The sequence below is a fragment of the Caballeronia sp. LjRoot31 genome (assembly GCF_964253885.1).
In the GTDB taxonomy this organism is placed as follows: domain Bacteria; phylum Pseudomonadota; class Gammaproteobacteria; order Burkholderiales; family Burkholderiaceae; genus Caballeronia.
Genome location: NZ_CAXURX020000001.1, coordinates 1,948,238 through 2,063,580, shown reverse-complemented (window position 1 = coordinate 2,063,580; position 115,343 = coordinate 1,948,238). Strand labels below are relative to the sequence as shown.

91 protein-coding genes and 2 tRNA genes (2 of these 93 running past the window's edge) are annotated in these 115,343 nt (G+C 60.1%); 43 read left to right on the top strand and 50 right to left on the bottom strand.

Translation table 11 applies throughout. The features are described 5' to 3' along the window. Positions 1 to 568: the 3' portion of a glycosyltransferase family 2 protein gene (locus ACSQ8V_RS09115; protein WP_436205504.1), read on the top strand. 203 nt of this gene lie to the left of the window's left edge; only the last 568 of its 771 coding nucleotides appear in the window; the start codon falls outside the window, past its left edge; it ends in the stop codon at positions 566 to 568. 28 nt (positions 569 to 596) lie between these two features. On the opposite strand, the gene ACSQ8V_RS09110 is transcribed toward ACSQ8V_RS09115, so the two are convergent. Continuing rightward, the gene (locus ACSQ8V_RS09110) at positions 597 to 1,610 is read right to left on the bottom strand and encodes a lysylphosphatidylglycerol synthase transmembrane domain-containing protein (RefSeq protein ID WP_436205503.1); all 1,014 of its coding nucleotides are present in this window, start codon (positions 1,608 to 1,610) and stop codon (positions 597 to 599) included. 716 nt (positions 1,611 to 2,326) lie between these two features. Between ACSQ8V_RS09110 and ACSQ8V_RS09105 the strand changes: the two genes are divergently transcribed. Continuing rightward, positions 2,327 to 2,560, top strand: coding sequence for a hypothetical protein (locus tag ACSQ8V_RS09105; protein ID WP_255631299.1), 234 nt, complete (start codon positions 2,327 to 2,329; stop codon positions 2,558 to 2,560). A 248-nt stretch (positions 2,561 to 2,808) separates the two neighbouring features. Here ACSQ8V_RS09105 and ACSQ8V_RS09100 read toward each other — a convergent pair whose 3' ends face one another. The 5 genes from ACSQ8V_RS09100 to ACSQ8V_RS09080 form a co-directional block, all read right to left on the bottom strand. Continuing rightward, positions 2,809 to 3,351, bottom strand: coding sequence for a lysozyme inhibitor LprI family protein (locus ACSQ8V_RS09100; RefSeq protein WP_436181685.1), 543 nt, complete (start codon positions 3,349 to 3,351; stop codon positions 2,809 to 2,811). A 1,484-nt stretch (positions 3,352 to 4,835) separates the two neighbouring features. Then, positions 4,836 to 5,783 carry a dimethyl sulfoxide reductase anchor subunit family protein gene (locus tag ACSQ8V_RS09095; protein ID WP_436205502.1) on the bottom strand — a complete coding sequence of 316 codons (948 nt, stop codon included), beginning with the start codon at positions 5,781 to 5,783 and terminating at the stop codon, positions 4,836 to 4,838. Between the two features lie 11 nt (positions 5,784 to 5,794). Continuing rightward, positions 5,795 to 6,556 (bottom strand): 4Fe-4S dicluster domain-containing protein, encoded by a 762-nt coding sequence (locus ACSQ8V_RS09090; protein WP_436205501.1) that lies wholly within the window; start codon positions 6,554 to 6,556, stop codon positions 5,795 to 5,797. A gap of 39 nt (positions 6,557 to 6,595) precedes the next feature. Then, entirely contained in the window at positions 6,596 to 9,526 is a 2,931-nt protein-coding gene (locus ACSQ8V_RS09085; RefSeq protein WP_436205500.1) for a molybdopterin-dependent oxidoreductase, read from the bottom strand. A gap of 188 nt (positions 9,527 to 9,714) precedes the next feature. Then, positions 9,715 to 10,017 carry an ArsR/SmtB family transcription factor gene (locus ACSQ8V_RS09080; protein WP_436181681.1) on the bottom strand — a complete coding sequence of 101 codons (303 nt, stop codon included), beginning with the start codon at positions 10,015 to 10,017 and terminating at the stop codon, positions 9,715 to 9,717. Between the two features lie 85 nt (positions 10,018 to 10,102). Here ACSQ8V_RS09080 and ACSQ8V_RS09075 point away from each other — a divergent pair, with 85 nt between their 5' ends. After that, the gene (locus ACSQ8V_RS09075) at positions 10,103 to 11,200 is read left to right on the top strand and encodes an NADH:flavin oxidoreductase/NADH oxidase (protein WP_436205499.1); all 1,098 of its coding nucleotides are present in this window, start codon (positions 10,103 to 10,105) and stop codon (positions 11,198 to 11,200) included. 43 nt (positions 11,201 to 11,243) lie between these two features. Here the strand turns inward: ACSQ8V_RS09075 and ACSQ8V_RS09070 are convergent, their stop codons facing one another. The 3 genes from ACSQ8V_RS09070 to xsc all read right to left on the bottom strand — a co-directional run bounded on the left by ACSQ8V_RS09070 (position 11,244) and on the right by xsc (position 16,166). After that, positions 11,244 to 12,860: a methyl-accepting chemotaxis protein gene (locus tag ACSQ8V_RS09070; RefSeq protein ID WP_436205498.1), complete on the bottom strand. Its 1,617-nt coding sequence runs from the start codon at positions 12,858 to 12,860 to the stop codon at positions 11,244 to 11,246. Positions 12,861 to 13,171: 311 nt separating this feature from the next. Beyond that, a complete protein-coding gene (gene pta / locus ACSQ8V_RS09065) occupies positions 13,172 to 14,221 on the bottom strand; it encodes a phosphate acetyltransferase (RefSeq protein ID WP_436205497.1) in 1,050 nt (349 codons plus the stop codon). Between the two features lie 112 nt (positions 14,222 to 14,333). Further along, the gene (gene xsc, locus ACSQ8V_RS09060) at positions 14,334 to 16,166 is read right to left on the bottom strand and encodes a sulfoacetaldehyde acetyltransferase (RefSeq protein ID WP_213763928.1); all 1,833 of its coding nucleotides are present in this window, start codon (positions 16,164 to 16,166) and stop codon (positions 14,334 to 14,336) included. Positions 16,167 to 16,380: 214 nt separating this feature from the next. Here xsc and ACSQ8V_RS09055 point away from each other — a divergent pair, with 214 nt between their 5' ends. Both ACSQ8V_RS09055 and ACSQ8V_RS09050 read left to right on the top strand, forming a co-directional pair. Further along, positions 16,381 to 17,388, top strand: coding sequence for an AAA family ATPase (locus tag ACSQ8V_RS09055; protein ID WP_436205496.1), 1,008 nt, complete (start codon positions 16,381 to 16,383; stop codon positions 17,386 to 17,388). Further along, entirely contained in the window at positions 17,388 to 19,127 is a 1,740-nt protein-coding gene (locus ACSQ8V_RS09050; RefSeq protein WP_436205495.1) for a cobaltochelatase CobT-related protein, read from the top strand. The genes ACSQ8V_RS09055 and ACSQ8V_RS09050 overlap by 1 nt, the downstream gene beginning before the upstream one ends. A 58-nt stretch (positions 19,128 to 19,185) precedes the next feature. Here the strand turns inward: ACSQ8V_RS09050 and ACSQ8V_RS09045 are convergent, their stop codons facing one another. Continuing rightward, positions 19,186 to 20,346, bottom strand: coding sequence for a 2-aminoethylphosphonate--pyruvate transaminase (locus ACSQ8V_RS09045; protein ID WP_436205494.1), 1,161 nt, complete (start codon positions 20,344 to 20,346; stop codon positions 19,186 to 19,188). Positions 20,347 to 20,732: 386 nt separating this feature from the next. On the opposite strand from ACSQ8V_RS09045, the gene ACSQ8V_RS09040 reads away from it, so the two are divergent. Further along, positions 20,733 to 21,644: an NAD(P)-dependent oxidoreductase gene (locus ACSQ8V_RS09040; protein ID WP_436205493.1), complete on the top strand. Its 912-nt coding sequence runs from the start codon at positions 20,733 to 20,735 to the stop codon at positions 21,642 to 21,644. 16 nt (positions 21,645 to 21,660) lie between these two features. Here ACSQ8V_RS09040 and ACSQ8V_RS09035 read toward each other — a convergent pair whose 3' ends face one another. The 3 genes from ACSQ8V_RS09035 to sauS form a co-directional block, all read right to left on the bottom strand. Continuing rightward, positions 21,661 to 23,052: an MFS transporter gene (locus ACSQ8V_RS09035; protein WP_255631300.1), complete on the bottom strand. Its 1,392-nt coding sequence runs from the start codon at positions 23,050 to 23,052 to the stop codon at positions 21,661 to 21,663. A gap of 142 nt (positions 23,053 to 23,194) precedes the next feature. Beyond that, the gene (locus ACSQ8V_RS09030; protein ID WP_436205492.1) at positions 23,195 to 24,823 is read right to left on the bottom strand and encodes an AMP-binding protein; all 1,629 of its coding nucleotides are present in this window, start codon (positions 24,821 to 24,823) and stop codon (positions 23,195 to 23,197) included. Then, the gene (sauS, locus tag ACSQ8V_RS09025) at positions 24,820 to 26,244 is read right to left on the bottom strand and encodes an acylating sulfoacetaldehyde dehydrogenase (RefSeq protein WP_436205491.1); all 1,425 of its coding nucleotides are present in this window, start codon (positions 26,242 to 26,244) and stop codon (positions 24,820 to 24,822) included. The genes ACSQ8V_RS09030 and sauS overlap by 4 nt, the downstream gene beginning before the upstream one ends. Positions 26,245 to 26,446: 202 nt before the next feature. Here sauS and ACSQ8V_RS09020 point away from each other — a divergent pair, with 202 nt between their 5' ends. Further along, positions 26,447 to 27,211 (top strand): IclR family transcriptional regulator, encoded by a 765-nt coding sequence (locus ACSQ8V_RS09020; RefSeq protein ID WP_213763934.1) that lies wholly within the window; start codon positions 26,447 to 26,449, stop codon positions 27,209 to 27,211. Positions 27,212 to 28,511: 1,300 nt separating this feature from the next. Here ACSQ8V_RS09020 and ACSQ8V_RS09015 read toward each other — a convergent pair. Both ACSQ8V_RS09015 and ACSQ8V_RS09010 read right to left on the bottom strand, forming a co-directional pair. Next, positions 28,512 to 29,816 (bottom strand): MFS transporter, encoded by a 1,305-nt coding sequence (locus ACSQ8V_RS09015; protein ID WP_213763935.1) that lies wholly within the window; start codon positions 29,814 to 29,816, stop codon positions 28,512 to 28,514. Between the two features lie 180 nt (positions 29,817 to 29,996). Further along, positions 29,997 to 31,655 carry a GMC family oxidoreductase gene (locus ACSQ8V_RS09010; RefSeq protein WP_436205490.1) on the bottom strand — a complete coding sequence of 553 codons (1,659 nt, stop codon included), beginning with the start codon at positions 31,653 to 31,655 and terminating at the stop codon, positions 29,997 to 29,999. A 288-nt stretch (positions 31,656 to 31,943) separates the two neighbouring features. Between ACSQ8V_RS09010 and ACSQ8V_RS09005 the strand changes: the two genes are divergently transcribed. Next, on the top strand, positions 31,944 to 32,777 hold the full coding sequence (locus tag ACSQ8V_RS09005) for an IclR family transcriptional regulator (protein WP_436205489.1): 834 nt from the start codon (positions 31,944 to 31,946) through the stop codon (positions 32,775 to 32,777). A 172-nt stretch (positions 32,778 to 32,949) separates the two neighbouring features. Next, on the top strand, positions 32,950 to 33,705 hold the full coding sequence (locus ACSQ8V_RS09000) for an IclR family transcriptional regulator (protein WP_213763938.1): 756 nt from the start codon (positions 32,950 to 32,952) through the stop codon (positions 33,703 to 33,705). Between the two features lie 96 nt (positions 33,706 to 33,801). Here ACSQ8V_RS09000 and ACSQ8V_RS08995 read toward each other — a convergent pair whose 3' ends face one another. Together ACSQ8V_RS08995 and ACSQ8V_RS08990 are read right to left on the bottom strand one after the other, a co-directional pair. After that, positions 33,802 to 34,218 (bottom strand): nuclear transport factor 2 family protein, encoded by a 417-nt coding sequence (locus ACSQ8V_RS08995; protein WP_436205488.1) that lies wholly within the window; start codon positions 34,216 to 34,218, stop codon positions 33,802 to 33,804. A 145-nt stretch (positions 34,219 to 34,363) separates the two neighbouring features. After that, positions 34,364 to 35,881 (bottom strand): PLP-dependent aminotransferase family protein, encoded by a 1,518-nt coding sequence (locus ACSQ8V_RS08990; protein ID WP_436206625.1) that lies wholly within the window; start codon positions 35,879 to 35,881, stop codon positions 34,364 to 34,366. Between the two features lie 310 nt (positions 35,882 to 36,191). On the opposite strand from ACSQ8V_RS08990, the gene tauA reads away from it, so the two are divergent. The 7 genes from tauA to ACSQ8V_RS08955 all read left to right on the top strand — a co-directional run bounded on the left by tauA (position 36,192) and on the right by ACSQ8V_RS08955 (position 43,425). Next, positions 36,192 to 37,214 (top strand): taurine ABC transporter substrate-binding protein, encoded by a 1,023-nt coding sequence (gene tauA / locus ACSQ8V_RS08985; protein WP_436206624.1) that lies wholly within the window; start codon positions 36,192 to 36,194, stop codon positions 37,212 to 37,214. A 31-nt stretch (positions 37,215 to 37,245) separates the two neighbouring features. Beyond that, the gene (locus ACSQ8V_RS08980; RefSeq protein ID WP_213763941.1) at positions 37,246 to 38,061 is read left to right on the top strand and encodes a taurine ABC transporter ATP-binding protein; all 816 of its coding nucleotides are present in this window, start codon (positions 37,246 to 37,248) and stop codon (positions 38,059 to 38,061) included. Between the two features lie 40 nt (positions 38,062 to 38,101). Continuing rightward, positions 38,102 to 38,971 (top strand): ABC transporter permease subunit, encoded by an 870-nt coding sequence (locus ACSQ8V_RS08975; RefSeq protein ID WP_436205487.1) that lies wholly within the window; start codon positions 38,102 to 38,104, stop codon positions 38,969 to 38,971. Between the two features lie 202 nt (positions 38,972 to 39,173). Next, positions 39,174 to 39,383, top strand: coding sequence for a DUF3311 domain-containing protein (locus tag ACSQ8V_RS08970; RefSeq protein WP_436181663.1), 210 nt, complete (start codon positions 39,174 to 39,176; stop codon positions 39,381 to 39,383). Positions 39,384 to 39,396: 13 nt separating this feature from the next. After that, complete coding sequence (locus ACSQ8V_RS08965) at positions 39,397 to 40,782, top strand: sodium:solute symporter family protein (RefSeq protein WP_436205486.1); 1,386 nt, start codon at positions 39,397 to 39,399, stop codon at positions 40,780 to 40,782. Positions 40,783 to 40,807: 25 nt separating this feature from the next. Continuing rightward, positions 40,808 to 42,463, top strand: a complete 1,656-nt coding sequence (locus ACSQ8V_RS08960) for an amidohydrolase (RefSeq protein ID WP_436205485.1) — start codon at positions 40,808 to 40,810, stop codon at positions 42,461 to 42,463. After that, positions 42,460 to 43,425, top strand: coding sequence for a CobW family GTP-binding protein (locus ACSQ8V_RS08955; RefSeq protein ID WP_436205484.1), 966 nt, complete (start codon positions 42,460 to 42,462; stop codon positions 43,423 to 43,425). Before ACSQ8V_RS08960 ends, ACSQ8V_RS08955 begins: the two co-directional genes overlap by 4 nt. Before the next feature lie 96 nt (positions 43,426 to 43,521). On the opposite strand, the gene ACSQ8V_RS08950 is transcribed toward ACSQ8V_RS08955, so the two are convergent. Then, positions 43,522 to 44,937, bottom strand: a complete 1,416-nt coding sequence (locus ACSQ8V_RS08950) for an NAD(P)/FAD-dependent oxidoreductase (protein ID WP_436205483.1) — start codon at positions 44,935 to 44,937, stop codon at positions 43,522 to 43,524. A gap of 1,257 nt (positions 44,938 to 46,194) precedes the next feature. Then, on the bottom strand, positions 46,195 to 46,800 hold the full coding sequence (locus ACSQ8V_RS08945; RefSeq protein WP_213763948.1) for a TetR/AcrR family transcriptional regulator: 606 nt from the start codon (positions 46,798 to 46,800) through the stop codon (positions 46,195 to 46,197). A 168-nt stretch (positions 46,801 to 46,968) separates the two neighbouring features. Here ACSQ8V_RS08945 and ACSQ8V_RS08940 point away from each other — a divergent pair, with 168 nt between their 5' ends. Further along, the gene (locus ACSQ8V_RS08940; RefSeq protein ID WP_436205482.1) at positions 46,969 to 47,745 is read left to right on the top strand and encodes an alpha/beta hydrolase; all 777 of its coding nucleotides are present in this window, start codon (positions 46,969 to 46,971) and stop codon (positions 47,743 to 47,745) included. 246 nt (positions 47,746 to 47,991) lie between these two features. On the opposite strand, the gene ACSQ8V_RS08935 is transcribed toward ACSQ8V_RS08940, so the two are convergent. Next, a complete protein-coding gene (locus tag ACSQ8V_RS08935; protein WP_436205481.1) occupies positions 47,992 to 50,223 on the bottom strand; it encodes a SulP family inorganic anion transporter in 2,232 nt (743 codons plus the stop codon). Between the two features lie 270 nt (positions 50,224 to 50,493). On the opposite strand from ACSQ8V_RS08935, the gene ACSQ8V_RS08930 reads away from it, so the two are divergent. From ACSQ8V_RS08930 to ACSQ8V_RS08910, 5 genes are all read left to right on the top strand, one after another. Then, entirely contained in the window at positions 50,494 to 50,826 is a 333-nt protein-coding gene (locus tag ACSQ8V_RS08930) for a BufA1 family periplasmic bufferin-type metallophore (protein ID WP_436181655.1), read from the top strand. A gap of 65 nt (positions 50,827 to 50,891) precedes the next feature. Beyond that, entirely contained in the window at positions 50,892 to 51,830 is a 939-nt protein-coding gene (gene bufB, locus ACSQ8V_RS08925) for an MNIO family bufferin maturase (protein ID WP_436205480.1), read from the top strand. Then, positions 51,827 to 52,804 (top strand): hypothetical protein, encoded by a 978-nt coding sequence (locus ACSQ8V_RS08920; protein ID WP_436205479.1) that lies wholly within the window; start codon positions 51,827 to 51,829, stop codon positions 52,802 to 52,804. Before bufB ends, ACSQ8V_RS08920 begins: the two co-directional genes overlap by 4 nt. Continuing rightward, positions 52,776 to 53,681 (top strand): HvfC/BufC family peptide modification chaperone, encoded by a 906-nt coding sequence (locus ACSQ8V_RS08915; RefSeq protein ID WP_436205478.1) that lies wholly within the window; start codon positions 52,776 to 52,778, stop codon positions 53,679 to 53,681. Before ACSQ8V_RS08920 ends, ACSQ8V_RS08915 begins: the two co-directional genes overlap by 29 nt. Beyond that, the gene (locus ACSQ8V_RS08910) at positions 53,678 to 54,178 is read left to right on the top strand and encodes a DoxX family protein (RefSeq protein ID WP_436205477.1); all 501 of its coding nucleotides are present in this window, start codon (positions 53,678 to 53,680) and stop codon (positions 54,176 to 54,178) included. The genes ACSQ8V_RS08915 and ACSQ8V_RS08910 overlap by 4 nt, the downstream gene beginning before the upstream one ends. Before the next feature lie 312 nt (positions 54,179 to 54,490). Here ACSQ8V_RS08910 and ACSQ8V_RS08905 read toward each other — a convergent pair whose 3' ends face one another. From ACSQ8V_RS08905 to ACSQ8V_RS08880, 6 genes are all read right to left on the bottom strand, one after another. Continuing rightward, entirely contained in the window at positions 54,491 to 55,456 is a 966-nt protein-coding gene (locus ACSQ8V_RS08905; RefSeq protein ID WP_436205476.1) for a helix-turn-helix domain-containing protein, read from the bottom strand. A 227-nt stretch (positions 55,457 to 55,683) separates the two neighbouring features. Further along, positions 55,684 to 55,830 carry a hypothetical protein gene (locus ACSQ8V_RS08900; RefSeq protein WP_436181649.1) on the bottom strand — a complete coding sequence of 49 codons (147 nt, stop codon included), beginning with the start codon at positions 55,828 to 55,830 and terminating at the stop codon, positions 55,684 to 55,686. A 265-nt stretch (positions 55,831 to 56,095) separates the two neighbouring features. Beyond that, positions 56,096 to 57,583 (bottom strand): MdtP family multidrug efflux transporter outer membrane subunit, encoded by a 1,488-nt coding sequence (locus ACSQ8V_RS08895; protein WP_436205475.1) that lies wholly within the window; start codon positions 57,581 to 57,583, stop codon positions 56,096 to 56,098. Next, positions 57,576 to 59,717: an FUSC family protein gene (locus ACSQ8V_RS08890; RefSeq protein ID WP_436205474.1), complete on the bottom strand. Its 2,142-nt coding sequence runs from the start codon at positions 59,715 to 59,717 to the stop codon at positions 57,576 to 57,578. Before ACSQ8V_RS08890 ends, ACSQ8V_RS08895 begins: the two co-directional genes overlap by 8 nt. Before the next feature lie 9 nt (positions 59,718 to 59,726). Further along, positions 59,727 to 60,809: a multidrug transporter subunit MdtN gene (mdtN, locus tag ACSQ8V_RS08885; RefSeq protein ID WP_436205473.1), complete on the bottom strand. Its 1,083-nt coding sequence runs from the start codon at positions 60,807 to 60,809 to the stop codon at positions 59,727 to 59,729. 14 nt (positions 60,810 to 60,823) lie between these two features. Further along, complete coding sequence (locus ACSQ8V_RS08880; protein WP_436205472.1) at positions 60,824 to 61,090, bottom strand: YtcA family lipoprotein; 267 nt, start codon at positions 61,088 to 61,090, stop codon at positions 60,824 to 60,826. A 95-nt stretch (positions 61,091 to 61,185) separates the two neighbouring features. Here ACSQ8V_RS08880 and ACSQ8V_RS08875 point away from each other — a divergent pair, with 95 nt between their 5' ends. Then, positions 61,186 to 61,455 (top strand): hypothetical protein, encoded by a 270-nt coding sequence (locus ACSQ8V_RS08875; RefSeq protein WP_436205471.1) that lies wholly within the window; start codon positions 61,186 to 61,188, stop codon positions 61,453 to 61,455. 115 nt (positions 61,456 to 61,570) lie between these two features. After that, the gene (locus ACSQ8V_RS08870) at positions 61,571 to 63,124 is read left to right on the top strand and encodes a mechanosensitive ion channel family protein (protein WP_436205470.1); all 1,554 of its coding nucleotides are present in this window, start codon (positions 61,571 to 61,573) and stop codon (positions 63,122 to 63,124) included. A gap of 190 nt (positions 63,125 to 63,314) precedes the next feature. Here the strand turns inward: ACSQ8V_RS08870 and ACSQ8V_RS08865 are convergent, their stop codons facing one another. Then, a complete protein-coding gene (locus ACSQ8V_RS08865; RefSeq protein WP_436205469.1) occupies positions 63,315 to 63,797 on the bottom strand; it encodes an N-acetyltransferase family protein in 483 nt (160 codons plus the stop codon). A gap of 445 nt (positions 63,798 to 64,242) precedes the next feature. Here ACSQ8V_RS08865 and ACSQ8V_RS08860 point away from each other — a divergent pair, with 445 nt between their 5' ends. Both ACSQ8V_RS08860 and ACSQ8V_RS08855 read left to right on the top strand, forming a co-directional pair. Next, a complete protein-coding gene (locus tag ACSQ8V_RS08860) occupies positions 64,243 to 65,343 on the top strand; it encodes a sensor histidine kinase (protein ID WP_436205468.1) in 1,101 nt (366 codons plus the stop codon). After that, positions 65,340 to 66,161 carry a LytR/AlgR family response regulator transcription factor gene (locus ACSQ8V_RS08855; protein WP_436205467.1) on the top strand — a complete coding sequence of 274 codons (822 nt, stop codon included), beginning with the start codon at positions 65,340 to 65,342 and terminating at the stop codon, positions 66,159 to 66,161. The genes ACSQ8V_RS08860 and ACSQ8V_RS08855 overlap by 4 nt, the downstream gene beginning before the upstream one ends. Before the next feature lie 254 nt (positions 66,162 to 66,415). Here the strand turns inward: ACSQ8V_RS08855 and ACSQ8V_RS08850 are convergent, their stop codons facing one another. The 7 genes from ACSQ8V_RS08850 to tig form a co-directional block, all read right to left on the bottom strand. Then, on the bottom strand, positions 66,416 to 66,703 hold the full coding sequence (locus ACSQ8V_RS08850; protein WP_436205466.1) for a hypothetical protein: 288 nt from the start codon (positions 66,701 to 66,703) through the stop codon (positions 66,416 to 66,418). A 916-nt stretch (positions 66,704 to 67,619) separates the two neighbouring features. Continuing rightward, positions 67,620 to 67,695 (bottom strand) — tRNA-Val (locus ACSQ8V_RS08845). Positions 67,696 to 67,815: 120 nt separating this feature from the next. Continuing rightward, positions 67,816 to 68,088, bottom strand: a complete 273-nt coding sequence (locus ACSQ8V_RS08840; RefSeq protein ID WP_213763967.1) for an HU family DNA-binding protein — start codon at positions 68,086 to 68,088, stop codon at positions 67,816 to 67,818. A gap of 297 nt (positions 68,089 to 68,385) precedes the next feature. After that, on the bottom strand, positions 68,386 to 70,809 hold the full coding sequence (gene lon / locus ACSQ8V_RS08835; RefSeq protein ID WP_213763968.1) for an endopeptidase La: 2,424 nt from the start codon (positions 70,807 to 70,809) through the stop codon (positions 68,386 to 68,388). Between the two features lie 204 nt (positions 70,810 to 71,013). Then, the gene (clpX, locus tag ACSQ8V_RS08830) at positions 71,014 to 72,285 is read right to left on the bottom strand and encodes an ATP-dependent Clp protease ATP-binding subunit ClpX (protein ID WP_031359732.1); all 1,272 of its coding nucleotides are present in this window, start codon (positions 72,283 to 72,285) and stop codon (positions 71,014 to 71,016) included. Positions 72,286 to 72,542: 257 nt separating this feature from the next. Beyond that, positions 72,543 to 73,196 carry an ATP-dependent Clp endopeptidase proteolytic subunit ClpP gene (gene clpP, locus ACSQ8V_RS08825; protein ID WP_089159576.1) on the bottom strand — a complete coding sequence of 218 codons (654 nt, stop codon included), beginning with the start codon at positions 73,194 to 73,196 and terminating at the stop codon, positions 72,543 to 72,545. Between the two features lie 171 nt (positions 73,197 to 73,367). Beyond that, positions 73,368 to 74,723: a trigger factor gene (gene tig, locus ACSQ8V_RS08820; RefSeq protein ID WP_213763969.1), complete on the bottom strand. Its 1,356-nt coding sequence runs from the start codon at positions 74,721 to 74,723 to the stop codon at positions 73,368 to 73,370. Positions 74,724 to 75,250: 527 nt separating this feature from the next. On the opposite strand from tig, the gene ACSQ8V_RS08815 reads away from it, so the two are divergent. Beyond that, complete coding sequence (locus ACSQ8V_RS08815) at positions 75,251 to 76,420, top strand: glycerate kinase (RefSeq protein WP_436205465.1); 1,170 nt, start codon at positions 75,251 to 75,253, stop codon at positions 76,418 to 76,420. Between the two features lie 64 nt (positions 76,421 to 76,484). Here the strand turns inward: ACSQ8V_RS08815 and ACSQ8V_RS08810 are convergent, their stop codons facing one another. The 3 genes from ACSQ8V_RS08810 to ACSQ8V_RS08800 form a co-directional block, all read right to left on the bottom strand. After that, positions 76,485 to 77,891 carry a PepSY-associated TM helix domain-containing protein gene (locus ACSQ8V_RS08810; RefSeq protein ID WP_436205464.1) on the bottom strand — a complete coding sequence of 469 codons (1,407 nt, stop codon included), beginning with the start codon at positions 77,889 to 77,891 and terminating at the stop codon, positions 76,485 to 76,487. Between the two features lie 53 nt (positions 77,892 to 77,944). Then, entirely contained in the window at positions 77,945 to 80,359 is a 2,415-nt protein-coding gene (locus ACSQ8V_RS08805) for a TonB-dependent receptor (protein WP_436205463.1), read from the bottom strand. 103 nt (positions 80,360 to 80,462) lie between these two features. After that, positions 80,463 to 80,885 (bottom strand): DUF2946 domain-containing protein, encoded by a 423-nt coding sequence (locus ACSQ8V_RS08800; protein WP_436205462.1) that lies wholly within the window; start codon positions 80,883 to 80,885, stop codon positions 80,463 to 80,465. A gap of 380 nt (positions 80,886 to 81,265) precedes the next feature. Between ACSQ8V_RS08800 and ACSQ8V_RS08795 the strand changes: the two genes are divergently transcribed. Beyond that, positions 81,266 to 81,352 (top strand) — tRNA-Leu (locus ACSQ8V_RS08795). 93 nt (positions 81,353 to 81,445) lie between these two features. Here the strand turns inward: ACSQ8V_RS08795 and clpP (ACSQ8V_RS08790) are convergent. Continuing rightward, entirely contained in the window at positions 81,446 to 82,048 is a 603-nt protein-coding gene (clpP, locus tag ACSQ8V_RS08790; RefSeq protein ID WP_436205461.1) for an ATP-dependent Clp endopeptidase proteolytic subunit ClpP, read from the bottom strand. A gap of 178 nt (positions 82,049 to 82,226) precedes the next feature. On the opposite strand from clpP (ACSQ8V_RS08790), the gene ACSQ8V_RS08785 reads away from it, so the two are divergent. From ACSQ8V_RS08785 to ACSQ8V_RS08770, 4 genes are all read left to right on the top strand, one after another. Beyond that, on the top strand, positions 82,227 to 83,015 hold the full coding sequence (locus tag ACSQ8V_RS08785; RefSeq protein ID WP_436205460.1) for a sigma-70 family RNA polymerase sigma factor: 789 nt from the start codon (positions 82,227 to 82,229) through the stop codon (positions 83,013 to 83,015). A gap of 252 nt (positions 83,016 to 83,267) precedes the next feature. After that, entirely contained in the window at positions 83,268 to 84,164 is an 897-nt protein-coding gene (locus ACSQ8V_RS08780) for a transglutaminase family protein (RefSeq protein WP_213763976.1), read from the top strand. A gap of 28 nt (positions 84,165 to 84,192) precedes the next feature. Beyond that, positions 84,193 to 84,996, top strand: coding sequence for a transglutaminase-like domain-containing protein (locus ACSQ8V_RS08775; protein WP_213763977.1), 804 nt, complete (start codon positions 84,193 to 84,195; stop codon positions 84,994 to 84,996). Positions 84,997 to 85,283: 287 nt separating this feature from the next. After that, a complete protein-coding gene (locus ACSQ8V_RS08770; protein WP_436205459.1) occupies positions 85,284 to 86,120 on the top strand; it encodes a squalene/phytoene synthase family protein in 837 nt (278 codons plus the stop codon). A 1,080-nt stretch (positions 86,121 to 87,200) separates the two neighbouring features. Here ACSQ8V_RS08770 and ACSQ8V_RS08765 read toward each other — a convergent pair. The 3 genes from ACSQ8V_RS08765 to ACSQ8V_RS08755 form a co-directional block, all read right to left on the bottom strand. After that, positions 87,201 to 88,418, bottom strand: coding sequence for a DUF1501 domain-containing protein (locus ACSQ8V_RS08765; protein WP_436205458.1), 1,218 nt, complete (start codon positions 88,416 to 88,418; stop codon positions 87,201 to 87,203). An 8-nt stretch (positions 88,419 to 88,426) separates the two neighbouring features. Then, complete coding sequence (locus tag ACSQ8V_RS08760; protein ID WP_436206623.1) at positions 88,427 to 90,013, bottom strand: DUF1800 domain-containing protein; 1,587 nt, start codon at positions 90,011 to 90,013, stop codon at positions 88,427 to 88,429. 229 nt (positions 90,014 to 90,242) lie between these two features. Further along, the gene (locus ACSQ8V_RS08755; protein WP_436206686.1) at positions 90,243 to 90,791 is read right to left on the bottom strand and encodes a hypothetical protein; all 549 of its coding nucleotides are present in this window, start codon (positions 90,789 to 90,791) and stop codon (positions 90,243 to 90,245) included. A gap of 177 nt (positions 90,792 to 90,968) precedes the next feature. Between ACSQ8V_RS08755 and ompR the strand changes: the two genes are divergently transcribed. The 4 genes from ompR to ACSQ8V_RS08735 all read left to right on the top strand — a co-directional run bounded on the left by ompR (position 90,969) and on the right by ACSQ8V_RS08735 (position 94,512). Further along, positions 90,969 to 91,694, top strand: a complete 726-nt coding sequence (ompR, locus tag ACSQ8V_RS08750; RefSeq protein ID WP_031359745.1) for an osmolarity response regulator transcription factor OmpR — start codon at positions 90,969 to 90,971, stop codon at positions 91,692 to 91,694. Between the two features lie 69 nt (positions 91,695 to 91,763). After that, positions 91,764 to 93,122 (top strand): ATP-binding protein, encoded by a 1,359-nt coding sequence (locus tag ACSQ8V_RS08745; RefSeq protein WP_213763980.1) that lies wholly within the window; start codon positions 91,764 to 91,766, stop codon positions 93,120 to 93,122. Between the two features lie 210 nt (positions 93,123 to 93,332). Continuing rightward, a complete protein-coding gene (locus tag ACSQ8V_RS08740) occupies positions 93,333 to 93,881 on the top strand; it encodes a peroxiredoxin (protein ID WP_213763981.1) in 549 nt (182 codons plus the stop codon). A gap of 106 nt (positions 93,882 to 93,987) precedes the next feature. Next, complete coding sequence (locus ACSQ8V_RS08735; protein ID WP_213763982.1) at positions 93,988 to 94,512, top strand: carboxymuconolactone decarboxylase family protein; 525 nt, start codon at positions 93,988 to 93,990, stop codon at positions 94,510 to 94,512. Between the two features lie 1,035 nt (positions 94,513 to 95,547). On the opposite strand, the gene ispF is transcribed toward ACSQ8V_RS08735, so the two are convergent. Then, positions 95,548 to 96,039 (bottom strand): 2-C-methyl-D-erythritol 2,4-cyclodiphosphate synthase, encoded by a 492-nt coding sequence (ispF, locus tag ACSQ8V_RS08730; RefSeq protein ID WP_436205457.1) that lies wholly within the window; start codon positions 96,037 to 96,039, stop codon positions 95,548 to 95,550. A gap of 57 nt (positions 96,040 to 96,096) precedes the next feature. Then, positions 96,097 to 96,810, bottom strand: a complete 714-nt coding sequence (gene ispD / locus ACSQ8V_RS08725) for a 2-C-methyl-D-erythritol 4-phosphate cytidylyltransferase (protein ID WP_436181631.1) — start codon at positions 96,808 to 96,810, stop codon at positions 96,097 to 96,099. A 110-nt stretch (positions 96,811 to 96,920) separates the two neighbouring features. Between ispD and mfd the strand changes: the two genes are divergently transcribed. The 4 genes from mfd to ACSQ8V_RS08705 all read left to right on the top strand — a co-directional run bounded on the left by mfd (position 96,921) and on the right by ACSQ8V_RS08705 (position 103,151). Further along, on the top strand, positions 96,921 to 100,412 hold the full coding sequence (mfd, locus tag ACSQ8V_RS08720; protein WP_436205456.1) for a transcription-repair coupling factor: 3,492 nt from the start codon (positions 96,921 to 96,923) through the stop codon (positions 100,410 to 100,412). 99 nt (positions 100,413 to 100,511) lie between these two features. Continuing rightward, complete coding sequence (gene argE / locus ACSQ8V_RS08715) at positions 100,512 to 101,744, top strand: acetylornithine deacetylase (RefSeq protein ID WP_436205455.1); 1,233 nt, start codon at positions 100,512 to 100,514, stop codon at positions 101,742 to 101,744. Positions 101,745 to 101,759: 15 nt separating this feature from the next. Beyond that, a complete protein-coding gene (locus ACSQ8V_RS08710; protein ID WP_436205454.1) occupies positions 101,760 to 102,050 on the top strand; it encodes a nucleotidyltransferase family protein in 291 nt (96 codons plus the stop codon). 87 nt (positions 102,051 to 102,137) lie between these two features. After that, positions 102,138 to 103,151, top strand: a complete 1,014-nt coding sequence (locus ACSQ8V_RS08705) for a threonine/serine dehydratase (protein WP_436205453.1) — start codon at positions 102,138 to 102,140, stop codon at positions 103,149 to 103,151. A 28-nt stretch (positions 103,152 to 103,179) separates the two neighbouring features. Here the strand turns inward: ACSQ8V_RS08705 and ACSQ8V_RS08700 are convergent, their stop codons facing one another. From ACSQ8V_RS08700 to ACSQ8V_RS08685, 4 genes are all read right to left on the bottom strand, one after another. After that, positions 103,180 to 103,998, bottom strand: coding sequence for an ABC transporter permease subunit (locus ACSQ8V_RS08700; protein ID WP_436183133.1), 819 nt, complete (start codon positions 103,996 to 103,998; stop codon positions 103,180 to 103,182). Continuing rightward, positions 103,998 to 104,921, bottom strand: a complete 924-nt coding sequence (locus tag ACSQ8V_RS08695; RefSeq protein ID WP_436205452.1) for an ABC transporter permease subunit — start codon at positions 104,919 to 104,921, stop codon at positions 103,998 to 104,000. The genes ACSQ8V_RS08700 and ACSQ8V_RS08695 overlap by 1 nt, the downstream gene beginning before the upstream one ends. Beyond that, positions 104,918 to 106,117 carry an ABC transporter ATP-binding protein gene (locus ACSQ8V_RS08690; protein WP_436205451.1) on the bottom strand — a complete coding sequence of 400 codons (1,200 nt, stop codon included), beginning with the start codon at positions 106,115 to 106,117 and terminating at the stop codon, positions 104,918 to 104,920. The genes ACSQ8V_RS08695 and ACSQ8V_RS08690 overlap by 4 nt, the downstream gene beginning before the upstream one ends. A gap of 179 nt (positions 106,118 to 106,296) precedes the next feature. Continuing rightward, positions 106,297 to 107,466 (bottom strand): polyamine ABC transporter substrate-binding protein, encoded by a 1,170-nt coding sequence (locus tag ACSQ8V_RS08685; RefSeq protein WP_436205450.1) that lies wholly within the window; start codon positions 107,464 to 107,466, stop codon positions 106,297 to 106,299. A gap of 502 nt (positions 107,467 to 107,968) precedes the next feature. On the opposite strand from ACSQ8V_RS08685, the gene ACSQ8V_RS08680 reads away from it, so the two are divergent. From ACSQ8V_RS08680 to ACSQ8V_RS08670, 3 genes are all read left to right on the top strand, one after another. Then, positions 107,969 to 109,309, top strand: a complete 1,341-nt coding sequence (locus ACSQ8V_RS08680) for an Nramp family divalent metal transporter (protein ID WP_436205449.1) — start codon at positions 107,969 to 107,971, stop codon at positions 109,307 to 109,309. A 543-nt stretch (positions 109,310 to 109,852) separates the two neighbouring features. Further along, on the top strand, positions 109,853 to 111,085 hold the full coding sequence (locus ACSQ8V_RS08675) for a phospholipase A (RefSeq protein ID WP_436206622.1): 1,233 nt from the start codon (positions 109,853 to 109,855) through the stop codon (positions 111,083 to 111,085). A gap of 64 nt (positions 111,086 to 111,149) precedes the next feature. Further along, on the top strand, positions 111,150 to 111,353 hold the full coding sequence (locus ACSQ8V_RS08670) for a DUF1289 domain-containing protein (protein WP_436205448.1): 204 nt from the start codon (positions 111,150 to 111,152) through the stop codon (positions 111,351 to 111,353). A 243-nt stretch (positions 111,354 to 111,596) separates the two neighbouring features. Here ACSQ8V_RS08670 and ACSQ8V_RS08665 read toward each other — a convergent pair whose 3' ends face one another. The 3 genes from ACSQ8V_RS08665 to thrC form a co-directional block, all read right to left on the bottom strand. Continuing rightward, on the bottom strand, positions 111,597 to 112,754 hold the full coding sequence (locus ACSQ8V_RS08665) for an NAD(P)H-dependent flavin oxidoreductase (protein WP_436205447.1): 1,158 nt from the start codon (positions 112,752 to 112,754) through the stop codon (positions 111,597 to 111,599). 205 nt (positions 112,755 to 112,959) lie between these two features. Beyond that, positions 112,960 to 114,552 carry an ABC-F family ATPase gene (locus ACSQ8V_RS08660; protein WP_213763994.1) on the bottom strand — a complete coding sequence of 531 codons (1,593 nt, stop codon included), beginning with the start codon at positions 114,550 to 114,552 and terminating at the stop codon, positions 112,960 to 112,962. 231 nt (positions 114,553 to 114,783) lie between these two features. Continuing rightward, a protein-coding gene (thrC, locus tag ACSQ8V_RS08655; protein ID WP_436205446.1) for a threonine synthase crosses the window boundary here: on the bottom strand, positions 114,784 to 115,343 show its 3' end. The gene runs 886 nt beyond the window's last position; 560 of the gene's 1,446 nt are visible here — the last part of the coding sequence; its start codon lies beyond the right edge, outside the window — the gene reads right to left on this strand; the stop codon is at positions 114,784 to 114,786.

Here is a 115,343-nt window from a genome sequence, read left to right as displayed (position 1 = left end):
CCCCGTGAACCGCGGTAAAAGCGCAGCGATGGCCGTAGGTATCGCCGCAGCCCAGAACGCGTTGCTCATGTTGCTCGATGCAGACCTCAAGGGACTCGCCAGCGAACATATCACCGCACTCGCCGCCCCGGTTCTGAATGGCACCGCGGACGTCAGCCTGAGCCTGCGCCAGAATAGCCTGCTGCTCTTTCGCGCCATCGGCCTGGATTTCGTTTCGGGTGAACGCGTGGTCAGGAAAGAACTGTTAAGCGAGGCGCTCAAGGAGATTCATCGCTTGCCGCGTTTTGGCATCGAGGTGTTCATGAACAGCTTGATCATCGAACGCCGGCTTTCGATTGCAGTCACCCACTGGCCGAAAGTAACGCAGGCGCGCAAGACTGAAAAACTCGGCTACTGGGCGGGCGTTCGCGCGGAATGGCGCATGATCGCCGACTTGTTGAAAGTCAGTTATCCGCTCGCGCTCCTGTCACAGACATGTCATCTCTTTTCATTAAGAGTCGATCATGCCGGGCATGCACCATTCTTCGTGAGAATGAAAATCAGAAGCCCACGCGACAACGTGGCTTGAGGCTCCTTCGACGTATTCCTTCAAGGCGTCATTCACGAACGGAAGCAGGTGTGGCCGCACGGCGGCGCCACGCAAGCGCGAGAAATCCCACGGCGCCCAGCATCAACGGGCAATAGAGCGTCGCGAATCGCCAGAGAACCAGGGCCGTCGCGAGGGACGCTCGCGGAACCCAGGCGGCGAACGCGGCTGCAAGCACCAGATCGCCACCGCCCCCACCTGCAGGTACGCCGGTCCAGAGTGCCGCGTGCAACACCACCGCCTGCACCGCGAGGACAAATCCGAGCGGCAACCGGTACCCGAGTTCCAGCAAGATGAACCATAGCGCGCTATAGCGAAGCAGCCACTGCAGCGTGGTCAGCAGCAACAGCGCGACGAACCGGTCACGAGGCCCTGTGATGAGTAGCCGCCACTGCTGGTGCACGCTGTGGCGAAACTTGTCCCAGCGAGACCGCCGGGCCCGCAACCATGGGACAAGATGGCCCGCTGCATCAAGTGCACGCGCGACATGGCGGCGGCACATCCAAAGAACGCCCATCAGGATTGCGAGACCTGCCAGGGTTACGGCAACCGTGGATAAACTCGCCCTCGGGAGCAAATGAGCCAGCGGACCGATGGAGAACAAAAGCGCGATGGGAACCGCTACCCCGAAGAAGGTCAGGTCGAGTGCCTGGTCAGCGCCGACAACCGTGGTGGCGATCGCCCACGACGCCCCGGCGCGCTGCAGCAAGCCGATATTGACCCCGTACCCCGCCGCCCCCAGCGGAGACACCAGGAACGCGAAATCAGTCACGAGCGTGATCGCAAACGTACGCATGAACGGAACGCGTAAGCCAAGCGTCGTTTGCATGAGCTGCAGCTTGCCGGCTTTCGCTAGCGCGCTCACGGCGGCGCTGGCAGCGAGCACCAGGAATAGTTCTACCGGGATGGATCGAAGACCAGCAAACAACGCATGGGAGCCTAGTATAAAAGGCACACCCATTGAGAGACCGACCCCAAGCAAAGCAAACAGGATCGCGACGTTACGTGTGTGAGCGCCGGTCACAAGGGCCGCCTGAGCGATTGCGGCTGGGCATCGGAATTAAACATCAGGGAATCATGTCGTGCCGACGGCGCGATCGGATCATCCATCGCGATTTGAAAAATGGGGGACCAGAAAATAGGCATGCGGTTGGATGATCCTTAAAGCAGCGTCATTAGCTCTGCGCGTGCGGCTCAACGCAATCTCCGGCTCGATATAACCGGGACACCGATCGCGGTCGCACCCTCATTCTCCAGCACAATGATGTCAAACACGCTGCGATGCGTCTCGACAAACGCAGGCTTGCCTTTCAGCAACAAGCCGATGGGTTCTGCGCATTACCAATGAGAACATGTTCAGGATGGGATTGTCCGCGACCTCGTGAGACGGCGCTGAATCCTGCTGCGATTCATGCCTCGCGCGACGGTTAAGCTTACAGCGCACGAGCGTTCGCCGCCCGGCGCTTCGATTAGCCTGGAAGTCCTCGCGTCACAGAACGGTCGTCTGACCCGCGTAGCTTCACAACGTGTCCCGTTCGAATGTTTTTATCTTCCCGCTTCAACACTCCACTGTCACCTTCAGCGCATCCTCGCGTGTGAGGATCGGAACGAACGTGCCGATTATCCGAGTGCTGGCCTGCTGCTTTTAATTATGTGCCCAGCGCGGAAAATTAATATTTTTGATCGGCGAATGGTGGGGCTAAAGTTAGCGAAGCTCGACAATCAATGAAAGGAGATGCGATGGTCTTTTATCACCATGGTGCGGCTATTCAACCGTCGGTAACAAGACTAGGCAACACGTTTCTCGCACGCGCTTCCATCCTGGAGGAAGATGGCGAAGCGACCTCTCTTGGCAATCTTGGACAGTTCGCCAATCGTGACTGTGCCTTCGAGTTTGCTGTGCGTAGCGCCACAGCGTTCGTAGATGGCGAGCCCTTGCCACGGTCTCCGTTTGAGCAACCACGAACCAAATAAACCGAGAGGCAGCCGCTCAGGTTTCGCTTGGCGCCAGAGACATTCAGTAAAACGTTATTGCGCATCCGAACGAGGTATGCAGAAAGTACAGAAATGGCTGGTGCAGAACCGAAGGATCATTGGTTCGGCCCCAGCCAGATCGACCGTCAGAAGGCAGGCTCTGCGCGTTCAAGATCGCCGCCGTCACCTCGTTAGGTCCTGTTCAACGTCTGCTGCACAAGAAGTATTGAACGAGCAGCGTGCGCATGCTATTGCATCGACAAGGAACCTGCGTCGCCTTTCATCCTCAACACGGCGGCTTGAGCCGGTGCTGCGAGGTTTTGCTCGGCAAGGCTGGCCTTAAGCACGGTGACCTGGTTTTCAGTTCCCTGATCGAAGTCGGCATCGAGTTCGCTGATGCGACGGTTGTACCAGTTGATCACGCAGGCCTTGTCCTTGCAGTTGTGCTGACGCCACTGCCACTGCTTGACGCGGTCGTCCTCAAAGGCTGCTGTGTCGGGCGTAACGTCTTTTGCGCGCTTGTAGGAGATCGCCAGCTTATCGTCGAGAGACGATAGTTCGGGATCGTTGCAAACGAGCTTTTCCGAGCTTGAGACCTTCTTGCCGCAATGAAAGCTTGCGGCCTGAGCGGATCCGGAAAAACCGCCGCCCAACAGCAGTAACGCCAGCGTGGCGGTCCCGGCAGCACGCCTCACGCTGAACAGTTTCGATTTCAATTTTCCTGACTTGGTCATTCCTGCCCCCGTTGATCCATCGTTGAAGTTGCGTTGATCGAACACGATGCCTTCCATTCGCCCGGCTAAGCTTTTTGAGCAGTAGCCTTGAAACGAACGGTCACACGCTGACTCCCGGAAGCCTGTCTGATGACGCGTAAATGTTCGCGTTTTATCGCTCGCGTTTCCGATATCTGTCGCCAGGTGTGGTTCGCCGTCGCCCGTGCGAGAGCGGTTCTTGGGCGCATGCCTGTGGGCTGAGTTCGTTAAGGGGATGATCCTAGTTTTTAAGCGAATGAACCGATCGAAAAGGAGGCGACCTTCTCAAGGCCTTACGCAATATTTCACGCGTGTGTGTGGGATTTTTTTCGTCTTTTATTTGGATCCGCCACAAGCGGCACTGCACTAGTCCGAGACTAAGATCGCCTTTCCTCGACCCGATAGCGGTTTGGGCTAATATGCCGGGGGGGCGGTTTTGGGGTTGGTGATCGGGGTCTATGCCGGGGTGGTCGGTTCTGGGGTTAGCGGTCGGGATCTATGCCGGGTTGCTGCTTTCGGCGTTAGTGGTCTGCGAGAGTTGGATTTTCTCTTTATCACTGTTAGCCACTGTGCGTGGCGGCACGTCATTTCTTTGTCCAAAGCGACAAAGAAACGAAGCAAAGAAAACGCTTTCAAACACGCTACCCTAAGTGTCCACAGCGTGCAGTTTTCATTCATAGGTGCCCCAAAAGCACGGTGCTCGCCAGAGCGAAGGATGTGTGAAACCCTCCTTCTCGCGAATCCTGACACGAACACGCTTCGCCCCGTACGCTCTCGGGCAAGCACAATTGCTAAGGAACCCGCACGGCCTTACAGGTATTTACGGCTGCGGTTTTTTGACAGGTTACCTACCTGGTCTGTGCGACCGTATTCATAGGCCACAGCTTCTTGCGTGTTTGTGTTTACTGCTTCAGTTTTTGTGAATTGACTACGCGTTCTGTACAGCTATTTTCGTCGGTTACGGCCACCCGCATCTTCGCGACCTCGTTTCCAGCAGGGTTGGCGACGTGGTTCGAGGCGCGCACATATTTGGAGGGAGGTTATCCGCGGATAGCGCGGGGTGCTCCTTGGGCAGGTTCAATCACTGGTGGCGAAGCGTGTGGGTATCGGTGTTCGGAGAAGGAGGGTTTCACACATCCTTCGCTCTGGCGAGCACCGTGCTTTTGGGGCACCCATGAATCAAAACTGCACGCTGTGGACACTTAGGGTAGAGCGGTTAAAGCGCTTTCTTTGCTTCGTTTCTTTGTCGCTTTGGACAAAGAAATGACGTGCCGCCACGCACAGTGGCTAATAGTGATAAAGAGAAAATCCGACTCACGCAGACCACTAAGGCCGAAAGCAGCAACCCAGCACTGACCCCGACCGCTAACCCCAGAACCGACCACCCCGGCATAGACTCCGACCACTACCCCCAGAACCAACCACCCCCCAACACCTGCAAAAACCTCCGCGAGCGCCAACGCGGAACCGACCGATCAACTCGATCGTGCGCCCTACGACCGCCCCTCCACCCAAGCCAAGCGTCATCCCACTCGCGCGTAATAAAGGTTCTGCGGATGCTTCGCCTCGGCGAAGAAGAACCATCGTTCCGCCACCAGACCGGCGTACTGCACGAGACACGCCGCAGCCAGCAGGACAACAGAAATGCCGATCGAATGCACGCCCGCGCCCAACGCCATCAGCACGACGGGCGCCACGAACGCCGCCACAAGAAATCCCCACTTGACCCCGCGTAGCCCTGCCGATTTGCCGTGAAAGAACTCGCGCAGATTGAATGCGCCAGCCGTGAAACCACGCGATACCTGCACGACCTTCGCGTTCTTGATACCGGTCGCGCTCTGCACGGTGGACTTCGGCCGCAGTCGCGCATTACGCACGAGCGACGCCGACCGGCTCGCACAACCAGCAAGCGTCAGCGCGCACGCGCAGGCGGCAAGCCCCGTGGTCAGTGCAGGCGCGAACCACGCGCTCAAAGCGGTAACCAGCGTGAACCCGGACGCACAACCAAGCAGGACGAAGTTGGCCAGCGTGAGCGGCGTGGCCCACTCCTGGAGAAAGCGCAGGCATGCATAGATCATGGCCGAGCAGACAAAGAGCGCGGCACTCGCGAGCACGCCAAGCGCCCCCAACGCAAGCGACCACGGCGAGCCGAACCAGTGCGCGACACCGTAGAAAAACGCGCACGCGAGAAACGCCGGCAGACAGAGGCATTCACGCGATAACCACGAGGTCCGCCACATCGCGACCGCCCGCCACGCACGTTCAGGATGCCCGAGATGGAAGAACGAGGCGATGAGACCAAGCCCACCAAGCGCCACAGACAAGGCGGCGCCGGTGACATAGAACGCCATTGGCGGCGCAGTGAGAAGGCCAAGGTGCGCGGCCACCTCCACGCCTACAAGCGCGATCAACAGGCCCTGCGCCGCACCGCTTAGCGTGGTGAGAAAGACGACTGAGAAAGCGGGGTTCATTGCGGAGTCCTTTAGATGCGCGTCGCAACCGACGCGAGATGCAATTGCCCACGCTCAAGTTGTGCGTCCACGGTTTTCGGCATCGACTCAGCCGAACCCGTCTTGCATGAACAAGTGCCCTCCCCGCAACCCGAAGCCGAAGCCGAAGCCGAAGCCGACGTCATCTTGCGCGGCAAATAATGGTTCGCGGGCTTCGTGTCCCATTCAGGCATCAACTGATAACCACCGCGCTCCCTGATCGCTTTCGACACCACGGATTCGGGATCGTGAATGTCCCCGAACAATCTTGCGGAGGTCGGACACGCGAGCACGCATGCCGGTTGCCGATCCCGATCGGAGAGGTTTTCATCGTGGATACGATCCACGCACAAGGTGCACTTCGTCATCTCCTTGCGCTCTTCGTCCAGTTCGCGTGCGCCGTACGGACAGGCCCACGCGCAGTACTTGCAGCCAATACATTTATCGAAGTCCACCAGCACGAGCCCGTCTTCCTTGCGCTTATAGCTCGCACCGGTTGGACACACAGGCACGCACGGCGGGTCCTCGCAGTGCAGGCACGACTTCGGGAAATGGATAGTCTCAGCGTTCGGATAACTGCCCGCCTCGAAGCTCTGGACACGATTGAAGAACGTGCCGGACGGATCGGCGTCGTAGGGATTCAGGTCGGCAAGGCTGCCCGACTCGCCCGATGTATTCCACTCCTTGCAACTCGTCACGCAAGCGTGGCATCCCACGCAAACGTTCAGGTCGATCACCAGCGCCATCTGAGTCATTGCATGTCCTCTTGCTTATTGGAGTCACTCTGGGAGTCACTACTTGCGCCCTACCGCGCCGCGCAGCCGTGCCGCGAATTCGCCTTGCCCCGCGAAGTAGGTCTGCACGATCCGCGATATCACGCCGTTCGAACCCGGCAACGCACGCATGGCGTCGAACTGCGGCAGCGTGTGCTGCGCGTCGGCCTCGGCCGGATAGATCCGAACACGCACGTCGTACCACGCAGCCTGCCCTGTTATCGGGTCCGAGTTCGAGAGTCGCCCGGCGGCTTCATTCCCCTTGTCGACGCCGGGCAGCTCGTCGGTGATCAAGTGATTGAGCAGGAAACCACGCTGCGACTCGCTTGCGTTCGCGCCGAGGTTCCATGCACCCGACGCCTTGCCGATCGCATTCCAGGTCCATACCGTCCCCGGCTCAACCGTTTCGCTGAAGCGAGCCATGCAGCGCACGCGGCCCCACTGCGACTCAACGTAAATCCAGCCGCCGTCCGCAATGCCGTTCTCGGCCGCCATCAACGGATTCATGTAGAGATAATTCTCGCCATGGATCTGACGCAGCCACGCATTCTGCGAGTCCCATGAGTGATACATCGCCATCGGCCGCTGCGTCACTGCGGCGAGCGGGAAACGCGCAAGATCGGTCGAGTTGCTTTCAAGCGGCGCGTACCAGAACGGTAGCGGATCGAAGTATTTTTCGACACGCTCGCGCAAGTGATCGGGAGGCTGCCGACCTTTCGTTCTCCCTTGCGCCGCGAGACGAAACTTCTGCATGACATCGGAGTAAAGCTGGATGACGATGGGTTCGCGAAACTTGCGAAAGCCGTTCGCAACAGCCCAGTCCAGATACGGCCCGTTGCAGTTACGCATGTACTGCAAGTGTTCCGGCATCACGTGATGGAACACGCAGTTGTTCTTCGCGTACTGTTCCCATTGCTTCGGATTCGGCTCGCCGACCAGCGCCTTATCCCCATCTTTGCCCCGCCATCCGATCAGGAAACCTACCCCCGAATCGGGCGTCGTCGTGTAATTGACCACGAAGTCAGGATAATCACGAAAGCGCCGCGTGCCCTCAGCCGTGGTGAATGCCGGAAACTTCAGCCGCGACGCCAGTTCGATCAGCACTTCCTGGAACGGCTTGCATTGCCCCGAAGGCGGCACGACCGGCACGCGTACGGAATCGGCCGGACCGTCGAATTCGGAGATCGGGCGATCGAGCATCGACATCGCGTCGTGGCGCTCAAGGTAAGTCGTATCCGGCAGGATGAGGTCGGCGAACGCCGTCATCTCCGACTGGAACGCGTCGCACACCACGAGAAACGGAATCTTGTAGTCACCGTTCGCGTGTTTGTCGACGAGCATCTCGCGCACCTTCGTCGTATTCATCGACGAGTTCCAGGCCATGTTGGCCATGAAGATCATGAGCGTGTCGATGGGGTACGGGTCCCCTCGCCACGCGTTGGTGATCACGCTATGCATCACACCATGCACGGCAAGCGGGTACTCCCACGAGAACGCTTTATCAATGCGAACGGGGCCGCCGTTTTCATCGATGAAAAGATCTTCCGGCGCGGCCGGCCAGCCCAGCGGTCCCGATGCAAGCGGCGTGTTCGGCTTGACGGCGTCGGGGCTGTTCGGCGGTTTCGCCGATGGCGGCACGGCACGCGGGAACGGCGATTTATGTCGAAAGCCACCGGGCCGGTCGATCGTACCCAGCAGCGACATCAGCACCGCGAGCGCACGGATCGACTGGAAGCCGTTGGAATGTGCAGCGAGCCCGCGCATGGCGTGAAACGCGACGGGGTTGCCGGTGACGGTTTCGTGGGTCTCGCCCCACGCATCGGTCCATCGAATGGGCAACGTGATCCGGTGATCGCGGCTCGTCTGGATCATCTCCTGCGCGAGACGGCGAATGGTGCCAGCGGAAATGCCGGTGATATCGGCTGCCCACTCGGGCGTGCAATCCGCCACGCGCTCGCGCAGCAGCGTGAATGACGGCGCAACGGGCGTGCCGTCCGCAAGCGTATAGCGGCCATCGAGCGCGGGTCTCACGCCGGGTGAATGATGTGGCACGGCGCGCGCCGCTTCAGCATCCCACCACGCATGATTTTGCGGAAACAGCGGATTGCCGACGGGCGTATCCGGGTCACTCACGAACAGGCCGAAGTTCTCACTCTGTTCGTTAAGATCGACGAGGTCAGCCGCGTTCGTATAGCGGCGCACGAACTCGTGGTCCCAGGCATCAGCCGCAATCAGCTCGTGGAGAAACGCCATGAACAAGGCGCCGTCGGTGCCGGGCTTGATCGGTACCCATTCATCGGCAATGGCGGCGTAACCGGTGCGTATAGGATTGATCGCGATAAAGCGTCCGCCCCCGCGCTTGAACTTCGAGATGGCGATCTTCAGCGGATTCGAATGATGATCCTCCGCCGTGCCGATCATGAAAAACAACTTGGCGCTGTCGAGATCGGGACCGCCGAATTCCCAGAAGGAACCTCCGATCGTGTAGATCATGCCGGCCGCCATGTTCGCCGAGCAAAAGCCGCCGTGCGCCGCATAGTTAGGCGTACCGAACTGTTTGGCGAAGAGGCCCGTCAGCGCCTGCATCTGATCACGGCCGGTAAAGAGCGCGAACTTCTTTGGATCGGTGGCGCGGATACCGGCAAGGCGTTTTTCGAGCGTATCGAAGGCGACTTCCCACGACACCGGTTCGAACTGCGCACTGCCACGCTCGGCGTCCGCGCGGCGCATCAATGGCTGCGTGAGCCGGGCGGGCGAATACTGCTTCATGATGCCGGACGCGCCCTTCGCGCAGATCACGCCCTGGTTGAGCGGGTGTTCCGGATTGCCATCGATGTAACGCACTTCGCCTTCGCGCAAATGCACGCGAATGCCGCAGCGACAAGCGCACATGTAGCAAGTGGTCGTCTTGATCTCAAGCCGCTCGTCCTGCGTGCGGGCGTGATGTTCCATGCTGGGTCTCCCTCGCGGCTTCCGGTATGTCCAGGCGGTACCTATCCGATCCTGACCATCCTAATCGCCGTTGGTCACCAAGGGAAATCGCGATTTGCGACAGCAACTATCCGCTACGCTGATGGTTTCAATTTGCCTGCAATTACACGATCAGTGCGCACGGATCGAAACCGTGATCAGCGAGATCGTCATGGAGTCTGCTTGAGGATAGCGTCCATGAGTCCCGGGAACCTGCTGTCGAGTTCGGCACGTCGCAACGTGTTCTGATGAACCGTGCCGGCCACGCGCGTCTGGACGAGGCCCGCCTCGCGCAAAATGCGAAAGTGATGGGACATGCTTGATTTCGGGCGGCCGCCGTCGAGCTCCCCGCAGGTGGCTTCGGTGACACGCGACAAATGCAGCACGATGTCAAGACGCACCGGGTCGCTCAAGGCGTTGAAGATCCGCTGGAGGGAGAAGCCCTCTGGGCCAGGATGGTTATATATGCGCATACGGCAGATGGTACCGGTTTCTGTGATAATCATAGTTCGAGTTATATCGAACTATCGAACTGAATTATTCCACGGAGCCTGCCCGATGCCCACATTATTCGAATCCTTCAAACTCAAAGACATCTCGTTGCGCAACCGCATCGCGATCCCGCCCATGTGCCAATACTCCGCTATCGATGGCCTGATCAACGACTGGCACCGCGTGCATCTGGCTGCTCTGGCGCGCGGTGGCGCTGGCCTGGTTATCATCGAGGCGACGGCTGTGTCGCCTGAAGGCCGCATTACCCCGGGCTGCACCGGCATCTGGAATGACGAGCAGGCGCAGGCGTTCGCGCCCGTCGTTGCGTCGATCAAGGCCGCCGGCGCCGTACCGGGCATCCAGATTGCCCATGCAGGTCGCAAGGCCAGCGCCAACCGTCCTTGGGAAGGCGACGACCATATTAGCGAAGACGATCCGCGCGGCTGGGAGACCATCGCGCCGTCGGCTATCGCCTTCGGAGCTAACCTGCCCAAGGTGCCCAAAGCGATGACACTCGATGACATCGCCCGCGTGCGACAGGATTTCGTTGATGCCGCAAAACGAGCGCTCGATGCGGGTTTTGAATGGCTGGAGCTGCACTTCGCCCACGGCTATCTCGGTCAGAGCTTTTTCTCGACGCACTCCAATCAACGCGACGATATCTACGGCGGAAGCCTCGAGAACCGCAGCCGCTTCATGCTGGAAACACTGGCCGCAGTGCGCAAAGTATGGCCCGAGCACCTGCCGCTGACGGCTCGCTTTGGCGTCATTGAATATGACGGCCGCGATGAGGAAACCCTCGCGGAATCCATCGAGCTGGCGAAGAATTTCAAGCGTGAAGGGCTGGACATGCTCAGCGTCAGCGTGGGGTTCTCCACGCCGACAGCCAACATCCCGTGGGCTCCCGCCTTCCTCGTCCCGATTGCGCACCGGGTACGGCGCGAAGCGCAGTTGCCCGTCTCGTCGGCGTGGGGAATCGATACACCGGAACTCGCCGATAACGCAGTCCGCGAAGGCCAGCTCGATCTCGTGATGGTCGGCCGCGCCCATCTCGCCAATCCTCACTGGCCGTACTACGCTGCGAAAAAGCTCGGCATTGCACGTCCTTCGTGGACGTTGCCTGCTCCTTACGCGCATTGGCTCGAACGCTACGCAGTGAGCTAAGACGCGCCGGGAGGCTACGCTTCCCGCTTAGTCACAACAGCTCTTATACAAGCTCCGGCTCGCGTCGCGAAACCGCACTCCTCACCTTGAGCGGCGCGCCGGGCCGGCGCGGCCGCTCCGAAGCGGACGCATCGCCGCGCAACGTAAACACCGCCACCGCGTCACGCAACGAATTGGCCTGCTCGGCAAGCGCATGCGCTGCCGCGGAGGCTTCCTCGACGAGCGCGGCATTCTGCTGCGTGACCTCGTCCATCTGCGTGACGGCCGTATTGACCTGTTCGATCCCCGTGCTCTGCTCCTGTGACGCCGATGAAATCTCGCCGACGATATCCGTCACACGCTGCACCGATCCCACGATCTCCTCGATGATCCGCCCCGCGTCGCCAACGAGTGCGGAGCCCGCATTGACGCGGTCGGTCGACTGGACGATCAACGCCTTGATTTCCTTCGCTGCCGTTGCGCTGCGCTGCGCGAGCGTGCGCACCTCGGCGGCGACCACGGCGAAACCGCGCCCTTCCTCGCCCGCGCGCGCCGCTTCCACGGCCGCGTTGAGCGCAAGGATGTTGGTCTGAAACGCGATGGCGTCGATCACGGCGATGATCTCCTCGACCTTGCTCGAACTATCGGCGATTCCGTGCATGGTTTCCACGACCTGACCCATCATCACGCCCCCGCGCGAAGCGGTGTGCGAGGCTGCGTCCGCAAGCGTGGATGCCTGTCGCGCGTTCTCCGCGTTCTGGCGGACCGTGCCGGTGAGTTCTTCCATGCTGGCCGCCGTTTCTTCAAGCGATGCCGCCTGCTCCTCCGTGCGCGACGAGAGGTTCAGGTTGCCCGATGCGATCTCGGCGCTGGCCGTCGCCACGCCCTCGGCGTTCTCGCGAACCTTCGCGACCACTTGCGACAAACTCGACTGCATGTCCTTCAGCGCCGCGAGCAATTGCGCGATCTCGTCCTGGCCGCTGGAGTCAAAGTCCATCGACAGATTGCCGGTCGCAACAGCCTGTGCGCAACGCAGCGCGTGGCCAAGCGGTCGCGAGACCGTCCGGCTGAACATGACGCCGCCGATCATCGCGAGTGCGAGCACCGCCAGCATCAGCGCGACGCTGATCTCGGTCGCATGGCGCGCATCGACAGCGGCCTTCGCTGAAACTTGCGCACTGTCAGCCGCGATTTTCTGGGCGGCCTGTTCAAGCAGCGCCGACGGTTCGCGGTCCACGCCGGCCACGGCGTTATCACCGGCGGAGGGTTCGAAGCCAGCGGACTTGAACGCCGCGAAGCCCTTGCGATAACCCTCGCCCATCGAAGCGTGCGCGATCGCAAAGCGCTCGATCAGCGTGCGGCTTTCACCTTCCGGCAGCTTCGTCCTGAGATCCGCCGCGAGCGCGCCGACAGTCTTTTCACGGGTCTGGAAAGCGGACCAGTATTTGTCGAGCTGTGCCGGGTCCTTGCCGCGCAACAATGTGTCCTTCCATTCCTGGACTTGCAGCTTGAACGCGACAAGCGTGGCGGACACCATCCGTTCGTTCGCCACGTTGTCCTGCACCGTGGTTCCGTAGGCGTTGATCGACTGGTTGAGGGCGAAGATGCCATACAGCGCGCCCGCGAACATCAGCAGCAGCGCGACGGTGAAGGCAAGAGGGATTTTGAGGCTGAGCTTCATCGATGGTTCCCGGATTCGGCAAGCCGCGACGGGAGCGCGCGGTTGGACTACTGCTTATCGGTCCGTTCGCACAAAACTGAAGGGGCACAGCCGCTGCGCAATGACCGTGCAACGCCCCCGGTCACCGAATCCGATAGAACACGATTTTTCACCATCGCTTTGGCGCGCGTTCTACTAATAATCAGACAATAACGTGCTTCAAATTTTCCAATGCCGTAATCCAGCACTTGCCATCAATAAGCGACTTCGCGACACGTCTCGAGCGTTGTCGTCTGCGTCATTTGAGAGGCATCGAAAATTGCTATGCATCATCACGACGGGTGACTGTCGATGCCGGAGTCTGCGAGGGTTGGTGTGGTGTCCAATGGCGCTTGCGCCTGTACCACGGTTACGGCGATGACGTAATAAATGTCATCTGCACTGCAGCCGCGTGACAGATCATTGGCAGGCTTTCGAAGACCCTGCAATAGCGGGCCGATCGCCTTTGCCCCGCCTACCCTTTCTGCCAGCTTGTAGCTGATATTGCCGGCCTCCAGACTCGGAAAGACCAGCACGTTGGCCCGGCCGTGCACGTTCGAGTGATCTATCTTGCGTTCGGCGATATCGGCGACGAGCGCCGCGTCGAGCTGCACATCGCCATCGATAGCAAGCTTTGGGCGCTGCTGCCTGACCAGGCGCGTTGCCTCCACCACCTTGTCGACTGCCGCATGCCGGGCGCTTCCGCTCGTCGAAAATGACAGCATGGCCACGCGCGGTTCATCCATCAAAAGGTTCTGCGCGCTATCTGCTGCCGCCATGGCGATCTGCGCCAGCTCATCCGCATTGGGGTCCACTACCAACCCGCAATCGGAGAAGATAATCCCACCCTTGAGCGTGTGGAAAGGTTCGCACAACATCATCAGAAAGAAGCTGGAAACCAGCTTGAACGATGGGTTAATGCCGATGATCTGGATAGCGGTTCGGACCACGTCGGCAGTGGTGTGTACTGCACCGGACACCGAACCATCGGCATAACCGAGCCGGACCATCAGGTTGGCAAAGCAGAGAGGTTTAAGCACTTCCCGTTTTGCCTCGTCCGGCGTCATGCCCTTGCCGGATCGCAATTCGAAGAGGCATCGGTACAAGGATGGACCGAGCGGTGAAGTGGATGGGTCCACCAGTTCTATTCCGGCCAGATCGATACCCTCACTGGCCGCCACTTGAAGAATGTGCGGGACATCCCCCACCAGAATCACGCGGGCAATGCGTTCCACGGTCACGCGTTGCGCCGCCTGAAGAATCCGCGGGTCCTCCGCCTCGCTCAGTACGATGCGCATAGGATGAATCCGGGCGCGCTCGATGATGCGGTTAATCGGCTTCATGGATTACTCGGTCACGGTTGCCAAAGACGGCAGGCTGATGCTGGAAACGGCAGCCATCCGTCTCCAGCATGTCAGGTTCCACGAGAGCCTTAGCCCCCGGAAGCTGGAAGCCTCACACGTAGTCTTTGTACTTATCGAGCAATCGCACGGGCTTGGCGAGCGCATCACGACGGAACGGGTCTCCGAGTTCCCGCGTACACATGATCTCGATGATGGTGGTCTTGCCGTGATTCATCTGCAAGTCGATCGCACGCTTGAGCGCAGGGCCGACATCCTCAAGCCGATTCACCACGATCCCTTCAGCGCCCATCGCCTTGGCAATCTCCGCAAAACTCTGGTTATCCAGCTCTCCCGCCACGAAGCGCCGGTTATAGAAGTCGACCTGATTCTTCTTCTCCGCGCCCCACTGCCGGTTATGAAACACCACCGCCGTCACCGGAATGTTGTGACGCACGCAGGTCATGGTTTCCATCAGGCTCATGCCCCAGGCGCCGTCGCCCGCATACGACACCGCAGGCCGGTGAGGTGCTGCCACCTTCGCCCCGATGATGGTCGGGAACGCGTACCCGCAATTGCCCCAGCTCATCGCGGCAAAGAAGCTGCGCGGCTTGTTAAAGCGCAGGTAACTGTTGGCCACCGAGTTGATGTTGCCTATATCCGTGGACACCATCACGTCCTCAGGCATCGCCTTTTCCAGTTCGCGCAGCACCTGACGCGGATGCAGATACTGCCCACCGCCCAAGGGCCGCTCGTGCTTCTGCTCCTCGATCATGTCCAGGCTGTAGGCATCGCGCTCATGGGTCCACTCGTCGAGTTCCTTCTCCCATGCCGCCTTCTCGGCCGCGATCTGGCGGGCGCGCTCTTCACGCGTGGCATCGCTTGCCAGCGTGCGCCCATCGAGCCGCTGGCTCAGTGCAATGGCGGCCGCTTTCGCATCACCACAGATGCCCACCGAGATCGTCTTCACGAGCCCAAGCATCTTGTGATCGGCATCGATCTGGATGATCTTCGCGTCCTTGGGCCAGTAGTCCATGCCGTGCTGCGGCAACGTGCCGAAGGGTCCAAGACGCGAGCCGAGCGCGATCACCACATCGGCTTGCGCCAGCAGCTTCATGGCAGCCTTGGAGCCCTGATAACCCAGCGGTCCGCACCACAGCGGATGCTTCGCCGGAAACGAATCGTTATGCAGGTAGCTGTTGACCACCGGCGCCCCGAGCCGCTCGGCCAGCGCCTGGCACTGCTCGATGGCATCGCCCATCACCACGCCACCGCCCGAGATGATCACGGGGAACTTCGCCTGCGCGATCAATTCTGCGGCTTCGTTAAGGCTCTGTTCGCCGCCCGGGCCGCGATCCAAGTTCTGCGGTTTCGGGATCTCGGCCTTGATCTGGCCGTAGAAGTAATCGCGCGGGATATTGAGCTGGGTCGGCCCCATCTCTGCCTTGGCGCGATCAAAACACCGTCCGGTGAATTCGGCCATGCGCGCTGGGTGTGTAACGTGGCCCTGATACTTGGTGAACTCCTGGAACATCGGCAACTGGCGCGCTTCCTGAAAGCCGCCCAGCCCGATACCCATGGTGCCGGCCTCAGGCGTCACGATCACCACCGGGCTATGCGCCCAGTAAGCCGCTGCGATAGCGGTGACGCAGTTGCTGATACCCGGTCCGTTCTGGCCGATCACTACCCCATGGCGCCCGGAGACACGTGAATAGCCATCGGCCATGTGGCCCGCACCCTGTTCGTGAACCACGGGAATCAGACGAATACCGGCTGGCGCGAAGATGTCCATCGCGTCCATGAAGGCCGAGCCCATGATGCCGAACATCTCGGTGACGCCGTTGGCGGCGAGCGTTTCAACGAACGCTTCAGACGGGGTCATGGCCTGGGGGCCGGTGCGCGCGACAGTAGTGGAAGCGCTGCTGGCTACGGGGTCTTGCTCGCTCATGGTGGTGTCTCCGGGTTTATCCATAAAACGGAACGTATTGTTCCGAAATGTGCAGTCAATGAGGAAAGATAAAATAAGATGAACCCGTCGTCAATCCACATTTACAATAAACGGTATGATTTGTATCTAAAAAAGAAGAAAGCTATGATGAGCGCAAGTAAGCCGACTGCGTGGATGAACGCGTCGCAGCGGTGACACAAGAGAGGAGACGGAAGTGACTGATGGTGCGACCAGCGGAATAAGCGCAGTGAACAAGCCGGACAAGATGGTCGCGGTACGGGATGTGTTCGGCGTCGATTCCGACCTGATGGTGCCCGCCTTCAGCGAACCCGACGACCACGTTCCGGAAATCGATGCGGTTTATCGCTTCAACCCGGAAGTGACGACCGCGATCCTCGCGGGCTTCGCCCGTAACCGCCGGGTCATGGTGCAGGGGCTGCATGGCACGGGCAAATCGACGCATATCGAACAGGTAGCGGCCCGGCTCAACTGGCCGTGCGTGCGCATCAATCTGGACGGTCATATCAGCCGCCTCGATCTGGTGGGAAAAGATGCGATCGTCGTGCGCGACGACATGCAGGTGACGGAGTTCCAGGAAGGCATCGTGCCGTGGGCGCTGCAGCGGCCGGTCGCGTTGATCTTCGACGAATACGACGCCGGCCGCCCCGACGTGATGTTCGTGATCCAGCGCATCCTGGAACGTGATGGCAGGTTCACCCTGCTTGACCAGAACCGCGTGATCCGTCCGCACCCGTACTTCCGTCTGTTCGCCACCAGCAATACGGTGGGTCTGGGCAACATTAACGGCCTGTATCACGGCACCCAGATGTTGAACCACGCGCAGATGGACCGATGGAACGTGGTCGCCACGCTCAATTACCTGCCGCGCGCGGAAGAAACGGGGATCGTGCTCGCGCGCGTGCCGGAGCTTGCCGACGACGCCGGCCGTGCACTGATTGAATCGATGGTGAGCGTGGCTGAACTTACGCGCAAAGGCTTCACGACCGGCGATGTATCGACGCTTATGTCGCCGCGTACGGTGATTGACTGGGCGGAAAATTGCCAGATATTCCACGATCCGGCGCGTGCCTTTCGTCTGACGTTCCTCAACAAGTGCGACGAGGCTGAGCGGCCGATCGTCGCCGAGTATTTTCAGCGTTGCTTTGGCAAGGAACTGGATGACATGTCCGAGCGAAAGAGCCTCGCAACGGAGTCTCGCTGATGGATACGGACAGGCACCGCGAGCAGCGCGAGAATCTGTGCGCATCGGCAGTACGTGCCCTCACAGGCGATGCCGCGCTCGATTACCGCAACGGCCGCTTGTGCCGCGACCTGCGCCCGCTGCCGCTCAATGCGCCGCATTTGCGCCGCGACAGGGTGGCGAACAGGCTGGACTGCCTGCGCGGCGCGGCCGATGGTGCCGCCCTGCGTCTGATGCGCTCCAATGCAACCCTGCATAACCGGTTATGCCCCGCCGATCCTGTCGCGCGCCTCGTGTTCGAACTGCTTGAGCAACTGCGCTGCGAAAGCCTGACGCCGCCCGGCATGCCCGGTCTTGTGAATAACCTTCGTCAGCAGTTCGAAGCGTGGTCCCGAGGTTTTTATCGCTCTGGACAGGCGGAAAGCCATATCGGCAACCTGCTTTATACCGTCGCACAAATTTCCTGGTCGCGCCTCTCGGGTTGGCCGGTGCTCGAAGAAACCGAGGGCCTGATCGAACATACGCGCGCGGGGATTGCGCCGGCGCTGGGCGTTTCGTTGGCCGGGCTGCGGCGGCATCGCGCGGAGCAAAGTGCGTTCGCGGTCCACGCGCTTGAGATGGCTCATCTTGTGAGCGAAATGATCCGGGACGCACGCGAGCAGCACACGCTGGATGAATCAGCAGATAAGACGGACGACGAAGCCACCCGCACGGCGTTATCGCTATGGTTCGATTTTGATGACAACGAGAACGCGGATGAAGACGAGTCGGTGGCAGCCGTCGTCACTGGCGTAGGCCGCGTGCCGGGGGCGTCCAGCGACAGCTACCGCATTTTCACCCAGCGCTATGACCAGGAGATTCATCCGGGCTCGCTTGTGCGCAAGGCGCTGCTGGCGGAGTATCGCGAGCGCCTCGAAGAGCGGATTGCGACGCAAGGCATCAACATTCCCCGGCTGGCCCACGCGCTGCGGATTGCGCTCGCCATCCCGCAACGCGACGGCTGGTCGTTCGGAGAGGAGCATGGCCGCATCGATGGCCGGCGCCTCGCGCAACTCGTTAGCTCTCCTGCTGAGCGACGCCTATTTCGGCTGGAACGGGAAACGCCGCTGGCCGATTGTGCAATCAGTTTCCTGATCGACTGCTCGGGCTCGATGCGCGCTCATATTGAAGCAGTGGCCGTCATGGTGGACACGCTCGTGCGCGCCCTTGATCAGGCGGGTGTGACTACCGAGGTACTGGGTTTCACCACGGGCGCCTGGAACGGCGGCCGCTCCCGGCTCGACTGGATGGCTCGTGGGCAGCAGCCTCATCCCGGCCGGCTCTGTGAACTCTCGCACATGGTGTTCAAGGATGCGTCCACCAACTGGCGACGAGCCCGCGCGAATATAGCCGCGCTCTTCAAGGCCGATCTGTTTCGCGAAGGCGTGGATGGCGAGGCGATCGACTGGGCGTGCACGCGACTGCTTGCACGCAACGAGCGAAGGCGGATCGTGATCGTGATTTCAGACGGCAGCCCGATGGAAGGCGCCACGGTCCTCGCGAACAACGCGCGTTATCTCGACAATCATCTGCGCGAAGTCATCGCGCGCCACGAGGCCGCGCGAGATGTGGAGGTGCTGGGATTAGGCATTGGGCTGGATCTCAGTCCGTACTACCGGCATTGCCTCGCGATGGACTTGTCCGTGCAGCCCACCATGGCGATGTTCGGCGAACTGGTGCGATGGATCGGCGGACGCAGGCATGCGGTGGGTATCAGGTAACGGATGATAGAAGCGCAGATGCGCCCAGGCCGGGCATATCGCCCGGCGAAGCGCACCTCTACGCAACAGCCGTGGCGGTCAGGCTATTCACACCCATTTCATCCAGCACGTCGCGCACGGCGGCGATCAAACCGTGCATCTCCTTTTCGTAGAGCCGGCCGATGCAGCCGATACGAAACGATTCCGCGATCGTCAGCTTGCCCGGATAGATCACATAACCGCGTGATTTCAGGCCATCGTAGAAACGCTCGAAGACAAAGCGCGGATGCGCGGGCATCCGGAAGGTCACGATGATCGGTGCCTGCAAATCCGCTTTCAGCAAGAGCTCAAAACCGAGCGCCTTCATGCCGTCGACCAGAACACGGCAGTTGTTCCGATACCGCCCGCCTCGCCCGCCAACGCCCCCCTCCGCATCAAATTCCTGAAGCGCCTGATGAAACGCCACGATCACATGCGTAGGTGGCGTGAACCGGTACTGCCCGGTCTTTTCGAAATTCGCCCACTGGTCGTACAGGTCTAGAACCAGCGTGGTGGCGTTGCCTTTGGTCGCGGCCAGCGCATCGCGCCGACATACGACGAAGCCAAGCCCGGGCACGCCCTCGATGCACTTGTTCGACGAAGCCGCCACCGCGTCCGCGTGGATCGCGGGCGCGTCGATCGGCAGTGCGCCGAAGGCGCTCATTGAGTCGATGAGATAGCCCTTTTTGTACTTGGCCGCGAGTGCGCCGATCTCGGCAATCGGGTTGAGGATGCCCGAGGTCGTCTCGCAATGGACCACGAAGATATGCGTGATCGAAGGCGTGCGCTTCAGTATGGTCTCGATCTTTTTCAGGTCCGGCGGCGCATCTTCGGCCGTTTCATGGGTGACGGTCTTGCGCCGTGCGATGTCGAGAATGCGTTTCGCGCGCTGGCCATAAGCGCCGTTGATGAGCATGAGGACCTTTCCAGCCGGCGGCACGAAACTGGTCAGCATGGCTTCGACGGCAAAGGTGCCGGAACCTTGCATAGGCACCGTGACATAGTCGCCTTCGCCGTGAACGATCTCGGCGAGTCGCGCGAGCACGGCTTTGTTGATCGCAACAAAACTTGCATCGCGCGAGCCCCAGTCGTGCGCCATCGATGCCTTGACGGTACGCGAAGTAGTCAACGGCCCGGGCGTCAGGAGAAAGGGATCGCCCGTTTCGGAAGCGGCTGGTTTGAGGACCGCGGATTGATTCATAGGAAGGATGTCCAGTATCGATGTGTGGCGTTTAAAGGCTGCACGAAGAATAGATAAGCGTGTGGAGCGTGTAATGTCGCTGGCTGCGAGGCGTTCACCTCTGCCAAGCGTCCTCGACGCATGACGACATTTTAACCGCCCGTTGTCCATTTCAAGGCCTCATCCCCGCCGTGACCTGGAAGCACATCATTAATACATACAAATCATACCGTTTATTGTAAATGGTTGATGACACGGGGAAATGCGCCAGCCTGTCGGCGTCGCCCCGGACACGGGCTCATATAGATCGACAAATCAACTCGCGTTCGGCCCGGCGGGTGCGCAGCGGGCGCCCCGCATCGCTGGGATAATCGAGTTTTCTCTCTCGACCCTGAAAGGATCCACACGTGACCGAACCTGCAAACTCCTCTTCCAGCGGCCCCGTGCGCCGTGTCGCGTTTCTTGGCCTGGGCGTCATGGGTTATCCGATGGCCGGCCACCTTGCCAAAGCCGGCCTCGATGTCACGGTGTACAACCGAACCCACGCCAAGGCCGAGCAATGGGTGACCGAACACGGCGGACAGGCGGCACGGACACCACGCGAAGCCGCATCGAAAGCAGACCTGGTGCTGGCGTGCGTAGGCAACGACGATGACCTGCGCAGCATCACGCTGGGCGACGACGGCGCTTTCGCCGGCATGGCTCAAGGAACCACATTCGTCGATCACACGACCGCATCCGCCAATGTCGCGCGTGAGCTGGCGGAGATCGCGGACGCACGCGGACTGGCCTTCATTGACGCCCCCGTGTCCGGCGGCCAGGCAGGCGCGCAAACAGGCAAGCTGACCATCATGTGCGGTGGAGCCGAGGATGTCTTTGAACGCGTCCGCACCACCCTCGATCACTACGCGACGGCCGTTACGTTGATCGGCCCGGCCGGTGCAGGGCAACTCGCGAAGATGGTCAACCAGATCTGCATCGCCGGAGTGGTTCAGGGATTGTCGGAGGCGGTTAATTTCGGCCAGTTGTCTGGCCTCGACATGCCGCTCGTACTCGATGTAATCGGCAAGGGCGCGGCAGCAAGCTGGCAGATGGACAATCGCGGCAAGACCATGATCGACGGCAAGTTCGACTACGGCTTTGCCGTCGACTGGATGCGCAAGGACCTGGGCTTCTGTCTCGACGAAGCGAAGCGCAACGGCGCTTCCCTGCCCATGACCGCACTCGTCGACCAGTTCTACGGCGACATACAGGCACTCGGCGGCAATCGCTTCGATACATCCAGCCTGATCTGGCGCCTGCGCAAACTCAAGAGCTAGTTTCAGGCTCTGCACTTCACTTGCGCCAGCGCAACGGCCGGCGCAGGTGATGCCGCTCCAGCCGCAAGCCGGGCGCTGCTTGCAGGAACGCGGGGATGCCGCCAAGCGAACCGGCCTCGGTACGGTCGCGTTCCTCGTCGGCATCGACCGTCTTCAACGGGTTGATGAACAATGCCGCCACCATGCCCACTGCAAGCAGGCATGCCGAGATAGTGAACGGGACGTTGTAGCTGCCCGTCGTTTCGATCAGGTAACCGAACACGACCGGCGACACCATGCCCGCCACACCGAAGCCGGTGTTCATCATGCCGCCGGCGGTGCCCGCGTATTTGCCCGCGATATCGAGTGGCAATGTCCAGAGCACAGGATTGGTGATCTCCAGGAAGAAGAACGACGCCGACAGGAACAGCACGGCCGTCACCGGATTCGCTGTACTAACCATTGGCACCAGGAATGCGAGCGAACCGCCCAATCCCACCACCAGCACGGAACAGCGTGCGAAGCGCAGCCGGCCAGTCATCTTGAAGATCTTGTCGGACAGCGTCCCGCCGAGCGTATCGCCTATCACGCCCGCCAGCAGCGGCAATGCGGTGAAAAGCGCGAGTTGCTTGAGATCGAATCCACGCGACTCCTTGAGATACGACGGCAACCACGTCAAGTAGACCCACAGCAGCCAGCCGTAGCAAAAATCAACGAAGGTCACGAGCCACATGCGGTGCATCAGTTTTCGCCACGGCGTCGCGCAATGTTTGGCACGGTCGCAGTCGCCCACGTGATAGCCGATCTCCGCTGTTTCTTGCGGCGTGATGCGACGGTGCTGTTCGGGAGAGTTCGTGAACACGCACAGATAAAGCACGGTCCACGCAAGACTGGCGACGCCGAGCAGAATGAACGCATCGCGCCATCCGCCTGTTGCCACCACCGCGAGCACGAGCGGCGGCGTCACGGCCCCACCGAGCCGCGCGAAGCTATGAGTGATCCCTTGCGCAAAGCCGCGTTCGGCGACCGGCATCCAGTACGTAAATGCACGGGTCGCCGTCGGAAATGCACCGCCCTCGCCCACGCCGAGCATGAAGCGCAAGCCGACGAGCATCGCCACGCTGCCGGCAAAGCCGGTTGCAAGCGTCGCAACACCCCAGATAAGCGAAAGCACGGTGAGCACACGCTTGGGTCCGTACTTGTCGGCAAGCCAGCCACCCACAATCTGCATGACGGCATACGGATACGCGAACGCGGAAAACACAAGGCCGAGCTGCCCCGACGTCAATCCCATCTCATGCCGGATGATGGGGCCGGCCACGGCGATGTTCACGCGATCGATGTATGAGATGAAATACATCAGGCACATGACCGCGAGAATGATGTGACGCGTCTTGACACGCCGCGGTTGCGTCGCTTGCTGTTCCATGCTGTCTCCTGTCTCTTCCGTGTGACGTCTTTGACGTTCGTGGTCGGTGCTTCGATGCCTATTTCGTTTCGTTTATTTCGTATTGCGGTTTTTGGGTCGGAGGTTTCCTTGCGTGAGTAGATATAGTTCGCGCCTTGGCTGATCAGCTTTGCAGCAACTTCAACCGCTGTACCTTGCCCGACGGCCCGCGCGGCAGTTCATCGATCAGGCGGAATTCCTTTGGCGTCTTGAAGCGGCCGAGTTCACGCAGGCAGTGATTCCTGAGATCGATGAGATCGAGGGCAAGTGGGCCGTCGAGCGTGCGCGGAACGATGAATGCGACAATCTCCTGTCCATACGCGGCATCCGGCAGGCCGACCGCAGCAGCATCGAGCACGCCCGGGTGCTTCAGCAACGCCTCATCGATCTCGCGCGGCGCAATGTTCTCGCCGCCTTTAATGATCAGTTCCTTCGAGCGGCCGTTGATATAGAAGTAACCTTCCGCATCGCGGTAACCAAGGTCACCCGTGCGTAGCCAGCCGTCCTCAGTGAACGCCGCTCGCGTCTCTTCCGGGCGCTTGTAGTAGCCGCTCATCACCTGTTCGCCGTGCAACACGATCTCGCCGCATTCGTCGTTGGCACAATCGCGGCCTTGTGCGTCGATCACGCGGGCGCTCGCACCGCACGGCAAGCCGATGCTGCCCATTCGCCTCTTTTCGACCTCATATGGATTACTAAATACTGGAGCCGCGGTCTCCGTCATGCCCATCGTTTCGATCACGCCGATTCCAAAGCGTGCCTCGAACGCCCGGTGATGTTCGACCGGCAGCGCCGCCGATGCGCTGCGGCAAAACTTGAGCGCGGACAGGTCGAAGGCGTGATCGTCCTGCTGGTTGAGCAGATAAGCGACGATCGTAGGTACCACGTTGATCCAGGTGCAGCCGTGACGCGTGACATCGCGCCAAAACGTTCGGGCCGAGAAACGCGGCGCGACGACGACGGAACCGCCGTGATGCAACGGGGCCAGAAGCGTCACCACCAAGCCGTTGATGTGAAAAAGCGGTAGCGACGCGAGCACACGATCGTCAGCCGCGAGCCGGTGCTCGGCTGTGATCGTGCGCGCGTTCGCCAGCAGGTTGCGATGCGTGAGGAGCACGCCTTTAGGCAGACCGGTCGTGCCCGAGGTGTACATCAGAAGAGCGACGTCTTCCGCGCGCGGCGAATTTTCGCTGACAGTAGCCAACTGCGATGTAACAGGCCGTGCTGAAGGCTGCGTTGCGGCATCGGCGAGCACCAGTTCCGGGGGCGCGAACACGGGTGCCTGAAGCGCGTCAGGCTCAGTGGTGACGACCAGGATCTCGCGATTGAAACCTTCTTCGCGCAACGCTGCAATGGCCGACGTGATCGCCACCCGCGATTCCTCCGAGACAAATATGGCCCGTGTATCCGAATGCTCGACGATATAACGCACCTGCGACGGCTGGCACAGCAGGTTCAAGGGATTGGCTATGAGCCAGCTGTACATCGCCGCAAGGAGCAGCGTGGCCGTCTGGATGCCGTTGCCCATGAACACCGAGACAACATCGCCCGGCTTCAGACCCGCGTCGTGAAAGCGGGCATCAAGCGTTTGGCAAGCGTCGCGCAATTCGCCGAACGTCAGAACGCCGGTGCGGCCAGGGATCGGACTGACATCCGCATTAGCGTCGTCGGCTGGTGCGAGCAGGAAGGGTTTGTCGGGGAACTGCGCGGCGCGTTCGTCGATCAACGCGCGCAAGGTGGCAGGCGTGTTCATCGACCGTACCTCTTGAAGAAATCACCCAGTAAGTCGTCCATCTCCGGAACGCGTTCTTCGATGGGATAAGCGACCCGCGTGATGTTCAGGTAGTGACGAAAGCCGAGGTTCTCGGAGAAGTTGTTGCGGCCCCAGGTGCCGCAACCCATCGACAGCGAAAAAGGCAGACCATTGTCGAAATTACCCCCGGTTGCGAGGCAATGCGCCTGATTGAAGATGACGCGGGCGACCGGCAAGTTCATGCCGAGTTGCACGGCTTCCGCGGGATCGACCGAATGCAACCCGACCGAGTGACCCGCGCCCATGTACGCGTAGATGTGCTGCACGATCGACGTGGCGCCGGCGAAATCCCTCGCGCGGTAAACCGTTAGCACGGGTGAAAGCTTTTCACCCGAGAACGGATGCTCCTCGCCGAACCCATCTTCCTCGACCATCAGGAAAGCGGGCGCCTTGGCCGCGATGTCATCGAGACCGGCTAACCGGGCGATCTCAACTGCGGACTTCGCCGTGCAGTGCGCAGAGAGTTTGCCCCCCGTCCACATTGCCGCTTGCAGGCGTTCCTTTTGAGCCGCGTCGAGTAACGCTCCGCCGTTTTCAGCGAGTGCATTAAGTGCAGCCCGATACACCGCGTCCACAATCACGACACTGTTTTCGGATGAACAACTGGTGGCGTTATCGAAGGTCTTGGAGAGCCGAATTTTCCGCGCCGCGTCATTCAGATCCGCCGATGCAGCGATAATCGACGCCACGTTTCCCGCACCTACGCCGAACGCGGGCGTGCCGCTCGTGTACGCCATGCGGACATTGGCCTGTGATCCTGTCGCGACCACGAGATCGCACAGCGGTAGTAATGCTGCTGTCGCCGCCTTGGTGATTGGCGGCAGCAGTACCTGAACGAGATCGGTGGACAAGCCCGCCTTGGCGAATTGCGCGTGGATGAATTCGACCAGCAACGCGCACGATGAATATCCCTTCGGCGATGGCGCAACGATTACCGCGTTGCCGCATTTCAAGGCGTTGATGATCTTGTTGGCGGGCGTGGCGGCGGGGTTGGTCGACGGCGTGATCGCTGCGACCACACCCACCGCTCGCGCTATCTCGACGATTCCGGTAGCTGAATTCCGGCTGATCACTCCGCAGGTTTTGGCATCGTGCAAATCGCGCAGCAGACCGAGCGTCTTCCGATAATTCTTGCGAAACTTGTCGTCGGCGTTGCCGAGGCCCGTGTCTCGTACGGCAATCTCTGCCAGCCGCCGGTTGCGACCGGGTTCCATGATTGCCCACGCCACAGCGGCAGCGGCTGTATCCAGAACGTCCTGCCCCGCGTGTTCGAAACTTTTCTGCGCCGCGCGTGCCCGCGCGACCTGTTCCGCTACGACGGCGGTCGTCTCCACTTCCACTGCGCTGATGTGTCCATTCATTACGCGTCGCTCCGGCTAAAATAATCACGGTGATTTGCAATCTACTCAGCCACGCGTACAGCGAAGTCCCGTTTTTCGATCTAACCCTCGCTACCCCTCCCATAGCAGCGAAAAATACAGTTTTCGGGACGTTTCGCAGTCCCGAAAAGCGATAAAGTTGATGCAAATTCCCCCTAGAAATTTACGACGTTCAGGAGACGGAATGTCGACATCAAACCAATCCAACGCAGCCGCCGTGCGCGCATTTCGGGTACTCGAAACGCTGGCTCAGGCGGGGCGCCCTCTTTCGATGACCGATCTCGTCGACGCGCTCGCGCTTCCCAAGCAGACCGTGCATCGCATCCTGGTGCAGTTGACGGATGCGTACCTCATCACGCGCGGCGCTGGCGACCGGTTGTATGAATGTTCGCCACGGGTGCGCTCGCTCGCGGTCAACGTGCTGATGCATGCCGGTCCTGCAGCGGCACGTCATGCGCTGCTCGAGCAACTGGTGGAAAAAATCGGGGAGACGTGCAACCTGACAATGTTGTCGGGTAACGACGTGGTCTATGTCGATCGCGTGGAGACGGAGTGGCCGTTGCGCATGCATTTGCAGCCGGGTTCGCACGTGCCCCTGCATTGCTCGGCAAGCGGCAAATTGCTGCTGAGCTTCATGCCACGCGAACGGCGCGAGCGGATGATCGAGACACTGCCGTTGCGCGCGTATTCGGAACGGACCATTGTCGACCGTGACGCTTTGCGCCACGAACTGAGCACGACGCGCCGGCGCCTGCTCGCGATCAACAACCAGGAGCACTTGCAGGGGCTGATCGCTATCGCGGTGCCGGTGATGCTCGATCGCAATCGGGCATGCGCGGCCATCGCGGTGCAGGCGCCAATCGGTCGCGTCGCGCTCGACGATCTGCTCGCGTTTGTGCCTGACCTGCGTCTTGCTGCTGCGGAAACGGCTAAGACGTTTCACGATTGATTGCAAATTCTTGCGTCGAAGGCGACGTGCGGGTTACCGAGGATGGGGTTCGTTCGCACTCGGGGTGGGCGGTTCTGGGGGTAGTGGGCGGGGTTAGTGCCGGGGTGGGCGGTTCTGGGGGTAGTGGGCGGGGTCAATGCGGGGGTGGTCGGTTCTGGGGTTAGCGGTCGGGGTCAATGCCGGGTTGCTGCTTTCGGCCGTGGTGGTCTGCGAGAGTTGGATTTTCTCTTTATCACTATTAGCCACTGTGCGTGGCAGCACGTCATTTCTTTGTCCAAAGCGACAAAGAAACGAAGCAAAGAAAGCGCTTTTAAACCACGCTACCCTAAGTGTCCACAGCGTGCAGTTTCTATTCATAGGTGCCCCAAAAGCACGGTGCTCGCCAGAGCCACGGATGTGTGAAACCCTCCTTCTCGCGAATCCTGACATGAACACGCTTCGCCCCCAACGCTCTCGGGCAAGCACCATTGCCAAGGAACCCGCGCGGCCTCACGCGTCTTCACTGCGTCATGGCTTGGCCGGTTGGCGGCGTAGTTTGCGCCGTCGTCTTCGCGGGTTGCGGTCGGACGCATATTTAAAGCTTCCTTCTTTTTTGATTGCTTGCGTGGCCTGCACCTTATTTTCGCCTACTATGGCCTTGCGCATTTCGATGCGCCTCGTTTCTATGCGGGTTATTAATATGATTCGAAGTGCGTACTAATCTGGTGGTTGGTTGTCCGCGGATAGCGCGAGGTGATTGGCGAAGCTGGCCACGGGGGCCCTCCAGCGCAAGCCACTCACCCAACCTACCAAGAAACGAAGCCTTAAATGCGGGTGGGGCCGAGCGGGTTGCCGGGCGAATTGTGCTTGCCCGAGAGCGTACGGGGCGAAGCGTGTTCGTGTCAGGATTCGCGAGAAGGAGGGGTTCACACATCCGTCGCTCTGGCGAGCACCGTGCTTTTGGGGCACCTATGAATAGAAACTGCACGCTGTGGACACTTAGGGTAGCGTGGTTTAAAAGCGCTTTCTTTGCTTCGTTTCTTTGTCGCTTTGGACAAAGAAATGACGTGCCGCCACGCACAGTGGCTAACAGTGATAAAGAGAAAATCCGACTCTCGCAGACCACTAACGCTGAAAGCAGCAACCCGGCATAGACCCCGACCGCTAACGCCGAAAGCATCAACCCCGCCCACTAACCCCAAAAACCGCCCACCCCGCCATAAACCCCGACCACTAACACCGAAAGCACCGCCCCCTGCCCATCGAGCACCACCAGACCTATCCCCCCAGTGCGAACGAACCCAAATCCAACATCAACCTCTCATTGCGCCCGGGTGATCGCATCGAAAGTATCCCTCCGCGGTTCCATCTTGTGCGCGCACCACGCCGACAGCAATGCCGACAGCACCACATACACGCACACGGCCCACGGCTTGCCGTCGTTCAGCCGCAGAAGCGCGGTTGCAATGATCGGCGTAAGGCCGCTAGCGAAGATTCCCGAAAACTGATACACGAACGAGATGCCTGTGTAGCGGACTTCAGCATCGAACAACTCGGCGAACAACGCAGCTTCCGGACCGTAGACCATTGCATAGAAAATACCGAACGGGATCACGATCGCGAGCCACACGATCATGGTATTGCCGGCCTGATTTTCCATCAGCCAGAACGCCGGCAGCACCGAGAGCCCGCAAATTATCGAGCCCCACCGGTACACGCGCGTACGGCCCATCAGGTCCGACATCTTGCCGAACAACGGAATGAAAAAGCACATAACAATAGCGGCCATCATGACGCCCGTGAGCGCTTCGGTCCGGCTCATCGCGAGATGCTGCGTGAGATAACCAATCATGAACACGGCAAAGATGTTGAAGAAAACGCCGTCAATCCAGCGTGCTCCCATACCAAGCAGCACGGAACGGCGATACCGCGTGATCATGTCGATGAACGGAACCTTCACATCGCGCCGGGTGCGCTTGAGCGCCAGGAACTCGGGTGTCTCCATGACTTTGACGCGGATATAAAGCCCAATCACGACCAGCCCCAGCGACATGGCGAACGCGAGGCGCCAGCCCCACGAGAGAAACGCGCTCTCGGGCAACAACTTCGAGATCGCTGCAACCACGCCCGACGCGAGACACAAACCGATCGACAAACCAATCTGCGGCAAGCTCGCGTAAAGTCCGCGTCGATTAGGCGGCGCGTATTCATAAGCCATCAGCACAGCCCCGCCCCACTCTCCACCAAGCCCGATGCCCTGCAGCACGCGCAACGCGAGCAGCAGGATCGGCGCCCAGATGCCTATCTGCGCGTACGTCGGCACGAAGGCCACGCCCGCGGTCGAGATCCCCATGATGATGAGCGTGCAGATGAGCGCGGATTTGCGTCCGACCTTGTCGCCGAAATGGCCGAAGATAATGCCACCGAGCGGCCGGGTAACGAAGCCGACAGCGAACGTACCGTAGGCAAGCATGGTGGAGACAAGCGGATCGTGCGCCGGAAAATACAGCTTGTTGAACACGATGCCTGCCACCACGCCGTACAGGAAAAAGTCGTACCACTCGACGGTGGCCCCGATGACGCTCGCGAACGCAACGCGGCGGATAACCTTGTTATCGACTGCCATTCTGTCTTCTCCGATGGATGGTCGAGCGGCGCCCTCAGCATGTCGCCCGACGCAATGCCCCAAAACCTGTCTCCTCCGGGGCACGAATTACCCGGTATGCATGCTGTGTTATCAACTTCGTGTTCAGCGATGCGGCCCGGGCTCTTTTGTGCTTCTTGATGCAACTTCGGATTACACCGTTCAATGCGGCGCCAGAACCTCTTCGCGAGGCGCTGCCGTGGATCGATCATCGGCCCGCGCATCGGCAAGAATCATGTCCGATGCCTTTTCGGCGACCATCACGATCGGCACGTTGGTGTTGCCCGAGACGAGCGTCGGCATGATCGAGCAGTCGACGACCCGCAACCCTCGCGTGCCGTAGACGCGCAGCCGCTCGTCGACCACGGCAAGCGGGTCGCTCGCCACGCCCATCTTGGCCGTCCCCGACGGATGAAAAATCGTCTGACCGTATTCGCGGCAAAACTGCAGCAGTTCGTCGTCGGTCTGCGCATCGGCGCCGGGACGCACTTCGCGTTTCATCAGCGATGCCATCGGCTCCGCGGCGGCAATCCGGCGCGCGAAACGCACGCCCGCAACCGTCGTTCGCCGGTCGAGATCCGTCGAGAGATAGTTGGGCTGCATCGACGGTGCGTCGCGCATGTCATTCGTGCGGATACGCAAGAGCCCGCGAGACTCCGGCCGCAACTGGCAAATTGAATACGTGCAGCCGGGAAACGAGTGGACGTCGCCGCCGGCGGAATCAGCGGAGAGCGTTGAAAAATGGAACTGGATGTCGGGCGTCTTTGCCTCATCGGGCAGCGCACGGCAAAACAAACCGCCCTGGTTGATGCCGACGGCAAGCGGCCCTTCGCGAAACAGCGCCCATTGCAGGCCCATCTTCGCGCGGCCTTGCCAGGAATTCAGCAGGTTATTGGTCGAGATCGGCCGCGAGACTTCATAGATCAGGCGCACTTGCAGATGATCCTGAAGATTCTCGCCGACACCCGGCCGGTTCGCGACCACCGGTATGCCGAAGTCGCCGAGCAGCTTCGCCGGACCCACGCCCGAGACCTGCAGCAATTGCGGTGATTGAAGCGCACCGGCCGCAAGCAACACCTCGCGATTCGCGCGCACCTCTTGCATCTGTCCATGCTGCACGTAGCGAATACCGGCGGCACGCGTGCCTTCGAAGATGATCTTCGACGCAAGTGCATCGGTTTCCACGTGCAGGTTCGGACGCCGGCGTGCGGGCTTGAGATAGGCCACCGCGGTCGAACAACGCCAGCCCTTTCGCGTCGTCAGTTGATAGTAGCCCACCCCTTCCTGGTCGCCGCTATTGAAATCTTCGACGGTACGCACGCCGATCTTGTTCGATGCAGCAATGAACGCGTCCACGAGTTCATGACGCTGCTTGATCGTGGAGGCCCAGAGCGGTCCGTCCACGCCGCGAGTCCGCGATGCCCCGAGCTCGTTGTGTTCGAGCCGCCGGAAGTACGGCAGGCACTCTTGCCAGCTCCAGCCCCGGTTTCCCAGCGCACTCCAGTGGTCGTAATCATCCTTCTGGCCGCGCACGTAGATCAGCCCGTTGATCGAACTGCTGCCCCCGAGCGTGCGTCCACGCGGCCAGTACAACTGACGATCATTCATGTTCGGATCCGGGTCAGTCTTGAAGCCCCAGTTGTAGACCGGATGGAACATGGTCTTGCCGTAGCCGATGGGAATATGAATCCACAGATACCGGTCAGGCGGACCGGCTTCAAGCAGGCACACCGAGTAGCGGCCGTTTTCCGAGAGGCGGTTGGCGAGGACACAGCCGGCCGATCCGGCGCCGACGATGACATAGTCAAAACTCCGTGCCATTACTGAAGCCTCCTTTGTTTTCGTTCTTTAGATTTTTCGGTACGTTTCGTTGAAATTTATTGATTGTTCGTTCCGCCTTCAAGTAAATCCGGCTACGATCGATGAAACCGGTTCAAAAAGAACCTTTTTGTTCCACTTTCAGGGCTGCGTTCAGATGTTTATCCGGGTTCTCCCGAACCCGATTACTCGCGTTGAACATCGATCAGCCTTAATCAGAGGGTGCCAATGAAAGACACCGCGAGCCCCGCGTCAAATGCTGCTTCACGTGGCGCGTTAATGACGGCTTCAATGACGTCTTCAAACGTCGCCTCCCATGCTGCCCTGCAACAGGAACAGACCCCCGAGGACACCCGCGTTCTGCGCGCACTCATCGTCGTCGAGCACCTTGCCGCGGCCGGACAACCGTTTTCACTGTCGCAACTGTCTGCACGCCTGCATATCCCGAAGGCGACCTTGACGCGCATGATCGAATCGCTGGAAGCACTCGGCTATGTCACACACATACCGGATTCGCGCGGCGCGGACCGTGGCATAACGCTCGGTCCGCGCGCCACCCAACTCGCGCTGACCATGCTCGCGAACAGCACGTTTACCCGCTCCTGCCGCGCGTTGCTGCGCGGACTTGTCGATGCGCTTGGAGAGAGCTGCAACCTGACGGTGCTCGACGGCGACGCCGTGCTCTACGTCGAGCGCGTGGAGACAAATGAACCCCTGCGCCTGCACATGCAGCCCGGCATGCGCGTGCCGCTGCATTGCACGGCGAGCGGCAAGCTGTTCCTGTCGCAGATGGCGCCTGCCGAACGCGGCCGCATCCTGGCCCGGATGCAACTCAAGCCGCACACGTATCGCACGTTCACCGACCCGACCCTGCTCGGCGCGGAACTTGACCGGCTGGCTTCACGGGGTCTTGGTATCGACAACGAGGAATTCGTACGAGGGATGGTGGCGGTCGCCGTGCCCGTGCGCAAACCCGGCGGCAGCGGCGTGCTGGCTTCGCTGGCCGTGCATGCGCCAACCGCACGGGCAAGCCTCGACGACCTGCTCAAGAACGTGCCGAAGCTCAAGGAGACTGCGGCGCGCCTCGCCCCCCTGCTTCATGCGGACGCCACGCCGCAACGGTAGCGGCGTGACGATGGAGCGCAGGCTTTCCCGACTGTTGCTGCGCCAAGGGCCGAATGGGGCAATATCGAAAACCGGAATGGTGCTGGTCTGGAATTTCGCCCCGAAATCAAGTTGGGCCACCTGTAGGGCGTTTCTGTACAATCGTGATCATCTATTTTTCGGAACGGTTGCGATGACCACTGCTGATACACCGACATTGCGTGCCTTCGCGCTGCTTGAACATCTCGTCAATGCGGAAGGTCCCGTGTCGCTGGCTGACATTGCGCAGGATGTCGATTTGCCGAAGCCATCGCTGCACCGCATGCTGGCGTCCCTCGAAGCAGGCGGCCTCGTGATCCGGGAACCGGGCCACAAGAACGCGTATGTGATCGGCCCGCGCCTTGCTCAGCTCGGCCTCGGCGTTGTCATGCACTCAGGCGCACGGCGTCTGCGGCACGCCATTCTCGGGCGGCTGGTGGCGGACCTTGGGGAAACCTGCAACCTGACAATGTTGCACGAAACCGAAGTTCTTTATCTGGACCGCATGGAAGCGCCGTGGCCCCTGCGGCTCGATCTCAAACCCGGGTCGAAGGTGCCGGCGTATTGCACCGCCAGCGGCAAGTTGCTGCTGGCCATGATGTTGAACCGTGAGCAGCGTTCGGCGCTCGTGCGCGCGCTCAAGATCGAACGCTTCACGCCCAATACCATCACTGACCCCGAAATGCTCGAAGCCGAACTCGACCGCACCGCGCATAAGCGCATTGGCATCGACAACGAGGAATTTCTCGCGGGCATAGCGTGCGTCGCGGTGCCGGTGGTGAACAAGGACGGCATGAGCATTGCCGCCATCGCCGTGCATGCGCCGGTTTCTCGCGCGCCGCTATCTCGATCGCTCGAATTCGTGCCGCGCCTGCAGGAAGCGGCGCGGGAACTGGCGAGCACGTTCTAGGCGGCCCGTCGATACAACGGCACACCCGAGGCCGCCGCGCGAGCGATAGGCCCGCCTGAGCCGCGTAGGGCATGCCATTGCCGCCCATCGACGCGCTCAGGCAGTCTGCTTCGGACGCTCCTTGCGAAACGCGCGTTTTACCGCAATCAGGCCGTCGCGGAACTCGAAGAGATCGCAGCCTTCGGCCTCAATCCGCCAGCCCTCCGCATGCGTGCCGGTAAAGACCCATTCCGATACCCCCCGGCCACCCGCCACATAGTGTCGTCCGTGTCCCCAGTGAGCATCGGGAAAAGTCTTGAAGACGGTTTCAAAGGCCGCTCGTACGGCCGCGCGGCCTTTGAAACGAGTGCCGTGGATATCGTTTCCACCGGCGGCATCGAATACGCAGTCTTCAGTCATGAAACCCATCAACGCATTGGCGTCGTGACGATTGAAAGCGTCGGAAAAGGCCGCAAGCGTGGCGGCCGTCACTTCGGATTTCACTTCGGATGTCGCGGTGAGCGAGTCGGTCATACGTGTCTCCTGTCAGATAACCGGCGTTGCCACACGCCGTTCTGCAATGGCGGCGGCAAGTTTCATCGACACGTTAAATAACTCTCACGCCCCGCGGTAGTTCCAGTCGAGCCCATTCGCTTGGGCCAGGGTCCGCCCCAAGCGCTCATGCCTGCGGACGCTGCGCGCGCACGAGTTCCGCCAGCGCGCGCACACCGGGTTCGATCTTTTCGAGCTTGATCGCCGAAAAGCCCATGCGAAAGCACTGGCGCTGCTCCAGCCCCTCCATGAAAAACACGCTGCCCAGTTCGATCAGGATGCCGTGCGCCTCGGCTTCAGCCGCGAGACGCGTCGCGTCAAGCCACGGCGGCCCTTCAACCCAGCACGAGGAGCCGCCGGTAATCCGCGCGTGCCGGACTTCCGGCAGATGGATATCGAGCGCGGCCTTGAGCACTTCTGCACGCTCCTTGTAGGCGAAGGCGAGCCGGCGCAGCAACGCATCGTGATGACCGAGCGCGAGAAAGGTCGCGAACGCGCGCTGAATGTACGCCGCGGGATGCCGCACCATCAACCGCCGCAATGCGCGCAACTCGCGAATCAGGTCACGCGGACCCACCACATAACCCAGTCGCAAGCCCGGGGCGAAGCTCTTCGACAAGCTGCCCACATACAGCACGCGGTCTGCGGTATCGAGGCTCTTCAGCGCCGGATGCGGTGCGCCGGAAAAATTATTCTCGCTCTCGTAGTCGTCCTCGATCACGACGAAGTCATGCTTCTGCGCCAGTTCGAGCAACGCGTGCCGGCGGTCGAGCGGCAGAGTCGCCGTGGTTGGGCACTGATGGCTCGGCGTCACGTACACGTAGTCGCATCGCGCAAGCAGATGGGCATCGGCAACCGGACGCACGCCGCCTTCATCGACCGGCAGCGGCAACAGCGGCGCGTTGCGATTCAGGAAAATATTGCGTGCATCCGGATAGCCGGGGTTCTCGAAACCGATCGTCGTGCGCTCGTTCGCCAACAGGTCGGCGATCAGATAGAGCGCCTGCTGCGCGCCCATCGTGACGACAATTTCATCGGGCATCGCGAAGACGCCACGACGTGGCAGCACGCGCGTACGGATCTGCTGGATCAGCGTGTCGTCGTCGCGTTCGATCAGGTCCGGCGCCCAGTTGCGGATCTCCATGACGGACAGCGCCTTTATGCAGCACTCACGCCAGTCGCTCGTCGGAAAGAGCGTCTGGTCGAACTGGCCGTAGATAAAAGGAAACTCATAGTTCTGCCAACTCGCCTGCTTGACGATATTGCGCTGCAGGGACGGCAAGCGCGCAATGCGCTGGGTCCAGTCGGGGCGCCCGACCGCCTCGTTCGCCGCGACGGTTTGCGTCGGGACAAAGCCGTGCCGTCCTTCCAGCATGGCCGGATTGACGAAGTGCCCGCTGCGCTCCCGGGAAAGCAGGTATCCCTCCTCCACCAACTGCTGGTAAGCGAGCACAACCGTATTACGGGCCACGCTCAACTGATCGGCCAGTTCGCGACTCGACGGCAAGGCGGTATCGACGGACATCTGCCCGTCGAGAATGGCGGCCACCAGCATCTGCCGAATCTGCCCTTGCAGGCTGATATTGGATTCAGCCGAACGCTGGAACCGCTGCGACCACATTGCCGACGACATCCGGCTAGCCATATTTCCTCCCAGATTGATTAATGCAATTGCACCCGGCGAGTTTGCACGATGACCGCCGCCATTGGCCCCTCCGGGCGAACCTCGCTGCATCGACCGGCTCCGGTGAATGTGGACTCAACGATCGGCGGCGTCTGGTACTAACTCGCCCTATTTTTAGTTGACGATACTCGATTCGACCGTGTTCCCGCGATCGGGACAAGCCCCGGTCGCATCCGACAAGACTTGCGTGCCATGCACGCTGCCCGCCAGGAGATCCGCCATGCAACACGATAAACGATCAAAACTTTCGCGGCGATGGTTCGACCGCCCGATGCATCGCGTCATTGCCGCTGCCACCGTGCTGGCGACGTTCGTCACCATCGTGGTGCAACCCGCGCACGCCGACGACAAGGATAAGGAAGTCACCATCGCGTACCAGCAGATCGTCGATCCCTGGGTCGTGGCGATCGCCAACGGGTCCATCGAAAAGGAGACGGGCTACAAGATCAACTGGCGGCAGTTCGAGTCCGGCGCCAAGGTGGCAACGGCGATGGCTTCCGGCGATGTAAAGGTAGGCGTCATCGGGTCGAGCCCGCTTGCTGCCGCCGTGAGCCAGGGCGTCGATCTGCAGCTTTTCTGGATCCTCGACAATATCAACCAGGCCGAAGCAATGGTCGTACGCAATGGCTCCGGCGTGACGAAACCAGCCGACCTGAAGGGCAAGACGATCGGCGTCCCGTTCGTTTCAACCACTCACTATCACACGATGTTCGCGCTGCAGCACTGGGGCATCAACCCGTCGGATGTGAATATCCTCAACATGCAGCCGAACCAGATCGTCGCGGCGTGGGAACGGGGCGATATCGACGCGGCGTATGTGTGGAATCCGGCACTCGCCGAGCTGAAGAAAAGCGGCAAGGTGCTGATCACGTCGGGGGACCTGTCGAAGCTCGGCAAACCGACGTTCGACGGTATCGCGGTCGATCGCAAATGGGGCGAGGAGCATAAGGACTTCATGGCAAAACTGGTGAAGGCTATCGCTGATGCCGACGATCAATATCGCCGCAATACCGCGCAGTGGAATGCGGGTTCACCGCAGGCAGCGGCCATTGCGAAGATGATCGGCGGCACGCCCGGCGAAGTGCCCGAATCGCTCTCACTGTATGCATTCCCCTCACTTGCCGACCAGGTGTCCGCGCAGTGGCTCGGTGGCGGCAATTCGGGTCGCGCGACGCTCGCGCTGAAGGACACGTCGACGTTCCTCAAGGACCAGAAGCGCATTGATGCGGTTGCTTCCGATTACTCGAGCTTTGTCACGCCCGAGTATGCGCAAGCCGCAATGAAGCTCAAGTGAACAACGCGATGGTCGTCGACCAGGGGGATCTATGGAAAGCATGAAGATCACGAACGTCAGCGTGACGTTCCCGGGACGCCGTGCGGGCGAAAGCGTGCACGCGCTCGACAACATCAACCTGAAGATCGATTCAGGTGATCTGGTCGTCGCGCTGGGTGCGTCGGGTTGTGGCAAGACCACCTTGCTGTCGCTGATGGCAGGGTTCATCGCGCCGACAACCGGAGAGCTGCTGCTCGGGGGTGAACCTATCGCCGGGCCGGGAGCCGATCGCGGCGTGGTGTTCCAGAAGCACGCATTGCTGCCGTGGCTTAACGTGATCGATAACGCGGAATTCGGGCTGAAGCTGCAGGGGGTTGCGAAGGCCAAACGTCGCGAGATTGCCGTGCGAAACCTTGCACTCGTCGGGCTGCAGGACTTCCACAAACATATGATCTATCAGTTATCCGGAGGAATGCAGCAGCGTGTAGGTATTGCGCGCGCCTTGACCTGTGATCCCGCCATGCTGTTGATGGACGAACCCATGGCCGCACTCGATGCACTCACCCGCGAAACCATCCAGGAGCTATTGCTCGACGTCTGGAAGAAGACCAACAAAATGTTCTTCTTCATCACTCATAGCGTGGAGGAAGCACTCTTTCTCGCCAGCCGCCTGATCGTGATGTCGCCCCGGCCGGGGCGTATCACGCATACCTATGAGCTCGACTTCAACCGGCGGTTTCTCGACACCCGCGACGCACGGGCTGTCAAATCGAGCCCCGACTTCATCGACATGCGCGAGCGCATACTCAGCATTATCTACGGCGACGAAAAATCTCACGGCGCAGCGGCGGAGGTGGCTCATGTCTAGTTCGAAATCAATTGACGCGCTTCCTCACCGCGACGTTTCCATGAGATCCGACACCTCAGCCGAACCGCCGCAACGGCCACGCCGGCGTACGCGTGTTCTCGCCAAAAAGCCCGTCAAGCCTGGCGACTCGTTTGGCGTGCCCGGACAAGGCAGCAGCCTTGCCGCGAGCATGTTCAGCGTCCTCGTCCTGTTCGGCGTGTGGTTCGCCGTGACGAACCTGCACTTGATCAAGCCGCTCTTCCTGCCTTCGCCGCAGGCCGTTTATGCAAAATTCATTCTGGTGGCAACCGACGGCTTCGCCAACTCGACGCTTGCGCAACATACCGGGATCAGCCTCTTGCGTGTGTTCGGCGCCTTTGCGCTGGCGTGCCTCACCGCCATACCCGTGGGTGTGATGATGGGCGTGTCACGGATTGCGCGTGGCCTGTTTGATCCTCCGATTGAGTTTTATCGTCCGTTGCCGCCGCTTGCCTACTTGCCGCTCATCATCATCTGGTTCGGCATTGGCGAGTTCTCGAAGGTGTTCCTGATCTACCTCGCAATCTTCGCGCCCCTTGCCATCGCCGCGCGTGCCGGCGTGCGTTCGGTATCGATCGAGCAGATTCACGCCGCTTACTCGATGGGTGCATCGCGCACGCAAGTGGTCCTCTACGTGATCCTCAAATCCGCGATGCCCGAGATATTCACGGGCATGCGCATTGGCATCGGCGTGGGCTGGACCACGCTGGTCGCAGCCGAGATGGTGGCCTCCACAAGCGGACTTGGCTTCATGGTGCTCAATGCCGCCGAGTTTCTCGCAAGCGATGTCGTCATCATGGGCATTATCGTGATCGGATTTTTCGCGCTGTGCTTCGACATGCTGATGCGTTATGTGGAGCGCGTGCTCGTGCCCTGGAAGGGCAAGGTTTAGTGCTTGAACATGCCGCTGCGCGCGAGCAGCGGCATGTGGACTTAGCGATTTACCAGCACTGGCCCTACTCATCCTTGATTTTGGCTTGCAATACTGGAGGCGCTCGCGGCAAAAGCGACTCAACTGTGGATTACCCGCAGCTCATTCAAGGGTCCGAATCCAGTAGAAGTCCGCCCGAAGATCGCAACACACGGAGACGACCATGCTCAAGCTTTTCATCGGGATCGGTATTCCCTATATAGGCGTCATCGGCCTGCTGCCGTGGGTGGCGTCGGTCGACCGGACCGTGCTGGGCGTCCCGTTCATCTACGCCTGGATCTTTGGATGGTTCGTCCTGACGTCGGGCTGCCTGATGCTCTGCTGGCGCCTGTTCGACTGCCATTTCGACGATGCACATCCCGACAATAACTGAAGGAGGATGACGGATGGCTACCGCCGTATTTCTAGGCTTCATCGCCTTTTCGCTCTACCTGGCGATCCGTTCGAAATCGGGCCGCGGCCCGCAAAGCGTGCACGACTTTTTTGTTGCATCGCGGCAGTTCGGCGCATACCTCGTGTTCTTTCTCGCAGCGGGTGAAATCTACAGCATCGGCACGATGGTCGGCTTTCCCGGCGGTATTTATGCGAAGGGACCGACCTACGGTGTCTGGTTCCTGGGCTACATCCTGCTGGCGTATCCGGTAGGCTATTTTCTCGGACCGAAAATCTGGCAAGCTGGCAAACGCTATAACGCGATCACCCTGCCCGACCTGTTCAAGGGCCATTTCCAGAGCCGTACGCTCGAACTCGTCGTGGCCGCGTCCGCCATTCTGTTCTTGCTGCCGTGGGGCCAATTGCAGTTCACCGGGCTGGTGGCCGCGCTCAAGGGGCTTGGCTGGAATTTCCAGCCGTTCTATCTGATCCTGATATCGGCCATGCTCGCGTTCACTTACATCGCGATTGCGGGCGTGCGGGCGTCGGCTTATATTGCAGTACTTAAAGATATTCTCATGGTTGCCGCCATTGTTATCACCGGGGTCGCGGTCTCGGCGGAAGTGGGCGTCACCGAAGTCTTCCACGCGGCAAGCCTGCACGTCAGCAACCGGATGGACGCGCATCAGTTGACGTTCTCAATGAGCACCATGTTGTTCCAGTCGCTCGGCTTCTATGTAATGCCCTTCGCGGTGCAGAATTTCTTCACGGCGAAGAGCGCGAACACGATCCGGCGCACGCAGGTCGCCATGCCGCTCTACATGCTGATGTATCCGTTCCTCGTGGTCGCCTCCTACTATGCGATCAGCCAGAACCTGCATCTTGCTTCGCCCAACGAGGCGTTCTTCGCAGCCGCGATCCGTTTGCTGCCGGGTTGGTTGCTGGGTCTCGTTGCCGCCGGCGCATCGCTTTCGGGACTGCTCGTGCTGGCGGGCATCTGCCTTTCCATCGGACCAATCGTCACGCGCAACCTGCTGCCGAACATGCCCGAGAACAAGCAGAAGGCAAGTGCAAAGGTGGTGATCGTCATCTACCTGATAGTGTCGATCGTGATGACCCTGCTGACGCCGAACCTCATGCTCACGCTTATCAACACCACGTACTACGGCATCACCCAGTTCTTCCCCGGCGTCATCGCGATCCTGTTCGGACTTCGCGTGCGGCCAGCCGCAATCGCCGCCGGCATGCTCACCGGGCAAATCCTGGCTATCGTCCTGTATGTCTTGCAGGTTGATCTGGACGGCTTGAATCTGGGCCTTGGTTGCCTTGCCGTGAATGTTGCCGTCCTCGCAGTGGTACATCTGGCGATGAAGCGGCCTCACGTGCATGCTCTGTCTTGACTGCTGAATCACCTAGCGAGCGTTTATGAACAACGCATCAAAAAGTCCCATCCAGGTTCTTGTCGCAAAGAGAATCCTTACAATGAACCCGGCGCAACCACACGCCACTCATGTCGCCATTCGTGATGGCAGGATCCTGTCGGTTGGGAATAGCGATGACGTGAAACAGTGGGGCGATGCGGAGATCGTCAATACATTCAAAGACAAAGTGCTGATGCCAGGTTTGGTGGAGGGTCATTGCCACCTGATGGAAGGCGCGATGTGGGACGCGGTTTATGTCGGCTATCACGATCGTCGCGGCCCCGATGGCGTTCGTCGGCCCGGATTGCAAACGCTCGACGCCGTGATCGATCGGCTCAAGGCGGCCCACGATCTGATTACAGACCAGCAGGCTCCTTTGCTCGCCTGGGGTTTTGATCCAATCTTCTTCGGCACGACGCGCTTGTCAGTCAAGGAACTCGATACCGTCTGCACCGGGCGGCCCATCGTCGTACTCCATGCCAGCGTGCATCTGATGAACGTCAATTCCGCGATGCTGGCGCTCGCGGGCATTGACAGCGAGACGGACATCGACGGAATCGGCAAGGATGCCGATGACAAGCCGACCGGCGAACTGCAGGAGTTCGCGGCCATGTTCCCCGTGTACCGGTTGATCGGCGGCGGCCTTTCCATTGCGGCCAGCGAGAAGAAAGAAGCCATCTGGAATTTCGGCCGGGTCGCTCAACTAGCTGGCGTCACGACCGCGACCGACCTCGTGAACGACTTTTCTGAACGAGGTAATCAGAACCTGAGAGACATAACAAACGACCCGGCCTACCCGCTCAGAATCGTTCCCGCATTTGCGCCGCAGCGCTGCCCTGAAGGCGGCCCGCAGCGCGTCCTGTCGGCTATCGGCGACAACACGGACAAGCTGCGCTTTGGACCGGTCAAATTCATTGTCGACGGGTCTATTCAAGGCTTCACCGCGCGCCTCAAATGGCCGGGATATCTGAACGGCAAGCCCAATGGATTGTGGTTGATTCCGCCAAGCCAGTTTGTCGATGTATTCGCGCCGTTCCATGAAGCCGGGCTGCAATTGCATATTCATACCAACGGCGACGAGGCAACCGAACTGGTCCTCGATGCGCTCGAAAAGATTCTCGACCGCCACCCTCGTCGCGATCATCGACATACGCTGCAGCACTGCCAGATGGCCGACGCAAGCCAGCTCGCACGCGCGGCAAAACTGGGCCTGTGCATCAATTTCTTCTCGAACCATCTCTACTACTGGGGCGATGCGCACTACGAGCAAACCATGGGCGCCGATCGCGCGAACCGCATGGACGCCGCGGAATCAGCGCGGCGCCTGGGTATACCGTTCGCCTTTCATTCCGATGCTCCCATCACACCGTTGAATCCATTGTTCACGGCATGGTGTGCTTCGCAACGCGAGACCTCTTCCGGGCGAGTGCTGGGCGCAAGTGAGCGTGTCCCGGTGGCGGACGCGTTGCGGGCAATTACGCTAGGTGCCGCCTACACGCTCAAGATGGATCATCTTGTCGGCAGTATCGAGGTGGGCAAGTTCGCCGACTTCGCCGTACTGGAGGATGATCCGAGTGAGGTCGCGCCCGAGCGGTTGAAGAACCTGCAAGTGTGGGGAACCGTGCTCGGTGGCCGCATCTTCCAGGGGCCGGCAGGATGACAGCGAGCAGCGTCCGGAGGCCGATTCCGCTGATTGTCGTCGGCGGCTATCTGGGTGCGGGCAAGACGACGCTGCTCAATCATGTGCTCGCGAATGCGGGACAGCGCCGCATTACCGTGCTCGTCAACGACTTTGGTGCGATCAATATCGACGCGGCGCTGATTAAGGCGCGCACCGACGACGTCATCAACCTGGAGAACGGCTGCGTCTGCTGTTCGATTGGCGACCGACTCGTCGACGCGTTGCTTGCGATCAGCAACCGGCCCGATCCGCCCGACTTTCTGATTATCGAGGCAAGCGGGGTGTCGGACCCGGTGCGCATCGCGCAAATCGGGCTGCTCGATCGCGCGTACCGGCTATATGGAATTGTCGTTGCGGTGGATTTGGCATCCATCACGCAGACGTTGCTCGATCCGTATGTAGGTGATATTGCACGGCAACAGATCGCCGGGGCGACGGCAATACTTCTAACCAAAACAGACTTGATCGATGAGCAGAATAAATCGGCTATCGTGGCTGATCTGGCGACAGTGGCCCATACCGCGATCATGCTGGAAACGACAAACGGCGCGGCTCCCCTGGAACTCTTCTTCGATCACAACGTCACGGACCAGCTTCGCGCCGGCTGGCCGCGCTCGATGACTAGTCCAAACCCGAAGCTGCCGGTGGACTTCTGCAGCTTTCTGTTTCGTACCGGCGCTCGCTTCGATCGCAAGAAGCTCAAGGACGCGCTGCGAAGCGTCTCCGGCCGATTGTTGCGAGCGAAAGGCCTGATCCTGCTGGACGGTGAAGCGGCGACACAAGAACTTCATGTGGCGGGTGGCCGTATTCTTATCACGCAATTTCCCGGCGAAGTTGTCACGGAGTCCGTCATTGTTCTTATCGGCCTATTCGACAATAAAACGAAACAGGCTACGCTCGACGCGCTTGTTGCAGCAACATCGACGGCACGCCACCGCTAGAGACCGCCACCAAACGACATCGGCGGATCAGTCGGATCGCGAGCTATATTTGCCATGCTTCCAAGCCACGCGCGCGTAAGTGATTACGCGCCTTTTTCAGGGCTTCTCGTCGCGCCTGAAATACAACTGATAAAGCATCCGTTGACCTATCCGCCGGAACGGCGCGAACGGGTGACCGGGTAGCGGCGACGTGAAAATCGGCAGCGTCTGTTTGCCTCCCTTCCCCGCTATCTGTTCAGCCAGTCGCCGCCCCGCCTGCTGCGAATACGACACGCCATTGCCACCATAACCTAGAGCGTAATAGACCGATTGCTTCGGATCAGGCTGACAGATGCGCGGCATCATGTCGTGAGCGACATCGACCCAGCCCCACCACGAGTAGTCAATCGCAACGCCGCGCAACGCGGGGAACTTGCGAACCATGCCTTCCACGAGCAGGTCGTAGTGTCGGGAATTCGGTGCATCGGCGCCTGTGATTGCGCTGCGGCTACCGATCTGCAACCGGTTATCCGGCAGGAAGCGGTAATAGAAACGCAGGGTGCGCGTGTCAGTGAGCACCTGTGTCGTGCGGAAGTTGCATGCTGCAATTTCCTGCTGCGTGAGCGGACGCGTCACCATCGAATTGGACAGGATCGGCATGATACGGCTCGTCAGCGACGGGTGAAGGTCGGGCGCCGTATAAGCACCCGTCGCAATGCCCACAGAACGGGCCCGTACGATGCCACCGGGCGTACGGAGATGATGGACCCCGTTGATGGTTTCCCACCCGATCACCGGACTCGATGGATGCACCCGCGCTCCCGCCTCGCGAGCAAGCCGCAAGTAGCCGAACGCGAGCTTCAATGCATGAATGCCGATGCCCTCGGGTTCATGAAGCGCGCCGGCCGCTTCGGCATCGTTCACATACTCACGACGGAACGTTTCCTGATCAAGCAACTCGGACGGGTAGCCGAACACGTTCTTCCATACCTTCGCCTCGGCAGCGAGCTTTTCCATCATGCGCGGGCGATGCGCGATCAGGAAGTGACCGCCCGGCTGCGGATCGCAATCGATTTCGGCCACCAGCGACTTGAAATTCTGGAAACCTTCCAGGATCTCGTCGTGCATTTTCAGCGCGACGTCTTTGCCCCATCGTTCGATCCATTGTGAGCGTGACAGACGCCCGGAAGCGTTCTGGCCTTGGCCACCGTTGCGGCTACTGCAACCCCAGCTCGTCCTGTTGGCTTCGAGGACCACTGCCTTGATGCCATGTTCGCGCGCGAGACATAGCGCCGTGGCGAGGCCTGTGTAGCCCCCGCCGATGATCGCCACGTCCACGTCGATGTCCTGGGTGACCGGGCCGTCGTCGGGCGGCGGCGCACCGGCAGTTGCGACCCAGTATGTCGGTGCGTATTGCTTGCCGTGACCGGGACCGGGAGAAACCAGCGGGTCGTATGTCTGATCGTATTGCGTAGCGCTGGTTCGTTCAACAGACACGCTCGGCGCAACCCGTTCGACTGCACTGTGCTCCATGCGACACTCCTCGTCGGGATCAAAAGTTCTGCTTGGGGACGTTCATTGAGGAACGCACGTTGGAAGGCCATCAGCTCATGGCGAAACTCGAAACGTTTGGATCCTTCTGCTTCGATGCGTCCGCCATAGGGACGTCTTCTTTTCCTACAAGCCGGATGATGTCGCCCTTATCGGCGATTCACTTGTGAAGATTGTAGAAAGACCACGCAGCCGACGGTAGGTCCAGTCAGTTGCTTTCGTTTGGTGCAAGCAGAGGGATGGTTCAGGGGGATGTGCCGCGGCTAGCGGTTGTCGATCCGGCTTGCGATTAGCGCAGAACGAATGGGCTAGTGATTTCTTGGGGCTCACCTCGACCGCGTGAATATGCTCCAGGAGTTCTATCAGGATACGGTCGGCAGGCCTTAAGCCGTTGCATACGGAAAGCGGACAGCACACATAAACGGATGACGTGATTATCAGCCAAGCGCGTGTCGATGGAAGCTAGCCGGCCGGCACGCAGGGAGCATTAGAATGCCGGGACGTCTAAGTGCGTGGGCGCAAAAAAACTCGTTAATATTGTCCCCGACTTGCCAAATCTGACGGCTCGAACAAGACTCACCGGAAAATTATTACGGCACTGAAAAAACGAGGTGGAGCGACGGCCTTCGAACTCGCCGGAAATCATGCCGGTCGACATGCCGCCTTCGAGCCCATACTTCGCTGAAAGCACACGACGACATAAGGACCAAAGCTCGCGAGACGACGGCCGACCGAATAGCAAAATCCCGAGCCGCTGGCTCGAACGCGCGTCGCAAACGACTCACCGAACCCTGCGCCGAATAGGTCAACGTTCCGGCCACACTCGCCGGACCCACGAAGACTGCTCTCATGGTCTCTCCTCTTTTTTGTGTGAAACCCGCCGCGACTGGCACGCAAACATGCAGCGTGTGTCGTCGCGGCACAGCGGCCGACCATTTCATCGATACGCAGGCCGGGACACTGGCGGCCTCACGTTCCTCGACTTCATCGCCGAAATGCCCGCCCATCTGGGCGAGCTGTCAACGCGGATCAGACGCGCGTTGCGGTTCTTGTTGCATCATGGGCTGCGGCACGAGCGGGGCCAACCTCATGCAAGGATTGAAGCGCTTTCGTTGCGCTCGCGTCATTTCAGGCGGTATCGGATGAAATGAAGGCCTCCCCCGCTGCTCGTTCAGACTACTTCGACGTCGATGACGATCAGCCCTATCCACACGCGAGGCGTGGCACTCCCACTTGTCTTCATTCGGTCCTGCTTGCCTTGCGCGGCTTGACAAGCGTTTCCACGGCATCAGCGGTAACGTCCCTGAAGAGCGCCGCGTTGCCATAGGCTCGCGCCGCCAGCATCGCGCCATAGACCAGCGACACGAGCTTGCTGGCCTCAATCTGCACCGATGCACTCAGTTTGAACTGCCTGGCTTTCACGCCAGACTCAAGTACGTGTTCGAGCCACGTAGCCAGGTTCTCGAAGTGCCCTCTGACTGCTTGCGCCACTTCGTCGGGCAAGGCCGGCATTTCCGCGCCCAGCATGCCGGCTACGCAGAACGGCGCGCTGTCGTCCGCAATGCAGCGTTCCCAGTAACCGATATACGCGCGCAACTGCGCGACGGCGTCGGCGCCACTCGCCTGCAGTGAAGCCATGTCGGCGTCGAATATTTCGCGCGATTGTTGCACCACGGCGATCGCCAGGTCCGCCTTGGTCGGAAAGTGGTGATGAATGCTTGCCTTGCGAATATCGATCGCGTCGGCAACGTCGGAATAGCTAAACCCGCTGTAGCCCCGACGCATGATGAGTTGACGCCCCGCCTCGACAATTCTTCCCGCTGTCACTTCACCCGTTGCTGTCATGCTTGTCCTACCATCTAGTCGGTCGAATTAGATAAGTCTACCCGCAAGCGATGAACATGTCTGTTGCAAAAATCGCACTTGTTGCTTAACCATCCAACTAGTAGGATGACTATACCGACTGACGAACAGCCGTCGATCCTTTCCTTACCTAACTTTTTGGAGCATGAAATGAAAACAGCCTCGCGTTTTACCCGCATCGCCGCCGCACTGGCCTTGTCCTTCGCCGCCCTGGGTTCGCACGCCGCGACGGCAGCCCCCGTCGCGCCGGTCAAGAATATCGTGCTGGTTCATGGTTTCTTCGCAGATGGCTCGGGCTGGCAGGCGGTGTCGAAAATCCTGACGCGCGACGGCTACAAGGTATCCGTCGTACAAGAACCGGAAACCTCGTTCGCGGATGACGTCAAGGCAACCACGCGCGTGGTGGATGCACAGGACGGGCCGAGCATCCTCGTCGGTCACAGCTATGGCGGTGCGGTGGTCACCGAGGCCGGTAACGACGCGAAGGTCGCGGGCCTCGTTTATGTGGCCGCATTCCAGCCCGATGCCGGCGAAAGCCCCCTGGACCTGACCAAAAAGACGCCTCCTGCAACCAAGGCGATCAAGGCGACGGCGGACGGCTATCTGTATCTCGATCAGAGCATGTTCCACGCCGACTTTGCCGCCGACGTGCCGGCAGCCGAAGCGCAGTTCATGGCGCTCTCGCAGGTGATGCCGGCGGCCCAGTCGTTTGGCGTGCCCATCTCCAGCCCGGCGTGGAAAACGAAGCCGAGCTGGGCAGTTGTCGCAACGGCGGACCGCGCAATCAATCCCGACCTCGAACGCTTCATGACGAAGCGCGCAGGGAGCAAGACGGTCGAGATCAACTCGAGCCACGTTGCCTATATGTCGCATCCCGTCGAGGTCGCGAAGCTGATCGAACAGGCAGCAGCCGGTTCCGCACGATGATTGGGCAGAAGCGGTCGGGACGTTTTCATACGTCGCCGATCCGCTTTCGCCGTTGCGGACCGACGCGGCCACGGCGGCCACTTACGAGGAGTCGTGTTGAAAGAGTCACCCTATGCGGATGGCCGGGCAGCCTGGAATACATCGATCGAGCAGGCTCGCTGCTGTCCGTGTACACCTTTTGCGAAAGACTGCTCATCGCCCTGCTGCCGGAACAATTTGCGAGGCGCAGCAGCGAAAGCGCGCCGCTCAATCGCCCTCGATATCTCTCAGCGTCTCCAGCAAGTCGCAAAGGCGATAGCCAATTTCAATGCTCAAATTCCGCATCATTTTCGCGTCAAGGCCCGGCATCGTCGTGCGCAAATGTGCGAGCGCGTCCGGCGATAACTCCAGCAAGACAGCGGGCGTATCGGCCACAAGCTTTAACAGGCGCTGCCGCTCCAGCATCAACGGTATTTCGCCGAGCGCCATGCCGGCCCGGTAACTGGCAGCACGCAACGCCTTGCCGTCCTTTTCCCAGAGAGCACTCAGCCGGCCTCGCGTCAGCAGTAACAAACCACCACGCGCGTCCTCGCGTCCGAGCACGACATCGCCGGCGGCAAATGTCCTGCGTGTCGTCAGGCTGATCAGCAGCGCCCGCTCGTCATCATTCATGTCCTGAGTCACCGGAAAAGCCGCCAGGTCCATCTCCTGATCGCTCTGCTGATCGCTTTCCTGCGCGGCCAACTGGTCGAGCAGTTCGTCTTCAGCCTGCGATAGCGCGACGTCCGTGCTTTCGAATACGCGCAACTCGGCTTCCGGCTTCGTCAGCCCCCATTCCGCCAGAAACTTCCGCCGGCGCCCACCGGCGAGAAGCGGTGCGAAAAACAGGCGCCTGCCGGACCTGACCAGCAGTTCATCGAGTCGCTTCAACATCAATACGCCGCTACTGTCGAAATGGCTGATGCGTTTCAGGTCGAGCAACACCCAGTCGCTGCCGGATAATTCATCGCCGACCACTCGCTCCACCCTCTCCGCCGAGCCGAAGAAAAGCGGACCGTTGAGTTCAACGACAGCGATCCGGCGACCATGCTGGCCAAGCGCTTCAAGCGAAGCACGCGAGCGTCGCGTTCTGGAGCGAAGCTGCGTGGCGTGGTGTATGCGGCGAATCATCTGGGCATTCGAGCGATAGATGAACGCGATCAACGCAGCAGCGAAACCCACACCCAGCGCAACCAGTACGCTGGTAAAGACGACCAGCACGGTCACGACCAACACCATCGCCAGGTTAAGAAAAATCTCCCAACGGGTCGAAGAATGGCCGCCATAACCCACGGCGAGCAGCAGTTGATGCGTCCACTTGTCCATCGCCTCCGCGCTGGTCACGATCACAACGCCGGCCATGACCGAGAGTGGAATCTGGCCGACCACCCGGTTCAACCCATAGGACAGCGCCAGCAGCACACATGCGTACGCGAAGTTGGCCACGCCGGTACGTCCTCCGCTTGCATGGACGATGCGGGTAATGTTGGGCGATCCGCCGCTCGGCGCACCGCCGAACAAGGCCGACGCGATGTTCGAGACGCCTTGCACGACCAGTTCGCGATTGCTGTTGTGGCGGGCCCCGAAGAGTTGTTCGGTGCTCGAGATGCTCAGCAGGGACTGGATTGACGACACGAGGGCAATCGTGATGCCGGTCGCCAGTATCACCGCGGCGTGATTGCGAAAGCCTGCGGACCTGATGAAGTTCAGGATGTCGGTAATGCGCAAGATCAGCGGTACGCCGGGCGGTAGCGTTCCGATCGTGGCGCCCAGATCATCGTTTGGAACAAGCCGCAAGCACAACATCTGAAGTGCGGTCCCGGCACAAAGACCGATCAATGCGGCTGGAACAGGCCCGCTTCTCTTTTTCGCGAGGATAACGAATGCACCGGACACGAGGGCGAGTCCCAAAGCCCACCAGTTGACCGGCACCGTGCCGTTGAACGCCCGCAGCAGTTCTTGCGGCCCATCGATATCCAGGGCGCGGGGGAGTTGATTCAGGATGATCTGGATCGCAAACCCATTGATGAAGCCCGCGAGCACCGGATACGGAACAAACTTGACGAGCAGGCCGAGGCGGGAGGCGCCCAGAATCGTCTGAACGATGCCGGAAACCAGCAACGCGGTGCACGCTACCAGGATGAGCGCGCCGCCCTCACTGGCATTTGCGGCCGCAAACGATGGGTCCGTCGCCACGCTTGCGATCAACCCCGACAAAATGGCGGCATGCGTGGTTTTCGGTGAATTCATGTGCAACGGCGTCTTGCCCAGCAGCGCCGTGACGATGGCCGCCACCACCGCCGCGACAAAGGCAGCCGATATGCCCGCCGTCACCCAGGCCGGGCCCATGCTTTCGTACAGCACGGCGCCACAACTGAGGATGATGGGAACGACGGTCAACGCGCCCGCAAGGGCGCCGGTAGCGTCGCGGGCTACTGATCGGAGACGCGCTGATTTCATATTCGCCGCCCCTCTTGGCCAATTAAAGCCGTTTCCCGCCTGTTCGAACCGCTGCTCTGCGCTCGTTGAGCGCAATCCAATACCAAATGGCGCAAGACCGTGCAATCTTCCGCTGACTCCGATTCCGTATGCTGACTGTGCTGCGTCTCACCATCGCTCGCATACCAGGGCGGGGCCCGGCATGACCGTTGTCCATACCGTACTCACGAGCATCAGCTTTGTCGCTATGTCTTTAGATCGCTGCTCTCTTTTAACGTCGGAGAAAAACGCATGGCCGATTACAAAACCACCACTCTCGTCGCCGGTGCATTTGCCGCCGCCCTTGCCGCATTGACGGCCACCTCTGCGAGTGCACAGGAGTTCACCGCGGCACAAAAGAAGATTCAGGCCGAGCATACGGCGCTCGTCAAGTCGGGCAAAGTCGAGCCATGTTTCGGCACGGCCCTGAAGGGGCAAAACGACTGTTATGCAGGTGCAGGCACCACCTGCGCCGGGACGAGCGCGACTGACTATCAGGGCAACGCATTCAAGCTGGTGCCCAAAGGAACCTGCACAACCATCTCCACGCCGAGTGGGCCCGGAAGCCTGTCTCCCAAGGCCTAAGATCGATCAGTGGCCGGGCGCCGTCGGGCCCGGCCCCGCAGCTCTAACCGCAACAACGGCCGGCTATGTCAGAGTCACACTCTCTTGATACCCAACGGCGGCTACCTCTGCGCGCCGGGGTTGGGCTTAAAGCCGAACATTACCGCACGATTCTCGAATCACGGCCGGACGTCGGTTTCTTCGAGGTTCATGCAGAAAATTATATGGGCGCAGGCGGCCCTCCGCACCGCTTTTTGTCGGTCATACGCGAGTCCTATCCTCTATCCGTACATGGTGTCGGCTTGTCGATTGGTGCAGACCGTCCTCTCGACCGGAATCACCTGCAACGCCTGAAAGAACTCGTCGCTCGCTATGCACCGGGGTTGTTTTCCGAGCACCTTGCCTGGTCCAGCCACGACTGCGGTTTTCTCAACGACTTGCTGCCGGTTCCGTACACCGCACAGAGCCTGGCACGCGTCGTGGATCACATCGACGAGGTGCAAGAAGCCCTCGGCCGGCAGATGTTGCTGGAAAATCCTTCTACCTATCTGGCCTTCGAGGAAAGCACGTACGCCGAGATCGACTTCATTACGGCCGTCGTACAACGGACGGGATGCGGTCTTTTACTCGACGTTAATAACGTCTACGTTGCGTCGATCAATCAACAGTGGGACCCTTTTGCATATATCGATGGCTACCCGCTCGCGGCCGTGCAAGAAATCCATCTGGCCGGCCACGCACAGGAGACAGACGAAAAAAATCGTCCGCTGCTTATTGATACCCACGACCGTCACGTCGCCGACATCGTGTGGGACCTCTTCGCACGAGTGATCCAAGGGACCGGTCCGGTTTCCACATTGATTGAATGGGACGCGAACATACCCGAGTGGTCAACGCTCAAGGCGGAAGCCGAGCGAGCTGACGCCGTCATTGAGGCAGCCACCCAAGCGGCAGGTGTCGACCACGCATACAGGCGGCCGTCCTTCATCACCCAACACCCCATCACAGAGGGACAGACAACATGATCAAGCGGCAAGTCCTTGTCTATTACGCGTGGAGCCGGCCAGGCGAGAACGGCGCGCCTCTCCATGTGATCGAAGATCGGTTTCCGGCGCTCTTCGAAAGTCGCAGGATGGGTTTTCCGAGATTCAATGAATTCTCAAACCCGCATCAGTTTGACCAGAGCATTGCTGGTTTCCTCGACCACATCATGAAGCGCAACTTCACCGCCTTCGTCGATCTGGCGGCAGCGCTGACTGGTCAGCGCGTCACGGAGATCGAGCGTGTCACGGACGACGGGACACTCACACCGCTCGATGCGCGCCTTCTGAGCGGCGTCGACACGCTGATTGTCATCAGTTTCGATTCGCTTAGAACAGCTCAGACAGCGGGAAGCGCGGAAATAGAAGCGGTCCGCACGTTCCTTGGACACAGCGACCATCTCGCCTTCATCTGTCCGCATCACGACATTGGCGATGTAACGGACCTGCCGGAAGGCGAGCATCTGCAACGTCAGATTGCAGAATTCCAGCATCACGGCGACAAGACGATTCCGCCGCGGCAACAGTTCGGCAGCCTGGCGCGCTCGCTGCTGGCGGGTCTCGGCGTAGCGGTGGAAAATCGCTTTGGACTCAGGCCAGCGCCCGAAGCAGACGGTTCCCCGGCGCCAATTGAGGCCGATACAAAACTTGATCGATTAGGTCTGCTTGAGAGGGTCAGCACGTTCAATCTGCATCCGCATCTGCCGCAACTGGAGCGTCTCGGCGAGGCTGTCGAAAAACTCGACGTGCTGGCCCGTCAGCGGATCGACCCTACCGCACCGCCGCATCCCTTTACGCGTGACCGCACGACGTTCGATGCCCTCCTGCAGTCTCGGCCAGAAACGTTCAACGGTAGCCTCCTCGTTAGCGATACCACACTCTGGAGTTCAACTGCCGGCGGTGTCGACAGTCTCCGCGAGCTCTGGACGAATGTCGTTCAACGCCCGCTTCGTTCGTGAGAGCGCAATGACACGCGAGAAAACACTTCAAGTGTCCGCCAGACCGCTGGGTGGCAGCGCCGGCTTGAATGCTGATTGCCTGTGCGAACGGCAGAGGAACTTCGCTGCGGCGCTATTGGATCCCAACATGCCTGTCCCTCGCGGTCTGATCGGCCCAGATCGGGAACCCAGCGAAAAACGCTTCAACGTGTATCGGAACAATGTCGTAGCGGGTCTCGTCGAGGCGCTGAAGGCGGCCTATCCCGCTGTGTGCCGCATCGTCGGCCACGACTTCTTCGCGGCGATGGCCCGCGTCTACGTCGCGCTCGAACCACCGAGGTCTCCTGTCATGCTTGACTACGGCGAAACGTTCCCGGATTTCATCGAAAGGTTTGATCCCGCGAAGAGCGTGCCGTATCTGCCTGATGTCGCCCGGCTCGAGCGCGCATGGGTGGAGGCGTATCACGCCGCAGAGGCGCCGCCGGCCGACCCCGCCCCGCTTGCCACGATCGATTCCCGAAGTCTTCCGCAGATTGGTTTTGCGCTGCATCCCTCCGTACGCGTAGTACGGTCGTCTTTTCCCGTCGTCCAGATATGGCTGATGAATATCGATGCGGGTGAGCCTGCTGCAATCGACATCTGCAGCGGCGGCGAGAGTGCTCTTGTCGTACGCCCCATTGCCGAGGTCGAGGTTCGCCGGTTGCCTGTTGGCGCAGCGACTTTCATCATGGGCCTCGCGGCCGGAGCATCGGTGGCCGATGCAGCGGCTCTCGCACTCGACGCAGATTGCGATTTCGACCTGGCCGGCGCGCTTCGAGATCTATTCGCGATGAATATGATCGTCGGATGGAACGTGCGAGAAGGTTCTGAGTTCAGCACGATTGCGAGGGTCGCATGAGTCAGGTTCACGCACGGACGAAAGGCCGTTTCGCACTGCTGATTCGCGCGGCTCTGGCGAAAATCCAGGCGCTCGGGTCAGTACTCGCTCCGCCAATGATGCGGATTGCTCTCGCGCTTCCGTTCTTCCGGTCTGGTCTTACTCGATGGGACGGTTTCCTGTCCATCTCGCCGGCAACGCTCTTCCTGTTCGAGAATCAATTCAAAGTTCACCTCTTCGGCGGAGCCTACGGTTTTCCAGCGCCTGACACGGTTGCACTTATAGTTGCCGTCGCGGAAATAACGCTGCCCGCTTTGCTCGTTCTGGGATTCGCGACCAGGTTCGCGGCACTCGCCCTGCTGGTCATGACAGGGGTAATTCAATTGGTGTTCCCCGACGGCTGGGCGAATTTCCATCTGTATTGGGCGTCGCTCGCCGTCGGGATCATGGCGCTCGGTCCAGGACCTCTGTCGCTGGATCGCTTGATAAAACGCTGGTTATATGCACGGGATATCTGACTTAACCGCAATGTCGTTGGATCTGTCAGTTTCCGTGGTGAGTTTCATTAAATTAATAAGTTATCCAAATTATTTATCGCGTTTACAATTTTCCAGAGGAAAACAATGGACACACCGAGGGCACGGAGGCGCAACTTTTTTCGATTTCGTCGATCTGCAAGCCGCACCTCGCGCCGATCCCTGTATGGCGGCGAAAATTCGATCTGTTCACGATAGTGGGCGATGAGCCGCGCACCGGCCTGCGAGAAAAGGTCGGCGTATTCCGTCTCCTTCCCGTTTCGCGAAGGGCACGCTCTACGGCAATAATCGCCGTTATTGTCGACCCTTGCCGTTCGACTGCGCCGTTCGCAGCCCTGAACGCCGTCGCCCCTGTTCGCGCGCGAAGACTGCGGGGGTGCACCCGACATGACGATGAAATCGTCGGGTGAAATGGCTTTGGTCGACAAAGCCCACCACCAACGCAATCTCCGCGAGCGGCAGGTCGGTGTCGGTAATCAGCGATTGAGCCCGGCGGATTCGACACTGCTCCACAAAGCTGATGGCCGTGCTACCGGTGCTGCGTTTGAACAAACGGCTGAAATGAAACCGGCTCACGTTCACTACCGACGCCAGATCTTCAAGGCTGATTGTCCGGCCCAGATTGTCTTCGATAAATTCAGTCAATCGGACAATTTCGAGCTTGCCAAGCGCACGCTCCGGCGAGCACTCCACCGCCTCGAATACGTTGTAGCTCCGCAGCATGTGGGCTGCCAGGGCTGTCGATATTGCATCGGCGATCAACACCTGGACCGGGTGCGCTTGCCTGTCCATTTCCATAAGCAGCGTCTGCGCGAGCCGCTCGATCACAGGATCGCGCACTTGAAACACATTGCGGATTTCCACCTGGCCTTTTCGTTGGCCCAACTGCTCCGCCGCGCACGCGACAAGCGATGTCGGAATGCGTAGCCTTGCGGACAATCCTGAATCCCCCTCCCACGTCGAGTCGTAACCGGCGGGCATGATGTAGGAGGTGCCGGCCGTGATGACGCTCGCATGAATGGCTCCGGCGCGGGTCTGGACCAGCTTGGCGCTTCCCGAGGGGCAATAACAGATCAGGTGATGGTCGAGACCCGCGTAGCTTTCGGCGCAACCGAAGTAGGGCCGATGAAGATCGGCCGTCAAGCCATTCCAACCGCGCTCGCGGGTGGTTGCAATCGGCCGCTGGGGCCGCGCGTTCAGTATCTCGTCAATGGAGATCAATTTCGCACGGCATGGCGATGACTGGACGCTCTGAGCCATGGCTTTATTTGCGGGCGATGGGTCGCAAATGCCGTCTCCCGGCCGCGGAAGTTTTTCCATGGCAACTGGCCCCTACTCCCAAGGACTGTCGCCCCGCTGCCCTGTCCGATGTGAAGCTGGTGATCATTAGCGCCCCCCTTAATCCGCTACTCCGTTAGCCACGTCTGTCAGCCACGCCGAACACGCCAAACTCCAGTTTCCTGCAACGACCCCACTATTTTATTCTGTCACAAGTTACGGATTTCTGAATTCGACCAAACATGCTCACGGTCGATCAGGCCAAGCGCGACCACCTTCAGGTTGGAGCCGGCCTTGACGAACTCGACGTCGTATTTCCGCTGCGCTATAGGCTTTCCCCGAAGATTGATATACACCAACGACCCCATCCCGTTGATCGATAGCGCGAGGAAACGAAGGAAAGACTGGGCGGTTCACACGGCATGTGCGTGGTCAATGCATATCAGGTCAACCAGGACCTGCCAGTCTTTCTGGAAAACTGACCGTCGCGAAACTGCGGCGGTGTCCGCACTGCCGCCGCGGCAATCGCCGACCGAAGGCGGTAGTCGAATCATGGCGCAGCCAGCTCAGATTGTCGCCAGAACCAGATTCTGGGCCCTTTTCTTGCCGACGCACGCGCGTTCAGCGCGGCGTCAACGCAACGCCCGGATCGCTTTTATATCCCCCGCCCAGAGCCTTGGTCAGCGTGATTTCTCCGCTCAGTTGCTGGCCGGTAATCTTAAGCAGCGCGAGCCGCTCCTCGATCAAGGGCTCGCGCGCTTGCGTCGCGGTAAACCGGCTACCCAAGCCACTGCGGTAATGCCCCTCAGCACTCTGCGACGCAAAGGAAACTGCCTGCGTTTTCTGCGTCTGGAGTTCAGCTTCCGTGTCCAGGTCCTGCAACCGGCTGCCCGTCGCCGCGACGTCGCGAACTGCGTTAAGCACAGCTTCATTGTATTGCTCGATCAGCGTATTGCTCGCAGTCCGCGCGCCACCAAGGTTCGCGTTGAGACGACCGCCATCGAAAATAGGTAAATAAAGACCGGGAATCAGATTGATCTGCTGACTCGCATGCGTGAACAGGTCTGCCAAATGTAGCGCGTTGACGCCGAAAAACGCCTTGATATCGAAACTTGGATAGAACGCCGCTTTTGCCGCGTCGATACGATCGAACGAGGCCTGCACATACCAGCGCATCGCCTGCAGATCCGGACGCCGCGCCAGCAGCTCGTACGAGAGGGTGGACGGCAAACCCGCCTGCAATGGCGGCAGAGGCACCGGCTGGATCACCGGCAGATCGTCCGCGCCAGCTCCAATCAACGCTCGCAACGATTCACGAAACTGCTTGATCTGCCCTTGCGCCACGACGATCTGTTGTTGCACGGCCAGCAATCCCGCTCGCGCCTCCTGAGTCTGGGTCTGCGGTTCAAGTCCACGGGCCGCTCGCGCCTGATGCGTCTCGACGGCGAATGCCGCGACCTCACGCGATTGCCCCAGTAAATCGATGACCTGATAGGTGGTCTGGATTCCGTAGTATAACTGGGCAACGTCCGTGGAGATTTCCAGTTCGATCGCGGCCAGCTCGGCAAGCCGCGCATTGTGTACGCCCAACGACGCGGCCACCTGGGCGCGCTGCTTCCCCCACAGATCGACGTCGAGGCTCGCGCCAAGGCCAACGATCCCGGAGGTGTACCACGGTCCGGTGAAACCCTCCGCCGGTACGTTCAACGCGAACGGCCCGAGAAAACCATTTCCCGAGACGTGCTCACGATCGATCGCGCCGAGCGCCGTTACCTGAAGATTCGTGCCCGCCTTGACCAGTTCGACATCCGACTGCGCCTGCGCCACCCGGCCGCGCGCAATCAGCATGGTCGGTGCATCGGCCAATGCACGCTCGATCAGGCCGTTGAGCTGCGGATCGCCGTACGCGGTCCACCAACGCGCGGACGGCCAGCCATCGCGCGCCAGATGGATGTCGTCGGCGAGACGGATCTGTTCGGGCCGGATCGCGTCGATCGGCTTGCCGTCGTGGTGAATCAGCGCACAGCCGGCGAGTCCGCCACTGATTAACGCAGTCAGTACGGCGCGGCGGAGAAACAACGGTGGAGTGAAGTGCTCTCGCTTAATCATTCTGATGAGACTCACGCGGAACCACGGGAGCGGAATCCGGGGCACGCCAGTCCGGCAGCCCCGACAACTGATCAATGAGGGTGCGTGCGCAAACCGCAGGCTGTGTGTGGTAAAGGTCAGCGTCTGCGGCGCCCTGGTCGATGTCGCGCAAACCCGGCTGCTCCAGCAGGCCCAGCGAGAGCCGAGGCAGCGCCTGCGCGGCCGGCGGATTGGCGCTGAGATCGTCCGCGTAAGCAGCTAGCCGGGCGGCAGCCTGCTCCTGAATGGCGCGCGCGGCATCGCGAACTTCACTGCGCATCAATGCAGCCTGAGCGCTCACCGCATTGTGAAGCGCATTACCGGCCAGCATGATTTCACGCCCTTGGGCCAGAACCGTTTGCGCCCGCAGCGTCAATTGCGCATGCACGCCCTCCTGCCAGTTCGGCTCTACCGCAACCCGCGCCAGCACAGCCTCGCAATCGGCGAGCGCGGCCCACGTCTGCAATTGTTGCTGGGCATACGGCAACTCCGCTGGCGGTGCACCATCGGCAAGATTCGCGCGCAGGAGCACACTCACCGAGCGCAGCATCGTTGCCAGCTTTTGCCGCAGTACATCGCCCTCTCCTTCACGCCAGAATGACATCTGGACCAGCGTCGAAACACCCACACCCAACAGGATCCCGACCATGCGATCGCGAATCTCGGTGAGATTGCTGGTCGGTCCGAACTTTTCGAGCAGCGCCAGCGAGAAGGTGAACGCGATCTGCACCCCGGCGTAGCTGATGCGCTCCGATCCGGCCGACACCCATGCACCCAGCGCGATGACCGGCAACGACATCAACAGCAAACCAACGATGCTGTCCAGATGGGGAATCACGAACACCACCATGAAGAGCGCCAAGCCGCTGCCGACGAGGGCACCGCCGATCCGCAATATCGCGCGCTGTGTCGATGCACCCAGGCTCGGCAACGCAATGATCAGGCAGGTCAGCATGATCGTGTGAATGCCTTGCCAGTCCGTGGCGTTGTAGAAGACATAGCACACCAGCACTGCCAGCAGCGTCTTCAGCGAAAAGCGCACATACGCAGGATTGCTGAAGGCGTCGGGTACGACCATCGGTTCCTTGGCGGCCGTACCGTCACCGGAACCGGCGCGTGCGGCAAGATCGTCGAATGCGTTCAGCGCGCGTTGCATCTCTGCCGCAGCGCCGTGGGGACTTACAACGTCGCCGGGCGCAAGCGTCGCCCGATGTACCGCGCGGTACGCTTGATCTGCGGCAATGGCCCCGTCGAGCGCACGGCAATTCTCGCGCAGTTCATACAGTGCGCCCCGCGCGGCCACGGATACCTCTGACGGGTCTGACGGCAGTTCGCGGGCCGCACCATACAGGCGCGACACCGTGGCAATGCAGGCCAGTTGGTACGTGCTTTCCTCGCGATAGCGAGCGTCACGCATCGCAGTGAATTTGAGCAACTTCTGCAGCGCCAACGAGCCTTGCTGAATTGCGATCGGCGTGACAGGTTCGGGCGCCGGACCGCCGTCGAGCAGGTGCGAAAGACGCGCGTCGACCGCGGTGAGTTGCCGGTGCATTTCAGCCTTCAATTGAAGTTGCGGTTCGGCTGGCAAGAAGAAGGTATTGATCACCAGCGTCAGCACGATCGAATAGTTGACCGCCACCCATACCCAAAGCACGCCGCGGATCAATAGCTCGGCCTCATCCGTCTGGTCGACGAAGCTCTGCACGTAGATAATGACGATCGCGACGATAAAAAACACGATGCCGATCTTCAGGATACGCATCAGGTACACGCTGCCGAAGAACAACAGGCTCGCCGCGACAATGCGCATCAGCGGATAATCAAACGTAAATTTCAATAGCAGGATCGAGAGGCCGATCGCCATCGTCGAACCGAGCATAAACATGATGCCCACCAGCCGTGTGATCACGACATTCGACTGCGTGACGTAAAACACGACCAGCAGCGAAAGCGCCAGCAAGGGGACTTCAAGGGTCATCGACGTGACAATGACAATGGCGCTTGCCAGCACGCAGCGCAGCATCACGTTGGTGCGCCCCGGATAGGCTGTGAGTTGGCCGCGCAAAAAGCGGTGCGCGTCGACGAGGCTGCCGGGCAGATAGTCGGTCGCGTTCATATCGACGTCTCAGTTGGCCTGGCCATGAGCCTGCCCGTCGTTGCCGCGCGCGGGCACGGCGTCGGGTTGCAGCACGGCAACCGCCGACGTGCCGATGCGGAACAGTTCCGGATCGGGTCGCTCAATCAGAATCTTGACCGGGAAGCGCTGCGAGACGTGTACCCAGTTGAGGGTGCGCTCGATGCGCGGCAGACCGCCCGGCAACGCGAGGCCACCTTCGTCCGGCGAGACGCCGTAGCTGATCGAGTCAACGGCGCCGTGAAAACGCCGGCCCGTATCGCTCAGCAAATAAATCGTAGCGGGCGTGCCGGCGCGAATATGCGTGAGTTCGGTCTCGCGGAAATTCGCCACCACGTACCAGTGCCGCGTATCGATCAGCGTGAAGACCGGTTTGAGTGAGGACGCGAACTGCCCGGTGGAGGACTTCAGCGAGACGACCCGCCCGTCGAACGGCGCGCGCACTGTCGTGTATTCGATGTTCAATTCAGCCAGCGATATCTCGGCCAGCGCGACGGCGCGCTGCGCGACCAGCGCATCGACCCCGCTGACAGCCGCCGCGGCCTGCTGCGCCTGCAGTTGCGCCGCACTCAGTTGCGCCTGGGCAGCGCGTTGCGCGGTGCGCGCCCGGTCGACATCCTCGGCGGACACGTAACCTTGCGGCAACAGCGGCTCAGTGCGGCGCAACGTGTCGCCGGCCTGGGTGGCCGCAGCCCGCGCACCCTCGACCGCTGCCCGCACCGACTCGGCGTTGTACTGCTGCGCATTGACGCTGCGCTGCGTCAATGCGATCTGCTTGTCGAGCGCAACCAGCGTTGCCTGGCCGCGCGCCAGTGCATCCTGGTAGGGTCGCGGATCGATCTGGAACAGCAGGTCGCCCTGCTTGACGGCCTGGTTGTCACGCACTGCCAACTGGACGATGCGCCCGCTGACCTCGGGCACCACGTCGATGGTATCGGCGTACGCGTAGGCGTCGTCGGTGCGCGGCGACCTGTCCAGCATCCAGATCACGAGGATCAGCACCAGCAGCGTCACCAGCACCAGAACGATGGCGGGCCATATCTTGCGCGGTGGCTTGTTTGCACTTGTTGTCATCGATTCATCCCCGCTCAATGTTGGAAAAAGATCAACCAGACAACGAGCGCGAGCAACGTGACCAGCGCCGGATAGACCAGCGCCGGCGGCCCGAACCAGAGGCCACGGTGAGTGCGTTGCACGATGACATGAAATATGATTGTAAGGACTACGCCGGCGATGATGCAGAACAGCCAGTCAGGGAAGTACGCACCGAGCACGTTGACCGACGGCGACCGGGAGCAACCGGTCACGCACATGCTCACAAGTACCGCAGTGGCCACAGTGCCGGACGACCTCATTGCATGTTCTCCCTGATGAGCGTTGGATGCGTGTGGCGGCTCGAACATAGCGTTCGCCGTTGCGGCTCAGCGCTTTGCGCGTTGAGCACGCTATCATGCGCGATCCGGACGGAGGAACAAAAAAAACCATCACGACTTTCACCGGCAGCTTCTGCTGGCTTAGCGTGGCGTTCGCCTCGGTCGTCGATACCTTCGACATGACAAATCTCCTGGAAAGCAGATTAACCCGCAAGGCGGTCACGCAACGCGACATGATGATCTTTTGCGCTCGCAATCTCAACTGCCGCACCGTCTTAGCTTACCCGTTAAAAGTCATAAAATCGACTTGTCGATCTCAGACAAATATCGCGAGATCGACTCGCTGAGGACGGTCGTTTCCTTCGATGCAGACCGATATTCTGCGAACCGCATGAAACAAGCGCAAGGCCAATCGATTTTTTGAAAACTTCCAGACCGGGCACGTCATGGAGTTCCGGACACTTGTTCGACAAGGTTGGCAAGCGCCACGACGCTCTCGTTCGCCACGGGTACACTGGCATCGGTATCCCATCGAGAATGGACAAAATGGCCCCGACAGTTATTCCGGCAGTGATCCTGATCGTCATAACGATCGCCGCGTCAATGAGCCTGAGGCATTGGTCAAGGCGAATTCGTGCTGGCTTTGATCTTATCTGCTTCGTCATCCTTAGTATTTACCTGGATCGGCAAGACGTGTTTCCGATCTTTGCTGCGCCACATGGGCACCTGAGCTCAGGGGAAATAGCGATCCGCTTCGTTGGAGGAGCGTGGTGGGTACTTGGCGCGCGGCTTGTCGTCTCTCTGCTTTGGTTCGCCTTACATAGAGACCAGCGTTCCCGGGAAGCACGTCTTTTCTCCGACCTGACAGCAACGGCCATCTATATTGTCACCGGTATCGTGGTGATGGATTCTGTGTTTGCGTTGTCCGTCACAGGCGTGGTGGCCACTTCCGGCGTCGTCGCGATCTTCATTGGTTTGGCGCTGCAAAACACATTGGCCGATGTCTTCGCGGGTATCGCCGTCGGCATAGAAGCGCCGTTCAGCGTCGACGACAGGGTCAAGATCGGCGACATGCTGGAAGGACAGATTGTCCAGGTCAATTGGCGCTCGATTCGAATCCACACCGACGATGACGATATTGTCACCATCCCGAACAGCATCGTCGCCAAAGCCGAGATTATCAACCGGAGCTACCCGAGTTTGCGGCGCGCGGCGTCAGTTGACGTATGGTGCCCGGCGAGCGCATTGCCTGAGCGGGTCATCGAAACGCTCCTGAATGCCACGCTGCTGTGTCCGGACATTTTGCACAAGCCTGCGCCCGGCGCTGTCATGGTTCAGTTCGGCCGCAGGAACACGCTATATCGAGTGTCGTTTCATGTAGCGGGCACCCTATCAATTGCTTCGACGAAAGATACGCTGCTCAGGGCGGCAAGGCGGCAATTGCTCTATGCCGGATTTCTTGACGAAGTCGTGCCCATGACGGCGCCTCGCGACCCGTCATCTAATGCTGTCATGACAATGCCGCACAAGCTGCTGCGAGACTTGCTTTTGTTCGAGTCCCTTACTGACGCGCAAGTTGAAAAACTGGCGGAAAAACTTATCCCACGTCATCTGGAGCCTAACGAAAAATTGTTCACCGAAGCAGAGGTCGAAACTTCACTGAATGTAATCGCCTCTGGCATTATCGAAATAACAAGAGAGGAAAAAGGCAACCGTGAGACGATCGGTTGCATTGGTGCAGGGGAATATGTTGGCGAAATAGGCCTGCTCACCGGCACTCCTCATGCGGCAACCGCAACGGCTCGTACGCATTGTCAGGTCTACAAGCTGCCGCACGAAGCGATTGCGCCCTTGATGAAAACCGATGACGGATTGCTGGTCGCTTTGGACAAGTCGGCCCGAAGGGGACTCGACATGCTGCATCGGAACGTAGCCGCTCGTGCGACACGAGATATCGGTGCGCCTGGACAACTTCTTTCCCGCATACGGAGGTTTTTTGGACTGACGGCTTTTTGATGACATGCGGCGCGAAGCCGCCACGCGCCGCGCTGGATTTAGTCAGAAATTCGACGAAAAAGGTCTATCCCGGCGCATCTCGTGGACTATGCATTCTGTCTACGGAACAGATTAGTGCCGATATATATGCTTTCCTAGCCGACTAGTCTGCAGGCGGATTCAGCATGAGACCCCACTGCTACTAATCTGCCTATCCCGTTACGAGCGGCACCGTTGCTGTTGGATTGCCCACCAGATACTCGTAGTGACGGTAACCGCCATTGTCGTGCGTATAGACAAAGCCTGCGCCTTCATAGAGCGCCCGGGCTGGATTGTCCGGCTTCACACCAAGCGTAAGCGTAGCGAAACCCCGCGCGCGTGCGTCGGCTATGAACTCGGCCAGGAGCCGTCGACCGAGTCCGACACCGCGCCTGTCACGCAGGACGTAAATCGACGCAAGGACGGCGACGTTACCCTGGGTCTCCCAGAAGCAATACCCTGTAGCCTCCTCGCCGGATTGCGCAATGAACATGCGGTCGAGATCGTTGGTCCATTGCTTGATGTGCCAATACAATCCATCCCTCCAGCGCCCCTCCTGTTCTGGCTCGATCTGCCGAATATAGTCGAGTTCGCCGGCATAAATCGCCGGGAGGTCAGTAGCACGTGCGCGACGAATCGAATGAAGGTCTGTCATCGTTTATGGAAAGGTGCAGAAAGTTAAGTACGCTCGCACCACCGTATCCAAGCCGCTTACTGATGGTGTGCCGCGTGTTGAGATTGCATTGTCGCCCGCTTCCGGTTGAATTCACAAGGCGATGGCGCGTTCCGGTGATGCTCATCTTGTCCGACACTGGCCTATGCCGCTATCGGCATCCGACAGAATGACAATGGCTGTCGCGGAACGTCGCGACGGCGGCGTGAAATGCCCGACCCTGTCGCCGCACGACAGGCATATAGCTCCTTCCGACCTGCTGTGCAACCGCACCCGGTATTTCGCCGTCCATGCACATCGCACCGTTGTGCCGGCGTTCCGCGCCCGGAAACGGCCGTTCGTCGCAGTCCGCTTGAGATAACCGCGCCCAGGCATCACCATTGGCGCCTCAACGTACAATCGTCTCGATCTGCCCAGGAAACACACCATGCCCCCTTTCACACTATCCCTGCTTCAGCCGTTCTGGCGAAGGCTGCGGATCTATGCCCTGACCACGGTCGGCTGCGCGTGGTTGTACAGCACGATCTATCAGGAATCGTTCGCGCGTGATCTGGTCTATGCGGCGTGCGTTGTGGCCATCGTCCAGTGCCTCGTGGCAGGCGGGCGCTACACGCTCGCGTACCAACGGCGGCGGCAGGGACGCAACGACGCCGACGCCGACGCCTTGCAAAAGTGGCCAGGCTGGCAATGGATGCTGCCGTGGATGGTCGTGAGCGTGGTGATTGGCTACTTCGCAGGCATTCGTATCGGCGATATCCTGCTCGGGATTCGCTATACCCCGATCACAGCGGCACATAACGCACACACGATGATAATCAGCATCAGCGTGGCGTTGATGCCAACCGGCTTCCTGACCTACGTGTTCTACACGCGCAACCGGATGGCGGCGATCGAGCTGCGAGCCGAAACCGCACAACGGACAGCTGCGGAAAGTCAGCTCAAGCTGCTCGAGTCGCAGCTCGAACCGCACATGCTTTTCAACACACTGGCGAATCTGCGTGTGCTGATCGGGCATGATTCACTGCGCGCACAGGGAATGCTTGATCACCTGATTGGCTTCCTGCGCTCAACGCTCGCTGCGTCGCGCACGGGGTCTCATACGCTAGCGGAGGAATTCGCGCGTATCTCGGACTATCTCGCGCTGATGCAGATCCGGATGGGCCCGCGCCTGAAGATTCAGCTCGATCTCCCCGAGCCGTTGTCGGCGTACCAGGTGCCACCGTTGCTGCTGCAACCGTTGGTGGAAAACGCCATCAAGCACGGACTCGAACCGAAGGTCAGCGGCGGACGCGTGGTCGTGACCGCCGAGCGTCACGCCGGCCATCTGGTGTTGACTGTCCGTGACACGGGCGTCGGCCTCGACGCGCAAGCACACCATGGCGCCCGCTTCGGACTGCAACAGGTGCGCGAGCGCCTCTTCACGCTGTATGGCGAGGCCGGCTCGCTGGCGCTGCAACCAGCGCCAAACAACGATGGCGGCACGCTTGCCGTTATCACGCTGCCATGTTCAAGGAGCAATGAAAAATGAAAACGACTGCATTGATCGCAGAAGACGAAGCGCTGCTGGCCGCCAACCTGCAATCCGAACTATTTGGTTTGTGGCCGGATCTGGAGATGGTCGCCATCGTCGGCGACGGACAGAGTGCGGCGCAAGAGGCGCTTCGACTCCAGCCCGACGTGCTTTTCCTCGATATCCGCATGCCCGGCATGACCGGGCTTGAATGTGCAGAGGCGCTTGCCGAAGAATGGCCCGAAGGCGGCAAGCCGTTTCCGCTGATCGTATTCGTCACGGCCTACGACGAATACGCGGTTCAAGCCTTCGAACGCGCAGCCTTCGACTACGTGCTCAAGCCCGTGCAAACGCCCCGGCTCGAACAAACCTGTGAGCGCCTGAAAGAGCGTCTGAAAGAACGATCGCCCGACAGCAACGTGCCCGCATCGCTGGGCGGTATTGTTATCCAGATGCGCGAACTGCTCGCCGCCGGCAGCCCGCTGACAGGACATGCCGCACAGGACAGCGCGCCGCTGCGGATCATTCAGGCGAGCGTGGGCAACACCATTTCGATGGTGCCCGTCGATGATGTCCTGTACTTGGAGGCGGCCGACAAATATGTGCGTGTCGTCACGGCGGAACGCGAACACCTGGTACGGTCCCCGTTGAAGGAATTGCTGCAGCGACTCGACCCGCAACGGTTCTGGCAGATCCATCGAGGTTCGGTGGTGCATTGCGATGCGATCGCCAGCGCACAACGTGACGAATCGGGCAAACTGACTTTGACGCTGCGGGAACACCCGGACCGTCTTGTCGTCAGCCGGCTTTACGCGGACCGCTTTCGCGGCTTATAGGACGTGCATGGCGGCTGGCGCGCCGCTTCCTCGTACCGGCGAAGCGACACCAACTGCCGGCACGATAGTTCGCAGTGCGACGAAAACCTCGCCGTCATCGTAAAATCAGGCTCGCAGCCATTCCCTTGCGCCATCGAGCGAGCGAAAGTCATCGAACATGAACTGCCGGGCCATCCGGCACGCGGCCCGTGCCGGCGAGACGGTTGCCGTCGAGCTTGATCTCGCGTGGATCGACGAACAACGAAGCGAGGATGTTATCGAGCGTCATCTGCATTCTGCCTGAGAGCGTCCGCCTGTTCTTGAAAGGCTTCGGCCGGTAAGCTGGGTATCGCGTCCAGATCGGCGAACCCCAAGGCACGCCAGATATCGCGCGCGTCGGGAGAATCGCTGAAGCGCTTCAGACGCGCCTGTTCGGCGCGCAGCGTGTCCAGATCGAGGCGCGCGGGTCGTTCGAGCGCTGCCGCCACGGCGTCGCGAAACGCAGGGGCATTGTCATCCGCGTAGGCATCGGCTCCGCCGTTGAGCGCGCCGACCGTCGCCAACGCGCGATACCTGTTCGCCCGAATTGATCAACGGGAGGAACAGCAATCCGAAAACACCTCCAGGCGAATGCCGATCTTTACCAAGGTCAGTACGCTGGGCCCACGCGTGTCAGAAACGAACGGCGCGTCGCGCACGCGAACGGCGGATGTTCATCGTCTTCGGGCAGATTTGTCTAGGTGGTGTCTTGGGTCATTTGTCAGGTGCTTGGTGGACCAGTGGAACCTCACGGACTGCACGATCCAAACTTAAAATTGATTTCATAAAGTCAGGGCTTCCTGGTTAATAAGCGAAGCGCATTATTCGAACGGAAAAATAAATTTGGACTGCCAATCATGAACCAGATAAAAGAAAGGTGGCAATGGCAGCAATAAGTGGCGAGCGCACGCTAGCAAGATTTGTGCAGCAGTTTGAGGTTCATCCGGACAGGTCACGGAATACAAGCGTCAGTTGCGGGAACGAACGGCCGGTATGTTCAACGCAGTAGGCGCGTCCGTCACTGAGCCGCTGGTGGGTCTAAAGACACTGAACGCAAAGATCGGCCAATTGGCGCCGGAGAATGATTTTTTGTCCCGCGCACTCGGCAAGGCGGGCTTGTTGAGTACAGGGAAATAATCGGTGGTGCCAGTCCCTTGTCAGGTATCCCGGCAGGTCAAGCCGGTCGGCATCAGGTGATCCAGTGGTACTACGCGCCGAGTCCGTTCAGCGCAGCAGATCTCGCGCTACTGCGCTGGATCGACGAGTTGTACGTAAAGCATCCGTTGGCTGGCGCGCGCGTTGATGTGCCTGCTCAAGCGAGAGGCATAGTGGCAGCACAAATTCGCAGGCGATAAAAAACCCGCAGAGCCAATAGCCATGCGGGTTTTCGGATACTTCTCTGAGCTGTTTCAGACTACTTCGATCTTACTTGCGAAACGGTGGTGGGTGCTGACGGGCTCGAACCGCCGACCTACGCCTTGTAAGGGCGCCGCTCTACCAACTGAGCTAAGCACCCCGTTTCTCGATCTTCTTATGCGATCCTTCTCAAGCGATCTTCACACCCATTATGCAAAGTGTGTGATCCGCTCCGCCAGACTTGAAACCGTTTCAAACCGGCCCGTATCCAGCGAGTCCGCTAGTTTAGCGCATCTTTTAGCGCTTTGCCAGGGCGAAATTTCGGAACCTTCGCCGCTTTGATCTTGATCTCATCGCCGGTTCGGGGATTACGGCCGATGCGCGCCGTCCGCTTGCCCACGGCAAAGGTGCCAAAGCCGACCAGCGTCACCGAGCCGCCCTTCTTCAGGGTCGTCTTGACCCCGCCGATCAAGGCTTCGAGCGCGCGGCCGGCCGCCGCTTTGGAGATATCGGCTTGTTGCGCAATATGGTCGATCAGGTCCGTCTTGTTCATTGTGTGATCCCCCGAATAATGGTTTGTGGATGGGCGATGCTGCAAAGAGTACGTTCACGACAGGCTGCTTTAGCACGGGCCCCGGAAACCCAGGTGCGGCGGTCATTAGAAGTAGCCGAAAGACAGGTGTCAACCGGGATTGAGCCTGATTAGCGGGCCTCCGCTGGAACTCTGGCGCGCTAAAGCGCAGGGCGGACCGGTCAATAAAAAACCCCGCGAGGTCAGTTCACACTGACCTCGCGGGGTTTTGGTTCGCCGGCTCGGCGCGACCGCTTCGGGCCGCGCCTCGACGGGCGTTTAATGCTTCACGAACTCACCAGCTGCTGGCGTGTCCTTCTTTTCCGCAACAGCGGGCGTTGCCGGCTTGGCTTCTTCTTCCGGCAGCGCTGCTGGAACACGTTCGAGCGCGAGCTCAAGGACCTTGTCGATCCAGCGAACTGGAACGATTTCGATCGAGTTCTTCACGTTGTCCGGAATCTCGGCCAGATCCTTCGTGTTCTCTTCCGGGATCAGCACGAGCTTGATGCCGCCGCGATGCGCCGCCAGCAACTTCTCCTTCAATCCGCCGATAGGCAACACTTCGCCACGCAACGTGATTTCGCCGGTCATTGCCACGTCTGCACGAACCGGAATACCGGTCAATACGGACACCAGCGCTGTAGTCATTGCGATACCGGCAGACGGACCGTCCTTAGGCGTCGCGCCTTCGGGCACGTGGATGTGGATGTCCTTCTTCTCGAACGCCTCGTCCGATACACCCAGACGACGCGACCGCGAACGCACCACTGAACGCGCTGCCTCGACCGACTCCTTCATCACGTCGCCGAGCGAACCCGTGCGGATGATGTTGCCCTTGCCCGGCATCACAGCGGCTTCGATGGTCAGCAAGTCGCCGCCCACTTCCGTCCACGCGAGACCCGTCACCTGACCGACCTGGTTCTCCTTCGCGGCCAGACCGAAATCGGTCTTGCGCACGCCGAGGAACGAGTCGATGTTGCTGCCGTCGATCCGGACCGCGCCTTCTGCCTTCTTCAGCAGAAGCATCTTCACGACCTTGCGGCAGATCTTCGACATTTCGCGCTCGAGCGACCGAACACCGGCTTCACGCGTGTAGTAACGAATGATGTCGCGGATCGCTTCCTCGGTGAGATCCATCTCGCCAGCCTTGAGGCCGTTGTTGCGGATCTGCTTTGGCAACAAGTACTTCTGCGCGATGTTGATCTTCTCGTCCTCGGTGTAACCCGAGAGGCGAATCACTTCCATCCGGTCGAGCAACGGCGGCGGAATGTTCAGCGAGTTCGACGTCGCCACGAACATCACGTCCGACAAGTCGAAATCGACTTCGATGTAGTGATCGGCGAATGTATGGTTCTGTTCCGGATCGAGCACTTCAAGCAAAGCAGACGCCGGGTCGCCGCGGAAATCCATGCCCATCTTGTCGACTTCGTCGAGCAGGAAAAGCGGATTGCGCACGCCGATCTTCGACAGGCTCTGCAAGATCTTGCCGGGCATCGACCCAATGTACGTGCGACGGTGACCGCGAATCTCGGACTCGTCATGCACGCCGCCGAGCGCCATGCGCACGAACTTGCGGTTCGTCGCGCGGGCAATCGACTGGCCCAGCGAGGTCTTGCCGACGCCCGGAGGCCCGACGAGGCACAGGATAGGCGCCTTGACCTTTTCGACCCGTTGTTGGACCGCAAGATACTCAAGGATCCGTTCCTTGACCTTCTCGAGGCCGAAGTGATCTTCGTCGAGCACCCGTTCCGCATTCGAGAGGTCATTGTTGACCTTGCTCTTCTTGCGCCACGGCAGGCCGATCAGCGTGTCGATGTAGTTGCGCACGACGGTGGCTTCAGCCGACATAGGCGACATCAGCTTGAGCTTCTTCAGCTCGGCGTCAGCCTTCTTCTTGGCTTCCTTGGGCATGCGTGCGTTGGTGATGCGCTTCTCGAGTTCTTCGAGATCCGCACCTTCCTCGCCTTCGCCCAATTCCTTCTGGATCGCCTTGACCTGTTCGTTCAGGTAATACTCGCGCTGGCTCTTTTCCATCTGACGCTTCACGCGTCCACGAATGCGCTTTTCGACCTGAAGAATGTCGATCTCGGCTTCGAGCTGGGCAAGCAGATGCTCAAGGCGTTCCACAACCGGAAACATCTCGAGAATGTGTTGCTTCTGGTCGAGCTTCAGCGGCAAATGCGCGGCGATGGTGTCAGCCAGGCGACCCGCTTCGTCGATACCCGACAGCGACGTCAGTATCTCAGGCGGGATCTTCTTGTTGAGTTTCACGTACTGATCGAACTGCGACACAATCGCGCGGCGCAGCGCTTCAGTTTCAGCGCTGTCGGCGTGGTCGGGTTCGAGCGGCATCACGTCGCAGGAAAACTGTGTTTCCTGTTCTTCGATCGTGAGCGTCTTGGCACGCTGCAAGCCTTCGACCAGCACCTTCACGGTACCGTCCGGCAGCTTCAGCATTTGCAGGATGTTTGCGATACATCCCACTTCGTACATGTCTTTTTCGGTCGGCTCGTCTTTCGCAGCGGTCTTCTGGGCGACAAGCATGATGTGCTTGCCCCCTTCCATCGCGGCTTCGAGTGCCTTGATCGATTTGGGTCGTCCGACAAAAAGCGGAATCACCATGTGCGGGAAAACGACTACGTCACGCAGCGGGAGCAACGGGAGAGTAATGCGTTCCTGCGGGAGGAGTTGGGTTCCTGACATTTTCATTTCCCCAGTAGTGGAATCAGTTCAGTCGTAAATAAGGCCGTCAAAATGGATTGCAAGCCTTAAGCGTGTGGGAAAAGATCAATGAATCGAAAAAATTCGCCTCAGTAACGTGTCAGTAACGTCCACAAGATATCCGAAAAATAAACAAAAAGCCGTTCACGTTGCCATGAACGGCTTTTCGCCGACACACAGCCCAACTCAGTTAGAACCTGCTACCTTCGGCGTGTCTTCGTAGATCAAAAGCGGCTTGCCGTCGCCATCGATTGTATTGTCATCCACGATAACCTTGCTCACACCCTTCATTGCCGGCAACTCGTACATCACGTCCAGCAACGCTTGTTCCAGAATGGACCGCAGACCACGCGCACCCGTCTTGCGACGGATTGCCTTCAACGCGATAGCCTTCAGCGCGCCCGGACGAATCTCCAGGTCGACACGTTCCATGTTGAACAGCTTGTGATACTGCTTCACCAGCGCATTCTTCGGCTCGGTCAAGATCTTGATCAGCGCGTCTTCATCCAGCTTGCCGAGCGTCGCCACCACGGGCAGACGGCCTATCAGTTCGGGAATCAAACCGAACTTGATCAGGTCTTCCGGTTCCACTTCGCGCAGCACTTCACCCGCGTCGCGATCCACCTTGCTCTTCACGCTTGCGCCAAAACCGATGCCGGTCTTTTCCGTACGATCGATGATGACCTTTTCAAGGCCGTCGAACGCGCCGCCGCAAATGAACAGAATGTTGGTGGTGTCGACCTGGATGAAGTCCTGGTTCGGGTGCTTCCGGCCGCCTTGCGGGGGCACCGAAGCCATCGTACCTTCGACCAGCTTCAGCAGCGCTTGCTGGACGCCCTCGCCCGACACGTCGCGCGTGATGGACGGGTTATCCGACTTGCGGCTGATCTTGTCAATTTCGTCGATGTAGACAATGCCACGCTGGGCCTTGTCGACTTCGTAGTTACAGTTCTGCAGCAGCTTCTGAATAATGTTTTCAACGTCTTCGCCAACATAGCCGGCTTCCGTCAGCGTGGTTGCGTCTGCAATCACGAACGGGACGTTCAACATGCGCGCGAGCGTTTGCGCGAGCAAGGTCTTGCCCGAACCCGTGGGTCCGATCAGCAAAATATTGCTCTTTGACAACTCGATATCGTCTTTCTTCTCGAGATGCTTAAGACGCTTGTAGTGGTTATAAACCGCCACTGCAAGAATCCGCTTCGCGCGTTCCTGACCGATCACGTACTGGTTCAGGATCTCGCTGATCTCTTGCGGACTCGGCAGGTCCGACTTCGTCAGGCCAGCCTCTTCCGCCGCGCCGGCAGCTTCGTCGCGGATAATTTCATTGCACAAGTCGATGCATTCATCACAGATGAACACGGAAGGACCTGCAATCAACTTCTTGACCTCGTGCTGGCTCTTGCCGCAGAACGAGCAATACAACAGCTTTTCGCTGTTAGAACCTTTTTTGTCCGCCATGGATGTGCGAGCCTCCGGACACTCGATTACATAATACGCCGCTCAATTCACCTACGCAGAAATGGCATGTGCGCAGGTTGAAAGCGTGTGTGGCGTGTGCTTTGACGCCGTTTTCCGCGTTGGCTCCAGCCGGGCGCGGCTGGAATCCCCCGCGCCGCCGCTGGCGGCCTGGCTCGAAACCGCAACGTCCGTATGGACAAAAACGGAACAGCCGGCCCGTTATTCCCCAACGACCGGCGCTGATCACGGACGCCCGTTCAGGGGCGCTTGTGAAGAACCTGATCGACGATACCGTACGCCTGCGCGTCGTCGCCGGACATGAAATTGTCCCGGTCGGTGTCACGTGCGAGACGTTCTGCCGGCTGACCCGTATGGTGCGCGAGCAACTGGTTCAGGCGTTCCTTCAGGTACAGGATTTCCCGTGCCTGAATTTCGATATCCGACGCCTGCCCGCGCGCGCCGCCGAGCGGCTGGTGAATCATCACGCGCGAGTTGGGCAGCGCAACGCGCTTGCCCTTGGCGCCCGCTGCCAGCAGGAAAGCACCCATGCTCGCGGCCAGTCCCATGCACAACGTGGCGACATCCGGTTTCACGAACTGCATGGTGTCGTAAATGGCCATGCCAGCCGACACCGAGCCACCCGGGCTGTTGATGTACAGGCTGATGTCCTTGTCGGGGTTTTCGCTTTCGAGGAACAGCAACTGCGCGACCACCAGGTTGGCCGTCTGGTCATTCACTTCGCCGACCAGGAACACCAGGCGCTCTTTCAACAGGCGCGAATAGATGTCATAGGCACGTTCGCCGCGGCCGCTCGTTTCCACAACCATGGGCACCAGACCGAGCGCCTTGGTTTCGAAATCATGCGGCGCGTTCGACGCGAGCGTGTCCAGTAATTGAGCGCGAAAGGTCATGCAATTTCCTTGTTCGGAATAGGGATACTGAACGACAAAGGAACATCCGAAAAACGGCACAACTGGGTAACCGGCATCAGCACCTGCATCAACAACGCCAATGCAATCGAAATACAAAAAAGGCGTGCCGGCCCGTCACCTCGACGGCCCTGCACGCCCTGTCGACGCTGCTTACGCTTGCGCCGTCGCGCTGGCCAATTCTTCGAAGCTTACTTCCTTGTCGTTCACTCGGGCCTTGCCGAGCACGAAGTCAACGACGTTGCTTTCCACAACATACGCTTCCATTTCGGCGAGGCGCTGCTGATTCGAATAATACCAGCGGACGACTTCCTTCGGGTCCTCGTAGCTTTTCGCGAATTCGTCGACTTCCGCGCGGATCTGTTCCGGCTTCGCCTGCAGGTCGTTGGCCTTGACCAGTTCGGCCAGAACCAGGCCCAGCTTGACCCGGCGTTCAGCTTGTTCCGCGAACATTTCTGCGGGGATGGGAGCGTCCGCTGCGTTCGGCACACCGCGTTGTTGCAGATCCTGACGCGCCATTTCCACCAGACGTTGCTGGTCCTGCTCGACCAGCGCCTTCGGCACGTCGAGTTCGGAGATTTTCAGCAGCGCGTCCATGACCTGGTTCTTCACGATCTGCTGCGTGCGGCGCTTGGCTTCGCGTTCCAGATTGTCTTTGATCTCACCGCGCATCTTGGTCGTGTCGCCGTCTTCCACGCCCAGCGATTTCGCGAAGTCGGTATCGATTTCCGGCAGGTGCGCCCATTCGATCTTCTTCATCGTGATGGTGAACTGGGCCGTTTTGCCGGCCACGTCCTTGCCGTGATAGTCCTCGGGGAACTTGAGGTCGAATTCCTTCGACTCGCCGACCTTCAGGCCGAGCGCCGCCGTTTCGAATTCCGGCAACATGCGGCCTTCGCCCAGCACGAACGTGAAGTCTTCAGCGCTGCCGCCTTCGAACAGCACGCCCTCGAGCTTGCCGACGAAGTCCATGGTCACGCGGTCGCCGTCTTTAGCTGCCGTATCCGCGCCGCCGTCACCGTGCTCGCCGCCTTCGCCGCGTGCGTGGTAGTGAACGCGCTGCTTGCGCAGGATTTCCAGCGTGCGGTCGATTTCCGCTTCCGAGATGGTCGTGACCGTGCGTTCGATTTCAGCCGTTGCCACGTCGCCGACCTTGACTTCCGGGTACACCTCGAAGGTTGCGTCGAATGCGTAATCGGCCGCTTCTTCCGCTACTTCGCCGCCCTTGGGCGCAAAGCTCGGCTGGCCAGCCACACGCAGGTTTTCGGTGCGCGTGACGTCGAAGAATTCCTTGCCTACCTTGTCGCTCAGCACTTCAGCTTCAACCTGGCCCTGGTACTGCTGCGTCACCATCTTGAGCGGCACCTTGCCCGGGCGGAAACCCGGCATGCGCACGTTTTTCGCCAGCTGACGGATACGCGAATCCACTTCCTTTTGCACCGTATCTTTCGGCAGGGAAATCGTCACACGGCGTTCGAGCTTGCCGAGGTTTTCAACAACGTTAGCCATGGCTTCTATCGTCCTAGAGTAAATCGAGTATTCGGGTTCGTGTGTCTGGTCAGTTCTGGTTCGATCTCGCACCACGATAGGCGCACGGCGCCTATTGGTTCCTGAACAATGCAAGCAGCCTGACTGAGCCTATTGCCAAATGGCCAAAGCTCAATACCGTAGATCCGCCAAGCCGTGACAGGAAGCCGTACGCGCCGGTTTGAGTCAACCGAGCCAAACATTTTACCAAACTATTTGCAAGGGTCGTGGCGGATGAGGGTCCGCTCTGCCAAATATCGGCAAATTCACCGGCAAATCCGGCCCGTTTTCGCGGTTTTGGTGCGGGTTTTACGGTTCATCGATCACCGTGATGCCGCTCCGTTGCCGCCGCAGCCGGCGCATTTCCGAACGCGCGTGCGGCCCGTTGCAGTCCATTACGGCCCGGGTTGCATTGCCTGAGCGCATCGAAAGCATGCCGTACACGCATAAGGTTTGATTAATTCGGGCCGTGTCGCTAGATTTCAAGCAAATTCATAACTCGAGACATCATGCCGAACACTCAGCCCGCCGGTTTTTCCACCTCTTCCCGTTCTCCCGTTGTAGTCATCGCCCCGGATTCTTTCAAGGGTTCGCTTAGCGCGGAACAGGTCGCCGACGCGATTGCGAGCGGTATCCGGCGCGCGCGCAGCGACGCCGTCATCCGCATCGTGCCGATGGCCGACGGCGGCGAAGGCACGCTCGACGCCATGCTCGCGGCGGGCGGCGAGCGGCGCCTGATCGACGTGCGAGGCGCGGCGGCAAAGCGCCGCGATGCCGCGACAGGTTTGCTGGCGGACGGCAGCGCGATCGTGGAAACAGCGGAAGTCGTGGGGATTACAGACCCCGACGGCATGGCCGTGCCGGTCACCGAGCGCAGCACGCTCGGCATGGGCGAAGCGATCCGCACGCTGCTCGATCTCGGTGCGCGCAAGTTCTATGTGGCGCTGGGCGGCAGCAGCACGAACGATGGCGGCGCGGGACTGCTGGTGGGCCTCGGCCTGAAACTCTTCGATGCAGACGGCAAATCGCTCGACCCGGTTCCTTCGCAGCTTGCGCGAATCGCGCGCATCGACGCGACGGGGCTCGATCCGCGCGTGCGCGACGCCGAATTCACAGGTATGTCCGACGTGGACAATCCGCTCACCGGCGAGCATGGTGCGACAGCGATTTTCGGGCCCCAAAAGGGCGTGACGCCCGACCAGATCGCCACGATCGATGCAGCGCTCGGCCATTTCGCCGATCTACTCGAACCGGCGCTGCAACGCACCGGGCGGGATAAACCCGGCGCCGGCGCGGCAGGCGGTCTCGGTTTTGCGCTGCATATGCTGGGCGCGCGCTTCGAGGCCGGCGCGGAAGTGGTCGCGCGAAAAGTGGGGCTGGATGCAGCGCTCGATGGCGCGGACTGGCTGATCACGGGTGAGGGACGCTCGGACGTCCAGACGCTGCACGGCAAGGCGCCATTTATCGCGTGTCAGCACGCTCGCGCGCACGGTGTGGAAGCGTCGCTGCTGTCCGGCGCTATCGATCCGGCGGCCCTGCCGCGTTTGTCCGAGCATTTCAGCGGGTGTTTTTCGCCTGCACCCGGGCCGATCACGCTGGAGGTCGCGATCCGTGACGCCGCCACGCTGCTGGCGAACGAAGCTGAACAACTTGCGCGGTTGAAGTTCGGTTCGAAATAAATGCGTAATGCAATGATCTAACAGCCAGCGACACGCTGGCCGTTAGATCGCTCACTGACTCCGCTCATCGCGTGTCGGCAACTTTGCGAGGACTGAACAGCAAGCGGTCCGATATCCACACAATCAGCATCGTCAGGCCCATCATCGGGAAGACGATGCCGAGGGCAGTCAGACCGCCGACCCATGCGCGCATCGGCGAATGGAGTACCGGTCGAGACGGCGCGCCGATCGCCCTGCCCGGCTTGCGTTTGCGCCACATCACAAAACCGCTGATCGACATGGCCGCCAGTCCGAGCGAGATCGCCGACGAAAGAATCTGGTTCGCCACGCCGAAATAGCGACCCATGTGCAGCGACGTGCCGTACGAAATCCATTGCGCCACGCGCCCGTAATCGCGATACGCAATGTCCGAGAGAATCTGGCCGCTGTATCTATCGATATGCAACGTACGTTCATCCTGCGGATCGGCGGGAAAGTACGACACCGTGTACACGCCCTCGGCGGTTGTTGGCAACGCGATGTCGTAACCATCCGTGACGCCTGCTTGTGCCGCGAGTGCGATGACCTTGTCGAGCGGGATAGTGCCGTCCATAGCATCGGCGGTGCTCTGCGGAACATGCGTATCGCCCACTGCCCACGGCGTCTGCGGCAACGGCAGATCGTCCATCTTCATGCCGGCCATCGACGGATCGGCCATGTCCATCGCGGGCTTCGCGGAATGCACATGCGCGCGGCCCCACGCCCCTTGCGGATAACCGAGTTGCGCGGAGGTCGCCAACGCCTTGAATTGCTTGCCCCATGTGCTCGACCACGGCAAGCCGCTGAGCACGAAAAACAGCGCACCGAGCGCGAGCCACGCACCGCCGACGGCATGCAATTCACGCCACCAAACACGGCCTTTCGACGACGACAACCGCGGCACGAACCGGCCGCCCGCCTGACGCGCCTTCGGCCACCACAAGGCAATGCCGGTTCCAATCATCACCAGCGTCCAGCACGCCGCCAGTTCCATCAGGATTTCGCCGGTCTTGCCCAGCATCAATCCGCGATGCAGATTGCGAATCTGCTTCATCAAGCGGTTCTCGACGCTCAGCCTGCCCAGCACATCGCCCGTGTAGGGATTGAGATAAACGCTTTCACTCAATCCCGATCGCAGCCGGAACACGAATTCCGCGCTGCGGCGAGGATCGGTATTGATGACAGCGGTGGTCGGCACGGCATCGCGTGGTTCGGCAACGGTCGCTTTCGCGAGCAACACCTGCTGGCTCAGACGCGGCTGGGTGCGGGCATCGACGATCATCCGGTCGTGATACAGCAGCGGCTCGATCTGCGGCTGAAAGCAGTACAGCGTGCCGGTGATCGCGAGCACCAGCAGCAGCGGCATGACAAACAAGCCGGCATAGAAATGCCAGCGCCATAACAACCGATGCCGCGCGGCTACGCGTGCGTCAGAGAGAGAAGCAGATTGCATATGAGGTGTCCTTCTATAAGTTGACTGCTGATCCAAGGGACTCGAAACGACCGTCAGATCCCGATGCGGCCTTCGACATAAACCGTCCGTCCCGCGTACGGATGGAACACGTAATAACGGTGATCGAAGAGGTTATCCACGCCGATGCCGAGCTCGGTTCGCTTCGTCGGACGGAAGGTGAATTTGGCGTCGACGACCGTGTACGTGCTCGTGCCGCCGTAGGTGTTCGGGTTCGTATCGGTGTTGGTGAGCGTGTTGTATTCGCGGCCCGAATAACGCGCCGCGACCGTCACGGCGCTCTGGCGGGTCGCGCGCCAGGTGGCGGCCACGTTCGCGCGCCACAACGGAATGCGATAGAAGTACTTGCCCACTGACGCCGGATTGCCGCTGTTCGCGATGATCTTCGATTGCGTGTAGGCCAGCCCCGCCGTCAGGTCCAGGCCGCGAATCAAGACGTCCTGCCCTTCGTAGCTAGCTTCCACACCGCGCGAACGCACCTTGTCGATATTCTGAAAATTCGTGATGTTCGGAATCACGGTGGTATTGGTCTGGCTGAATAGCGTGTTTTTCACATCGTCCTGGAACAGCGTGAAGCGATACACGCCATTACCGTGTTGCCACTCGGCCGTCAGTTCCTTCGAGAGATCGTCTTCCGGCTTCAGGTTCGGGTTGTTATTTATGATCGACAAACCCGTGATCTGCCCTTGAAACAACTCGCCGACGGTTGGGAAGCGGTAAGCCCGTCCTATCGATGCGCGCAGCAACAGGTCTTGGGTGACATCGAAGGACAGTGAGGCTTTTGGTGACCAATGGCTCTGGCTGACTTCCGCGTAATTCAGCGAGGTCGCGCCAACCGCTCGCGTGCCGTCGTACGCGTTCCAGTTCTCGTAGCGCGCGCCGTAGGTGAATTTCCAGCGCGGCAGGAACCGCCACGCGTCTTGCGCGTACACGGCTTGCGTCTCGGTGCGCCCGCCGAACGCATTAGCAAACGAGGTCCCACCGCCGTCGCGCCAGGCGGGGGTGTTGTAGGTTTCGTTATCGAGGAAATAGTTGTCGTAGTGATAGCCGAACGACAGCCAGTGCGCGCCCAGACCGGCGGTGGGCGTGGACGGCGTCCACGTCGTACGCAGGTCGAGCGTTTTCCAGCCGGTGCCGTCGCCGAATGCGATCGTGCCTGCGCCGTTGCCCGGTACGCCTGAGTTCGCCGTGCGCGCAATGCTCTGCGTGATATCGAAATACGACGCTATAGCTTCCGCATTCCAGCCAGTCGCGTTGCGCGTTTTCAGCGACAGCCCATAGAGGAAGTTCTCGCTCACACCCTGGCTCGGCGCAAACGTGGCGGCCGGCACGTTGTATTCGTAGCCGCCAATATTCACGAGGCCGCTATAGACCGGATTGCCGGCGGCATCGCGGAGAAATGACTGGGTGTCGCTGTTGTATTTCTGATGCCAGTAACCGAGCGTGAAGCCCGCTTGCAAAGTAGGCGTGAGGTCATACGCGAGCTTCAGCTTGAACTGGTCCTGGAACGTTCGCTCAATCCCTTCCGCTGTCACGCCCAGCACCGCCGTGCGGTTGTTGTTCTGGTCGTTGTAGAAATACGCGCCGGTCACCGGCCGATCAGTCGCCTTCGCCGGTGTCGCCGACGCCGCCAGCGTCGCGAATTGCAGCGGCTGGCCCGTGTTTTCCAGATGATCGACACCGATCAGCCATGACAGGTTGCCGTTCTTATCGCCTATGGTCGCCGACGAATTCGTGCCGTTGAAACTACGATTCACGCCGAACAAATTGAAGTGCTGGCTAAACGCCTGGACGTGGGCATCGGCTTCGAATTTCTCCGGCATGCGCGTGGTGATGGCCACCGTTGCGCCGATCGAATTGCCGGGATACAGCGCCGAATACGGGCCGTAGATCACGTCGGTACGCTCGATGTCGTCGGCGAAAACCATCGACCAGCGCGGCGCAAACGTGAACGTGTTGCCGAGGAAATTGCTGAGCAGCAGGCCATCGGCGTACACCAGCCCGCGCGCCGTCTGCGCATTGCTCGTGCCGCGCACGGCGATAGGCGAATTCACATCGCCGATAAACCGCTTGCGCACCGCCATGTTCGGCACGTACTTCAGCACGTCTTCGGGCGTGACCACGTTCCAGTATTGCGACTGATCGGCGGTGACGGTTGCGGTCGTGGCGGGGAGGTTCGGATCGAGCGGAGAGCGTGCCTGTGAACCTGCAGTGCCGGTGACGACTACCGGGGCGAGTTGGACGGCATCGGCCTCGCGGTTGTCGGGTGTGCTTTCCGAGGTAGTCGCGGCGGGAGCAGCAAGCACGAAGGCCGGCGCCGTCAGGGAAAGCGGTAAGCAGACATAGCGTTGGAATGCGGAACCATGAAACTGATGAAACGTGAACGCGCGCGAGCGCACGGCGGCACGGCAGCCTGACGGCTGCCGTGCTCGCTTGAAGAGCTTGAGCATCGAAGAAATTCCTGAATGAGTGGACGCAGACCATCCGGCCACACGCGCTTAAACGGCGTGCATAGCCACGGCAAACAGCCAGGACGATCCATACGGACGGACTTCAGGAAACGATGGGCGGCGCGCGCGGAGACGCGGCGTTGAACGACTTGACGTGAACGACTTGCGCAACCGGCACGGCAGCGAGGCGCGTGACGCGTTCGACCCGCACCAACGCGGCAGGCGGCGCCGATGCCAACGGCACGTTGTGCGCGAGCAAGCCGCAATACGAACATGCGTCGAACGAATCGGCGCCGGCCATATGATGACCGGCTTGTTCGTTGCTTTGAACCGCCACATGCGGTGTGGAAGAAAGCGCGGATGAAACGATCTGCGCGAGGGCATCGGCGGAACAGATCGCTGCTTGCGGATCGACACCCTGCTGACGCGACGCCAGCGTCTGGCTAATCACCGGCGCGACAATAGCCAGCCACATGGCTGCCATGCCGAGCCATGCAACGAGGCGATTGCGCGAAGTGCGATTCATCAGGGTAAGTTCAGCCGCGGATGGGCAAACGAGAATGAGTGGCGATTGTAAGCACGTCGTTCGTGCGACGCAATGTGGTTCGGGGGTTTCCAGGTTTATCGGCAGCGGGATGGTCGATGTTTCGGTTTCGTTCGCATCGGGTCCGGTTCTGCCCGCACTGCCCGTGAGTCCCTCAGTTTGCATATTGCGCATGGAGACATTGGGCATCGATTCGGTTAGAATGCCGGGCTTGGCGCGACGCACGCACCTGCGTCGCCGGGAAATCCGCTTTCCCGAGGTCGATCAAGCGCGGTCGGTGGTACGAAGTGGTTGGGCATGGATTGCACGTTTCCCCTGCCTCCCGAACTCCCGAACCCGCTTTAAACTAGCCGCACAAACGCGCGTGAGTGGCGAAATTGGTAGACGCACCAGGTTTAGGTCCTGACGGCAGCAATGTCGTGTCGGTTCGAGTCCGACCTCACGCACCAAGCTGAAAACGAAGCCTCGCAGTGAAAACTGCGAGGCTTCGTCATTTAAGCGGCTGGTTTTTGGGCCGATGCTGCCCGGCGCTTCTGTCCAGTTCAGGCAGCGCGCTGAGTCAGCACTTCATCGATCAACCCGTAATCCCGCGCCTGATCCGCCGACATGAAATTATCGCGGTCGGTGTCAACTGCAATCTGCTCCACGCTCTTACCCGTACGCTCCGCCGTGATCTCGTTCAGGCGCCGGCGCGAGTACAGCACCTCTTCGGCCTGGATGGCAATATCGGCCGCTGTGCCCTGCGAGCCGCCCGAAGGCTGGTGGATCATGATGCGCGCGTTGGGTAGCGCAAATCGTTTGCCCTTCGCGCCCGCGGTCAGCAGGAACGTGCCCATGCTCGCGGCGAATCCGGTGCAAAGCGTGGACACATCCGGCCGGATGAACTGCATGGTGTCGAAAATCGCCATGCCGTCGTAGACCGAACCGCCCGGCGAATTAATGTACAACGCGATGTCCTTCTCCGGGTTGTCCGCTTCGAGAAACAGCAGTTGCGCGACGACCAGGCTCGCCGTCTGGTCCGTCACCGGCCCGACCAGGAAAATGATGCGTTCGCGCAGCAGCCGCGAATAGACGTCGTACGCGCGCTCGCCGCGTCCGGAGTGTTCAATGACGGTCGGCACGAGGCCAAGGTTGTGCGGGTTCATATCGTTGCGGTTCCTTTGTTTTTGCTCACTGCGGATGCCTTCAGCCGATATGACGCACAAGGCCGTCCGTGCGTGACGCCCGTTCACGCGATATATTTTTGCCGGCGGCTGTCACATTCACGTGGCGCCAGCCGTCAGGCCGATACAGAGTGAAAGCACGTAATCGAGGGGAATCCGCATGACTGGTGATAGGGATATCGATCGCGACACGGCGCAACTCGCCCTCTTCGAGGCGTCGCGCGCGCGGCTGTTTTCGCTGGCTTACCGGATTCTCGGCGTGCGCGCGGACGCCGAGGACGTCGTACAGGACACGTTCGTGAAATGGCATCTGCATCAGCGCACGGCGGGTGCCGCGGGACGCAATGCGCTGGACACGCCCGCGGCGTGGCTCGCGACGGTCGCAAAACGGACGGCCATCGACCGCTTGCGGCGCCTGAAACATGAAACACCATTGCCGGGCGGTATCGATAATCTCGACGGTTTCGATTCCATCGATCACGCTCCGTCGGCCCAGACACTCGCGGAACAGGCATCGGATTTATCGTACGGAATGCGCCGCGTGCTCGATCGGCTGTCGGCGGAAGAACGGGCGGCGTTCCTGCTGCGCGAAGCGTTCGAGGCGGACTACGCGAGTATCGCGAAGATCCTTAACCGGAGCGCCGCGCATTGCCGGCAAATGGTGCATCGCGCGAAAGACCGGGTGCGCGACGATCGGAAAAACGACGAGACAACGCATACGGCCCGTCGCGAGGACGCAATCGAGCCATTACTCGATGCCATCGCGCGTCAGGACGTCAGCGCCCTGGTCGCGCTGACGCTTGCCACGGCGTCGGGGTTTGCTCCAGTGGCTCCAGTCTCCGCGACAGCAATTGCCGAGCAGCAGGCGGCCCTGCTGACGCACGCGCTCATCGCACGGCTGCGGATCGGGCGTATCGAGTTGCGCGCATCCTCTCTTGTGGCCGTCTGACGCTTTCGTGCGACGGCCGTGGTCCTGCGGCGGGAAAAAACCCGCACGAGCCCGCCAGCCAAGCCGCAAACGAATTCTTTCACTTGAGGCGTCTCGTGTATCCTGAAAACCGGTGTCTGGAGAGTCCAGCCACCTCGATCAAGGATCCACAATGGCTTTCAACAATCAGGCCGCGACAGTCGCGGTAGGGTCGCGGAGCATGATTACCAGCGGCCTCCTGCCTGTTGGTTTTCGCTTGCACGGGGTAATCAGGTGAACGAGCCCCAACGCTTTACCGTACGCCATACAAGCATCTACCGGTATTCGGAACCGGTGGATTTCGGCGAACACAGAATGATGTTCCGGCCGAGGTCCAGTCACGATCTGCGCCTCGTCACCATGCAATTGAAGATCACGCCGGAACCGGCGCGCTTGCGCTGGCTGCACGATATCTTCGACAACTCGGTGGCCGTCGCCACCTTCGATAGCCAGGCAACAGAGCTGACGTTCGAAAGCGAAGTCACGCTCGAGCACTTCGAAACGCCGCAGCCGGACTACGCGCTCGAGCGCTACGCCGCCACGTTCCCGTTTGCGTACACGAATGAGGAAGCGTCGGACCTGGTCAACGCGCGCAACCGGCCAGAACCGGACGGCGATGTCGATGCCTGGGCAAAACGTTTCGTCACGGCTGGCGAACCCATGGGGACGATGGCGCTGCTGCGGAAGATCAACCAGGCGATCAACGACGACTTCAAGTACGTCCGCCGCACGGAAAAAGGCGTGAACCGACCCGCCGACACCTTGCGCCTGCGCAGCGGCAGCTGCCGGGACTTCGCGGTGTTCATGATGGACGTGGTGCGCTCGCTGGGTCTGGCCGCGCGCTTTGTCAGCGGCTACATCTTCGTGCCTGAACTGGACACCCCGCCTGACACCAAGCGCGACGCGACGCGCGGTGGCGGCGCCACGCACGCGTGGCTGCAAATTTATCTCCCCGGTGCTGGCTGGGTCGATTTCGACCCGACCAACAGCATTATCGGCAACCGTCATCTCATCCGCGTCGCGGTTGCATGGGACCACCATCAGGCCCTCCCGCTATGGGGAACCTGGAACGGCGAGCCCGGCTCGTTCCGCAGCCTCGATGTCGAGGTCAGCGTGACCGAGAACCGCTGATGTCCTCTTCCATAGAAAGGCCACTCCCATGAAACTCCGCGTTGGTTACGAGCTGGTCTACGAGTGTCAGCAGCCGACACCCATGCTTCTCATGCTGAACACGCATTTCTCGTTCGCGCCCCAGGTCTTGCTTGCTGATCTGCTGGTCGTTGATCCGCCGGTGCCGATCTCGCAGTATCGCGATGGCTTCGGCAACCTGTGCAGCCGGATTGTCGCGCCCGAGGGCCAGATAGCGCTGTCGACATCCGCGTTGCTCGAGGTGCCGGATGAGTTCGAAAAACCCGGGCTGGAAGGCGAGCAACATCCCGTTGAAAACTTGCCCAACGAATGCCTGGTGTTTTTGCTTGGCAGCCGTTATTGCGAAACGGACCTGCTCTCGGACGTGGCGTGGAAAATGTTCGGCAATACGCCACTGGGACGCCCGCGAGTGCAGGCCATCTGCGACTTCGTGCATAACCACATCGTGTTCAATTACGCGCATGCGCGGCCGACCAAGACCGCGTGGGAAGCGTATAACGAGCGCCAGGGCGTATGCCGCGACTTCGCGCATCTGGCAGTCACTTTGTGCCGCGCGATGAACATTCCGGCCCGCTATTGCACAGGTTATATCAGCGACGCCGGTATGCCGCCGCCCTACACCGCGATGGATTTCGCCGCGTGGTTCGAGGCGTTTATCGGCGGAAGCTGGCAGACCTTCGATGCACGCAACAACGTCCCACGGATGGGCCGCGTGTTGATGGCGCGAGGCCGCGATGCCGCCGATGTTGCGATAAGCAATACCTTCGGTCCTACCAAGCTACTCAAATTCGATGTGATTTGCCAGGCGCAGTAACAAGCACTTTTACTTCGGATATCTAACTGAAATTGCATCGTGCTGAACGGGTTGGGGCCGCCCGTTCCGCCACGCCTTGCAGCACATTCCCATCCGGGGGATAATTCGGGTTGAATATGGCATGCAGTGAGTTAGGCGTAGTGGGCCGGATTCGTGCTGCACCGAAAAAGACAATGCTGCATCCCCTTACCTGTCCAGTCTCCAGAACACGCGCGAGCCATTGAGTTTCAATGGCTTTTTTTCTGGCCTGGACTGATCGGCTCACGCCGTCATGACCTTCCATTGCCGTGAACTTCGACGACTACTGCCAGCAAAAAGCCGCGCCCGATGGCTCCAGCACGTACTACGCCCTGCGCCGTGCACCCTCGTCCAGACGACCGCTCCTGACAGCGTTTTACGCTTTGCGCCGGGAGCTGGAAGACACCGTCAAGCAAACCAGCGATCCGACTATCGGCCGCACCAAGCACGCCTGGTGGCAAAAGGAACTGGCCAGCCTGTTCGGCGGCGAGCCCGTGCATCCGGTGACGAAGGCGATCGTCGCGCATCAGGCGAACACGCCGGTTCTCGACGAGCAAGGACGTGCGTTGATCGACAATCTGGTCGATGGTTTCAGCATGGACCTCGATCAGGCACGTTATCTCGACTGGCCGGGTCTGCGGCGTTATCTGGACAACGTCGGCGGCGCGTTTGCGTTGATCATCGCCCGCGCGAGTGCACGCCGTCCTGATGATGCAGCGGGCTGGGCCAATTCGCTTGGCACGGCATTGATGCTGGCGGAGCGCATAGCGGAAATCGGTGACGACGCGCGCCACGGCCGCATTTATCTTCCCATCGATGAGCTGCAGCGCTTCGATGTCACCGCGGCCGACCTCATCAACCGCAAATACAGCGATGCGTTCACTGAGCTCATGCGCTTCCAGACCGGTCGCGCGCGCGAAGCGCTTAAGCAGTCGCTGGCCGCGATCCCCTCGGACGAGCGCGCGACGCAGCGCGTGCTACGTGCGCAAGCGGCTTTATCGTTGGCATTGTTCGATGAGATAGAACGCGAAAACTTTCAGGTGCTTCATCAGGGGATTGCGTTGACGCCTATTCGCAAATTGTGGATCAGTTGGCAAGTCAGATAGGTTCGCTCGCGCCGGTGGACGGGGGGGTGCGGGTTTGGGGTTGGTGGGTGGGGTCGGTGCTGGGTTCTGGGGGGTTAGTGGTCGGGGTCTATGCCGGGGTGGTTGGTTCTGGGGTTAGCGGTCGGAGTTATTGCCGGGTTGCTGCTTTCGGCCGTGGTGGTCTGCGAGAGTTGGATATTCTCTTTATCACTATTAGCCACTGTGCGTGGCGGCACGTCATTTCTTTGTCCAAAGCGACAAAGAAACGAAGCAAAGAAAGCGCTTTAACCGCTCTACCCTAAGTGTCCACAGCGTGCAGTTTCTATTCATAGGTGCCCCAAAAGCACGGTGCTCGCCAGAGCGGAGGATGTTTGAACCCCTCCTTCTCGCGAATCCTGACACGAACACGCTTCGCCCCGTACGCTCTCGGGCAAGCACAATTGCTAAGGAACCCGCACGGCATTACGGGTATTTACGGCTGCGGTTCTTCGCGGCTTAGCTACCTGGTCTGTGCGACCGTATTCATAGGCCACAGCTTCTTGCGTGTTTGTGTTTACTGCTTCAGTTTTTGTGAATTGGCTGCGCGTTCTGTACAGCTATTTTCGTCGGTTACGGCCACCCGCATCTTCGCGACCTCGTTTCCAGCAGGGTTGGCTACGAGGTTCGAGGCGCATACATATTTGGAGGGCGGTTATCCGCGGATAGCGCGGGGTGTCCCTTGGGCAGGTTCAATCACTGGTGGCGAAGCGTGTGGGTATCGGTGTTCGGAGAAAGAGGGGTTCACACATCCTTCGCTCTGGCGAGCACCGTGCTTTTGGGGCACCTATGAATAGAAACTGCACGCTGTGGACACTTAGGGTAGCGTGTTGGAAAGCGTTTTCTTTGCTTCGTTTCTTTGTCGCTTTGGACAAAGAAATGACGTGCCGCCACGCACAGTGGCTAATAGTGATAAAGAGAAAATCCGACTCTCGCAGACCACCAACGCCGAAAGCAGCAACCCGGCATTGATCCCGACCGCGAACCCCAAAACCGACCACCCCAGCCCTGACCCCGACCCCTACCCCCAAAACCGCCCTCCGTCCACCGGCGCGAGCGAAAAAACTACGCTCGTAGGAAAGCCAGCGTCTCAAACTTCTGCCCGAGGACCGCGGTGGAATCCATACCCCACCACGGCCCCAGCACGGTCGCGTACATCTGCCTGAAATCCACGCCGACCGGCAGATTGCCGTTACCGTCCAGCCGCGCCAATTCCGGCGCAACACCATGAAGGCCGCCATTCACCCGGCCGCCCATCACGAAATGCGGCGCAACCGTGCCGTGATCCGTCCCGTTGCTCTGGTTCTGGCGCGGCCGCCGGCCAAACTCGGCATAGGTCATGATGAGCGTCTCGTTCCATCGACCCAGTTCGACCAGCGCCGAGCGCATCGCAACCATTCCCTCCGATAACTGCTTGAGCAGCGCCGCCTGCTGACCCGGCTGGTTCTGATGGGTATCGAAACCATTGAGCGTCAGGCGGATCACCGCGACGCCCTGCCCCGTTTGCGGCACGCCGGCAGGAGTATCGGTAGCGGACAGCACTTGCATGGCGGTCTTGATCGATGTCCCGAATGCGCCGCCCGGAAACTGCGTCTTGAGCGCGAACTGGCCGGCACGCGGACGCAGCCGGTCGGCCGCCTTCACGATTTCGTTTTCCACATCCAGGATATGCGCGAGCGCGGGATTGCGTTCCTTCAACGATACCGGCGTCGCAAGCCGCGCCTGCTTCTCGAACTGCGCCGGATTCACGAGCGCGATGGCGCGCGCGCCGTTCGCGAGCGGGCCCATTTCCGCGCTGCCAATCACCACGGCATCGGCAGCAAATCCTGCCGGCACGGGCTGCGCGCGAAATGTGCGCGTAAGCCAACCTTCGTGCAGATATTGATCGGAACGCGAACCGGTATCCCAGATCTCGATGGATCGAAAATGCGAAAGGTTCGGTTGCGGATAACTGACACCCTGCACGATCGCGAGTTGCCGGTCTTTCCAGAGCGGCATCAATGGCTGCATGGCAGGATGAAGGCCCGTGCGCTCGTCAAGCTGGATGACCTGCTCGCGCCTGATGCCAATGCCCGGGCGCAATGCGGCGTAAGCCGGGTCGGCGAATGGGATCACGGTGTTCAGGCCGTCGTTGCCGCCCTTCAGTTCGACCAGGATAAGGACATTGCCGTACCCTCTCGAACGCATCTCGACCGGGAGCGGGCTTGCTGCGGCAAACGCCGAGGGCGCAAGCGCGAAGGCGCCGGCTGCGCCGGTTATCGAAAGGAAGTCGCGTCGGTTCATGGGGCCGCCTATTTCAACTGGTACGCAGGGTCCATCAGCAAGGCCCGCAGATAGGCGCTGCTGGTGACGTCAGGTTCAATGGCATCAGCGGGAGAAACCGCCAGCACCGCGCGCTGCAGTTGCAATTGCGTCGACAGGTCCGGGCGTGCGTCAGGCGTCGTGTTGTACCCCGCGAGCCATGCATCGAGATCGAAACGCAAGCCCGGATGCTGCCGTTGCATCGCCGCAGGTTTCATGGCGGCATTTGTCATCATGTCAGGCATTGTGGCTGACATCGATGCCATCGCGCTCGTCTTCGCATCGGTCGCCCCCGGACGCATGCCATGCGCTTCGGTCGCGCGAAACAACTGCTCGATAAACTGCTTGCGCGCAAGCAGCGTAGAGCTATTGATCCAGTTTTCACCGCCCGGCCAACCCTTCACGTTCGGCGGATAAAAGAGATTTTCACCGAAATTGCGCACCTGGACGGCGAGTGCGGTCGCGTCCTGATCGGCATAACCAATATCGAACTCGCGCACAGCGCCGACCACGAATTCCGCAGGCGATTTGACGAGCACGCCACGGTTGCGCTCGTCCCAAAACGCATCCGATAAAAACAGTCCGCGCAACGCTGTCTTGATGTCGTAATGCGACGCGCGAAAACGCTCGGCGATCGATGCGATCTGAACCGGATCCGGTGTCTCGGAGATGAACTCGCGCCACAGTTCGGTCGTGATGAAGGTCGCCGTTTCCGGTTGAGCTAAAAGGATATCGAGAACCTGATCGCCATCGAAAGCGCCCATCTGGCCGAGGACGGTCTTGTCGCCGTCATCGTGGATTTTTGGATTGAATTGATAAGCGAGTGTATTCGGATCAAGCGTCCAGCCGGTGTAGGCTCTTGCGGCTTCGGTCACGTCGCGCTGCGAGTAATGTCCCTCGCCTAGCGTGAACAGCTCCATGACCTCGCGCGCAAAGTTTTCGTTGGGACGGCCTTTGCGGCTGCCGGCGCCATCGAGGTACTGCAGCATCGCCGGATCTTTAGAGACTGCATGCAGTAAGTCGCCGAAATTGCCGAGCGCGTCGCGGCGCAACAGCGCGTTCTGACGAAACATGAGCTGCGGATAGTGAACCTTGTCTTCGCCGGACGGAAAGTGATCGTGCCAGAAGAGCGTCATGCGTTCGGTGAGCGGCGAGCGCGTGGTCACCATTTCGCGTACCCACCAGCCACGCAACTCATCGTAGCGATGGCTTTGTTCGCGCCGGTCGTCACGGCGTTCGTCCTGCGTCCACGCACGGCGAACGTCAACCGATGGGATCGGTTCCGTCACCCACGCAGGCGGCGGTGTAGCGGCTTCAGTGCGGGCGCCGGCAAGTACCGCATCAACGGCCTGCTCGCGGGTCATTCCAATATACGGGGCGACCTCGCTCGCGCTTGCCTCGAAGCCCGTACGGGTGAGCAGGAAGCGGGCATCGGTGGCATCGAGGGGATCAGCATCGACCGCCGCCGCTTCCGTCCGATGTACATTGCGTACCCGGCGCGGCGTGTTGTTTTGCGCCGCCTGAGCCGTCAGTACGCTGGTCAGCATCAAACACAACGCGATAACAAGCGCAGCCATATTCACGCCACGCTCGCGCCGATCCAGCGAACCGCGAACAAGGTGGACATCAGGAAACCTGGAGGGTTGCATCGAGGAGCGAGTCCGGTGGCCGTGCTATGTCAATCAACGGCGCGTTGCCGGAGCCCGTTGACCGCCAATGTCACCTCGGCATCCGTTTAGTGCCAGAAATGAGTTGGGCATCGATCGGGAGTGCGGCCATGCAAAGGCATCGCCATTGCGCCAAGCCTCAACGCTTATAAAGATCCCTGACCGCTTCCTCGATATGCTGGCGCAACAGCCGCCGCTCATCTGCTGTCATCACACCGTGCCGCGGAGGCCGCTCGGGCGGTTGCGGATCGCTTTGCGGCGGGGGCATGGCCGGCATCACTTGCGGGTCGCGATTACCTTTGAGCGGCTTTTGCATGCGATGCTGAGCGCGCATGAAGCGGCCATCGAAGCGTTTCCTGGGCGGTTGCGAGTTGAAATCAGAACCGTCGCCTTCGGGATTCGAATACCGGGACGAAGAAGATGACGACGACAACGACGAATCAGGACGATCGAACGCCGACAAACTGCGATTAAGGGATTGCGATGGTTGCGCAAGGACAGTGCGCGCGGCAAACACGGCGTAAAACGCGCTAGCGATCAGCGTTAGTCGGATGATGCGCTTGGTGCGCACAGGTATGCGCCGCCGCGCTCCCTTCATGTTGTTCCCTTCGTTGCTCGACAACCGGACAGTCTCAGGCTCTTTGGCGTGCTTGCGTGTCATGCCAGTATTGACGGTTAATGCCGCCATGATACTGACGCGCAATCATTGTACTAATGGAGTATCCACCGAATGACGGGCTTAGGTAAAGGAGTGTACGCATAGAACCTTTATGTCGTGCCACACTCGCCGTAAATTTTGTAACTATCTGTTACCTCAGAAATGGGGCAAACTAGGTCCTCTTTCTAATCGCGCTAAGATGCGGGTATGGAAACCAAAAATCCCTCAAAAATACTCGTAGTCGACGACGACCCCCGTTTGCGCGATCTTTTGCGACGTTATCTCGGCGAGCAGGGCTTTAACGTCTATGTCGCTGAAAATGCGCCGTCGATGAACAAGCTCTGGGTTCGCGAACGTTTCGACCTGCTCGTGCTCGACCTGATGTTGCCGGGGGAAGACGGACTTTCGATCTGCCGCCGTCTACGGGGCAGCAACGACCGTACGCCGATCATCATGCTCACCGCGAAAGGCGAAGACGTCGATCGCATCGTGGGCCTGGAAATGGGCGCGGACGACTATTTGCCGAAGCCGTTCAACCCCCGCGAACTCGTCGCGCGGATTCACGCGGTGCTGCGTCGCCAGTCGCCGTCGGAACTGCCGGGCGCGCCATCCGAAACCACTGAAGTCTTCGAATTCGGTGAATTCGCTTTGAATCTCGCCACGCGGACGCTGACCAAGAACGGCCAGGAAATCCCGCTGACCACCGGCGAATTCTCCGTGCTTAAAGTGTTCGCGCGACATCCGCGTGCCCCGCTGTCGCGTGAAAAGTTGATGGAACTGGCGCGCGGCCGTGAATACGAAGTCTTCGACCGCAGTCTCGATGTGCAGATCTCAAGGTTGCGCAAGCTGATCGAGCCGGACCCGAGCAGCCCGCGTTTTATCCAGACGGTGTGGGGCCTCGGTTACGTATTCATCCCCGACGGCGCGGCCTGAGATTTGAGCCCTGATTGAGTTCTGACCAACGCGCCCCGTGCGCGCCACCAGCAAGAGCATCAGCGAACCATGCGGATTGACAGGCGGCTACTGACGCTCGCGTTCGGCGGCCTGTTCTGGCGGACCTTCGCCTTGATCGCGTTGCTGATTGCGGTCAGCATCGCCGCATGGTTCCAGAGCTTCCGGGTGATTGAACGCGAACCGCGCGCGCAACGCGTGGCGCTTCAACTCGTCGCGGTCGTCAAGCTCACGCGCACCGCCCTCCTTTATTCCGACCCCGATCTGCGCCGCGCATTGCTGCAGGATCTGGAGAGCAATGAAGGGGTCCGTGTGTACCCGCGTGAAACCACCGATAAATATCGCTTGCAGCCCGACGAGTCGCTGAACCGGCTGATCGAGCGCGACGTGCGCGGCCGCCTCGGCAACGACACGGTAATCGCGCAATCGGTCAACGACATCCCGGGCGTGTGGATCAGCTTCAAGATCGACGACGACGATTATTGGGTCGCGCTCGACCGCGATCAACTCGATAACGTCACCGGCCTGCAATGGGCCGGCTGGGGCATCTTTGCGCTCGCCCTGTCGCTGTTCGGGGCGGCGTTCATCACCAGCCTCGTCAACCGGCCGTTCGCGCGGCTGGCGCTGGCGGCGCGCAAGGTCGGCTCCGGGCAGTCGCCCGAACCGTTGCCTGAACGCGGCATGGGCGTGGCCGCCGAAACCAATCGCAGTTTCAACCAGATGGTGCAGGATCTCGAACAGCTCGATGCCGACCGTGCATTGATGCTCGCGGGCATCTCGCATGATTTGCGCACACCGCTTGCACGCTTGCGGCTTGAAACCGAGATGAGCCCTTCCGACGAAACGACGAAACTTGCGATGGTCGATGACATCGAACAGATGGACATGATCATCGGGCGTTTTCTCGACTACGCCCGGCCGATGCAGCGCATGGCCGAAGCCGTCGATCTATCGCTGATCGGTGGTGAAATGGCCGCGCGTTTCTACGCGGAAGACGGCGTGCTGATGAAAACCGACCTGGCCCAAGGTGCGACCATCGAAGGTGATCCGACCGACGTGCGGCGGGTGATCGGCAATTTGCTGGAAAACGCGCGCAAGTATGGGCGCAGCGCGGTGGACGATATTGCCAGGATCACGCTGCAAACGAAGGTCAATCACGGGCGCGTTGAACTGTCCGTGATGGACGAAGGGCGCGGCATTCCCGAAGATCAGGTCGCGTTGATCACACGGCCGTTTTACCGCGTGGACACCGCACGCACGCAAGCCAACGGCACCGGACTCGGCATGGCGATCGTGCAACGGCTCGTCACCCGGCAGCGCGGCACCTTGCGCTTGCGCAACCGCCATCCGCATGCGGGTTTTGAGGTGACCATCGACTTCCCGGCGATGGAAAAACGCACTTTCCGCTAAACGGATGTTGTCCGGATGCTATCGGTCCATTCGTTAAAAGCTATCCAGTATGTTAGTCAAAATCTATTGAAAACAATAGTCAATAGAGTTATAGTGAAAGTCGTTCAACGCGTTCATCAGCTACTCAGAGTGAGTTTGATGCTGCGTCATGTGAGCGTTACAGCGATCAGTTAGGCTTGATTTTCTTCCAACGAACACAGGAGTATTCATATGAAGACCGTGGGCGATAAAGTTGAAGCGTTTACCGTTACTGCTGCAAAGCCGGGTTTCAATCATCACGAAGAAAATGGCGTGTCGGCGTTCGAAGACATCACCGAACAGTCGTTCCCTGGCAAGTGGAAGATCCTGTACTTCTACCCGAAGGATTTCACGTTCGTTTGCCCGACGGAAATCGTCGAGTTCGGCAAGCTGAACAGCGATTTCGCCGATCGCGATGCCGTATTGCTCGGCGGCAGCGTGGACAACGAATTCGTGAAACTGGCATGGCGCCGGGAACACAAGGACCTGAGCAAGCTGAACCACTATTCGTTCGGCGACGTGAAGGGCGAGTTGATCGACCAGCTTGGCATCCGTGACAAGGAAGCGGGCGTGGCGTTGCGCGCAACGTTCATCATCGACCCGGACAATGTGATCCAGCACGTGTCGGTGAACAACCTGAACGTCGGCCGCAATCCGGAAGAAATCCTGCGCATTCTGGACGGTCTGCAAACGGACGAACTGTGCCCGTGCAATCGTGCTGTCGGCGGTTCGACGCTGTAAGTTGTATTGCGGCGAGGCCTTCGTGGCTTGCGCTCTAGCCCGTCAGCGTTCTGAGTCATACTCGAGCCGGCGGGCTTTTTTATCGCTGATCAGATAGGAGAAATTTATGGAATTCCTCGCATCGATTAAAGAACTTATTCCTGATTACGCCAAGGACATTCGCCTGAACGTGGACGGCACGATCGCGCGTTCATCGCTGGAAGGCAATGACGCGGTGGGCGTTGCGCTGGCTGCAGCGTATGCGGCGAAGGCTACGAAGATTGTTGCGTTGATCCGCGCGTCGGGCGTTTTGTCGGCTGAGGAAACGAATGGCGCGTTGACCGCAGCCGCGTTGATGGGCATGAACAACGTTTGGTATCCGTATCTGGAAATGGCCGATAACGCCGATCTGAAGACGCAGCCCGCTGCGTTACGGATGAATGCGTATGCGACGCATGGCGGGGTCGATAAACGCCGCTTTGAGATGTATGCGCTGGCGGCATCGATTATTGGAAAGTGCCACTTTTGCGTGAAATCGCACTACGAGAATCTCGTTGGCGAGGGAATGAGCACGACACAATTGCGGGATGTGGGCCGGATTGCCGCCGTGATCAATGCGGCTCAGTTGGCCATTACCGCTGAAGGCAACTAAGCCAAGGGGGGTCGCTCGCGCCGGTGGACGGGGTTGGGGAGTGGGGTTGGCGGGGTGCGTCGGGTTCTTAGGGTTAGCGGTCGGGGTCACTGCCGGGTTGGTGCTTTCGGCCGTGGTGGTCTGCGAGAGTCGGATTTTCTCTCTATCACTATTAGCCACTGTGCGTGGCGGCACGTCATTTCTTTGTCCAAAGCGACAAAGAAACGAAGCAAAGAAAGCGCTTTAACCGCTCTACCCTAAGTGTCCACAGCGTGCAGTTTTGATTCATAGGTGCCCCAAAAGCACGGTGCTCGCCAGAGCGGAGGATGTGTGAACCCCTCCTTCTCGCGAATCCTGACACGAACACGCTTCGCCCCGTACGTTCTCGGGCAAGCACGAATTGCCGAGGGACCCGCACGGCTTCACGCGTATTCGCTGCCGCGTTTCTTGGAGCGTTGGCCAAGCGTGCACTGTTTTTTTGGTGGGCTACACGGCCGAACGCATACTTACGGCTTCATGTTTGGTTGGCTATTGCGCAGCCTGCACGATTCTTTTCACCAGCTACGGCCTGATGCATCCGCGTGGGCCCATGTCTTAGTGGGTTAGCGACGTGGTTCGTCGTGCATACCGATTTGGTGGTCGGTTGTCCGCGGATAGCGCGGGGTGAACCTTGGGCAGATTCAGTCACTGGTGGCGAAGCGTGTGGGTATCCGTGTTCGGAGAAAGAGGGGTTCACACATCAGTGGCTCTGGCGAGCACCGTGCTTTTGGGGCACCCATGAATAGAAACTGCACGCTGTGGACACTTAGGGTAGCGTGGTTGAAAGCGCTTTCTTTGCTTCGTTTCTTTGTCGCTTTGGACAAAGAAATGACGTGCCGCCACGCACAGTGGCTAATAGTGATAAAGAGAAAATCCGACTCTCGCAGACCACCACGGCCGAAAGCATCAACCCGGCATTGACCCCGACCGCTACCCCCGGAACCTGGCACCCTGGCACCCTGGCACCAACCTCAACCGCCCCCAAAACCCCGTCCACCGGCGCGAGCGAAAAACCCTTTAACTATCGATACCCGTACGCATCAGCAGCACGGCAGCCTGCGCCTCGATACCTTCCTTGCGCCCCAGATACCCCAGCTTCTCATTGGTCTTGGCTTTCACGTTCACACGAGTCAGCGGCAGCTCAAGATCCTCGGCAATATTCGCCCGGATCGCTTCGATATACGGCGCAAGCTTCGGCGCCTGCGCGATCACCGTCGAATCGACATTCATGATCGCGAAGCCGGCTTCCGAGACTCTTGAAAAAGCCTCGCGCAGCAGCACCCGGCTATCCGCTCCGGCGAATTTCGCATCCGTATCCGGAAAATGCCGGCCGATATCGCCCATTGCCGCAGCGCCGAACAGCGCGTCCGTAATCGCGTGCAGCAGCACATCAGCATCCGAATGACCAAGCAGCCCGCGCTCGTAGGGAATACTGACCCCACCGATGATGAGCGGCCGGCCTTCGACCAGTTGGTGAACGTCGTAGCCTTGTCCGATTCTGAAATCCATCGATAGTCCTAGAAAGTAAAGGGCAACTGCTTCAAATCGCTGCTTCAAACCGCTTAATCAAACTCCGCCGAGCATAGCCGACGCCAGTGCGAAATCTTCCGGATATGTAACCTTGAAATTGCGCAAGCTTCCCTGAATCAGCCTTGGCGCGTGCCCCAGCCACTCGATGGCGCTGGCTTCGTCGGTGAGATCGTGGCCGTCCTGCTGCGCCCGCGTGATTGCATCCCGCAGCATACCCAGACGGAACATCTGCGGCGTCTGTGCCTGCCACAAGCCGTTACGCGACTCCGTGCGGGCAATGCGCCCTTCTGTATGCGCCACGCCTTCAGCCTCGATCCGCTTGAGCGTGTCAGCCACCGGCAGCGCCAGAATTCCGCCGACCGGGTCGTTCTTCAACTCGCTCACCAGCCTGCGGACCATCTCCGGCGTGAGCCCGGGGCGGGCCGCGTCGTGTACAAGCACCCAGTCATCGTCGCGCGCACCAAAGCCGGTCAGCGCCGCAAGCCCATTAAACACCGACGCCTGCCGCGTCGTGCCGCCGCAGCGTTGCACGGCGAAACGCAAGCCGGCGAAACGGCGGTCATCGAAATGATGATCGCCCGGCGCCAGCACGACCAGCGTCTGGGCAAATTCGGAACAGGCGTCAAAGGCGGCGAGCGAATAACGCAGCATCGGATGGCGGCCGATAGTCTGGTATTGCTTCGGCATCGGTGCACCAGAACGGCTGCCGGAACCGGCGCACGGGATGAGGGCGAACAGGCGGGAAGTCACGAGTTGAAAACGCCCAAGTCAAAAGTGAAGCCCGGATTTTATAATAGGTCTATCGCGACCATGCCGGTCCCGCGTGCACTTTCGCATGCGAACGGTTCCCCGCACACTTTATGCCTTCAAAAGCCGTCAGTTTGCAGTCAACGTCCCCTATCGCACTCGTCAAAGCCGGTCAGCGCTTTGCCTTCGATGGCGCCACCGGTTCCTCCGACGCCCTCGCCCTGGCACGTTATCACCTGGCTTTTCGCGAAAAGGTCCCGTTATTGGTCGTCATGTGCGCAAGCGCTGTCGATTCGCAACGGCTCGCGGCCGAAATTCCGTTTTTCGCGCCGGACGCCAGGGTAAGGCTTCTGCCCGACTGGGAAACGCTGCCCTACGACACGTTTTCGCCCCATCAGGACCTGGTTTCGGCACGATTGGCGACGCTGCACGATCTGGGTGAAGGTCGCTGCGACATCCTGCTCGTGCCCGCGACCACTGCGCTTTACAGAATGCCGCCGGCATCGTTTCTGGCTGCGTATACGTTTTCGTTCACGCAGGGCGAGCGGCTGAACGAGGCGAAACTGAAGAGCCAGTTGACGCTTGCGGGCTATGAGCATGTGAGCCAAGTCGTGCGGCCCGGCGAATATTGCGTGCGCGGTTCGCTGCTCGACCTGTATCCGATGGGCTCGCCGCTGCCGTATCGCATCGATTTATTCGACGATCAGGTCGATTCCATCCGTGCATTCGATCCCGACACGCAACGCAGCCTGTATCCGGTGCGTGACGTGCGCCTCTTGCCCGGCCGCGAATTTCCCTTCGACGAACCCGCGCGCACCGCGTTCCGCAGCCGCTGGCGCGAGGTGTTCGAGGGCGATCCAAGCCGTTCATCGATATACAAGGACATCGGCAATGGCGTGCCGGCGGCGGGGATCGAGTATTACCTGCCGCTGTTCTTCGACGAAACCGCCACGCTTTTTCATTACCTGCCGCAAGACGCGCAACTGGCGTTCGTCGGCGACATGGACGCGGCCATCAAGCGCTTCACGAACGACACGCGGCAGCGCTACAACTTTTTGTCTCACGATCGCGAGCGGCCGCTGCTCGAACCGCAGCGCCTGTTTCTCAGCGACGACGACTTTTTCTCGTTCGCCAAACCGTTCGCGCAGATCAAGTTCCCGGCCACGCCCGAGGGCGGTTGGGCGGTGCCGTTGCCGGGCCTGGCGATCGATCGCCACGCCGAAGAGCCATTGCTCGCGCTGCGTCACTATCTGGAGCAAACGCCGAATCGCGTGTTGTTCGCGACCGAATCCGCCGGACGCCGCGAGACAATCCAGCAACTCCTCGCCGATAACGGCCTGCGCGCATCGCTCGACGATACCTTCCAGGATTGGCTCACCGGCGACGCCAAATTCTCGCTGGGCGTCGCACCGCTAGCGAACGGCTTTGCGCTGCCCGGCGAAGGCATCTCGATCATCACCGAGACCGAGCTATACGGACAACTCACGCGGCGCGCCGGACGGCGTCGGCAAGAGCAGGCGAGCAACGTCGATTCGATGGTGCGCGACCTCTCGGAGCTGAAAATCGGCGATCCGGTCGTGCATACGCAGCATGGTATCGGGCGCTATATGGGCCTGGTATCGATGGATCTGGGCGAAGGCGAAACCGAGTTCCTGCATCTCGAATATCAGAACGACAGCAAGCTGTATGTGCCGGTCGCTCAGTTGCACGTGATCTCGCGCTACAGCGGCGCCGACCCGGAAAGCGCGCCGTTGCACGCGCTGGGCTCCGGTCAGTGGGACAAAGCGAAGCGCCGAGCCGCGCAGCAAATTCGCGATACCGCCGCCGAACTGCTCAATCTTTACGCACGCCGCGCGCTGCGCGAAGGTCATTCGTTCCCGCTCGAAGCGCGCGATTACGCGAAGTTCGCGGAGAGTTTCGGCTTCGAGGAAACGCCCGATCAGGCTGCGGCGATCACCGCTGTTATCGGCGATATGACAAGCGGCAAGCCGATGGACCGGCTGGTTTGCGGCGATGTCGGTTTCGGCAAGACAGAAGTGGCGCTGCGGGCGGCGTTTATCGCGGTGATGGGTGGCAAGCAGGTCGCGATTCTGTCACCAACCACCCTGCTAGCCGAACAGCACACGAACACGTTCACCGACCGTTTCGCCGATTGGCCCGTGAAGATCGCTGAATTGTCGCGCTTTAAGAGCACGAAGGAAGTGGCGGCATCGATTCAGGCAATCAATGAAGGCACGATCGATATTGTCATCGGCACGCATAAATTGCTCTCCTCTGATGTCGTGTTCAAGCGGCTCGGGCTGGTGATCATCGACGAGGAGCACCGGTTCGGCGTGCGCCAGAAGGAAGCGTTGAAAGCGCTGCGCGCTGAAGTCGATGTGCTGACGCTCACCGCAACGCCCATCCCCCGCACGCTCGGCATGGCGCTCGAAGGATTGCGCGACTTCTCGATCATCGCCACCGCGCCGCAGAAGCGCCTTGCGATCAAGACCTTTGTTCGACGCGAAGAAGACGGCGTGATCCGCGAGGCGATGCTGCGCGAACTGAAGCGCGGCGGCCAGGTTTATTTCCTGCACAACGAAGTCGAGACGATCGAAAACCGTCGCTCGATGCTCGAAGCGCTCGTGCCGGAAGCACGCATTGCGGTCGCGCACGGGCAGATGCATGAGCGCGAACTCGAACGCGTGATGCGCGATTTTGTCGGCCAGCGCGCGAACGTGCTGCTGTGCACGACGATTATCGAAACGGGGATCGACGTGCCGAGCGCCAACACGATCCTGATTCATCGCTCCGATAAATTCGGCCTCGCGCAGTTGCATCAGTTGCGTGGGCGCGTCGGGCGTTCGCACCATCAGGCTTACGCGTATTTGCTGGTTCACGATCCGGCCGCGCTTACGAAACAGGCGCAGCGGCGGCTTGAGGCCATCCAGCAGATGGAAGAGCTCGGTTCGGGCTTCTATCTCGCGATGCACGATCTGGAAATTCGCGGCACGGGCGAAGTGCTCGGCGATAAACAATCGGGCGAAATCCACGAGATCGGTTTCCAGCTTTACACCGACATGCTCAACGACGCCGTGCGGGCGCTGAAGGAAGGCCGCGAACCCGATCTCAACTCACCGCTCGCCGCCACGACCGAGATCAATCTGCACGCACCGGCCATTCTTCCCGCCGATTATTGCGGCGACGTTCAAGAACGTTTGTCGCTGTACAAACGCATGGCGAACTGCGAAACGAGCGATGCGATCGACAGCATCCTGGAAGAGCTCATCGACCGGTTCGGCAAGTTGCCGCCCCAGGCGAGCGCGCTGGTCGAAACGCATAAGCTGCGCCTCGCGGCCAAGCCGCTGGGCATTCTGAAGATCGACGCGGCCGAGCATGTGATCTCGTTGCAATTCATTCCGAACCCGCCCGTCGATGCCATGAAGATCATCGAGATGGTGCAGAAGAACAAGCACATCAAGCTCGCGGGGCAGGACAAGCTGCGGATTGAAGTGCGCAGTCCGGACCTTGCCGTGCGGATTTCGACGGTCAAGGAAACGCTGCGTGCGCTTGGCGCACCGGTGCGGCAGCAGAAACCCGCCGCCGCGGTTGTGCCCTCACGCTAATAGATTCAACCCGCTTCATACCCGCGCATCGCCTTGTCCGGCGGTGCGCGGCCGGTTTTTTCGGTATTATCGAAAGTGAAAAATTCCAAGGAGAGCGTCATGTCACAGATCGCTGAATCGACGGCTTCCGTCGCGCAAACACCCTCTTCTGATTCCGGTTTGGCGTCGTTGCCGTGGATCAAGAAGCTCGTCTCCTTCGACACCGTCAGCCGCAACCCGAACATGGGCCTGATCGAAACCGTCCGCGACGAATTGCGCGCAGCCGGTATTGAAAGCACGCTCAGCACCGATCCATCGGGCAAATGGGCCAACCTGTTCGCGACGGTACCCGCGCACGATGGCGCGACGAACGGCGGCATCGTGCTCTCCGGGCATACGGATGTGGTGCCGGTCGACGGCCAGAAATGGGACAGCGATCCGTTCAAGCCGGAAATCCGCGATGGCCTTTTGTACGGTCGCGGGACGTGCGACATGAAGGGGTTTATCGGTGCATCGCTGAGCTTGTTGCCGAAGATGCAGGCCACGAAACTCGCACGGCCAATCCACTTCGCCCTCTCCTTCGACGAAGAAGTCGGCTGCGCCGGAGCGCCGCTGATGATCACCGACCTGCAAAAACGCGGACTGCGGCCGGATGGCTGCATTGTGGGCGAGCCGACCAGCATGCGGCCGGTCATCGCGCATAAGGGCATCAACGCATACAACTGCTGCGTGCGCGGGTTCGCCGCGCATTCGTCGCTGACACCGAAGGGCTTGAACGCGATCGAATACGCCGCGCGGCTGATCTGCTACATCCGCGACGTCGCCGATGAATTCCGCGCGCAAGGCCCGTTCGACGAACAGTACGACGTTCCCTTCACGACCGCGCAGACCAGCACGATCAATGGCGGCAACGCGATCAACACGGTGCCCGCCGAATGCAATTTCGCGTTCGAATTCCGCAATTTGCCGACGCTCGATCCCGAGCCGATTTATCAGCGCATTGAGAAATACGCGCGGGAAACGTTGCTGCCGAAGATGCAGAAGGAACATGCGAACGCGGCGATCGAGTTCTCGAAGATTGCTGCGGCTCCTGGGCTCGACGCGTCCGAGCAGGCGGCGATCACGCAACTGGTGCGCGCGCTGACCGCGAATCAGGAGAAGCGCAAGGTGGCTTACGGGACGGAAGCGGGTTTGTTCCAGCTCGCGGGCGTGCCGAGTATTGTGTGCGGGCCGGGAAATATCGAGCAGGCGCATAAGGCGAACGAATACGTGTCGCTGGAGCAGCTTGCGGCGTGTGAAGCGTTCTTGAGCAAGTTCATTCACAGCATGTCGGTCGAGGCGCAGGCGCGTTGATTTAATAAAACTTGAGTGAAACCTTCCGCCGCTCTGGATCTCAAACGTGACACGGTCCGCAAAACGGTAGGCCGCTTCCGCGCGGCGAACCCGCGCGTGTTCGGCTCGGTTTTGCATGGCACCGATCAGGATGGCAGCGACCTGGACTTACTGGTTGACGCGTTGCCCGGCGCAACGCTGTTTGACTTGGGTGGCTTGCAAATGGAACTGGAAGACATGCTTGGCGTGGCGGTCGATTTGCTGACGCCGGGCGATTTGCCGCCGCGGTTTCGAGAGCGCGTGTTAGCTGAAGCGGCGCCGGTATGAGCGATGGCGCTCGCGTGCTCCGTAATTTGCATAAGAACCGAATTTGTTGCTCCGCCTCATTAATCGTTACGCCGTCAACCACTCCTCATGTCCACCGCCCATCATTCCGATAACACCATCGACGGCACGCCGATTCCCACACTCGACGATATCGCCAGCCAGCACATGACGCTCTCGCCGTGGGTCGCGCGCACGCCGACCTTCGAGCGCCACGACTTCCCCATGCTGGAAGGCACGCCAATCAACTTCAAGTTCGAGTTGCTGCAGGTCGGCGGCACGTTCAAGACGCGCGGCGCCTTTTCGCACCTGCTCGCGCTCAAGGAAAGCGAACGCGACGCGGGCGTGACGTGCGTATCGGCAGGCAATCACGCGGTGGCGGTCGCGTATGCCGCGATGCGGCTTCAGATCAGCGCGAAGGTCGTGATGATCAAGACCGCCAGTCCGGCGCGGCTGGCGCTCTGCCGCCGTTTCGGCGCGGAGATAGTCATGGCGGAAAACGGCGCTGAAGCGTTCGAGATCGTGCGCCGCATAGAAGCCGAGGAAGGCCGCTATTTCGTGCATCCGTTCAACGGCTATCGGACAATTGTGGGCACCTCGACGCTCGGATACGAATGGACCTCGCAGGCGCCCGATCTGGACGCGGTGATCCTGCCGATCGGCGGCGGCGGACTGGCGGCGGGGGTATCGCTGGCATTCCGGCTCGCGAATCCATCGATCCACGTGTATGGCGTTGAACCCAAGGGCGCTGACGCCATGGGCCAGAGTTTCGCCGCGAATCACACCGTGAAGATGGGCGCGATGCACAGCATTGCGGATTCGTTGATGGCGCCGCACACCGAAGACTACAGTTACGAACTGTGCCGGCGGCATATCGACCGTCTGGTGACCGTGTCGGACACCGAACTGCGTCACGGCATGCTGCATCTGTTCAACGAGCTGAAACTGGCGGTGGAACCGGCATGCGCCGCCGCCACCGCCGCGTTGCTCGGACCGTTACGCGAGACCTTGCAGGGCAAGCGCGTCGGCGTGTTGCTGTGCGGCACGAACACCGACTCGGCCACGCTCGGCAAACATCTCGCGATGGCGGCTCAAGACGACTGAGCCCGGTTTGCTCACTTGATCGCCGCCGCTACAACACATTCGTCAGCCGCCTGCGCTCGCTGCGCTGCATGAAGTAGTTCGCGGCGATCACGCCGACCGTCACAAAGGCAATGAACAGCGTGGCGAGCGCGTTCATCTCGGGATTAAGCCCAAGCCGGACGCGCGAAAACACGACAAGCGGCAGCGTAGTCGATCCCGGTCCAGACAAGAACGCGGATAACACCAGGTCATCAATCGACAACGTGAACGACAGCAGCCACCCCGCCACCAGCGCTTGCGATATCAGCGGCAGCGTAATCGAGAAAAACACCCGCAATGGTGTCGCGCCCAAATCGAGTGCGGCTTCTTCGATCGATGGATTCAATTCCCTGACCCGCGATTCCACGATGATCGCGACGTAGGAAATACACAGCATCACGTGGCCGATCCAGATCGTGAAAATGCCACGCCCTGCCGGCCAGCCAAATACTTTCGCCATTTCCACAAACAGCAGCAGCAGTGAGATCCCCTGAATCACTTCGGGTATCACGAGCGGCGCGTTGATCATGCCAGCATAGAGCGTGAAACCGCGAAACCGCCCCATGCGCGCGAGCACATATCCCGCCCACGTTCCGATCACCACTGACGCGCACGCAGTGAACACCGCAATTCGAATCGATAACCATGCGGCATTGATCAATTCGTCGTCGTGTAATAACGCCGCGTACCACTTCAGCGAAAATTGCGTCCATACGGTCACGAGCTGCGACTCGTTGAACGAATACACCACCAGACTCACGATCGGAATATAGAGAAATAGAAATCCGAGACCGAGAAACGTGAACCGGAGCGAGCGACTGGGTTCAATCATCGCTTGTCCTCCAGTTGCTTCGCCTGGTAATGCTGGAACAACGCCATGGGAACCAACAACAGCAAAACCATGGCGCAGGTGACGGCGGAAGCCATGGGCCAGTCGGCGTTATCGAAGAATTCATTCCACATCACGCGGCCGATCATCAGGGTATCCGCGCCGCCCAGCAATTCCGGAATCACGTATTCGCCCACCGCAGGAATAAACACCAGCAAGCAGCCCGCGATAATCCCGTTCTTCGACAACGGCAGCGTGATCTGCAGAAACGCTTTCCACGGTTTCGCGCCGAGATCGTAAGCGGCTTCAAGCAGCGTGAGATCCATCTTCACCAGATGAGCGTAAAGCGGCATTACAAGAAACGGCAGATACGAATACACCATGCCGATATAAACCGCGATATTCGTGTGATACAGCTCGATAGGCGAATGAATAATCCCGGTCCACATCAGGAAGTTGTTCAGCAAGCCGTTATTCTTCAGGATCCCGATCCACGCATACACGCGAATCAGGAACGACGTCCAGAACGGCAGCATGACGGCCATCATCAGCAGGTTGCGGGTCGCCTGGTTCGAACGCGCAATGTAATACGCCATCGGATAACCAATCAGCAGGCACAGCAGCGTGGACACCCCCGCCACCAACAGCGAATTCATGTAGGTCGCGAAGTACAGGCTGTCCGTCACGAGAAACGCGTAATGCGAAAAATCGAGCGCGATACTCAGCACGCCATCTTTCATCGCCGTCAATTCGGTATAAGGCGGAATCCCGAGACGCGAATCGGAGAAACTGATTTTGACGACCAGCAGGAACGGCACGAGGAACAACAGCACAAGCCACAGATACGGCCCGAAAATCACCGCCGTCCTGCCTGACAGGCCGAAGCGTTGCTTGAGCAAGCTCAGTAAATGCAGCGTTTTCATGCGGTGAGCACCACGCCTGCCGACGCTGTCCAGCGTACGAAGACTTCGTCGTCCCAGGTGGGCGAATCGATCTGGCCAATCGCGAGGCTCGACAGATTCGCCACGACCACCTTGCCGCTGTCCAGCTTCACGTGATACAGCGTGTAGCCGCCCATATACGCAATGTTCGCCACGGTGCCCCGGCCCCAGTTGTACGAACCGTCGGGCGGCTTGCGCGTCAACGCAATGCGCTCGGGCCGGACCGAGATGGTGACCGGCATACCGAGCGGGCCCGTGATGCCATGATTCACATACAGCCGCGACGGCAACTCCGTCGTCTCCACGAACACGTGATCCGGTTCATCTTCCACTACGATGCCGTCGAACAGATTCGTCGAGCCGATGAATTCGGCGGTGAACCGGCTGTTTGGATATTCGTAGACCTCATGCGGAGTGCCGATCTGCACGATCTCGCCTTCGCTCATGACCGCGATCCGGCCGGCCATGGTCATCGCTTCCTCCTGATCGTGCGTGACCATCATGCAGGTCACGCCGACCTTATCGAGGATATTCACGAGCTCGATCTGGGTGCGCTGGCGAATCTGTTTGTCGAGCGCGGACATGGGTTCGTCGAGCAGCAACAGCTTCGGACGCTTGACCAGGCTGCGGGCCAGCGCCACGCGCTGCTGCTGGCCGCCCGACAACTGGTGCGGCTTGCGCTGCGCATACTTCGCCATCTGCACGAGATCGAGCGTCGCGTGCACGCGCTCCTTGAGTTCCGCGCCGCGCACGCCCTCCTGCTTGAGCCCGAACGCCACGTTCGATTCCACCGTCATATGCGGAAACAGCGCATACGACTGGAACATCATGTTCACCGGTCTGCGATACGGCGGCATGCTCGCGAGATCCTCGCCATCGATCACGATCTGCCCCGACGTAACCGACTCCAGCCCCGCGAGCATGCGCAGCAAGGTGGACTTGCCGCAGCCGGAACTGCCGAGCAGCGCGAACAGTTCGCCCTTTTTCACTGAGAGATTCACGCCTTTCACTGCAACGGTCTCGTCGAATTTCTTGACGACATCGACGATCCGCACGAAATTCTCCGCCGCCCAGTCCGGGGCCCGCAAACCCGGTTCCGGCCTGCGGCCATTGGGACCGCCCGGGCCACCTTGATTGCCCGATACGGCGGACACTGCGCTCGACTGCTGCTCACTCATGATCTCCTGCCCGGCTCCTGCGCTACGCGCATTCGTGCTGCTTTTTTAACTTTATCTTTCGACCAGGCCACCAACAAAATCGCGGGCCACGAACAAAGCCCCCGGAGAACCAGGGGCTTCGCGTTTATCGACTGCCTGATGCCACCTTAGCGACCTCGGCAACCTGACCGGAATCAGGATCAGCGTCCGGACTTCAATTCCGTCCAGAGCCGCGTTTGCAAACGCTGGATTTCCGGCGGCAACGGCTTGAGCAGGAACAGCGTCTTGATCACGTCTTGCGGCGGATACACGGCCGGATCGTCGGCAACATCCTTCGATACGTATTTCCGCGCTTCCGTATTCGCACTCGGGTAATACACCTCGTTCGTGATCGCGGCGTGAACTTGCGGCGTCTCGATGTAGTTGATCCACTCGAGCGCGGCTTCCTTGTTCTTCGCGTCCTTCGGAATCGCCATCACGTCGAACCACACGGGCGCGCCGCCCTTGGGGATGTAGTACTCGATCTTGTACGCCTTCTTCGCCTCTTCCGCACGATGCTTGGCGATCACCACGTCGCCCGACCAGCCGTACGCGAAGCAGATGTCGCCGCCGACCAGGTCGTTGATATAACCCGACGAGTTGAACTGGGTGATGTAAGGACGGATCTTCTTGAGCATCGCCAGCGCGGCGCGGTAGTCGGCCGGGTTCGTGCTCATCGGGTCCTTGCCGATATAGTGCAACGCGGCGGCGAACATCTGATCAGGGGCGTCGAGTACCGATACGCCGCAGGCCTTGAGCTTCGAGATGTTTTCCGGCTTGAACAGGATGTCCCAGTTATCCAGCGGCACGTTCTTGCCGAGGATCTGCTGGACCTTCGTGACGTTGTAGCCAAGGCCGGTGGTGCCGTATGCCCACGGTACCGTGTACTGGTTGCCCGGATCGGCGCCCGCGACCAGTTTCATCAGGGCAGGGTCGAGGTATTTGAGGTTGGGGAGTTTGGATTTATCGAGCGGGGCGAAGATGCCTGCCGTGATCTGCTTGCCGGCATAGTTGCTGGTGGGCACCACGATGTCATAGCCCGAATTGCCGGTGAGCAGCTTGGCTTGCAGCGTGTCGTCGCTGTCGTAGTTGTCGTACTTGACCTTGACGCCACTCTGCTTCTCGAAGTTCGGAATCGTGTCTTTCGCGATGTAGTCCGACCAGTTATACACGTTGAGCTGAGTGTCTTTCGCCGATGCCGCCAGCGGTGCCGATAACGCCGCCACGCCCGCGATAGCCACGGTGATCGAAACCACGCACGCCGGTATCCGTGCAGCCGCGCCTGATGCCCCCGAACGCTTCGACAACCGGTCCGCCACTTTTTCTGTCATTTCAGTTTCTCCGCCCTTTCGACTTGCCGACCGTTGGTTTCCCCGTCTCGATTCGCGCTTTCCCTCCTGCTGGGTCGAGACGATCTCAAAAAAACGAAAACTATCATCAAAAGGGTGCTTCGCAAAAAACAATCGGCGAGTTTTGTCGCGTGAAGTGTACAAGGGGCGCGTTTGACCGACGCTGGTATGGAGTGGGTTTTGCGAGGTTGCGAGTTTGGCGGTCTCGGCCACAAAGACCACACCGCTATTGTTGAATCCAACCGTGCACATGCTTACGTAATGTCATTATTGAGGCGCTCGTGCAGAAACCCATGCGATTCGTTCGTCCCATAACCGCGCCTTTAGAGCATCACGCAAGCGCGGTACAGGCTCGCACCGTGCTGAATCGCTGGGCGCGACACGCTGTTTATCGATGTGCCGGCCAGTGGCCCTTTTCACTGCTCACGCCTTTTTCCTCAACCGCTTCGCAACGTCCAGCTTCAGGAAACAGGCCACAAACCGCATGAACACGAATCCGTCCGCTCTCATACGAACCGGCACCGCGGACGATCCGCAATCTGATCCAGCATCCGGACATCAGGCCGGCCAACTGGACGACTCGGCCCCCAAACGCGGCTGGTTCTCGTTCGTCGGCGCCGGCGCCCTCGTCGCAGTCGGCTATATGGACCCGGGCAACTGGGCTACCGCGCTCGCAAGCGGCGCCAAATACGGCTATCAATTACTTAGCGTCGTCCTGCTCGCAAGCCTGATGGGCCTGCTGCTGCAATGGCTCGCATCGAAAGTAGGCGTGGTGACCGGCCAGGATCTCGCACAACTCTGCCGCCAACGCTACAGCCGACGCACCACGCTCTTTCTCTGGATCACCAGCGAAATCGCCATCATCGCCTGCGACGTCGCCGAAGTCGTCGGCAGCGCGGTCGCGCTTCAACTGCTGCTAGGCGTGTCGCTTACCGTGGGCGTCCTGATGTCGGCGATAGGCACGTTCGCCATGCTCGAGCTCCAAAGCCGTGGACAGCGGCCGCTCCAGATCGCCGTGACGACGCTGATCTTTTTCGTAGGATTCTGTTTTGTCGTTGAACTCGCGCTCGCCAACCCTTCATGGCGCGGTGCACTGGCGGGTCTTGCACCGCCCGCCGCCCTGCTGCGCGACGCAGGCATGATCTGGCTCGCCGCCGGTATCCTCGGCGCCACCGTCATGCCGCATAACCTCTATCTGCACTCCGCACTCGTCAAGGACCACGCGAAGAACGGCGACGACGAAGCCATCGCCAACGCCATGACAGGCGTCAATATCGATACCTTCGCGTCCCTCAGCCTGGCGTTCACCGTCAACGCGTCATTGCTGATCGTGGCAGCCGCCGTATTCCACGCAAACGGCCACTACGACGTCAACGATCTCGCCGATGCCCATCGCCTGATCGCACCGCTCGTCGGCAATCAGTGGGCCAGCATCATCTTCGCCGCCGCGTTGCTGGCGTGCGGCCTGAACGCAACGGTGACCGGCACGCTAGCCGGACAAGCCGTCATGGAAGGGTTCCTGCAACTGAAGATTGCGCGATGGGCGCGAGCGCTCCTCACCCGCGCACTGGCAATGGGACCGGCCCTGCTCGCGGTCGGCGCATTCGGGGAACATGGGTCGAACCAGTTGCTCGTCGCAAGCCAGGTCGTGCTGAGCTTGCAGTTGCCGCTGGCCGTGATTCCCCTCGTGCGCTTCGCATCCGATGCCGGGCTCATGGGCCGATGGCGCGTCAAGCGTATTCCGCTCGCCTTGGCGTGGTTGTGCGCAGCGCTGATCGTGCTGCTGAATGGCGCGCTGTTGTGGCAGTTGCTGACCGATAGTTGATAGTTGATGGCGGCCGGCGCGGAAGGAACTCTCCGGATTTGCCGCTGATCTCCGCTTGAGCCGGGAACTGTGCTCGCCTCGCCGTGGCCTGCGCCCGTGCTTCAAACTTTCCCGTTCCGAGCGCCTGACGCATGCGTCGGGAGGCAGGTAATGCGTATTCCAACGCACCAGACAGACGTCGATACGAGCAAGCGAACATGTCGCTCCTGCCGGTTCGTTCGACAAGAACTGAGTGAATCGATGCGGGTCGGGACCGTTTTTTGCTGTTGCTGCCCGTTCGGCCCATCTTTTCGAGGTGATCCTTCCGCACGCTTACAATTACGCGTTTCGCGAATGTCGCCCGTGGGCAGGCCGGATATCAGTCGCTCAGTTAGTCGCTAAACAAGCGTTGGCGCATGACGCAATCGGGGCGACACGGGACAGGCGTTCCCGCTGCCTCACACGGACGCTACTCAACGCAACAAGGACGATCGTTTCATGGCCCGAGGCTCTTTGCCGTTTTCCACCCGCTCCCTCACGCCCTTCCGGCAACGCGATGTCACGATGGCTTACCTCCTGGCCATGCTCGCGTGCGCTATCAGCCTCGGCTGGACCAGCGCCGCCTACGCCACGGTTTCCGTGCTCCAGCCGGTGCGCGAAGCCGCCGCGGAACAACCGCTCGAACTGACACTGCTTTATAGCGACGACGACAAGCAGCCGCTCACCATCGATGTACCCAAAGCGCTCAACGTCACGCTGACCAATGGCGACCTGCCGCCACAGCCGCTGGCGCTGCAGCGCGAACCGAACGTCCCCGACAAGCTGACGCTGCGCCCCGGCCAATATCGAAAAGTTCGCTACGCCGCCCCCTGGCCCGACGCGGCACGCGGCGTGATGAAGGTCGATCCCGTAGGCTTCGATTCGTCGCCCATGCTGATCACGCTGAACCGCGGCAAGTCGCAAACGCAAGTGGTGGCGGCGGAGACCGCTGAGACGAAGGCGACGACACCGCAGCAACTGGTGAGCGCAGAGGCCGCCGCGAACACATCGGCCGTGCCGACGACCACGAGTGACCGCATGTTCAGCGGCCGGTTATCGACCTTCGAACCGATGTATTTCGCCGACGGCCAGAACGGCGATAACCTCGCCAAATTCCAGTTCAGCTTCAAGTATCGACTGATCATGCCGGACGATCCGCGCTCGCGCGGCTTCCTCGACAACCTGTATTTCGCCTACACGCAAACGTCGATCTGGGACCTGTCGGCTGAATCGGCGCCGTTCCGCGACACGAGTTACGAGCCGCAACTGTTCTACTACCTGGAGAACACGGGGTGGAAAAGCTCGCTGTTTTCGCGCATGGGCGTCACGGCTGGTATCGGACATGAGTCGAATGGCAAAAGCGGCGCGGATTCGCGCGGGATCAACATCGCTTTCGTGCGTCCGAGCTGGGATTTCGGCGATATCAATTCGAACCACCTGACCATATCGCCGAAAATCTATTACTACATCACCAAGAGCGGCAACGAGGACATCCAGGACTATCGCGGTTACGTAGACCTGCTCGTGAAGTACGGCAGTCCCGATAGCTGGCAACTCGCCACGACACTGCGCAAGGGCACAAAACACGGATACGGCAGCGTTGACGCCCAGTTCACCTATCCGCTCGCCAAACTGATCAACAGCGCGTGGGGCGGCTACCTGTGGGTCGGTTATTTCAACGGCTACGGCGAGGACATCCTCGATTACAACCAGCGGCAACACTGGATCGCGCGGATCGGATACAGCATCGCGCGTTAAACTTGGATCTTTTGCGCGGGCGCCGCAGTTTTCACTGCATGCCACGCCCGACTACAGGCGTTTTATGGCATCGAACCTTCATGATTTGCCCGACAGCCCGTGCATCGGCGTCTGCTCGACCCTCTTCGACGACGTCTGCAAAGGCTGTGGCCGCAGGGCCGGAGAAGTCTCCAACTGGGTGTTCCTCAGCGACGCCGAAAAGCGCGCGATCTGGGAGCGCATTACCCGCGAAGGCACCGCCATGCGCTTTACCCGCGACAAGGTTTGATCGGCGGCTGAGTGGGGCATGACGACCGACCGGAGCATGCCCGTTCGCGCGCAGTCAGTTTTTTGACTCCGGGGAGAAACCCCGGAAAGAACATTTCTTCTGCATTAGGCAGCGCCTGGCTTGCGACCGGTTTGCGGCGCACTTGAGGCTGGTTCATCGCTGCTTGTGGCTGCCCATGGCTGACTCGGACTCGCAGTCAACTCGTAACCAAACTTCAGCCCGGTTTTGCAGAACCCGCGCCGTTCAAGCCGCCGCCGTGGGCCGGATATCGGCGACCAGCAAGTCGAGCAATTCACGCACGCTGCGAATCGCCGATCCGAACGGCAGCGCCTCGCGCCCCCGGAAGAACAGCCCGTTCGCGCGATCTCCACGCAGGGCCGCGGCCAGACGGGTATCGATACAAAAGTGCCCGAACTTCTCGATACCGTCGCGCAAACCACACGCCACCAGGCAATTGAGGCCCGTAGGACACTTTTGCTCGCGCGAGCCGATCTTGTCGCGAATGCGTTGCTCATTGCGCAGATAACGGTCGAGCCAAGGTGTTTTCACCGCGCGCGCCGGCAGGCCGGTCACACTCACGAATTCGACAATGTCTTCCGGCGTTGCTTCAGCGAGAATCCGCTTGAATTCGGGATGCGCGTCACCCTCTTCGGTCACTGCGAACGCCGTGCCGAGTTGAACACCGGACGCGCCTGCGGCCTGCCAGCGACGCACCGCCGCATGCCCGTCGATGCCACCCGCCACAATCAGGGGAATCTGAGTACGGCCGATGCCGAGGGTATCGAAGGTCAGCATCGTTTCCTCGATCACACGGGCAAAGTCGAAACGTTCGCTGGGAATGTCCGCCACACTGGCCACGCCGAGATGGCCACCGGCATGCCCCGGATGCTCGATCACGATGGCATCGGGCAAACGATTCTTCTTGAGCCACTTCTTCAGTACCAGCGCGATGCCACGGCTATCCGACAGGATCGGGATCAGCGCGATATCGACGCCTTGCGTCAGGTCCGGCAGATCCAGCGGCAGCCCGGCTCCCATGACGATAGCGTCGGCGCCGCTCTCGCACGCCGTCTGTACCGCTGCCGCGTAGGAGGAAACCGCCCGCATGACATTCACGGCAATCATGCCGCGGCCCTCGCTGAGGGCCTTCGCTGCGATGATCTCGCGCCGCAACGCCGCCTGGTTGGCGGCTTCCAGCGTCGCCTGATCCGGATTCTGTTTGCACATCTCAAGCAGGTCGGGATGGTGATGCCGCAAGTCGATGCTCGAGATTGTCCCCATTGCACCCTCCCGGGCGACGGCGCCGGCCAGCCGGTGCGCGGACACACCCACGCCCATGCCTCCCTGCACAATAGGAAGCAACGTGCGGCCGCGAATGGTCAGGGGGGTAAGAGGGGTCATCGAAGGAGCATCTCCAGAGTCAAAGTTTTTAGCTTGCAGGAGGTTAGACAAACACGCCTTGCGTTTTATCAAGCAAGTTCGACTGTGCTGTATTTCAGTTTTCCGATCGTGCTCCGTTCCAGAAAAGGAAACGGCCCGCTTCGTAAGAAGGGGCCGTTTGCGTTGCTGCTTGTTTCTCTTTGCGGCGTGCCGCGTTACATACATGTTACTGAATACCCTGGCTCGTCAGGAATTCCTCGTACGTACCGCCGAAGTCGCGCAGCGTGCCATCATTCTTCACCTCGATAATCCGATTCGCCAGCCCGTTGACAAACTCGCGGTCATGCGAAACGAAGATCAGCGTGCCTTCGTATTTCTCCAACGCGATCTGCAAGGACTCGATCGACTCCATGTCCATGTGGTTGGTCGGCTCGTCCATCAACAGCACGTTCGGGCGCCCAAGCATCAGCTTGCCCCAGATCATGCGGCCTTTCTCACCACCCGACAGCACCTTGACCGATTTCTTGATGTCGTCGGCGTTGAACAGCAAACGGCCCAACGTCCCACGGACCATCTGGTCGTCGTCGCCATCCTGACGATACTGGTCGACCCAGTCGGTGAGCGTCTCGTCCTTCGGAAACTCTTCGTACGTGTCTTGCGGCATATAACCGACCAGTGCGTTTTCCGCCCACTTGACCGTGCCGCCGTCCAGTTCGATTGCGCCCTTCAACGCTCGCAGCAACGTGGTTTTACCCGCGCCGTTCTCGCCGATGATCGCAATCCGCTCACCCGGCTGAACGCTCAGGCTGAAGTGATTGAAAATGGTGCGATCGTATTTCTTGGTGATGTTGGTCGCCACTACCGCGATGTTGTGCAGCTTTTTCTCGAAGTCGAAGCGAATAAACGGATTTTGCCGCGACGATGGCTTGAATTCCTCGATCTTGATCTTCTCAATCTGCTTTGCACGGCTGGTCGCCTGGCGTGCCTTCGACTTGTTAGCCGAGAACCGGCGCACGAAGTCCTGAAGATCGGCCACTTTGTCCTTCGCCTTCTGGTTCGCGTTCGCCTGACGTTCGCGCGCCTGAGCCGACGCCAGCATGTAGTCGTCGTAGTTACCCGGGTACACCTTCAACGTGCCGTAATCCATGTCCGCCATGTGCGTGCAGACCTGGTTCAGGAAGTGTCGATCATGCGAAATGATCACCATGGTCGAGTTGTACTGGTTCAGTATGTCCTCGAGCCACCGAATGGAGGTGATGTCCAGGTTGTTGGTCGGCTCGTCGAGCAGCAACACGTCCGGCTTCGAAAACAGCGCCTGTGCGAGCAGCACGCGCAGCTTCCAGCCCGGGGCGACGTTGCTCATGGGGCCGGTATGGTCCTCGATCGCAATGCCAATGCCCAGCAACAGTTCGCCGGCGCGCGCTTCGGCCGTGTAGCCGTCGTATTCGGCGAACTTCGCTTCGAGCTCGGCGGCGTGCATGTAGTCGTCGTCGGTAGCATCGGGATTCGCGTAAATGGCATCGCGCTCGGACATCGCGTTCCACATTTCCGTGTGGCCCATCATCACGACGTCGATCACGCGCATGTCTTCATACGCGAACTGATCCTGACGCAACTTACCGAGACGCACGTTCGGTTCGAGCATCACAGTGCCGGAGCTCGGTTCCAGGTCGCTGCCCAGAATTTTCATGAACGTGGATTTGCCGCAACCGTTCGCCCCGATCAGGCCGTAGCGATTTCCTTCCCCGAACTTGACCGAAATGTTCTCGAAGAGGGGCTTCGGCCCAAATTGCATGGTGATGTTGGCAGTAGACAGCACAGCGCGTCCTTTTGAATGGTGTACGGCGAAAAACCTGCAATTTTAGCAGTTCTTGGGACGAATTGCGGCATTGCAGCGGAAAGCTGCAATGCACGGGCGCGTGCACCGCGCTTCCGGCGGTCCGCAAATGGTGCCCTGCGTGGCGCTCCAATGACCCAGCCAATGCCGCCGCGCCGGGCGTTCCGGGCTGACTGAATCTGCCCAAATCCGCCGCTGCCGCCCGTCCCGAGCCTAGATGCGCTCCGCGATGTACGCCTTCACCAGCCCCGCCTCGGCCGCCACGATATCGAATTTCTGTGGCAATTCTTCGATACCGATAAACGCCGCCGGCCGCTCCGGCTCACGCTTAAGCGCTTCGCGGATGGTTTCGCCGAATTTGATCGGCTGGGCGGTTTCCAGCACGATCATCGGCACGCCCGGCGTCAAGTGCTCGCGCGCAACCTTCAGGCCGTCGGCCGTGTGGGTATCGATCATGGTGCCGTAACGCTTGAACGCGTCGCGGATGGTGTCCACCCGGTCCGTATGGCTGCTGCGTCCCGACACGAAACCAAATTCCTTCACGCGCGCAAAGTCGCCGCTGGCCGCGAGGTCGAATCCACCCTTTTCTTCCACATCGCGGAACAATTGCAGCACGCGCGCGGGATCGCGGCCGAGCAGATCGAACACGAAACGCTCGAAATTCGATGCTTTCGAGATATCCATGCTCGGGCTGGTCGTGTGATACGTCTCGGCGGCCGTGCGCACGCGATAAATCCCGGTGCGGAAAAATTCGTCGAGCACGTCGTTTTCAT

Coding starts and splice junctions, on each gene's coding strand:
- ACSQ8V_RS09105 (WP_255631299.1), top strand. CDS start 2,327: ATGGTCTTTTATCACCATGGTGCGGCTATTCAACCGTCGGTAACAAGA.
- ACSQ8V_RS09100 (WP_436181685.1), bottom strand. CDS start 3,351: ATGGAAGGCATCGTGTTCGATCAACGCAACTTCAACGATGGATCAACG.
- ACSQ8V_RS09095 (WP_436205502.1), bottom strand. CDS start 5,783: ATGAACCCCGCTTTCTCAGTCGTCTTTCTCACCACGCTAAGCGGTGCG.
- ACSQ8V_RS09090 (WP_436205501.1), bottom strand. CDS start 6,556: ATGACTCAGATGGCGCTGGTGATCGACCTGAACGTTTGCGTGGGATGC.
- ACSQ8V_RS09085 (WP_436205500.1), bottom strand. CDS start 9,526: ATGGAACATCACGCCCGCACGCAGGACGAGCGGCTTGAGATCAAGACG.
- ACSQ8V_RS09080 (WP_436181681.1), bottom strand. CDS start 10,017: ATGCGCATATATAACCATCCTGGCCCAGAGGGCTTCTCCCTCCAGCGG.
- ACSQ8V_RS09075 (WP_436205499.1), top strand. CDS start 10,103: ATGCCCACATTATTCGAATCCTTCAAACTCAAAGACATCTCGTTGCGC.
- ACSQ8V_RS09070 (WP_436205498.1), bottom strand. CDS start 12,860: ATGAAGCTCAGCCTCAAAATCCCTCTTGCCTTCACCGTCGCGCTGCTG.
- pta (WP_436205497.1), bottom strand. CDS start 14,221: ATGAAGCCGATTAACCGCATCATCGAGCGCGCCCGGATTCATCCTATG.
- xsc (WP_213763928.1), bottom strand. CDS start 16,166: ATGAGCGAGCAAGACCCCGTAGCCAGCAGCGCTTCCACTACTGTCGCG.
- ACSQ8V_RS09050 (WP_436205495.1), top strand. CDS start 17,388: ATGGATACGGACAGGCACCGCGAGCAGCGCGAGAATCTGTGCGCATCG.
- ACSQ8V_RS09045 (WP_436205494.1), bottom strand. CDS start 20,346: ATGAATCAATCCGCGGTCCTCAAACCAGCCGCTTCCGAAACGGGCGAT.
- ACSQ8V_RS09035 (WP_255631300.1), bottom strand. CDS start 23,052: ATGGAACAGCAAGCGACGCAACCGCGGCGTGTCAAGACGCGTCACATC.
- ACSQ8V_RS09030 (WP_436205492.1), bottom strand. CDS start 24,823: ATGAACACGCCTGCCACCTTGCGCGCGTTGATCGACGAACGCGCCGCG.
- sauS (WP_436205491.1), bottom strand. CDS start 26,244: ATGAATGGACACATCAGCGCAGTGGAAGTGGAGACGACCGCCGTCGTA.
- ACSQ8V_RS09020 (WP_213763934.1), top strand. CDS start 26,447: ATGTCGACATCAAACCAATCCAACGCAGCCGCCGTGCGCGCATTTCGG.
- ACSQ8V_RS09015 (WP_213763935.1), bottom strand. CDS start 29,816: ATGGCAGTCGATAACAAGGTTATCCGCCGCGTTGCGTTCGCGAGCGTC.
- ACSQ8V_RS09010 (WP_436205490.1), bottom strand. CDS start 31,655: ATGGCACGGAGTTTTGACTATGTCATCGTCGGCGCCGGATCGGCCGGC.
- ACSQ8V_RS09005 (WP_436205489.1), top strand. CDS start 31,944: ATGACGTCTTCAAACGTCGCCTCCCATGCTGCCCTGCAACAGGAACAG.
- ACSQ8V_RS09000 (WP_213763938.1), top strand. CDS start 32,950: ATGACCACTGCTGATACACCGACATTGCGTGCCTTCGCGCTGCTTGAA.
- ACSQ8V_RS08995 (WP_436205488.1), bottom strand. CDS start 34,218: ATGACCGACTCGCTCACCGCGACATCCGAAGTGAAATCCGAAGTGACG.
- ACSQ8V_RS08990 (WP_436206625.1), bottom strand. CDS start 35,881: ATGGCTAGCCGGATGTCGTCGGCAATGTGGTCGCAGCGGTTCCAGCGT.
- tauA (WP_436206624.1), top strand. CDS start 36,192: ATGCATCGCGTCATTGCCGCTGCCACCGTGCTGGCGACGTTCGTCACC.
- ACSQ8V_RS08980 (WP_213763941.1), top strand. CDS start 37,246: ATGGAAAGCATGAAGATCACGAACGTCAGCGTGACGTTCCCGGGACGC.
- ACSQ8V_RS08975 (WP_436205487.1), top strand. CDS start 38,102: ATGAGATCCGACACCTCAGCCGAACCGCCGCAACGGCCACGCCGGCGT.
- ACSQ8V_RS08970 (WP_436181663.1), top strand. CDS start 39,174: ATGCTCAAGCTTTTCATCGGGATCGGTATTCCCTATATAGGCGTCATC.
- ACSQ8V_RS08965 (WP_436205486.1), top strand. CDS start 39,397: ATGGCTACCGCCGTATTTCTAGGCTTCATCGCCTTTTCGCTCTACCTG.
- ACSQ8V_RS08960 (WP_436205485.1), top strand. CDS start 40,808: ATGAACAACGCATCAAAAAGTCCCATCCAGGTTCTTGTCGCAAAGAGA.
- ACSQ8V_RS08955 (WP_436205484.1), top strand. CDS start 42,460: ATGACAGCGAGCAGCGTCCGGAGGCCGATTCCGCTGATTGTCGTCGGC.
- ACSQ8V_RS08950 (WP_436205483.1), bottom strand. CDS start 44,937: ATGGAGCACAGTGCAGTCGAACGGGTTGCGCCGAGCGTGTCTGTTGAA.
- ACSQ8V_RS08945 (WP_213763948.1), bottom strand. CDS start 46,800: ATGACAGCAACGGGTGAAGTGACAGCGGGAAGAATTGTCGAGGCGGGG.
- ACSQ8V_RS08940 (WP_436205482.1), top strand. CDS start 46,969: ATGAAAACAGCCTCGCGTTTTACCCGCATCGCCGCCGCACTGGCCTTG.
- ACSQ8V_RS08935 (WP_436205481.1), bottom strand. CDS start 50,223: ATGAAATCAGCGCGTCTCCGATCAGTAGCCCGCGACGCTACCGGCGCC.
- ACSQ8V_RS08930 (WP_436181655.1), top strand. CDS start 50,494: ATGGCCGATTACAAAACCACCACTCTCGTCGCCGGTGCATTTGCCGCC.
- bufB (WP_436205480.1), top strand. CDS start 50,892: ATGTCAGAGTCACACTCTCTTGATACCCAACGGCGGCTACCTCTGCGC.
- ACSQ8V_RS08920 (WP_436205479.1), top strand. CDS start 51,827: ATGATCAAGCGGCAAGTCCTTGTCTATTACGCGTGGAGCCGGCCAGGC.
- ACSQ8V_RS08915 (WP_436205478.1), top strand. CDS start 52,776: ATGTCGTTCAACGCCCGCTTCGTTCGTGAGAGCGCAATGACACGCGAG.
- ACSQ8V_RS08910 (WP_436205477.1), top strand. CDS start 53,678: ATGAGTCAGGTTCACGCACGGACGAAAGGCCGTTTCGCACTGCTGATT.
- ACSQ8V_RS08905 (WP_436205476.1), bottom strand. CDS start 55,456: ATGGCTCAGAGCGTCCAGTCATCGCCATGCCGTGCGAAATTGATCTCC.
- ACSQ8V_RS08895 (WP_436205475.1), bottom strand. CDS start 57,583: ATGATTAAGCGAGAGCACTTCACTCCACCGTTGTTTCTCCGCCGCGCC.
- ACSQ8V_RS08890 (WP_436205474.1), bottom strand. CDS start 59,717: ATGAACGCGACCGACTATCTGCCCGGCAGCCTCGTCGACGCGCACCGC.
- mdtN (WP_436205473.1), bottom strand. CDS start 60,809: ATGACAACAAGTGCAAACAAGCCACCGCGCAAGATATGGCCCGCCATC.
- ACSQ8V_RS08880 (WP_436205472.1), bottom strand. CDS start 61,090: ATGAGGTCGTCCGGCACTGTGGCCACTGCGGTACTTGTGAGCATGTGC.
- ACSQ8V_RS08875 (WP_436205471.1), top strand. CDS start 61,186: ATGCGCGATCCGGACGGAGGAACAAAAAAAACCATCACGACTTTCACC.
- ACSQ8V_RS08865 (WP_436205469.1), bottom strand. CDS start 63,797: ATGACAGACCTTCATTCGATTCGTCGCGCACGTGCTACTGACCTCCCG.
- ACSQ8V_RS08860 (WP_436205468.1), top strand. CDS start 64,243: ATGCCCCCTTTCACACTATCCCTGCTTCAGCCGTTCTGGCGAAGGCTG.
- ACSQ8V_RS08855 (WP_436205467.1), top strand. CDS start 65,340: ATGAAAACGACTGCATTGATCGCAGAAGACGAAGCGCTGCTGGCCGCC.
- ACSQ8V_RS08840 (WP_213763967.1), bottom strand. CDS start 68,088: ATGAACAAGACGGACCTGATCGACCATATTGCGCAACAAGCCGATATC.
- lon (WP_213763968.1), bottom strand. CDS start 70,809: ATGTCAGGAACCCAACTCCTCCCGCAGGAACGCATTACTCTCCCGTTG.
- clpX (WP_031359732.1), bottom strand. CDS start 72,285: ATGGCGGACAAAAAAGGTTCTAACAGCGAAAAGCTGTTGTATTGCTCG.
- clpP (WP_089159576.1), bottom strand. CDS start 73,196: ATGACCTTTCGCGCTCAATTACTGGACACGCTCGCGTCGAACGCGCCG.
- tig (WP_213763969.1), bottom strand. CDS start 74,723: ATGGCTAACGTTGTTGAAAACCTCGGCAAGCTCGAACGCCGTGTGACG.
- ACSQ8V_RS08815 (WP_436205465.1), top strand. CDS start 75,251: ATGCCGAACACTCAGCCCGCCGGTTTTTCCACCTCTTCCCGTTCTCCC.
- ACSQ8V_RS08810 (WP_436205464.1), bottom strand. CDS start 77,891: ATGCAATCTGCTTCTCTCTCTGACGCACGCGTAGCCGCGCGGCATCGG.
- ACSQ8V_RS08805 (WP_436205463.1), bottom strand. CDS start 80,359: ATGCTCAAGCTCTTCAAGCGAGCACGGCAGCCGTCAGGCTGCCGTGCC.
- ACSQ8V_RS08800 (WP_436205462.1), bottom strand. CDS start 80,885: ATGAATCGCACTTCGCGCAATCGCCTCGTTGCATGGCTCGGCATGGCA.
- clpP (WP_436205461.1), bottom strand. CDS start 82,048: ATGAACCCGCACAACCTTGGCCTCGTGCCGACCGTCATTGAACACTCC.
- ACSQ8V_RS08785 (WP_436205460.1), top strand. CDS start 82,227: ATGACTGGTGATAGGGATATCGATCGCGACACGGCGCAACTCGCCCTC.
- ACSQ8V_RS08775 (WP_213763977.1), top strand. CDS start 84,193: ATGAAACTCCGCGTTGGTTACGAGCTGGTCTACGAGTGTCAGCAGCCG.
- ACSQ8V_RS08765 (WP_436205458.1), bottom strand. CDS start 88,418: ATGAACCGACGCGACTTCCTTTCGATAACCGGCGCAGCCGGCGCCTTC.
- ACSQ8V_RS08760 (WP_436206623.1), bottom strand. CDS start 90,013: ATGGCTGCGCTTGTTATCGCGTTGTGTTTGATGCTGACCAGCGTACTG.
- ACSQ8V_RS08755 (WP_436206686.1), bottom strand. CDS start 90,791: ATGGCGGCATTAACCGTCAATACTGGCATGACACGCAAGCACGCCAAA.
- ompR (WP_031359745.1), top strand. CDS start 90,969: ATGGAAACCAAAAATCCCTCAAAAATACTCGTAGTCGACGACGACCCC.
- ACSQ8V_RS08745 (WP_213763980.1), top strand. CDS start 91,764: ATGCGGATTGACAGGCGGCTACTGACGCTCGCGTTCGGCGGCCTGTTC.
- ACSQ8V_RS08740 (WP_213763981.1), top strand. CDS start 93,333: ATGAAGACCGTGGGCGATAAAGTTGAAGCGTTTACCGTTACTGCTGCA.
- ACSQ8V_RS08735 (WP_213763982.1), top strand. CDS start 93,988: ATGGAATTCCTCGCATCGATTAAAGAACTTATTCCTGATTACGCCAAG.
- ispF (WP_436205457.1), bottom strand. CDS start 96,039: ATGGATTTCAGAATCGGACAAGGCTACGACGTTCACCAACTGGTCGAA.
- mfd (WP_436205456.1), top strand. CDS start 96,921: ATGCCTTCAAAAGCCGTCAGTTTGCAGTCAACGTCCCCTATCGCACTC.
- argE (WP_436205455.1), top strand. CDS start 100,512: ATGTCACAGATCGCTGAATCGACGGCTTCCGTCGCGCAAACACCCTCT.
- ACSQ8V_RS08705 (WP_436205453.1), top strand. CDS start 102,138: ATGTCCACCGCCCATCATTCCGATAACACCATCGACGGCACGCCGATT.
- ACSQ8V_RS08695 (WP_436205452.1), bottom strand. CDS start 104,921: ATGAAAACGCTGCATTTACTGAGCTTGCTCAAGCAACGCTTCGGCCTG.
- ACSQ8V_RS08690 (WP_436205451.1), bottom strand. CDS start 106,117: ATGAGTGAGCAGCAGTCGAGCGCAGTGTCCGCCGTATCGGGCAATCAA.
- ACSQ8V_RS08685 (WP_436205450.1), bottom strand. CDS start 107,466: ATGACAGAAAAAGTGGCGGACCGGTTGTCGAAGCGTTCGGGGGCATCA.
- ACSQ8V_RS08680 (WP_436205449.1), top strand. CDS start 107,969: ATGAACACGAATCCGTCCGCTCTCATACGAACCGGCACCGCGGACGAT.
- ACSQ8V_RS08675 (WP_436206622.1), top strand. CDS start 109,853: ATGGCTTACCTCCTGGCCATGCTCGCGTGCGCTATCAGCCTCGGCTGG.
- ACSQ8V_RS08670 (WP_436205448.1), top strand. CDS start 111,150: ATGGCATCGAACCTTCATGATTTGCCCGACAGCCCGTGCATCGGCGTC.
- ACSQ8V_RS08665 (WP_436205447.1), bottom strand. CDS start 112,754: ATGACCCCTCTTACCCCCCTGACCATTCGCGGCCGCACGTTGCTTCCT.